This window comes from Chryseobacterium cucumeris (assembly GCF_016775705.1).
GTDB lineage: Bacteria > Bacteroidota > Bacteroidia > Flavobacteriales > Weeksellaceae > Chryseobacterium > Chryseobacterium cupriresistens.
Genome location: NZ_CP068760.1, coordinates 3,402,615 through 3,517,957 on the forward strand (window position 1 = coordinate 3,402,615; position 115,343 = coordinate 3,517,957).

General features: G+C 36.7%; 100 protein-coding genes and 1 tRNA gene (1 of these 101 only partly in view). 68 read left to right on the forward strand and 33 right to left on the reverse strand.

The features are described from left to right. From JNG87_RS15220 to JNG87_RS15245, 6 genes are all read right to left on the reverse strand, one after another. Nucleotides 1-2,392: the 5' portion of a SusC/RagA family TonB-linked outer membrane protein gene (locus tag JNG87_RS15220; RefSeq protein WP_202839312.1), read on the reverse strand. It extends 563 nt beyond the left edge of the window; 2,392 of the gene's 2,955 nt are visible here — the first part of the coding sequence; it begins with the start codon at nucleotides 2,390-2,392; the stop codon falls past the left edge of the window. Nucleotides 2,393-2,583: 191 nt separating this feature from the next. Next, nucleotides 2,584-2,736: a hypothetical protein gene (locus JNG87_RS15225; protein ID WP_157885756.1), complete on the reverse strand. Its 153-nt coding sequence runs from the start codon at nucleotides 2,734-2,736 to the stop codon at nucleotides 2,584-2,586. 552 nt (nucleotides 2,737-3,288) lie between these two features. After that, nucleotides 3,289-4,758 (reverse strand): TolC family protein, encoded by a 1,470-nt coding sequence (locus JNG87_RS15230; RefSeq protein WP_202839314.1) that lies wholly within the window; start codon nucleotides 4,756-4,758, stop codon nucleotides 3,289-3,291. Next, nucleotides 4,751-7,912, reverse strand: a complete 3,162-nt coding sequence (locus JNG87_RS15235) for an efflux RND transporter permease subunit (RefSeq protein ID WP_202839316.1) — start codon at nucleotides 7,910-7,912, stop codon at nucleotides 4,751-4,753. Before JNG87_RS15235 ends, JNG87_RS15230 begins: the two co-directional genes overlap by 8 nt. 15 nt (nucleotides 7,913-7,927) lie before the next feature. Then, nucleotides 7,928-9,013: an efflux RND transporter periplasmic adaptor subunit gene (locus JNG87_RS15240; RefSeq protein WP_110010473.1), complete on the reverse strand. Its 1,086-nt coding sequence runs from the start codon at nucleotides 9,011-9,013 to the stop codon at nucleotides 7,928-7,930. A gap of 105 nt (nucleotides 9,014-9,118) precedes the next feature. Next, complete coding sequence (locus JNG87_RS15245; protein WP_202839318.1) at nucleotides 9,119-9,553, reverse strand: hypothetical protein; 435 nt, start codon at nucleotides 9,551-9,553, stop codon at nucleotides 9,119-9,121. A gap of 424 nt (nucleotides 9,554-9,977) precedes the next feature. Between JNG87_RS15245 and JNG87_RS15250 the strand changes: the two genes are divergently transcribed. Then, nucleotides 9,978-11,486, forward strand: coding sequence for an adenosine kinase (locus JNG87_RS15250; protein ID WP_202839319.1), 1,509 nt, complete (start codon nucleotides 9,978-9,980; stop codon nucleotides 11,484-11,486). Between the two features lie 76 nt (nucleotides 11,487-11,562). Here the strand turns inward: JNG87_RS15250 and JNG87_RS15255 are convergent, their stop codons facing one another. Together JNG87_RS15255 and JNG87_RS15260 are read right to left on the reverse strand one after the other, a co-directional pair. Then, nucleotides 11,563-12,774: a winged helix-turn-helix domain-containing protein gene (locus JNG87_RS15255; protein ID WP_202839321.1), complete on the reverse strand. Its 1,212-nt coding sequence runs from the start codon at nucleotides 12,772-12,774 to the stop codon at nucleotides 11,563-11,565. A 106-nt stretch (nucleotides 12,775-12,880) separates the two neighbouring features. Beyond that, on the reverse strand, nucleotides 12,881-13,828 hold the full coding sequence (locus JNG87_RS15260; RefSeq protein WP_202839323.1) for a beta-1,6-N-acetylglucosaminyltransferase: 948 nt from the start codon (nucleotides 13,826-13,828) through the stop codon (nucleotides 12,881-12,883). 342 nt (nucleotides 13,829-14,170) lie between these two features. On the opposite strand from JNG87_RS15260, the gene JNG87_RS15265 reads away from it, so the two are divergent. The 4 genes from JNG87_RS15265 to JNG87_RS15280 all read left to right on the forward strand — a co-directional run bounded on the left by JNG87_RS15265 (nucleotide 14,171) and on the right by JNG87_RS15280 (nucleotide 18,136). Then, nucleotides 14,171-14,986, forward strand: a complete 816-nt coding sequence (locus JNG87_RS15265) for a DEAD/DEAH box helicase (protein WP_202839325.1) — start codon at nucleotides 14,171-14,173, stop codon at nucleotides 14,984-14,986. Between the two features lie 54 nt (nucleotides 14,987-15,040). Then, nucleotides 15,041-15,235: a cold-shock protein gene (locus JNG87_RS15270; RefSeq protein WP_110010479.1), complete on the forward strand. Its 195-nt coding sequence runs from the start codon at nucleotides 15,041-15,043 to the stop codon at nucleotides 15,233-15,235. A 343-nt stretch (nucleotides 15,236-15,578) separates the two neighbouring features. After that, nucleotides 15,579-16,040, forward strand: a complete 462-nt coding sequence (locus JNG87_RS15275) for a MaoC family dehydratase (protein ID WP_110010480.1) — start codon at nucleotides 15,579-15,581, stop codon at nucleotides 16,038-16,040. Between the two features lie 338 nt (nucleotides 16,041-16,378). After that, a complete protein-coding gene (locus JNG87_RS15280; protein WP_228406524.1) occupies nucleotides 16,379-18,136 on the forward strand; it encodes a lamin tail domain-containing protein in 1,758 nt (585 codons plus the stop codon). A 148-nt stretch (nucleotides 18,137-18,284) separates the two neighbouring features. Here JNG87_RS15280 and JNG87_RS15285 read toward each other — a convergent pair whose 3' ends face one another. Continuing rightward, a complete protein-coding gene (locus JNG87_RS15285; RefSeq protein WP_202839327.1) occupies nucleotides 18,285-18,749 on the reverse strand; it encodes a hypothetical protein in 465 nt (154 codons plus the stop codon). A 644-nt stretch (nucleotides 18,750-19,393) separates the two neighbouring features. Here JNG87_RS15285 and JNG87_RS15290 point away from each other — a divergent pair. The 3 genes from JNG87_RS15290 (at nucleotide 19,394) to JNG87_RS15300 (ending at nucleotide 23,464) form a co-directional block, all read left to right on the forward strand. Next, complete coding sequence (locus tag JNG87_RS15290; protein ID WP_202839329.1) at nucleotides 19,394-20,758, forward strand: hypothetical protein; 1,365 nt, start codon at nucleotides 19,394-19,396, stop codon at nucleotides 20,756-20,758. 354 nt (nucleotides 20,759-21,112) lie between these two features. After that, nucleotides 21,113-22,252 (forward strand): helix-turn-helix domain-containing protein, encoded by a 1,140-nt coding sequence (locus JNG87_RS15295; RefSeq protein WP_202839330.1) that lies wholly within the window; start codon nucleotides 21,113-21,115, stop codon nucleotides 22,250-22,252. Between the two features lie 153 nt (nucleotides 22,253-22,405). Further along, entirely contained in the window at nucleotides 22,406-23,464 is a 1,059-nt protein-coding gene (locus JNG87_RS15300; protein WP_202839331.1) for a serine hydrolase domain-containing protein, read from the forward strand. Nucleotides 23,465-23,656: 192 nt separating this feature from the next. Here JNG87_RS15300 and JNG87_RS15305 read toward each other — a convergent pair whose 3' ends face one another. Continuing rightward, the gene (locus tag JNG87_RS15305; RefSeq protein ID WP_202839332.1) at nucleotides 23,657-26,053 is read right to left on the reverse strand and encodes a hypothetical protein; all 2,397 of its coding nucleotides are present in this window, start codon (nucleotides 26,051-26,053) and stop codon (nucleotides 23,657-23,659) included. A gap of 359 nt (nucleotides 26,054-26,412) precedes the next feature. Here JNG87_RS15305 and egtD point away from each other — a divergent pair, with 359 nt between their 5' ends. The 4 genes from egtD to JNG87_RS15325 are packed head-to-tail and all read left to right on the forward strand — an operon-like array spanning nucleotide 26,413 to nucleotide 31,092. Then, on the forward strand, nucleotides 26,413-27,393 hold the full coding sequence (egtD, locus tag JNG87_RS15310) for an L-histidine N(alpha)-methyltransferase (protein WP_202839333.1): 981 nt from the start codon (nucleotides 26,413-26,415) through the stop codon (nucleotides 27,391-27,393). A gap of 17 nt (nucleotides 27,394-27,410) precedes the next feature. Beyond that, nucleotides 27,411-28,601, forward strand: a complete 1,191-nt coding sequence (gene egtB, locus JNG87_RS15315; protein ID WP_202839334.1) for an ergothioneine biosynthesis protein EgtB — start codon at nucleotides 27,411-27,413, stop codon at nucleotides 28,599-28,601. Between the two features lie 8 nt (nucleotides 28,602-28,609). Continuing rightward, a complete protein-coding gene (locus tag JNG87_RS15320) occupies nucleotides 28,610-29,530 on the forward strand; it encodes an ABC transporter ATP-binding protein (RefSeq protein WP_202839336.1) in 921 nt (306 codons plus the stop codon). Next, a complete protein-coding gene (locus tag JNG87_RS15325) occupies nucleotides 29,527-31,092 on the forward strand; it encodes an ABC transporter permease/substrate-binding protein (RefSeq protein ID WP_202839338.1) in 1,566 nt (521 codons plus the stop codon). Before JNG87_RS15320 ends, JNG87_RS15325 begins: the two co-directional genes overlap by 4 nt. A gap of 140 nt (nucleotides 31,093-31,232) precedes the next feature. Here the strand turns inward: JNG87_RS15325 and JNG87_RS15330 are convergent, their stop codons facing one another. The 4 genes from JNG87_RS15330 to JNG87_RS15345 all read right to left on the reverse strand — a co-directional run bounded on the left by JNG87_RS15330 (nucleotide 31,233) and on the right by JNG87_RS15345 (nucleotide 33,019). After that, on the reverse strand, nucleotides 31,233-31,403 hold the full coding sequence (locus tag JNG87_RS15330; RefSeq protein ID WP_047433678.1) for a lmo0937 family membrane protein: 171 nt from the start codon (nucleotides 31,401-31,403) through the stop codon (nucleotides 31,233-31,235). A 55-nt stretch (nucleotides 31,404-31,458) separates the two neighbouring features. Further along, nucleotides 31,459-31,776 (reverse strand): hypothetical protein, encoded by a 318-nt coding sequence (locus JNG87_RS15335; RefSeq protein WP_202839340.1) that lies wholly within the window; start codon nucleotides 31,774-31,776, stop codon nucleotides 31,459-31,461. Between the two features lie 135 nt (nucleotides 31,777-31,911). Beyond that, on the reverse strand, nucleotides 31,912-32,460 hold the full coding sequence (locus JNG87_RS15340) for a type 1 glutamine amidotransferase domain-containing protein (protein ID WP_202839342.1): 549 nt from the start codon (nucleotides 32,458-32,460) through the stop codon (nucleotides 31,912-31,914). Nucleotides 32,461-32,566: 106 nt separating this feature from the next. Beyond that, entirely contained in the window at nucleotides 32,567-33,019 is a 453-nt protein-coding gene (locus JNG87_RS15345) for a PA2169 family four-helix-bundle protein (protein ID WP_202839344.1), read from the reverse strand. Between the two features lie 444 nt (nucleotides 33,020-33,463). Here JNG87_RS15345 and JNG87_RS15350 point away from each other — a divergent pair, with 444 nt between their 5' ends. Then, nucleotides 33,464-34,135 (forward strand): hypothetical protein, encoded by a 672-nt coding sequence (locus JNG87_RS15350; protein WP_202839345.1) that lies wholly within the window; start codon nucleotides 33,464-33,466, stop codon nucleotides 34,133-34,135. Between the two features lie 403 nt (nucleotides 34,136-34,538). Here JNG87_RS15350 and JNG87_RS15355 read toward each other — a convergent pair whose 3' ends face one another. The 5 genes from JNG87_RS15355 to JNG87_RS15375 all read right to left on the reverse strand — a co-directional run bounded on the left by JNG87_RS15355 (nucleotide 34,539) and on the right by JNG87_RS15375 (nucleotide 38,450). After that, a complete protein-coding gene (locus JNG87_RS15355) occupies nucleotides 34,539-34,796 on the reverse strand; it encodes a hypothetical protein (protein WP_202839346.1) in 258 nt (85 codons plus the stop codon). A 3-nt stretch (nucleotides 34,797-34,799) separates the two neighbouring features. Beyond that, nucleotides 34,800-36,350, reverse strand: a complete 1,551-nt coding sequence (locus JNG87_RS15360; RefSeq protein WP_202839347.1) for an anti-phage dCTP deaminase — start codon at nucleotides 36,348-36,350, stop codon at nucleotides 34,800-34,802. Between the two features lie 116 nt (nucleotides 36,351-36,466). Next, nucleotides 36,467-37,192, reverse strand: coding sequence for a DUF5131 family protein (locus JNG87_RS15365; RefSeq protein WP_202839348.1), 726 nt, complete (start codon nucleotides 37,190-37,192; stop codon nucleotides 36,467-36,469). Next, entirely contained in the window at nucleotides 37,179-38,036 is an 858-nt protein-coding gene (gene tcmP / locus JNG87_RS15370) for a three-Cys-motif partner protein TcmP (protein WP_202839349.1), read from the reverse strand. Before tcmP ends, JNG87_RS15365 begins: the two co-directional genes overlap by 14 nt. A gap of 180 nt (nucleotides 38,037-38,216) precedes the next feature. Next, a complete protein-coding gene (locus tag JNG87_RS15375) occupies nucleotides 38,217-38,450 on the reverse strand; it encodes a helix-turn-helix domain-containing protein (protein ID WP_202839350.1) in 234 nt (77 codons plus the stop codon). A 215-nt stretch (nucleotides 38,451-38,665) separates the two neighbouring features. Here JNG87_RS15375 and JNG87_RS15380 point away from each other — a divergent pair, with 215 nt between their 5' ends. Continuing rightward, nucleotides 38,666-39,205: a hypothetical protein gene (locus JNG87_RS15380; RefSeq protein ID WP_202839352.1), complete on the forward strand. Its 540-nt coding sequence runs from the start codon at nucleotides 38,666-38,668 to the stop codon at nucleotides 39,203-39,205. A gap of 34 nt (nucleotides 39,206-39,239) precedes the next feature. Here JNG87_RS15380 and JNG87_RS15385 read toward each other — a convergent pair whose 3' ends face one another. Continuing rightward, nucleotides 39,240-40,457 (reverse strand): hypothetical protein, encoded by a 1,218-nt coding sequence (locus JNG87_RS15385; RefSeq protein ID WP_202839353.1) that lies wholly within the window; start codon nucleotides 40,455-40,457, stop codon nucleotides 39,240-39,242. 370 nt (nucleotides 40,458-40,827) lie between these two features. On the opposite strand from JNG87_RS15385, the gene JNG87_RS15390 reads away from it, so the two are divergent. From JNG87_RS15390 to JNG87_RS15400, 3 genes are all read left to right on the forward strand, one after another. After that, entirely contained in the window at nucleotides 40,828-43,332 is a 2,505-nt protein-coding gene (locus JNG87_RS15390; RefSeq protein WP_202839354.1) for a PIG-L family deacetylase, read from the forward strand. 100 nt (nucleotides 43,333-43,432) lie between these two features. Continuing rightward, complete coding sequence (locus JNG87_RS15395) at nucleotides 43,433-45,124, forward strand: sodium:solute symporter (protein WP_202839355.1); 1,692 nt, start codon at nucleotides 43,433-43,435, stop codon at nucleotides 45,122-45,124. A gap of 35 nt (nucleotides 45,125-45,159) precedes the next feature. Then, nucleotides 45,160-45,678, forward strand: a complete 519-nt coding sequence (locus JNG87_RS15400; RefSeq protein WP_110010501.1) for a DUF2911 domain-containing protein — start codon at nucleotides 45,160-45,162, stop codon at nucleotides 45,676-45,678. A 131-nt stretch (nucleotides 45,679-45,809) separates the two neighbouring features. Here JNG87_RS15400 and JNG87_RS15405 read toward each other — a convergent pair whose 3' ends face one another. From JNG87_RS15405 to JNG87_RS15415, 3 genes are all read right to left on the reverse strand, one after another. Then, nucleotides 45,810-46,493: a hypothetical protein gene (locus JNG87_RS15405; protein WP_202839356.1), complete on the reverse strand. Its 684-nt coding sequence runs from the start codon at nucleotides 46,491-46,493 to the stop codon at nucleotides 45,810-45,812. A gap of 216 nt (nucleotides 46,494-46,709) precedes the next feature. Then, nucleotides 46,710-47,027 (reverse strand): hypothetical protein, encoded by a 318-nt coding sequence (locus JNG87_RS15410; protein ID WP_110010503.1) that lies wholly within the window; start codon nucleotides 47,025-47,027, stop codon nucleotides 46,710-46,712. Nucleotides 47,028-47,047: 20 nt separating this feature from the next. Continuing rightward, nucleotides 47,048-47,911: an SDR family oxidoreductase gene (locus JNG87_RS15415; protein WP_238349599.1), complete on the reverse strand. Its 864-nt coding sequence runs from the start codon at nucleotides 47,909-47,911 to the stop codon at nucleotides 47,048-47,050. A gap of 54 nt (nucleotides 47,912-47,965) precedes the next feature. On the opposite strand from JNG87_RS15415, the gene JNG87_RS15420 reads away from it, so the two are divergent. The 6 genes from JNG87_RS15420 (at nucleotide 47,966) to JNG87_RS15445 (ending at nucleotide 55,368) form a co-directional block, all read left to right on the forward strand. Further along, a complete protein-coding gene (locus JNG87_RS15420; protein WP_110010505.1) occupies nucleotides 47,966-48,331 on the forward strand; it encodes a winged helix-turn-helix transcriptional regulator in 366 nt (121 codons plus the stop codon). Nucleotides 48,332-49,538: 1,207 nt separating this feature from the next. Further along, entirely contained in the window at nucleotides 49,539-51,158 is a 1,620-nt protein-coding gene (locus JNG87_RS15425) for a tetratricopeptide repeat protein (RefSeq protein ID WP_202839358.1), read from the forward strand. 853 nt (nucleotides 51,159-52,011) lie between these two features. Continuing rightward, nucleotides 52,012-52,737, forward strand: a complete 726-nt coding sequence (locus JNG87_RS15430) for a hypothetical protein (RefSeq protein ID WP_202839360.1) — start codon at nucleotides 52,012-52,014, stop codon at nucleotides 52,735-52,737. Nucleotides 52,738-52,748: 11 nt separating this feature from the next. Beyond that, entirely contained in the window at nucleotides 52,749-53,513 is a 765-nt protein-coding gene (locus JNG87_RS15435) for a hypothetical protein (protein ID WP_202839361.1), read from the forward strand. A 5-nt stretch (nucleotides 53,514-53,518) separates the two neighbouring features. Then, nucleotides 53,519-54,331, forward strand: coding sequence for a hypothetical protein (locus tag JNG87_RS15440; RefSeq protein WP_202839362.1), 813 nt, complete (start codon nucleotides 53,519-53,521; stop codon nucleotides 54,329-54,331). Nucleotides 54,332-54,681: 350 nt separating this feature from the next. Continuing rightward, a complete protein-coding gene (locus tag JNG87_RS15445; RefSeq protein ID WP_202839363.1) occupies nucleotides 54,682-55,368 on the forward strand; it encodes a hypothetical protein in 687 nt (228 codons plus the stop codon). 819 nt (nucleotides 55,369-56,187) lie between these two features. On the opposite strand, the gene JNG87_RS15450 is transcribed toward JNG87_RS15445, so the two are convergent. Further along, nucleotides 56,188-56,261: transfer RNA gene (locus tag JNG87_RS15450), tRNA-Arg, on the reverse strand. 59 nt (nucleotides 56,262-56,320) lie between these two features. On the opposite strand from JNG87_RS15450, the gene JNG87_RS15455 reads away from it, so the two are divergent. From JNG87_RS15455 to JNG87_RS15465, 3 genes are read left to right on the forward strand one after another with little or no spacing between them, the layout of a single operon-like run. Further along, entirely contained in the window at nucleotides 56,321-57,367 is a 1,047-nt protein-coding gene (locus JNG87_RS15455) for an ABC transporter substrate-binding protein (protein ID WP_238349600.1), read from the forward strand. A gap of 43 nt (nucleotides 57,368-57,410) precedes the next feature. Continuing rightward, the gene (gene mtgA, locus JNG87_RS15460; RefSeq protein ID WP_110010517.1) at nucleotides 57,411-58,055 is read left to right on the forward strand and encodes a monofunctional biosynthetic peptidoglycan transglycosylase; all 645 of its coding nucleotides are present in this window, start codon (nucleotides 57,411-57,413) and stop codon (nucleotides 58,053-58,055) included. 13 nt (nucleotides 58,056-58,068) lie between these two features. After that, nucleotides 58,069-60,099: a recombinase gene (locus JNG87_RS15465; RefSeq protein WP_202839364.1), complete on the forward strand. Its 2,031-nt coding sequence runs from the start codon at nucleotides 58,069-58,071 to the stop codon at nucleotides 60,097-60,099. A 50-nt stretch (nucleotides 60,100-60,149) separates the two neighbouring features. On the opposite strand, the gene JNG87_RS15470 is transcribed toward JNG87_RS15465, so the two are convergent. From JNG87_RS15470 to JNG87_RS15490, 5 genes are all read right to left on the reverse strand, one after another. Next, nucleotides 60,150-60,317, reverse strand: coding sequence for a hypothetical protein (locus tag JNG87_RS15470; RefSeq protein WP_157885754.1), 168 nt, complete (start codon nucleotides 60,315-60,317; stop codon nucleotides 60,150-60,152). A gap of 71 nt (nucleotides 60,318-60,388) precedes the next feature. Then, nucleotides 60,389-60,682 (reverse strand): hypothetical protein, encoded by a 294-nt coding sequence (locus JNG87_RS15475; RefSeq protein ID WP_202839365.1) that lies wholly within the window; start codon nucleotides 60,680-60,682, stop codon nucleotides 60,389-60,391. A 73-nt stretch (nucleotides 60,683-60,755) separates the two neighbouring features. After that, on the reverse strand, nucleotides 60,756-61,133 hold the full coding sequence (locus tag JNG87_RS15480) for a four helix bundle protein (protein ID WP_202839366.1): 378 nt from the start codon (nucleotides 61,131-61,133) through the stop codon (nucleotides 60,756-60,758). 151 nt (nucleotides 61,134-61,284) lie between these two features. Beyond that, the gene (gene recF, locus JNG87_RS15485) at nucleotides 61,285-62,364 is read right to left on the reverse strand and encodes a DNA replication/repair protein RecF (protein ID WP_110010520.1); all 1,080 of its coding nucleotides are present in this window, start codon (nucleotides 62,362-62,364) and stop codon (nucleotides 61,285-61,287) included. 3 nt (nucleotides 62,365-62,367) lie between these two features. Beyond that, the gene (locus tag JNG87_RS15490; protein WP_202839367.1) at nucleotides 62,368-63,123 is read right to left on the reverse strand and encodes a hypothetical protein; all 756 of its coding nucleotides are present in this window, start codon (nucleotides 63,121-63,123) and stop codon (nucleotides 62,368-62,370) included. An 18-nt stretch (nucleotides 63,124-63,141) separates the two neighbouring features. Here JNG87_RS15490 and JNG87_RS15495 point away from each other — a divergent pair, with 18 nt between their 5' ends. From JNG87_RS15495 to JNG87_RS15540, 10 genes are all read left to right on the forward strand, one after another. Further along, nucleotides 63,142-69,066 (forward strand): alpha-2-macroglobulin family protein, encoded by a 5,925-nt coding sequence (locus JNG87_RS15495; protein ID WP_202839368.1) that lies wholly within the window; start codon nucleotides 63,142-63,144, stop codon nucleotides 69,064-69,066. Between the two features lie 145 nt (nucleotides 69,067-69,211). Continuing rightward, nucleotides 69,212-69,700 carry a serine protease inhibitor ecotin gene (gene eco, locus JNG87_RS15500; protein WP_110010523.1) on the forward strand — a complete coding sequence of 163 codons (489 nt, stop codon included), beginning with the start codon at nucleotides 69,212-69,214 and terminating at the stop codon, nucleotides 69,698-69,700. Nucleotides 69,701-70,283: 583 nt separating this feature from the next. Further along, the gene (locus JNG87_RS15505) at nucleotides 70,284-71,702 is read left to right on the forward strand and encodes a TolC family protein (protein WP_202839369.1); all 1,419 of its coding nucleotides are present in this window, start codon (nucleotides 70,284-70,286) and stop codon (nucleotides 71,700-71,702) included. A gap of 11 nt (nucleotides 71,703-71,713) precedes the next feature. Then, complete coding sequence (locus JNG87_RS15510) at nucleotides 71,714-72,670, forward strand: HlyD family secretion protein (RefSeq protein WP_202844339.1); 957 nt, start codon at nucleotides 71,714-71,716, stop codon at nucleotides 72,668-72,670. A 66-nt stretch (nucleotides 72,671-72,736) separates the two neighbouring features. Further along, entirely contained in the window at nucleotides 72,737-73,945 is a 1,209-nt protein-coding gene (locus tag JNG87_RS15515) for an ABC transporter permease (protein ID WP_202839370.1), read from the forward strand. Nucleotides 73,946-74,236: 291 nt separating this feature from the next. Beyond that, nucleotides 74,237-74,692: a DUF1569 domain-containing protein gene (locus tag JNG87_RS15520; protein WP_110011016.1), complete on the forward strand. Its 456-nt coding sequence runs from the start codon at nucleotides 74,237-74,239 to the stop codon at nucleotides 74,690-74,692. Nucleotides 74,693-74,703: 11 nt separating this feature from the next. Next, entirely contained in the window at nucleotides 74,704-75,174 is a 471-nt protein-coding gene (locus tag JNG87_RS15525) for a hypothetical protein (RefSeq protein ID WP_202839372.1), read from the forward strand. A 71-nt stretch (nucleotides 75,175-75,245) separates the two neighbouring features. Continuing rightward, nucleotides 75,246-75,617, forward strand: coding sequence for a VOC family protein (locus tag JNG87_RS15530; RefSeq protein WP_202839374.1), 372 nt, complete (start codon nucleotides 75,246-75,248; stop codon nucleotides 75,615-75,617). A 17-nt stretch (nucleotides 75,618-75,634) separates the two neighbouring features. Further along, complete coding sequence (locus tag JNG87_RS15535; RefSeq protein WP_238349601.1) at nucleotides 75,635-76,183, forward strand: SRPBCC family protein; 549 nt, start codon at nucleotides 75,635-75,637, stop codon at nucleotides 76,181-76,183. Nucleotides 76,184-76,215: 32 nt separating this feature from the next. Continuing rightward, entirely contained in the window at nucleotides 76,216-76,662 is a 447-nt protein-coding gene (locus tag JNG87_RS15540; RefSeq protein WP_110011019.1) for a VOC family protein, read from the forward strand. Nucleotides 76,663-76,739: 77 nt separating this feature from the next. On the opposite strand, the gene JNG87_RS15545 is transcribed toward JNG87_RS15540, so the two are convergent. Continuing rightward, nucleotides 76,740-77,585, reverse strand: a complete 846-nt coding sequence (locus JNG87_RS15545; RefSeq protein WP_202839376.1) for a T9SS type A sorting domain-containing protein — start codon at nucleotides 77,583-77,585, stop codon at nucleotides 76,740-76,742. 315 nt (nucleotides 77,586-77,900) lie between these two features. On the opposite strand from JNG87_RS15545, the gene JNG87_RS15550 reads away from it, so the two are divergent. From JNG87_RS15550 to JNG87_RS15620, 16 genes are all read left to right on the forward strand, one after another. Further along, nucleotides 77,901-78,227 carry a hypothetical protein gene (locus JNG87_RS15550; protein WP_202839378.1) on the forward strand — a complete coding sequence of 109 codons (327 nt, stop codon included), beginning with the start codon at nucleotides 77,901-77,903 and terminating at the stop codon, nucleotides 78,225-78,227. A gap of 11 nt (nucleotides 78,228-78,238) precedes the next feature. After that, the gene (locus tag JNG87_RS15555; RefSeq protein WP_202839380.1) at nucleotides 78,239-78,871 is read left to right on the forward strand and encodes a hypothetical protein; all 633 of its coding nucleotides are present in this window, start codon (nucleotides 78,239-78,241) and stop codon (nucleotides 78,869-78,871) included. A 21-nt stretch (nucleotides 78,872-78,892) separates the two neighbouring features. Beyond that, nucleotides 78,893-79,669, forward strand: a complete 777-nt coding sequence (locus tag JNG87_RS15560) for a sensor histidine kinase (protein WP_202839382.1) — start codon at nucleotides 78,893-78,895, stop codon at nucleotides 79,667-79,669. An 11-nt stretch (nucleotides 79,670-79,680) separates the two neighbouring features. Then, nucleotides 79,681-80,370, forward strand: a complete 690-nt coding sequence (locus JNG87_RS15565) for a response regulator transcription factor (protein ID WP_202839383.1) — start codon at nucleotides 79,681-79,683, stop codon at nucleotides 80,368-80,370. Nucleotides 80,371-80,508: 138 nt separating this feature from the next. Continuing rightward, nucleotides 80,509-80,901 carry a DUF1398 domain-containing protein gene (locus JNG87_RS15570; protein ID WP_202839385.1) on the forward strand — a complete coding sequence of 131 codons (393 nt, stop codon included), beginning with the start codon at nucleotides 80,509-80,511 and terminating at the stop codon, nucleotides 80,899-80,901. Nucleotides 80,902-81,032: 131 nt separating this feature from the next. Further along, nucleotides 81,033-81,710 carry a DUF2490 domain-containing protein gene (locus JNG87_RS15575; RefSeq protein ID WP_202839387.1) on the forward strand — a complete coding sequence of 226 codons (678 nt, stop codon included), beginning with the start codon at nucleotides 81,033-81,035 and terminating at the stop codon, nucleotides 81,708-81,710. A gap of 76 nt (nucleotides 81,711-81,786) precedes the next feature. Next, entirely contained in the window at nucleotides 81,787-82,791 is a 1,005-nt protein-coding gene (locus tag JNG87_RS15580; protein WP_202839389.1) for a bestrophin family protein, read from the forward strand. Nucleotides 82,792-82,944: 153 nt separating this feature from the next. Then, nucleotides 82,945-84,558 (forward strand): Na+/H+ antiporter, encoded by a 1,614-nt coding sequence (locus JNG87_RS15585; protein WP_202839391.1) that lies wholly within the window; start codon nucleotides 82,945-82,947, stop codon nucleotides 84,556-84,558. 221 nt (nucleotides 84,559-84,779) lie between these two features. Then, on the forward strand, nucleotides 84,780-84,971 hold the full coding sequence (locus JNG87_RS21735) for an SRPBCC domain-containing protein (RefSeq protein WP_262896812.1): 192 nt from the start codon (nucleotides 84,780-84,782) through the stop codon (nucleotides 84,969-84,971). Then, entirely contained in the window at nucleotides 84,896-85,204 is a 309-nt protein-coding gene (locus JNG87_RS15590; protein WP_262896813.1) for an SRPBCC family protein, read from the forward strand. The genes JNG87_RS21735 and JNG87_RS15590 overlap by 76 nt, the downstream gene beginning before the upstream one ends. A 3-nt stretch (nucleotides 85,205-85,207) precedes the next feature. Next, nucleotides 85,208-85,714: a GNAT family N-acetyltransferase gene (locus tag JNG87_RS15595; protein WP_202839393.1), complete on the forward strand. Its 507-nt coding sequence runs from the start codon at nucleotides 85,208-85,210 to the stop codon at nucleotides 85,712-85,714. Further along, nucleotides 85,711-86,094, forward strand: a complete 384-nt coding sequence (locus JNG87_RS15600; RefSeq protein ID WP_202839395.1) for a VOC family protein — start codon at nucleotides 85,711-85,713, stop codon at nucleotides 86,092-86,094. The genes JNG87_RS15595 and JNG87_RS15600 overlap by 4 nt, the downstream gene beginning before the upstream one ends. A 35-nt stretch (nucleotides 86,095-86,129) precedes the next feature. After that, nucleotides 86,130-87,152: a glutaminyl-peptide cyclotransferase gene (locus JNG87_RS15605; RefSeq protein ID WP_202839397.1), complete on the forward strand. Its 1,023-nt coding sequence runs from the start codon at nucleotides 86,130-86,132 to the stop codon at nucleotides 87,150-87,152. 89 nt (nucleotides 87,153-87,241) lie between these two features. Then, nucleotides 87,242-88,204 (forward strand): hypothetical protein, encoded by a 963-nt coding sequence (locus JNG87_RS15610; RefSeq protein WP_202839399.1) that lies wholly within the window; start codon nucleotides 87,242-87,244, stop codon nucleotides 88,202-88,204. Nucleotides 88,205-88,231: 27 nt separating this feature from the next. Further along, nucleotides 88,232-88,846 (forward strand): deoxynucleoside kinase, encoded by a 615-nt coding sequence (locus tag JNG87_RS15615; protein ID WP_002977952.1) that lies wholly within the window; start codon nucleotides 88,232-88,234, stop codon nucleotides 88,844-88,846. An 86-nt stretch (nucleotides 88,847-88,932) separates the two neighbouring features. Then, nucleotides 88,933-89,283, forward strand: coding sequence for an arsenate reductase family protein (locus tag JNG87_RS15620; protein WP_110011032.1), 351 nt, complete (start codon nucleotides 88,933-88,935; stop codon nucleotides 89,281-89,283). A gap of 54 nt (nucleotides 89,284-89,337) precedes the next feature. Here the strand turns inward: JNG87_RS15620 and JNG87_RS15625 are convergent, their stop codons facing one another. The 3 genes from JNG87_RS15625 to JNG87_RS15635 all read right to left on the reverse strand — a co-directional run bounded on the left by JNG87_RS15625 (nucleotide 89,338) and on the right by JNG87_RS15635 (nucleotide 90,890). Then, complete coding sequence (locus JNG87_RS15625; protein ID WP_202839401.1) at nucleotides 89,338-89,811, reverse strand: hypothetical protein; 474 nt, start codon at nucleotides 89,809-89,811, stop codon at nucleotides 89,338-89,340. Nucleotides 89,812-89,872: 61 nt separating this feature from the next. Beyond that, complete coding sequence (locus JNG87_RS15630; protein ID WP_047433612.1) at nucleotides 89,873-90,178, reverse strand: DUF493 family protein; 306 nt, start codon at nucleotides 90,176-90,178, stop codon at nucleotides 89,873-89,875. A gap of 40 nt (nucleotides 90,179-90,218) precedes the next feature. Then, complete coding sequence (locus JNG87_RS15635; protein WP_110011034.1) at nucleotides 90,219-90,890, reverse strand: DUF4197 family protein; 672 nt, start codon at nucleotides 90,888-90,890, stop codon at nucleotides 90,219-90,221. A gap of 366 nt (nucleotides 90,891-91,256) precedes the next feature. Between JNG87_RS15635 and JNG87_RS15640 the strand changes: the two genes are divergently transcribed. The 16 genes from JNG87_RS15640 (at nucleotide 91,257) to JNG87_RS15715 (ending at nucleotide 114,598) form a co-directional block, all read left to right on the forward strand. Continuing rightward, on the forward strand, nucleotides 91,257-94,106 hold the full coding sequence (locus JNG87_RS15640; protein ID WP_202839408.1) for a SusC/RagA family TonB-linked outer membrane protein: 2,850 nt from the start codon (nucleotides 91,257-91,259) through the stop codon (nucleotides 94,104-94,106). Between the two features lie 4 nt (nucleotides 94,107-94,110). Next, on the forward strand, nucleotides 94,111-95,577 hold the full coding sequence (locus JNG87_RS15645) for a RagB/SusD family nutrient uptake outer membrane protein (RefSeq protein WP_120231639.1): 1,467 nt from the start codon (nucleotides 94,111-94,113) through the stop codon (nucleotides 95,575-95,577). Nucleotides 95,578-95,655: 78 nt separating this feature from the next. Continuing rightward, the gene (locus tag JNG87_RS15650; protein WP_202839409.1) at nucleotides 95,656-97,047 is read left to right on the forward strand and encodes a glucoamylase family protein; all 1,392 of its coding nucleotides are present in this window, start codon (nucleotides 95,656-95,658) and stop codon (nucleotides 97,045-97,047) included. Between the two features lie 100 nt (nucleotides 97,048-97,147). Beyond that, complete coding sequence (locus JNG87_RS15655) at nucleotides 97,148-97,855, forward strand: prolyl oligopeptidase family serine peptidase (RefSeq protein ID WP_202839411.1); 708 nt, start codon at nucleotides 97,148-97,150, stop codon at nucleotides 97,853-97,855. A gap of 80 nt (nucleotides 97,856-97,935) precedes the next feature. Next, nucleotides 97,936-100,263: a beta-glucosidase BglX gene (bglX, locus tag JNG87_RS15660; RefSeq protein WP_202839413.1), complete on the forward strand. Its 2,328-nt coding sequence runs from the start codon at nucleotides 97,936-97,938 to the stop codon at nucleotides 100,261-100,263. 92 nt (nucleotides 100,264-100,355) lie between these two features. After that, nucleotides 100,356-100,754 carry a hypothetical protein gene (locus JNG87_RS15665; RefSeq protein ID WP_110011040.1) on the forward strand — a complete coding sequence of 133 codons (399 nt, stop codon included), beginning with the start codon at nucleotides 100,356-100,358 and terminating at the stop codon, nucleotides 100,752-100,754. A 112-nt stretch (nucleotides 100,755-100,866) separates the two neighbouring features. Next, entirely contained in the window at nucleotides 100,867-101,277 is a 411-nt protein-coding gene (locus JNG87_RS15670; RefSeq protein WP_120231635.1) for a hypothetical protein, read from the forward strand. A gap of 263 nt (nucleotides 101,278-101,540) precedes the next feature. Next, nucleotides 101,541-103,199 (forward strand): T9SS type A sorting domain-containing protein, encoded by a 1,659-nt coding sequence (locus JNG87_RS15675; protein WP_202839415.1) that lies wholly within the window; start codon nucleotides 101,541-101,543, stop codon nucleotides 103,197-103,199. A gap of 12 nt (nucleotides 103,200-103,211) precedes the next feature. Further along, nucleotides 103,212-106,496, forward strand: coding sequence for a hypothetical protein (locus tag JNG87_RS15680; RefSeq protein ID WP_202839417.1), 3,285 nt, complete (start codon nucleotides 103,212-103,214; stop codon nucleotides 106,494-106,496). Nucleotides 106,497-106,501: 5 nt separating this feature from the next. After that, on the forward strand, nucleotides 106,502-109,900 hold the full coding sequence (locus JNG87_RS15685) for a DUF6443 domain-containing protein (protein WP_202839419.1): 3,399 nt from the start codon (nucleotides 106,502-106,504) through the stop codon (nucleotides 109,898-109,900). Continuing rightward, nucleotides 109,900-110,352 carry a hypothetical protein gene (locus JNG87_RS15690; protein WP_202839420.1) on the forward strand — a complete coding sequence of 151 codons (453 nt, stop codon included), beginning with the start codon at nucleotides 109,900-109,902 and terminating at the stop codon, nucleotides 110,350-110,352. Before JNG87_RS15685 ends, JNG87_RS15690 begins: the two co-directional genes overlap by 1 nt. A gap of 346 nt (nucleotides 110,353-110,698) precedes the next feature. Continuing rightward, entirely contained in the window at nucleotides 110,699-111,847 is a 1,149-nt protein-coding gene (locus JNG87_RS21785; RefSeq protein WP_395974137.1) for an RHS repeat-associated core domain-containing protein, read from the forward strand. A 749-nt stretch (nucleotides 111,848-112,596) separates the two neighbouring features. Further along, the gene (locus JNG87_RS21755) at nucleotides 112,597-113,385 is read left to right on the forward strand and encodes an RHS repeat domain-containing protein (RefSeq protein ID WP_202839422.1); all 789 of its coding nucleotides are present in this window, start codon (nucleotides 112,597-112,599) and stop codon (nucleotides 113,383-113,385) included. Beyond that, a complete protein-coding gene (locus tag JNG87_RS15705; protein ID WP_202839424.1) occupies nucleotides 113,382-113,702 on the forward strand; it encodes a hypothetical protein in 321 nt (106 codons plus the stop codon). The genes JNG87_RS21755 and JNG87_RS15705 overlap by 4 nt, the downstream gene beginning before the upstream one ends. A gap of 7 nt (nucleotides 113,703-113,709) precedes the next feature. Beyond that, complete coding sequence (locus tag JNG87_RS15710; protein ID WP_202839426.1) at nucleotides 113,710-114,201, forward strand: hypothetical protein; 492 nt, start codon at nucleotides 113,710-113,712, stop codon at nucleotides 114,199-114,201. Nucleotides 114,202-114,454: 253 nt separating this feature from the next. Next, nucleotides 114,455-114,598: a bacteriocin-like protein gene (locus JNG87_RS15715; RefSeq protein ID WP_156121528.1), complete on the forward strand. Its 144-nt coding sequence runs from the start codon at nucleotides 114,455-114,457 to the stop codon at nucleotides 114,596-114,598. Nucleotides 114,599-115,343: the final 745 nt, after the last annotated feature.

Genomic DNA, 115,343 nt, shown 5'->3' on the forward strand with positions numbered 1-115,343 from the left:
GGTTGATCGTTGTGCGATACCATAAAGCATCACCGTTCTCAGGATTTACTCCGGCAAATTCTTTTAGGAAATAGGTGTAACGGTCTCCACCTTCTGTCAGGATAAATAAACCTGAAACAAGTCCTGTATTTCTCTGCTCAGCCGGTAATCTGGTAATCTTATTTTTATAGTGAGTGGCATTCGCATAAAAACTCCACTGGAACTCATCACCGCGAAGAATATCTACATTGACATTCGCCTGAACACCTCTGTTGGTCATATCTCCGATATTTCCGTATTTCACATATGAACCCGCATTGGATGGAGGAAGAGGAAGAGCGTAAATCATATCCGAAACTTTTCTTTCAAAATAATCGGCATTCAGACTGATTCTGTTTTTTAAAAGTGAAATTTCAAAACCGGCATTCAGGTTTTTGGAGGTTTCCCATTTTAAATCCTTATTTCCTTGTTTTTTAAGCGATAGAACAGGTTTGTCGTCCCCGAAGTTGTTGATTCCGTAGATATCCTGATACGCATAATAATCTCTGCTGGAACCACTTAAAAGAATGTTGTCATTTCCCTGCTGTCCATAAGAAGCTTTTAATTTTAAAGCATTGATAATACGATTGTCTTTAAGAAAATCTTCCTTTGCGATATTCCATGCAAGTCCTAATCCATAGAAATTTCCCCATCTGCTTTCCGGAGAAAATACGGAAGAACCGTCTCTACGGATATTGGCATTAAAGAAATATTTTCCGTCATAATTATACAATAACCTCGTGAAATAACCTTCTACGGCATATTCATAACCGCTTCCGGATAAGTCGGTAATTTTTACGGCATTGTCAAATGACTGAGAGTCGGGTAGTAAAAGCTGCTGTTTTGATCCTGAGAATCCATCATCTTTTATTTTATTCAGTTCATGCCCTGCAAGGAGGTTGAAGCTGTGATTTCCCAGCTTTTTCTGGTAAGTAAGCAATTGCTGATGGTTCAGGGTATATTTAAAATTAGAACCTTGAGAAATTGTTCCTCCCACAGAAGATGAAGTTCCTCCTTCCGTATTTCCGAACTGCAGGTTTCTGGTATTTTCGAGATAAGCTCCGAAATTATAAGTGAAATCAAGTCCTTTGATGATTTCATAATTTAAACCCAGGTTCAGGTTGGTAATGTTACTGACAGTCTGTGACTTATCTTTCTGAAGGTTTCCTACAGGATTTTCAAACACCGCATAAGATCTTGTGGCACCGTTAGGTCCCTGGCCGTCTCCGTAGTCATATAGAGCATTTCCATAACTATCATAAAGCCTCTGGTAATTGTTATCTCTCAGGAAAACAGGATAGAAAGGAGCAATATTTCTGGCAAACTGGAAAGGGTTGGAAAAACCTCCGGTCTCCCCGAAATCCTGCTTACTGTAGGTATAAGATAAAGCACTGGTCAGCTTCAGTTTAGAGGTGATAGAGTAGTCCACATTAGACCTGATCCCGAACCTTTCAAAACCTGACGAAATCAGATATCCTTTATCATCCAGATAATTAAGGGAAGTGTACGATTTTACCTGATCACCATTGGCATTGATTCCCACTGTTGCTTCCCTTCTCAAAGCCGGTCTGAAAAGCAGCTTTTTCCAGTTGTCCTGGTAGAGCAGCTTTGCGTCGGGATTGAAAGAACCGTCCTTTGAAATTAGTTGATTAAAAGGAACGTTATATACATTATATCCCAGTTTGGTAAGAGCAGCAAGTCCCACATCATGAGGAGAAGGGCCTGAAGGAACAGCTCCCGGCTGTTTCAGTCTTGCAGTTTCGCCAATTCTTGCTCTGTTATAATAAGCGGTGTAATAATCCTGAGGAGAAGTAAAGACAGAATAATCCTCAATAGACCTGAAGTTAACCCCTGTTTTTACATCGGCCTCAATACTTACACCTTTACTTTTTCCTCTTTTGGTGTTCACAATAATAACACCATTAGCCCCTCTGGAACCGTATAAAGCATTCGAAGAAGCATCTTCAAGAAAAGAGATACTTTCAATATCCGATGCGGCAATACTGTTCAGGTTTCCGCTGTATGGAATGCCATCCAGTACAATTAAGGGGTCACTGGACGCGTTGATAGAGCCTATTCCTCTCATTCTGATGGTCGGCTGAGAGCCCGGCTGTCCTGAGGAAATCACCTGTACTCCCGCTACTTTTCCTCCAATTCCCTGAAGAATATTTCCGTTTTGAAGATTAGAAAGATCTTTAGCCTTCAGCGACTGTACAGATCCCGTGATTTCTTCTTTTTTCTGCTTCCCAAAAGCTACCACCACCACTTCTTTGATGGAAGTTTCTTTGGAAAGACTGTCTTTGCTTTGTGCAAAACCATATTCCGCGAACAGGAGTAAGGCCAATACACCAAGCTTGCATTGTTTCTTTTTCATTATATTAATCTAGGTTTAAAACTGAATTGTGTATTACTGCTGATCTCCCGGTAAAAAATGTGACTTTCCGCCTCCTTTTTTCAGGGAGGTTATAAAACGAATAGTAAAATTACAGGAGAGGTACCCGGATGAAAGAAGCCTTGAACTCTTTGGCTTTAATTCCTACAGTAATGAATGGATCTCTTAAAAAGTTAGCACATCATCATCATGCACATCATATCAAAGCACATGTTTTGAGAAATGCAGTTGTGCTGTGAAAGGGCAGACATTCCACAACAATTTTGCTGTGCAGAAGCTGCCACCGTAATGGTGCATAGGTAAGAATTAAAGGTATTCTTATTCATGAGAATAAAGTTTATGATTTTTTTAACTGGGTCAAAATTATCTAATAAATGACGAACCCAGATAAAACAAGAGCATGAGATAAATCATATTAGTCTACTAAATTAGTAGGTTAATTGATTTGAATTAAATTTATGAATCGTAAATATTTGATTTTTAATTAATTAATTCCATGTTTGAAAATGTTAAAAAATGATAAAAAAGTTAATTTTTCAAGTGTGAATTAAATTTAAAATTATAAGTCTATTTATTTTGTAGACTTTTTATTTATTTTATAGCTGTATTTTCATGAGAATAAGGATCAGGAGCTTCATCCTGCTATCCGCTCATACTTCTCGCACCTGGCTGAATCCACTTTCTGCTGCGGGGTAACCGCTGCTATCAGGGCTAAGGATGATTTGAATTATAAGTGATAAATGATCAATGATCAATTATCAATCATAATATAAAATTATCCCAAACCTCTGTGTCAATCTGTGAGATCTGCGGTGATAACAAAAAAAGAAGTCCATCTTTCGATAGACTTCTTATGAAAACAAGATTAAAATATGGATTTATTCTTTCTTAATATCCGGAACTGCCAACGGAGCCTGATCCCACCCACCGCCAAGCGCTCTGTAAACAGCAACACTCGCTTTAAGTTGGTTCACTTTCTTCTCTACCAGCTCAAACCTGGATTCCAGAGCATCCCTTTGAGTCAGTAAAACTTCCATGTAATCAGCACGGGCATATTTGAACAGGTCGTTGGAAATATCTATAGACTTTGTTAAAGCATCCACTTCCTTCGTTTTGATATTCACACTGCTTTCCAGATTATGAATCTTAGACAACTGATTCGCTACCTCAATATAAGCTCCCAAAACAGTCTGCTCATAATGATATACTGCCTGAATCTGTTTCGCATTGGCATTATAATAAGCCGCTTTAATCGCTCTTCTGTTGATCAATGGTGCTGTAAGTTCTCCCGCAAGAGAAAACAGAAACGACTGAGGTTTGATGATATACAGTGGATTAAAAGCTTGTAATCCGACTCCTGCAGAAAGATCAAGAGAAGGGTAGAACCTTGCTTTGGCCACTTTAATGTCAAGCTTGGCAGCAGCCAGTTCATATTCAGCCTGTTTGATATCCGGACGGTTTTCCAAAAGTTCAGAAGGAATTCCTCCATATACCGCTTGCGGAACAATAGAATCAAAAGAATCCTGACTTCTTTCCACGGGTTGTGGAAATCTTCCCACCAGATAATTAATCCTGTTCTCCGTTTCAACTATCTTCTGCTGGATGTCATACTGCATGCCCTGAGTTTTCAGAACCTGGGCTTCAAATCTCTGTACTGCCAGTTCATTGGATCGCGCATTCTTTTTTAACTCTTTGATAATATCCAGCGCATCATTCTGAATTTTAATATTCTGATTCAAAATAACCAGCTCATTATCCAGTGCCAACAGTTCATAATAAGAATCTGCAATTTCAGAAATAAGATGAGTAGTCATGAAGTTCTTTCCTTCAATGCTGGCAAGATATCGCTGTACCTGTGCTTTTGTCGCATTATGCAGCTTTCCCCAGATATCCGTTTCCCACTGTGCCTGAACACCTGCTCCAAAATCAAATAAAGGTTCCGGCATTTCTTTGCCGGTCTCTATTTCAGTATTGGCCTCCATGGCTCCGATATTGGTGTATCGGCTTACCTTGTCTACACCAGCTCCGGCTTTTAAACCTACAGAAGGAAGATACTCCCCTTTCCTGGCTTTGATTTCATTTTTAGACATTTCAATTTCCTGAAGGACAATATTCAGTTCCTGATTATTCTGAAGGGCCTGACTGATCAGCTCCTGAAGATGAGGATCACTGAAATATTCATTCCACTTCATTTTTCCCGTATTGATGGTGTCATTTTCTGCTGAACCATATTTTTCAGGAACAGTTTTGTTCTCAGTACGTTGTGCTATTTCTATAGGTTTACAGGCAGTAAGACTTAATAAGAAGACTGCCAGACCTGCATATTGATATATTTTTCTTTTATTCATAATGGATCATGTCTTCGCTTAATGGAGATTCATCTTCGTCTTTAATCATTTTTTTACCATCAGACCACTTGGCAAATATGTAGTAGAGCCCAGGAATTACTATCACTCCGAATAAAGTTCCGATCAGCATTCCGCCCAGTGAGGAAGCACCGATAGTATGGTTTCCGATGGCCCCGGCGCCCCTTGCAAAAACAAGCGGAACCAATCCTGCAATAAAGGCAAAAGAAGTCATCAGGATCGGTCTGAAACGGGCTTTGGAACCTTCTACAGCAGCTTCAAGAATAGAATCTCCTGCCTGACGTCTTTTCACGGCAAATTCTACAATAAGCACTGCGTTTTTACCCAGTAATCCGATAATCATGATCAATCCAACCTGTGCGTAGATGTCATTTTCAAGTCCCATCGCTTTTAATAATAAGAAAGATCCGAAAACTCCGACTGGGAGTGAACAAAGTACCGCAAACGGAATAAGGAAACTTTCATATTGTGCCGCCAGAACCAGATACACAAATACCAAAACAACAAGGAATACATAGATCGCTTCATTACCACGTTGCGCCTCATCATAAGACAATCCTTCCCATGCCACTTTGTATCCGTGAGGAAGTGTTTTGGCCGCTGTTTCGTTGATAGCCTGAATAGCATCTGCCGTTGTATACCCTGCAGCCGGAAGTCCGCGGATTGCAGCAGAATTGTACATGTTGTAACGGGTGATTTCATTAGGTCCCTGTGTCTTTTTCATTGTCATGAATGCGGAATAAGGCACCATTTCATCACGGTCATTTTTCACATACAGATTCATGATATCTGTAGGAAGTCTTCTGAATTCCGGGGACGACTGTACATATACTTTAAAGAACTGTCCGAAACGGATAAAGCCCTGTTCATAGGTACTACCGATCAGAATGTTGAGGTTGTCCATCGCTTTTCCGATAGAAACTCCTTTCTGCATCGCTGCATTATTATCAAAAACCAGCTCGTACTGAGGATAATTAGCCGCAAAAAAGGTGAAGACTCCTGAAAGCTCCTTACGCTTTTTAAGCTGTGCGATGAAATCTTTATTGGCTTTATCAAATTCCTGATAATCGGTAGTTCTGTTCAGATCAAGCAATCTCATGGAGAAACCTCCCGAAGATCCGAATCCCGGTACAGCCGGTGGTTCAAAAAATTCAATGGTAGCTCCAAGGTCTTTTGATTTTTCTTCCAGTTCTTCCATGATCTCCTTCACAGAATGATCACGGTCGTTCCAGCTTTTAAGGTTGATCAGACATGTTCCTGCATTCGAACCACGGCCTTCAGTCATGATTTCATATCCTGCCAGGGACGATACAGATTCCACACCGTTTACTCCCATACAGATTTTCTGCAATGTTCTGGAAACCTTATTCGTCTGCTCCAAAGTAGAACCCGGAGGAGTCTGGATGATGGCATAGATAGTTCCCTGGTCTTCATTCGGGATAAACCCGCCCGGAAGAACCTTATTGATCATCACAATTCCGGCACAGAAAGCAATCAGAATTCCCCATGTTACCACCTTTCGGCTTACGATTTTTCTAAGGAATGAAGCATATTTTCCGGTTACTTTATCAAAACCGCTATTGAATGAGTCTAAAGCTTTGGTGAAAATATTGGCTTTTTTAGGCTTTCCATGGTGGTTTTTCAATAACATTGCGGCTAAAACAGGAGTCAGCGTAAGGGCTACTACCGCTGAAATAACAATAGAACTCGCCATAGTAATCGAAAACTGACGGTAGAAAGTTCCCACCGGACCCGTCATAAATGAAATAGGGATGAACACAGCTACCATCACGGCTGTAATGGCAATAATAGCACCCGCAATTTCACCCATCACTTCTTTTACTGCTTTATAAGGCGAAATATTACTGTCTTCCATTTTGGCGTGAACAGCCTCAATGACAACAATCGCGTTGTCAACCACAATACCGATCGCCAGTACCAAAGCAAAAAGGGTAACAAGGTTGATGGTTAACCCAAAGAATTGGATCACAAAGAAAGTTCCGATCAAAGAAACCGGCACGGCAATAATAGGAATCAGCGTAGAACGCCAGTCGCCAAGGAAAATGAAAACTACAATGGCCACCAGAATAAATGCATCTCTTAAGGTATGTATCACCTGTTCAATAGAAGCATCAAGGAACTGGGAAACGTCATAACTGATTTTATAATCAACACCCGGAGGAAAGTTCCCTTTCATTTCTGCCAGTTTCGCTTTCACATCTCTGATCACGTCATTGGCATTACTTCCGTAGTTTTGTTTCAATACAATGGAAGCAGAAGGATGCCCGTCAAGGTTGGAATAAATATCAAAGAATTCACTTCCAAGCTCTACCTTGGCAATATCTTTCAGTTTCACATTTTCACCTTCGGCATTGGAACGCACGATAATATTTTCATATTCTTCCGGTTTGTTGTATTGCCCTTTATAAGTCAGTACATATTCCAGTGACTGTGCTGCAATACCGGAACTTTGTCCGATTCTCCCCGGGCGTCCGATGATACTTTGTTCGCCGATAGCTTTCATCACCTCATCTACAGAGATGTCATAAGCACGCATACGGTCAGGGTTCAGCCAGATACGCATGGCATATCTTCGGCTACCCAGGATCTGCGATTTTGCAATCCCGTGGATACGGTTAATTTCCGGGATGATATTCACCATAGAGTAGTTGTACAGGAATTTTTCATCCATACTTTTATTCGTGCTGTAAAGGTTCACGTACATCAGCATACTGGGCTGAATCGGGTTGACAACAACTCCTTCTTTCTGTACCAGTTCCGGTAATAAAGGCATTACCTGGTCCACTCTGGTTTTTACCAGAACGACTGCCTCATTCGGATCGGTTCCGGGATCGAAGACAACGTTCACAGTAGCTTCTCCTGCACTGGTGGCATCGGTGGTGATGTAACGCATTCCCTGAACTCCATTGATGGCATTTTCAATCGTAATTAAAGATGATTTTACCAATACATCTGCACTCGCGCCGGGATAGGCAATAGAAACGGCTACTGTGGTAGGGGCAATTTTTGGAAACTGTTCCGTAGGAAGCTGCTTCATGGCGATACCTCCCATAAACAGGATCACAACCGATATCACAATGGCGAAAACCGGTCGGTGTATTACTTTTTTAAACATAATGCTGCTTTTGGGTTACTCGGCGTACAGATCCAGGTTCGACATTACTTTTTCAGGCTTTTGGTATTTTGAGCTGATCTTCTGGTTTTCCTGAACCATTCTAAGCCCTTCCAAAAGGATTCTGTCATCCTTTCCAAGCCCTGAAGCGACGACATAAATATGCGGTAATTCAGCAGCAACTTTTATTTCTCTTGCATGTACCTTACCATCTTTACCGATCACATAGACATATTTCTTTTCCAGCTCTTCGAAAGTGGCCTTCTGTGGAATCATCATTGCATTGGCATAAGGAGAGGTGATAACGATGTTTCCGGTTTCTCCGTATCTCAGCAGTCCCTTCGGGTTCGGAAAAGTAGCCCTGTAAGCGATATTTCCGGTTTCATTGTCAAAATCAGACTCTATGGTTTGTACAATACCATCTTGCGTAAACTCTTTGCCATTGGCCATTCTTAAACGTACATGCATTGGATTATTATCCTTTTTGGCATCCATCTGATTAAGATATTCAGCTTCCGGTACATTGAAATATACCCACATTTTGCTGTTGTCGGAAAGTTCAGTTACAAGCTCGCCTTCATCTACAAGGCTTCCTTTACGTACGTGTAGCTTTCCTACAATTCCATTGAAAGGAGCACGGATTTCGGTAAATTTTAAATGGGTATTCATTGAAGCAAGTTCGGCCAGTGCTTTTTCATACCTTGCTTTAGCCATAGCCATTTCCTGAGGGGCAACAATGTTTTTGTCAGAAAGGTTTTTGGTATTCTGATATTCGATTTGCGCGTATTTGGATTCCGCTTTGGCACGGTTTACATCAGATTCATAAAGATTAGGCATGATTTTGAACAGCAGCTGCCCTTTTTGTACAAACTGTCCTTCATCTACATAAATAGACTGGATGTATCCTTTTTCCTGGGCTCGAAGCTCAATATGATTAATAGAACGGATTTGCGCAACATAATCTTTGTTCACCAAAGTATCTTTGATAAGCGGGCTTGTTACGTTGAATGACGCTGCTTCTGTTTTTTCCTTTTTTTCAGATTGACAGCTTACAAACAAGAGAATAAGGCACAAGTTGATATACATGAGACTTTTCTTGACCATGATAATATATTGTTTTATAATAATTTATAATTGAAAAAATAGTGTCATCGGCTCTCATAACAGAGTATGAAAGCGGATAAGGTTTTCGAAAAAAATAGTATAAAATCACAGTCGGATGACCCTGTACTGGAGGTACAGATCATCATGTAAGGTCTTTAAAAGTTCTGATTGGGCAAGTGAAACAGCGATTTGTCTGTTGTGAAATGTAGTAACGAAACCTGAAATCAGATGCCAGAAACCATCTTTGAAAAGAGCAAGAAGCTCGGTAGAACCAGAGGTCTCTACGTTGTCATCATTTTCATTGTCGTTTTCAGAAAGATTAGCTCTGATTTTGTTGTACAGGGGATGGCTGACATTGTAAGTATCATGAGCTTCATTATTTCTAAGAAATGCAAAAGAGTCTTTGAAGCTCTTTTTTTCGTGAACAAGAAGATCAGTGGTAAAATGAAGATCGGAAGAGATATCCGTTGAAATATACTGCTGAATTTGCCCGTAATACCATCCTAAAACGGTAAGCATCGCAAATAACAAGCTGTACAAATATTGATAAAATCTTTTCCGCATCCCAGAGACAAAGGTAATTAAACTTAAAAATAGGTGCAACGGCTAAAGATTAAAAAAGTGTTAAAAATTAGGCTGTTTCATTGAAAAAATAAATGAAATTGCGATGAACTAGGTTGTGAGCATCCATAATCCTTCACCAAACTGTTTAAAAATAACACCAGTCTTTCTCCTCTGCATTTCAGAACCTCTTTCCCGTAAAGGATGATAAATAATCTTTGATCAATATAAGCCTGCAGTATTGATGTTGCATACTTTTTATTTCATTATAATTACCTGGAGATTTTAAAAATTTTAATATTATTTTTGAATTAGCTTTATTTTGCACAATTTTTGCTGTAAAAAGCTACTTTTAACGGTTAAAGCATAGCCGATAGTACAAAAAATTCCTCCAATATTTATTATGATGAAAAAATACCTTATATATATATCACTTTTTGGAGCACCCTTATTTTGGGGGCAAGGTAAAGTGACCGAAAAATCTGCATACCAACAGAAACTGGCATTATCAGAGACAGAAAATGCATTAATGGCATTTGATGCTGATATAAAATTGTCCGATGAAGAAATCGCTTTGGATAAAAAACTATTCCAGATTCGTAAACAGTTTCTCAGTGATTCGGAAGCAAAGAAAATATCTTTATATAACAGCTCTTTTAATGAATTAAAACCATTAATAGAAAGCAGCAAGCTGTTTGAAATTCTTCAGACAATGCCGAAAGGAGGTTTGCTGCATACCCACAGCGGTGGAATAACAGATGTGAAATGGATCATTTCAGCTGCAAGGAAATATGAGGAATGTTATGTTTACGATCAGAAAGACAACAATCAGTTCATTTTCGGACAGCTGGCCTTTTTTGAAAAAGGAAAAGTCCCGGCCGGATTTGTAAACCTTGATAAAAAGCTTACTTCGAACCCTGGTTTTGAAAAAGAACTGCAGGATCTTCTTACGCTGAAACGTGATAGCCTTTGCTCTTATACAGATTATTGGATTGAATTTGAAAAACGTTTTAAACGTATCAGTTTACTGCTTCCATACCGTCCTTTCTTTAAAGCATATTATCTGAAAGGATTTCAGGATTTGATCAAAGACAACGTACAGCACGTAGAAATCAGATATATCTTTGATGAGCTTTATGATTTTCAGCATGGAAAATATCCTTTGAAAACTTCTGTCACAGATCTGCAGGACATTCTTAAAGAAGTACACCAGTCAGATCCGCAGTTTACCCTGAAACTGATCTATTCAAGCTTTAAATTCCTCGATAATGAAAGTATCGGGAAACAGCTGGAAACGGCATTTAAAATGAAGAAAGAATTTCCGGATATGATCTCAGGCTTTGACCTTGTAGCGGATGAAGCAGCAGGTCATCATATCAGTTTTTTTGAAAAAAGCTGGGCAAAAATGAATGAACTTAGTACAAAGTATAAGGTAGAGCTGCCTCTTTTCCTTCATGCCGGAGAAAGCAATTCTATGTTGAATACAAATGTTCTGGATGTAGCACCGCTCAATAATAAAAGAATCGGTCATGGACTGAATCTCATCTATTTTCCAAAAACCATGGATCAGATCAGAAAACAGGATAAATTGGTGGAAGTGAGCCCGATCAGTAATCAGATCTTAGGATATGTAAGTGATCTGAGGAATCATCCGGCAAGAGTTTTATTAAGTAACGGAGTACAGTGTTCCATCAGCAGTGATGACCCTTCTGTCTATGGATATACCGGTCTCAGCTATGATTTCTGGGTAACACAGGTGTATTGGGAGCTGGATGTGAAAGCCCTGAAAAAACTGGTTTTCAATTCTATTAATTATTCTTCTATGAATGATAATGAGAAAACGAAAGCTGCAGCTTACCTGAACCAGCAGTGGAATGATTTTGTTCAGAAAACAAATCAGAAATTAAATTAATAGGATTCTTCCTGTAAAAATAAAATCGCATTATTGACCTCAATAATGCGATTTATCCTTTTAACAGATACATCTGTTACTTTTTAAACTTTGCTTTGGATAATTCTTTTTTTACAGATGTACTCAACTTTGGCGGACTTACTTTAGTCAGAGCCAAAGACTCACAGCCATTGAAAACAGCAAAACGTTTTACGGTTTCTACGAAAGGTTTTAGCCATAACCCTATGTCTACAGTATTGTTTTCAATATGCAGATGAATAAGCTCCAGTTTTTTTTCCTTTCTATGCGCTTTACAGTCAACCCTTCCGATAAACTGATCCCCAAACAGTATGGGTAAACAGAAATAGCCGTATTGTCTTTTTTCTTTTGGAGTATAGCATTCCAGGCGGAAATCAAAATCAAAGATCTGTTTGATTCTGTCCCGATGGATAATAGCGTTATCAAACGGAGACAAAAGCCAGATATTGGAATTTCCGGGATCAAATGTCTTTTCAAGAACATGGTTCAGCATAAAGACAGAAGATAATCCTTCTGTTTTCACCTGAGATATCAATCCTTCTTCAAGCATTGTCTGCAAGACCTTATTGACATCTTTCTTTACATCATTTCCCTTCCGAAGGTGTGTGATCTGCTTTAATGTAGTAAATCCATAAGCTCTCAGATTGGTTTTTACCAGATATTCTGCAAACTCAAGTGGAGTAGGTTCTGTAGTATCAATAGAAGAAGGTAAAACCCTCTCGGTGAGATCATATGTTTTCTGCATTCCCACACGTCCGCTTATCATCAGGTCTCCCTGCATGAAAAGTCTTTCAAGAGCCAGCTTGGCAGGTTTCCAGTTCCACCAGCTTCCTGTCTTATGGCTTTCATTTTCAAAATCTCTCGCTCTTTTAGGGCCTTCGTTACGAATGGTGTCTCTCACATATTCCATTACCCTGTGATCAGCATTGTAGTAACGGGATTCTCCTCTTTTAATCATCAGCATCTGAGGCAAAACATACCGGAAATCCTGCATAGGAAGATAAGACGCAGCATGAAACCAGTACTCAAATACCTTACGTTCTTCTACCAGTTCCTCCAGATAATCTGCATGAAAATCAGGGATTCTTGTCCAGAGAGTATGATGATGAGCACGCTCCACCATAGATAAAGTATCGATCTGTATATATCCAAGGTGCTCCAAAGCCTTAAGAACCGCATCTTTTCCGGTTCCGAAAGGCGCGTGTTGCGTTAATCCCTGGCTATCCAGTGTTGCAAGTTTCAATTGTCCTGATGCCAACTTCTTTTCCATATTTGAAATTCGGAGAAACAGCTTTTAAGATGTTTCTATCAAATATAGTGATTTAAGGGAAAAGCACTGAACAGGATCTGTTAATACTCGGGGCGGCTGGTTAAAATCAGTTGTTTTGACGATTATCTCTTTTCAGCTCCCTTTCAATTTCATTCACATAGGGAAGGGGAGTAAGGTAACTTTCTTCAATATATTGTCTGATACTTTCATCCGTTTTTTTGTTAACCTTCCTGATGAAAAGCTGATTACCGGATTTTAATGATTGAATATAATTGAATGTATTCTGTGTATTTTGAAAAAAGGAGGTCTCAAGTACTGCTCTTTTATCATCATTGACGATAATATCATTGAATGATGTGTTCATAAGAACAGTCTGAAAAAATGAATCTGCAGGTAAAAAAGTATGAAGATAATAGTCTTCAAAATCCATTACCATTTTGTTGTTGGTTAAAAATAAGCAGGTTTCTCTTGTAAACATAAACCATTTACCACCTATATAAGGAATCACATCTTTCATAAAAGATCGTTTGTAGATGAAAGACGAGATCATATAAGCCAATTCCGTAAAGTGATTTTGTATTCTTTTCAGCGTGTCGGGTCTGTAAAACTTCTGATCATAATAAAAAAGATAATTCCTGCCTTTATTGATGGTAAGAAATTTACGGATAATATTTTGTGATTTCAGTGGATAATCTTCACCGCTCAGATTGATAAAATAATCCCATTCTTTACTTGCATTCAGGAGAAATTCCATAGCGTTCAATTCTGCCTGAACGATGTTGAAACCTCCCGAAACTATATTCATACTGTCCAGAATATAGACATTGGGAAAATGAACGATATAAAGTTGTATTTCTTCAATGAACTCTTGTTTCGCTTTTTTATCAATATGGATAAGATAAAACTGATCCCTTGTATAGATTTTCTCAAACATGTTTTTAAATACTTCAGGTTTATGATGTATCATAATGAAATAAGCAATTCTTACATGTGGGCCAGAATGGGATTCTAATATTCTGGGAGAAGGTTGGGGGATGGGGGAAGAAGTTTGCATATTCCGGAGTTTAAAATCATCCGCGTCAGCAAACAATTTGGTTAATTGGTAGAAGGTACGAATAAATTTTTGATAATCAATTAATTAAATAAAGTTATGTTCGTTTTTTTTATTGTAGGTTTGCAGTACATTTATAAAAAACAGGTCACTGCCTTTGCTATTCTGTCATAGTTTAAATCACTTTTTTCTTTCAGTTTTGCTTTTTCAGCTACCAATTTATAGTGTTTGTTTTCATAACGGGAATAAGAGATTATAAAGTTCTATTGTAGATAAGAGCGACACGTTATTGCCGGTTAACCATAATATATTTAAGGATATTATGATAGCTGAAGCAAGAAAAAGATGAGCAGAAAAGAATTCTCTTTTGTGTATCATTATAATACTCCAATTCAAATTCTGTTCAGCAGGTTTGTTTGTAAAATACCGGAATCCGGAATTATAATGAATTTTAAAAATTTAAATCTGATCAATCCTATTATCCGTGCGGTGACAGAAGCAGGATATTCCAGGCCTACTGAGATACAGTATACTGTGATTCCTCATATTTTAGCAGGAAGAGACATTATAGGATCTGCACAAAAAGGTGCCGGGAAAACAGGTGCTTTTGCTATGCCTATTCTGCAGCTGCTGAAAAGACAAACTCCGGATCATAAAGAAATACGGACTTTAATCCTTACTCCAACAAGAGAATTGGCAATACAGATAGAAGAAAATTTAAAAATTTACAGTAAGTACCTGCCATTATCCCAGCTTTCTATTTATGAGGGCGTTTCCATTGGAAGCCAGCTTGCAGCACTCCGAAAAAGGGTAGATATTCTTGTAGCAACACCTGGAGGACTGCTTGATGTAGAAAATCAGAGACATATCGATCTTTCTAAAATTGAGTTATTTGTTTTGGATGATGCAGATAGGATGCTTGAAATGGGATTCATTAATGATATAAAAAAAATATTGAATCTGGTTTCCCATAAAAGACAAAACATGCTTTTTTCTGCAACAATGCCGGGAAGTTTAAAATATTTTGCCAAAACAATTCTGAATAATCCCGTAGAGATTATTACAGATCCGGCTTCTTCAATACCCCAGATGGTAAAGCGCCCGGACCTTAAAAATATTCAACCAATGATGGGAAATACAATACCTGTCAGAATATCTTAAATAAAATCTGTAGCGTTTACAGATCATAATACACAATTTTTAATAACAATTACAATGCAAGAAGGCACCGTAAAATTTTTCAATGAAGCAAAGGGCTTCGGTTTTATTACTCCGGCAGACGGAAGTAAAGATATATTTGTACATTCTTCAGGATTAAACACAAGAATGATTTGCGAAAACGATAAAGTAGTTTTTGATGTACAAAAAAGCGATAAAGGTTTAAATGCTGTTAACGTAAAGTTAGCATAATAAAAATCTTGCTTGCAGATAGGTTAGAATAACATTCTTTGCCATATCAGGGTTCGTATTTACATTTTTCTCATTCAAAATTCATGAAACTTCAGGATCTGGATATTGTTTGAAAGAACATTGATGTAATGTAGATTATTTTTTATTTTCATTATGTTCATTTGCCTCTTGCTTATATGTGAGAGGTTTTTCTGGGATATGAAAATAAGAGCGCAATTGGTCTGAATATTGACACACTAAAACCGGACGCCTGGAAAATAAATAGACAGACTTGATTTACACTTACCAAAGTAATAATAGACGAGCTGTACATATTTAATCCCTCAAAAGGTTCAGAAAAGATATGATTATTATTAATAATTTTAATGAGTATAAGTCCCTTGAAGGGCAGATGTTAGGTGATTCTGACTGGCATACAATAAGTCAGGATCAGATCAATAGATTTGCCGATGCAACACAGGATCACCAGTGGATTCATACGGATCAGGAAAAGGCAGAAAAAGAAGGCCCTTTTCAATCAACCATTGCTCACGGGTATTTAACATTATCCCTGATTCCCTATCTCTGGAAACAGATTGCAGATGTGAGAAATGTAAAAATGGAAATCAATTACGGAATAGAAAACCTTAAGTTTGGAGAAGCTGTCCCTGTAAATAGTGAAGTAAAACTGCAGGCAACCGTAAAATCTGTGGTTAACCTCAGGGGAACTGTGAAAGCAATTGTGGAGGCCAGACTCCTGATCAAAGATCACATAAAACCAGCTTATACAGGGGATGTTATTTTTCTTTATCACTTTAAGGATTGATTTGTTTTTGAGTGTGTAAAAGGTTGGTATTTAATGTTTTCTTAGTTAATGAGCCACCATCTGGTCGAGTCTGTAAATAAATTCTTCAATTTCTATTTGCCTGGCATTGGCAAAACCTTTATCGGTACCGATTTTTATAAACCCACATTTTTCCAGAACTTTTTGTGAACCTAGATTATCAAAAGCAACACGGCCAAAAACAGGTCTTGTGGTTTCCGTGCTTGATGGTCACTATTATGTCGTACGTACAAATGCCTATAGGCTACAGTAAAAATACCCGGCTTCAAAATCGGAAATTTATACCCTAAAATCCGTTCTTTTTTCACCGTTACTTTGGTATGTTCAAAAGAAGCTTCGAAACCCTGAACAACGGCAGTATCCGAAAAGCCAGCAAAAGAGTAGGAACCATACCCAATATTATTATCATGAAAAATCCAGAAAATGTTGCTCCCTTTGTAGAAGCATCACAAATTATTACAGAACTGAAAGACAGAGCCAATGATATTCTTGCCAGTGTTTTAAGTACAGAACTGTCTGCGATCACCATCAATGGAAAAGGAAATTTCCCTTACTACTGGCAGGATCCGTCTAACCTGAAGTTTAATAAAAAAACTTACGACTGGATATCTTCCAATCTCAGAGCCAATACTGAGCCGGTACAGCTGGATCAGGTATTTACCAATTACTTTATTGATGCTTTCTCAAAAGTCAACTATTCTCTATCTGTAGAAGATACAGCTGTGCTGAATGACGCCCATACAAGAGCTACAGATCAGCAAATGGCCTTGCTCAATGCCTGGGTGGCCGCTTATAATACGCTTCCTCCTGCTACTGACACCATGCAGCCTATTGATATTATTATGGATAAAATCGCTACAGAATGGGCGAATCCCGCTACTACTTTGTACCAGATTCAGAAAAGCGATAACCTTGATGCTTTACTGAATAAGACACCGGCGAGCGGAAAACCTATTATCCCGGTATTAGCCAGTTATCTGGATGCGCTGGGGGCTACCATATCCTTGCAGAACAATGTGACAATGAATAATGGATACTTATCCAAAGCCTTAAAGAATGTACAGAATCCTAAAAAGGAAAATGGCGGACTGCTGCTGAATGACGACAGTATCTTACCGGCTTTTGAGGTGACCACTCCGCTTGACCAGATTTTAAATGGTCTTAAAAATACGTCTCAGACCGCTCAGATCGATATGGAAGTAAGCCGTGAATCTGATAGCCGTTTCCGTGTTTCCGTAGAGGGAAAAACGGGTTTTTCTATTCCTATCTTTGATTTCTTTACTTTAGGAATTGGAGGCAATGCGAACTATTTCAGTGAAAATATTGCGACAAGCAAAAACTCCATCAAAATATCAATGATGTTTACAGGAGTTACCCTGGTAAACTTTGGACCAAAAGATTTTAATATTGCCGGCAATATGTACTGGGCATGGTTTGACCCTATCCGTAAAGCACAGATCAACAGCAGAGACAAAGAGGAAGAAAAACATATCTCGGGATACAAATTTTCTCCGGATCCGGGAATGAAATTCGGACCTGAAGGACCTTTCGGTTTACTGAACGGGGTGGCCATTTCCAATTATCCTACGGTAGAAATCACCGTAACAGGTGAAGATTATAAAAGTATTCAGAAAACCTTTGAACAGTCTTCTTCTGCTACGCTTTCTTTCTTGGGAATTCCTTTGGCAAGCGTTAAAGAATCTACCTATTCTTCTTCCTTCTCTGTGGATCAGTCAAAATCTACGATCAAGATCACACTCAGCCCTCCGCCAAGTCTGGTAGCCGGTAATAATAGAGATTCCATAGCGTGGGTTCTTGGTGCTATTGTGGATTATCCTGCGGAAGTGAGTGATGATGTTGAGCTTCTTAATAATGAAGAGTTAGTAGCTAAAGGTGCGTATCCTAACTACCAGCTGTATAAAGATAACTTCGGAACGACCTATTGTTCTGTGAAAAAAGTAAAATCACATGCGGTAGGTGCTACATGGGTAAGTGAATGTCTTGCCGCCCATCCGGGTACAAGTCCTGCAGGAAAACCATGGACAAGCCCTAAACAATCCGGGGTGATCTGGCCATAATCAACCAAAAATAAATAATAAAAACAGACTGTCTCAACAAGACAGTCTGTTTTGTTAGATTTTATAGTAAGGTCTTCTTACTCTGTCAATTTTCAAAATTTTTGCTGTTCGGAGCCAGGGAGAATTTAAAGAATAGGGAAATTAAAAACTATTTGACCAGAAGATAGATTCCAACACCAATAGCGGCATAAGCCGTAACGGTAAGAATATCAGCAATAGGCTGTGAAAAGCGTTTTTCTGCAATTCTTTCGCTGTTGATCTGATTCTTATGGAACTTCAGACTTTTTTTAGCGTTACGAACCGGATGTACTACCAGACTGTCTCCTTCCCATCGGTCAACAATTACCTTATAGCTTTTGTTGTCAACTTCAATTTTAACATTTTTACCGGCGGCCAGTTTCTCCTGAATATTCACAGGTGCAGGTTGGGCAATCAGACTTTGTGGTGCTGGGTTTGAACCTGTCATTTCTGCAGAAGTATTATTCGCTGCAGCGGTATTTTTTTTAGGAGCCTGATTATTGTCAGCAGCCGGAACCGCTGGTTTTTTTACCTGATAGGTATAGCAGCTGGTAAGAGTACATAATATAAGGATGAAATAAAAATTCTTTCGCATAAGCCAAATTTAAGAATTAAACGGAATATTTGGGAGTTTCTTTTGAAAGATGATGTTTTTTTTGAAGATTCCTATTGTTTACTATGCAAAAGGCTTCTTCATAGTAGCAAGCTCAGGTAAAAAAGACAAAGTACAGTTTTTCCTGTGCAGTATAATTCCGACACAAAAGGCACAAAAGTTTAAACACTTTAGCTTTTTCAAAACCAACCTTATTTGTGATAAGTACACCTGAGTTTTGTGAAAATCTTTGGTTTTCATCTTATGTAGGCTTTTCTGCGGTATTATTTTAAACTAACCTAAGTGAATGTAAGTGTTTTAAATAAAACCTTTTTATGACTTTTTTGGTTTTATAAAGTGTAAACAGCTTTGTTTTTAGAATGTTGGCTTTTTACTACTAAAAACCAGATCAAGGTCGTGAGAAAAAACTCAACAAGAAAACAAAAACAGATCTGTCACTTTTTAGATCAATAGTTAGAACAATTTTAAAACGGACGAAAAATATATCCCATTTATATCGCATATATACTGGATAAATGCATAATTGATGTATGTAAAATTTGTTGAAAGTGTATCATTGATGTATATAGATATTGTTGGTGTACCCTCTTATCTCATTACTTTTGCGCCAACAAAATGATCAAATAATGAAAAAAAAACTTCTATTACTTGGAGGCTTAATAATTAGCCTTCAGGTGTTCTCTCAAGTAGGTATCAACACGCCAGACCCTCAGGCCAGCCTGGATGTAGTAGGTAAGCCCACATCTACAAATGTATTCGACGGTATTATCGCGCCTAGAATTACTGGAGCACAACTCAGAGCAAAGACATATACTCAAAAACAACAGGGAGCATTGGTATATGTAACAGCTGCAGATACAGCTCCCGGCGGGCAGACAGCAGAAGTAACCAGCACCGGGTATTTTTATTTTGACAGCAAACTGAACCGCTGGCAAAAACTGAACTCGGGAACTATCGCCGCAGGGGATCCTACAACCGATGCTTTCATAGATGATCCCGCCAATACAATGGTGAAATTAGGAGCATCTTCTACCGGAACTGCCAGATCTTCAAACACCGATTTCGTTATTAAAGACAACGGAAAAGTGGGAATAGGGACGCAATTACCTGAGGCAGGCCTGCATATAAAAGAAAACGGCAATACTGACAGTAACCAGTTGAAAGTTCAGTCAACGAATAGCTCTCCATTAATTAATCTGGAAAGAACAGGAACTAATAACTTATCTGCCGGAGCAGAGCTTGGAAAATTATCCTTTAATGGAAAGATTTCAGGAGCTAACTTCCCATTAGCAGGGATAAAAGCCAATTACTGGGGTAATGGGGCAACCAATTCTTCATCTCTTACATTTTCTACCAGCGACCGACCAGCTGTCTTAATTAATGAGAACGGAAATATGGGAATAGGACGTATTGATGCCAATTATGCAATGTCTCCTACACAAAAACTGGATGTAGACGGAAATGTAAGATTCAGAGGTGTTCCATCATCCACAATGAACAGCACAGACATGTTGATGGCATTGGATGCTAATGGAGTTGCTAAAAAAGTAGACATCACAACACCGGCCAGTGTTTTGGTTGCGACAAGAACCGGACCTTCTGTAAAATCGGGAGATGGCTCCTCCGCCATCATGTGGTTTGAAAATACCCGTCTTTCTGATAATACCTATCTGACAAGAGTTGATAACGGTACCTTTCAGGCAGTCAAAACAGGATTATACACAATAAGTATCACAGCCCACTTTGACCAGGTTCCTGACGGAACGTTAGCACAAAACCACTACAGAGGAGTAACGGTTGGGGTAAGAACTACAGCAAATAAACTTACCCAGCATTATGGATCCAATTATATGGGAAATGGATACACCAATATTACTGCTGTTTTTGTATTAAATGCAGGTGAACAATTTCATGCATACAGCCAATGTGATAAAGGTGGGTCATACAGACAGATGGAAGCTACGATGTCTGTAGTTTACACTCCTTTATGATAATAAACCTCAATTTTTGTTTAAAAAAAGACAAAGAACTGTTTTTGCCTGCATGGTAGATGTTTCGGGCAAAGGAACTTATGTTTTGGCATCCTTGACAAGGTTTTAAACCTTGACAAGGATATTTTTATTGTTTTTTGGGATATTTAATTTACAATACCATGAGCAACAAGAAAGGATTCTTTAATCTCCCGACATTCAACCTCCAACCTCTCACATACAATAGATAAAAAACTCAGTCGGTGTCAATCTAATTTTTATATTTGCATGGATAGGATTGGTATTCTCAGAATACCTACGGAATACCTGTAAAAACTTAAAAATATAATAACCCCAAAAAAAGAAGAGTAAGGAATGGATAAGATTAATTTATTAATTATTGTGGCTTCAGTTTCCATATTCATTTCCGTACTTCTTGCTATTTTCCTCTTTACTGTAAAGACAAAAAACAGGGTAAGCAATGTTTTATTTGCTGTTTTTCTCATCATCAACGCTATAGATATTAGCGATCCTTTGTTTAATATGGTGTCTGATGGACCATCCAACCTTGAGATATTCAAAAATATGCTTGTCTTTTTGCAAATACCGGTTTTTTATCTCTATGTGTTGTCTGTTTGTTACTCGGATTTCAAACTGAAACCTCAATATCTGCTGCATGCATTTCCTTTTTTAATTGCCAATCTGGCTTTGCTGCCTCATTTTTATGGAGTAGATACGACATCGAAAATTCACTTTATTGAAAACCGTCAGAACATGATAGAATTGAAGTTTAATCATATTCTGTTACATGTCCAGATGGTTATTTATTTTGTTGCGGTTTTCAGAGTATTAAGAAAATCAAAGACACTTTATCTTGAAAATTATGCCGGGAAAAACATCAGTTCTTACCACTGGTTGTTCCAGCTTACGGTTGTATTGTGTATGGTTTATGCCATTGCTCTTTTAAAAAATATCCTTAAATTTTCAGATTATGTCTACATTTCGGAAGAGATAAAGGCTGGACTTCTATTATTATCCCTTTTTATTATTTGCTGGTATCTTTTCAAAGCACTGAATCATCCTGAGCTTTTCAGAAATGTTGATTCAAAATTGAAACTGGTTTCCGAGATGGTTTCGGAAGAGAAAAACAGTGAAGACCCGGTAACCAGTGACAGGGCATATAATGAGGATCTTTTGAAATTAAAAAATTATATGGTGGAGAAAAAGCCGTTTCTTAATTCCTCACTTACCATTCAGGAGGTTTCGGATGAAATTGGAATTCCTGTCAGAGAACTGTCTCTTTTAATCAATCATCAATTGGGGCAGCATTTCTATGATTTTGTAAATACCTATCGTATAGAAAATGCAATGAATATGTTAAAAGATGAAACCAAAAGTAAGGTGACCATATTAGAAATTCTCTATGAAGTGGGATTCAATTCAAAATCTTCTTTTAATACGGCCTTCAAAAAACATACGGGAACTACACCTACGCTTTATCGTAAAAGTCTGTAATACAGTTTTTTGTAATTACCTGTACGCTTTTTCAGAATGATTCGTACTTTTTTTTCTAAGCAAATGTGGACGATTATTTTTATTCGGTCGTTTATTTTCAGGTGCTATCACATCTTTGTATCGAAATAAATTTTTAATATTAAAAACGATACAATGAAAACATCATTTCAATTTTTAGCAGTACTGTTATTCTTAAGCAGCTTTTCTTTCGGACAAAAATTTTCCGCAAAAATCGATTCTATCATTCAGGATAATTATAAAAAAAATCCGGAGGTAGGAATCAGCGTTGGCTTTATCAGTAATAATGAAGAATATTATACTGCATATGGTAATGTAAATAAGGAAAGTAAAAGCAGAATTGATGAAAATTCTCTGTTCGAAATTGCCTCCATTACTAAAATTTTAACTGCAAATTTAATTGCCCAGGCAGTGATAGAACACAAAATAAAACTGAATGATTATATAGATGATTATCTTCCCAAAGAGTATATTTTGCATGAAAGTCTTAAAAATAAAATCAGAATTGCTGATCTCGCCTCGCATCAATCCGGTTTACCGGATATCGACTTTGCAAAATTAATAGAATTGAATCCACAGCAGCCTATAAGCAATGTCACCCAAAATAACTTGACAGCTTTAATCAATACCTGCAATGAGCTGAAAGATTATGGCAAGTACAGGTATTCTACTATTGGATACACTTTACTGGGGCAGATTCTGGAAAAAGTGTATGGAAAGAGTTATGATACCATTATCAGAGAAAAGCTGACAAATCCATTGAAAATGACTACCACATTAATGAAGAATTTTAACGTGAAAAACAAAACGACAGGCCACAATCAGGATGGCGGAATTCAGGAATTTTTTAATTGGAATGTTATTGCTCCCTCCGGATTGGTAAAATCTAATTCAGCCGATATGATCAGATTTTTAAAGGTAGTATTAAATGATAAAACAAAAGTAGGACAGGCTGCTGTAATAGGGGAAAAAATCTTTTACAAAGATGACAAAAGAGAAATAGGATTAGGTTTACATATCTCAACGGATGATCAAAATACGCTCTATTTAAAATCCGGAGATTCTATGGGGCAGTCTTCTGTCATATGTTACAACAGGGCTAAAAAGTGGGGAATTATTATCCTTCTTGATCATAGAAACTCAAAGATGAGACAGGATCTTCTGAATACAATTTATGATACCGTCCTGAAATAAATGTAAAATGAATCTTTCGCAATCAAAGAGAGTTTAACGATTCTCCGTGGAAAATTACTAACCGGAATTTTCTTTTTCAAAGCTCTTGTCCCACGCAAAGAAAGCGGATAAAGCAATGGTCATTAATTAAAAAGGGACAAGCCTAAAATACAGACTTGTCCCCTATAATGATCTTCAGAATCATCTTGAAGATTATTTTAAGATTTGCTGATCATACAGGATATTATCATCTTCATCAAAGCTTATGATCAGAACTTTATATTGCTTGGCGCTGTCGTTATTAAAGAATTTAATTCTTGGAGGAACGTAGTCGCTGTCAAACAAATCAGGATTCCAGTAGAGGGTTTCGCGGGTATCATTTTCAATTTTTTCCGGAGCATCGTCATCGATCATTTCAATAGGGAACTCTGAAGGTTTATCATATCCTTTGATGATTGATACATTGTTCTTCTTCAATTCTTTTTCATTACTTTTAGATTTCATATTCCCCTTCATGGTATAGATGGCTACGGCATCGCCTATTAATCCGGATCCTTTAATGATCTTTACCATCGCAATATTATTAACCGGAAGACTGGTAATCATGGTAGGATCGGTCTGTATTTCATCCAAATAGAGCTTAGCCTGCTGCCCGCGGATATAAGGAACGCTTGCTCCTGAGTTATTTTTCTGAAATGTCAGGCCGGCAGCTCTTCCCTGCAGCCAGTCTAAAATATTGCTTGATCCTGAAATATGCTGGTCTTCATTAACGAAATCAAATACTGTAGAATTGACAGAACTGAACATGCCGCTGGACAGTTGTTTATCCAGCTCTGCTTTCGGATCTTTCTTTTTTCCTACCAAAGCTACTGCCTGGATTTGTATATCATTACTCTCTTTCTTTTTAGTATTTTTCTGAGTGTTGATCGCTCTGGAAATGGTTGGAGGCAGGCTTTTATTTTTGTCGGTTTTTACCAATGTGTATGGGGTTGCCGGGAAATTACCTGTAAATGGGGAAGGAGTCACTAACGGTTCTATGGTAACAAACAAATCATCATTTCCCGATTCTTTATTTTCTGAATTCACAAAGGCCGAGATCTCCAGCGGTTCATCATTATTGAGGTTGTTTAAATAGATATACCCATTCTGATCTGTTTTGAACTGACTGAACACAGGTTGATTTTCACCCGATTTTGATAATAAATTGACCGCCGAATTGATCATCAGGGCATTGTTTTTAATAGGTTTCACCCTGTAAGACAGATATTGCTGAGACTGTGTTTTAATGGTGGGTGCCGCGCCGCTGAGTACAGAATTCCAGTCGAATCTTTTCCAGTTTTCTGAAATAAGCAGGGCGTCCAGCGCTTCAGTGTTGGCATTTTTAGAAAAATATTGCGCCGGGCTGTCTATTCTTGTTGTAAAATCTCCCGTCAGCCAAAGTCTGCTCAGAATATTTTCCTCTTCAGGAGTCTGGCTGCCGTCGTCTTCACTCACCAAAACCGTGTAATGTTTAAAATAAGACTCGGGGGAAAGATCAATACTATTGAATGCTCTTGGCGTTGGTTTTAAGCTTTGTCCTATTATTTCTGCTTTCTCAATTTTTAGATCAGCAGGTTTTATAAAGCAAAGCCTTTTTGCCACGATATTGTCCTGTTCATCAAAAATAACCAACTGTAAAATACCATTCGCACCATTACTTACTTTTGTAGGAATGAGACTTGATACATCACTGGTCAGATGGTTGATATTGGCTCTGTAAGCAAGATGGTTATTGATGAGTCCTACAACTTTATAACCCTGAAGCTGTTGTTTCAGATGAATACCCTTTATGTTGTATTTTATCCCTTCTTTGGCACTTACAACCTCTATACTAAGACCGCTGTCTGCAGCTTGAGGCAGATCAATGGTCTGGCTTTTTCCTTTATTGTCCTGAATAATGGCCTGGTATTTTTTTCCTGATGCCGGAGTTATTGTAAAGGAAGCCACATTTTTATCAAAAGATTTAAAGGTAGTAACAGGAGTATTGGGAGCTTGAATATCAATTATTTTTCCGGACCAGCTCTCCGGAAGGGATGAATTGCCGGATAACCTTACAGCAAATTTGGTAGAGGTACCATTAATGAAAGTTCCGCCTTCCGGAAATACTTTGGCAGACCAGTCGGAATTTTTTGCAATAACCAATGATTCCGCAGAGTTCGGATTGTAAACCGGAATGGTTTTGACGATCTGGAAGTCTTCATTGAAATTAGTCATATAAGGAGTGTAGGCTCTCACAAAGTAAACCTGTTCCGGGAGATCTTCTTTCAGTTGAAAATCCCCGCTGCCTTCCCCGTTCGTAAGAAGTACAGTTTTCCAGTCGATTAATTTTTTATCAGCATTGTAAAGCTCTACAAATAGGGTAGTAGAGAGTGGCGACCGGTTGTAACCGTTAAATACAAAACTTTTAAACCAGATTTTATCACCAGCTGCATATTGTGATTTGTCGGTAAGTATATATACTTTCTCCTGCTCGTAATGATCCTCAAGATTGGTAATTGCTTTTTCCAGTCTGGTTTGTGCCAGTATAGGCTGTACCATTGAAAGAAGCATTACACAGAATATATTTTTCATAGAAATCTCAGCACATTTTAATTCTTTGCTAATGTAATCATTTAAAGACTTCCGGAAAGGTTAAAAACTTATAATTATCCGATTTATACCGTGTTTTTTCAGACTTTGATGCAAAGGCTTTAATGGGAAAACTGTTGGCCGTTTTAAAAAAAATAATGCTGATAAAACGGGCTGATCCAAGAAAAGTTATCCGGCATCTGCTCCGTATTTTATCAATAAAGTGAGATGTGGTACCTTAAAACCACAAATAAAGCCTATCTTTAATTAGATGAATTGGAGAAGCTTACAGATATGCGGAAAGTAATTCCGGTGTCGGCAAGATAGTTGTACTCAATGAACGACCAAACAGAATATAAACTATGAATGTACAGTTAAAACAGAATTGTCATTTTAAAAATGACGGTGCCGATAATTTCGGTTCGGACATTTTAAAAGGATTGTCCGCTCATCCGAAAAAATTATCTTCAAAATATTTTTACGACAAAACAGGCGATCATCTCTTCCAGCAGATTATGGCGATGCCGGAATATTATCTTACCAATTGTGAACTGGATATATTTCAAAATAAAACAGAGGAACTTGTAAAAGCAATTTCCAATATCAATGAATCTTTTGATCTTATAGAACTGGGAGCTGGCGATGCGATGAAATCATCATACCTTCTCAGAAATTTAGTAGAGAAAGGAACAAATTTTACCTATATGCCTATTGATATTTCAGGAAATATTCTTTCTGTTTTGCAGGAAAACCTGAAAAAAAGCCTGCCAAAACTGGAAGTTTTACCGTTGGAAGGAGAGTATTTTGATATGCTTGATAAAGCCACCGGAATTTCGAAAAGAAAAAAGGTAGTTCTTTTCTTAGGTGGAAATATAGGGAATATGGAAAGCGAAGAAGCCGCCCATTTCTGCAGTGAAGTGAAAAGAAAACTGAATTCCGGGGATTTGTTTCTTGTAGGGTTTGACCTCAAGAAAAATCCGCACACCATTCTTTCTGCTTACAATGATCCTGCGGGAATTACCGCTTCATTCAATCTAAATCTTCTTACAAGAATCAACCGCGAACTGCAAGGAGATTTCAAGGTGGAAAATTTCCAGCATTATCAAAATTATGACCCGGTTTCAGGAGATTGCAGAAGTTTCCTGGTAAGTCTTTGTGATCAGGAAGTTCATATAGGAAACTGTTTGTTTACCTTCAAAAAAGATGAATTGATTGATATGGAGATCTCCCGGAAATTTTCTGAACAGGATATCAGAAAACTTGCCGGAGACTCGGGTTTTCATATTCTTGCTGAGATTAAAGATTCTAAAAACTGGTTTGTAGATTCTATCTGGATGGTATAATTTAAAAATGATTTTTTATGAAAAAAGATGTATTGTCTGTAAAAGCGAATACTCATAAAAACTGGACAAAAAAGTACTTTGAAGTTAGAAATCGTTCCGTTGAGATTTGCGGCCCTCTGGAAATTGAAGACTATGTAGTTCAGCCCGTCGTAGATGTGAGCCCTCCGAAATGGCATCTGGGCCATACCACCTGGTTTTTTGAAACCTTTATTTTACAGTCCAATTTTCCAGGATATGAAGTTTTTGATCCTCAGTATAATTTTGTGTTCAACAGTTATTACGAAACCATCGGAGCCCGCGTTATCCGCACCGACAGGGGAAACCTGAGCCGTCCATCTGTTTCTGATGTCTTTAAATACCGGGAATACGTGGATCAAAAGATGGATGAATTTCTTCAAAGCGGATATCTTACACAGCCATTGGAATCTCTGCTGGAATTAGGGTTAAACCACGAACAGCAGCATCAGGAATTGTTACTTACAGATATCAAATACATTTTAGGGCACAATCCTTTATTTCCTGCTTATAAAAAAGAAAATATTTCAAAAAAAGAATCTGCCGGAAACTCAGAAATGATCAGTTTTTCAGAAGGAATTTATGAAATCGGTTTTAAAGGTGAAGGATTCTGTTTTGATAATGAGCTGGGAAGGCATAGGGTATATCTGAATGATTTTAAAATTAGCAGTCAATTGGTGACCAATAAAGAATATGTAGAATTTATGGAAGCCGGAGGCTATGAAGATTTCAGACACTGGCACGCCGAGGGTTGGGACTGGGTAAAGCAAAATAATGTAAAATCCCCTTTATACTGGCATTTCATTGATGGGAAGTGGATGAACTATACTTTAAACGGCTTACAGGAAATCGACTTAGAGGAAGCGGTCTGCCATATCAGTTTTTTCGAAGCCTCTGCCTTTGCTTCATGGAAAGGAAAACGCCTGCCAACCGAAGCTGAATGGGAAGCTGCATCAGCCTGTTTCAACTGGGGAAACCGCTGGGAGTGGACTAATTCCGCTTATCTTCCGTATCCTGGATATAAAAAAGAAGCTGGAGCAGTGGGAGAATATAATGGAAAATTCATGGTGAACCAGATGGTGCTTCGTGGTGCTTCGGTAGCCACTCCGCCGGGACACAGCAGAAATACCTACCGGAACTTTTTCCCGACTCATTTACAGTGGCAGTTCACCGGAATCAGACTTGCACAATAATTTTGCCTATGATTACAGTTCAATCGGTTTCAAAAAGTTTTAATGGAAAAAAAGCAGTTGATGATATTTCCTTTCAGGCCAATGATAAGGAAATTCTGGTGCTTCTGGGAACAAGCGGCTGCGGAAAAACTACCATGCTGAAAATGATAAACCGCCTCATCGAAGTAGATTCCGGAACTATTTTGATTGATGGCAAGAATATTCAGTTACAAAAAGCGGAAGAGCTGCGCATGGGAATTGGATTTGTCATGCAGCATTCCGGGTTGTTCCCCCATTACACCATACAACAGAATATAGCAGTTATTCCCGATTTGCTGAAATGGGATAAAAAAAAGACAGCCGGAAAAATCCTTGAATTATTACACAAACTCCATCTCTCTGAAGACGTGCTTACAAGGTTTCCCAACGAATTAAGCGGCGGACAGCAGCAAAGAGTGGGAATTGCCAGGGCTTTGATTGCCGATGCTCCTGTCTTGCTGATGGACGAGCCGTTCGGAGCGCTGGACAATATCACCAAAAGTGATATTCATTCAGAATTCAAATCACTCGAAGAACTTAAAAATAAAACCATTATTCTGGTGACCCACGATGTTCAGGAAGCCTTCGATTTAGGTCATAAAATCTGCCTGATGGATCAGGGGAAAATTATTCAGTCAGGAACTCCGGGAGAAATGTTGTATCAGCCCAAAAATGATTTTGTTAAGAATTTCTTTGCTAAAAACCGGCTTTTACTGGAATACAAAGTAGGCAGACTGAAAGATCTGAACTCTATGATTGAAGGCAGCCGCTTTTATGAAGAGCTTCAGTTTTCAGACCATACGAGTGTTTGGGACGCTTTGCAACATCTGAGTACAGATACTTTGCTTTCCGAAGATTACGAAAATCTGGTTAAAGCATTTAGTGAATACCGAAAATTCCAGACTGTATGAGCGAGCAAAGTTTTTGGCAGTTTATCACGGAGCAGCATGAAAAACTGCTTACTCAGGTTGTACAGCATCTGGGACTCACTTTTTTATCTCTTTTTCTGGCCATCATGATTGGTGTGCCTTTAGGAATTCTCATTGCCCGAAAAAGAAAATTATCAGGTTCTGTTTTAGGAATGGCAGGAATTTTACAGACCATTCCCAGTATTGCGCTGCTTGGTTTTATGATTCCTGTTTTCGGGATTGGAGCAGCTCCGGCCATTGTTGCATTGCTGATCTATGCTCTTTTACCGATCATCAGGAATACTTACACCGGAATAACGGAAGTAGATCCGGCGGTAACAGAAGCTGCAAAAGCAATGGGAATGAATGGAAAACAGCTGCTTTTCAAAGTTCAGCTTCCTTTGGCGATGCCTGTTATTATTGCAGGAATCAGGACGGCAGCAGTGATCAATGTGGGGGTGGCAACTTTAGCTTCATTTGTGGCGGCAGGCGGTTTGGGTGAATTTATTTTTGGTGGAATTTCCCTTAATAATACCCATATGATTCTGGCCGGCGCAATTCCCGCCGCTTTACTGGCTGTTCTCTTAGATCAGACCATTGCCGTTTTACAGAAATTAAGCTATCAGTCTGTAAAGAAATTAAAATATATTATTCCGGCTGTTCTGGCTGTTATCGGGATTATTTATCTTTTAGTTTCTGTTTCAAACCATAAGCTTAAGGCAGGTTTTACCCCTGAATTTATGGGCCGGCAGGACGGAAATCTGGGACTACGTTCGGTATATGGGCTTGATGCACATCCACTGGTTGTAAGCGATGCCATTATGTACAAAGCAGCCTACGAAAAAGAACTGGACCTCATCAGCGGATATTCAACAGACGGAAGGATCAAAGCTTTTGATTTGTATGTTCTGGAAGATGACAAAAAGATTTTTCCTCCTTATTTTGCGGCTCCGGTGATCAAAACAAAAACATTGGAAAAGTTTCCCGGACTGGAAAAAACACTGAACCTTTTGGCAGGTAAATTCAATGATTCTATCATGACTGAACTGAATTACAAAGCCGATTATCTTAAACAGACTCCCGAAAAAATTGCTAAAGATTTTTTAATGAAAACAAATTTATATAAAGATCCACGCAAAGGAAATTCCCAAACCATAAAAATCGGATCCAAAATTTTTGGTGAGCAATATATTCTGGCCGAAATGTACAAAATGCTCATTGAAGGCTACACAGATTATAAAGTAGAAACAAAAACAGGTCTTGGCGGAACGAAAATCTGCTTTGACGCTCTGATGAATGACGCCATTGATGTGTATCCTGAATACACAGGAACCGGACTACTGGTTTTGCTGAAACCTTCGGCAAAAACGATAGAAGAAGTGTCTAAGAGCCCGGAAAAAACGCTGGAGTATGTTAACCGGGAATTCCGTAAACAGTACGGAATTGAATGGCTGCAGCCACTTGGTTTTAATAATGCATATGCTTTGATGATGCGGAGGAAACAGGCTGATGAACTTAAAATTAAAACTATTTCAGACCTGAAAAAATATATGGATTCCCAATGATGACGGACAGTTTTCAACAAAAAGAATCAAGTAAGACTCAACTTTACTTTCTGTCCGTAGATCACTCGTAGATGGTCTTATGTAATTGCTATTAAAATATCAATCAGAGTAGATGGTGTTCTACTCTGATTTTTTTGTTTTTAATTAAGAGGCTTTCTGCCGGTAAAAATATTGATCAGAACGACAATAATGGCAACCACCAGAAGGGTGTGGATTAAACTTCCTGTGTCCATACCGGGAATGATTCCAAGCATTCCGAGTAGCCAGACGGCGATGCAGATGACTGCAACAAGCCATAATAAATTTCTCATATTATTATCTTTTTGTGGTTAGTGTTGTGGTGTAGTGTATAGCTGCGGCCTCGTTTTATTGATGCCTTATACCTTTGTGGTGATATTGGGTGCTTTTATGATCGGTTTTATAGTTGGAATAAACAGTATCAGTAACCGTACTGTAATTTTTATTGAAAGACTGATCATCCTCTAACTGTGGCATGGAATAATGAAACTCCTTGCCGTTCTTATAAAGCTTATTATCGTAAGTACGGTAAATCTGGTTTTCTTTATAAGTATTTCCGTCAGGGGCAAGATATACTTTGCTTTTCTTGCTTTTTTTTCGCAGGCCCAGATAAAGCAAAGAACTTCCTGCTGCAAGAGCCAATGTAATTTTTACTATATTGTTCATACGATTGTGATTTGGATTTAAATAGGTACAAATTTTTTGCCATAGGAGAGAAATGTGGTACTTTTTAAGTATTTACATAGCTCTTATCAAATTTGGAGAGAAGAAAAAAGTCTGGCAGAACCAGACTTTTTAGTTTCAGAGCGTTTGTTCCTCATGTTTTCCTTCCCTGATCTCTTCTACCATTTTGGCATTAAAGGCAGGAAGATCTTTTGGTGTTCTGCTCGTAACAAGTCCCTCATCTACTACCACCTCGCTGTCTTCCCAGCGTGCGCCTGCATTTTTTAAATCCTGGCTGATGGAGTTGACGGAAGTCAGATTCCGGCCTTCTACCACACCCGCGTTGATCAGTACCTGCGGTCCGTGGCAAATGGCTGCTACAGGTTTATGCTGGGCAAAAAAATCTTTTACAAAGGTGAGTGCTTTTTCATTGGTTCTCAGCTGATCGGGATTAATAACTCCTCCCGGTAATACCAGCGCATCATAGTCTGAAGCGGCTGCATTGTCCAGCGTTTGATCTACAGGATATTCCTTTCCCCAGTCTTTTTCTGCCCAGGCTTTAATGCTTCCCGGTTCAGGACTTACGATATGGGCGGTCCATCCCTGTTGTTCCAGATATTCTTTAGGTGAGCTTAGTTCACTCTCTTCAAAGCCATGTGTGGCCAGTATTGCGATTTTCTTTGACATAGTACTGTTTTTTGTGTTAAGTTCGGAAGATTTATGACCTCCGATTACAACGTCCGATTGTTGTGTGATGATTAAATAAAAACTTACCTCATGAGAAAGAGGATATCTACTTCTTTAAATCTTCAAGAACTTCAAATTTATCATGAGAAGCCTTAAGCTGATGAAGCTGATCCAATACCACTCTGGAACTTTCCGGGCAAAGATCACCGCTGTCTAATGCATCCTGATACGCATCTATAGCAGCACTTTCACCATATACAACATTTCCTAACGTAGAGCCGGCTGTATCTGTGGCAAAAGAATTTTTAACATCAATCCATGCTCTGTGGATGGCGCCTGCAGTAGATCCCGATTGGTCCGGTGTGCCTCCTCTTTCGGTGATCAGGTTGCTCAATTCGTTTTTCATCTTGTGAGACTGGGCTACCATGGTATCATAGTCTGCTCTCAGCTGTGGATACTCATCCCAAACTTTGTCTTCCACTTTTGAAAATCCCTGAATTCTGTCGTTGGTAATGTTCAGTAAATCATTCAATACTGAAACTGTTTTCTCGTTGTTCATATTTTTATATTTTAAATTGGTACTATGAACTTTGCAAGTGCTATGCCTCAAACGGGATATCTGCAAAGATGTGGTATTTAAAAAAAACTTAAAATTTTGAAAACAAATCTTAATTAAAATACCTGAAGAACTGCAAAGAACTCCATAATCAAAAGCACCACAGAGGTTTATTCGTTTTTGTACTACGAATAAATGCTTCCCTGAAAAAGCGTTTACCGGCAGCTATTTTATCAGCAAAAAGAATTGATAACGGTTTCAGCATTGCTTCATCTGATGGAGTAGAAGGGCAGCTGTAATAAATATATCGGGCACGCACAGAGATGATGCCATAATTTTTTCTATATTTAGAAGAAGTAAGTGTATGATTTACTCACGTTTAGAAAAATGGCTTGTGTTTGTATTTTACATCCTAAAACAGGCCTGTCCATATAATAAAAAAAGACAATGCCGATAAACCCGATACCTCCGGATGGAGGCCTGTTATATAAAGAAACAGATATGACTCAGTTGTTCCCTGAGCCTTTCAATGCATTAACAGCCTTATTGTTTTTAGCCATAGCCATTTTCTGGACCATTAAGCTGAAAGATAACTTCAAAGAATATCCTTTTTTAACCTACTGCCTGGTTTTATTATATATCGGTGCCATTGGGGGAACGGTTTACCATTCTTTCAGACAATGGCCTGTCTTTATTATGATGGACTGGCTTCCGATTATGCTATTATGCTTGTCTGCCGGGTTTTATTTTGTAGCGCAGAGCACCAGATGGTATTATGCTGCTGTAATGGTTCTGGGATATGTCATTCTGATGTTTGCTTTAAGAAACTGGATTCTGATCGATAATCCTTCTCTTTTTATCAACGTCAATTATGCTATCATGGCCTCATTGGTAGTTTTCTCGGTACTCAGGTATCTGATGTATACCCAATGGAAAGCCGGCAAATGGGTAGGTTTTGCGGTGCTGTCCTTTGTTTTTGCACTGACTTTCCGTATCGCTGATAAATGGGAATGGTTCAGCTTCGGGACACACTTTTTATGGCATACTTTCGGGGCGGTGGCGACGTTTTGTATGTTTAGTTATATCTATCTTACGAGGGATAGAATTAGAAAAACATAATAGTTATTTCTCTTCGCAAAGTTTTCCGACTTTGAGTTGTTGATTAAGGTAGGTTATCCAAAAAAATAAAGAACATGAAATTATGACCAATCAGAAATTAAGAGAGGAAGAAAGTAAGCATGTTAAAAATAGACTTGGATTTGCTTATTAACTTGATGAAATAGCTTAGAAACTTCAGATCAGTCACGACTTGCTTAAAAATCCCAACGAAAAGCTGGGATTTTCTTTGATTTTTGGTATGGAAATGATCCTGATTTTAAGCTGGTGAAATAAGTTTTTTTTCTTTGAACTTGCTCCGAAGTTGGGAGGCTTCGGAGAGCAGGGTGTTTTTTGATTTTGAGTTTAGTAGATAATCATTTCCTAAAACTTGCTCCAAATTTTAGAGACTTCATAGTACAAGGAATTAAAATGATTTCGAATTATTAACAATAAAGTTTATTATTTCTGATTCTCTCTCTCTTTTAATTTTATTAATAGAATCTTCAATATTTATTATTTGAGCAATCTTATGATTTTTATTATAATGTTTTTTAATTCTATCATAACGATGGTTTAAAGAAATAACAGCCCTATTAGCAGAAAATATGCTTTCTGCTGAATAAGAATGACTAAAATCAAATTCTAATTGAATTACTTTTTTATCCGCTACTTTTTTATCCATACCTTAAGAATTTAAAGTTAAAACTGCTTGCTCTTCTAAAGTTGATAATGCTTGAAGAGATTTACTGCTTTTAGGTTTTACAGTCTTATAGTCTTTTTTTACAAGATTCCCTTTTCTTTTTCTTTCGGCTAAATTAGTAAAAAAAGATAAATATTTGTTAGGAGATATTCCATCAAAAATTAAAAGTTTAACTTTATCTATTGAATCCTCATTTTCTGTCATAGCATCCTCATGTAATGTAAGGCATAAACTTTTCACATATGGTTCAATATAATAAACTTCCTTAATACCGGCTGCAATTATATGTCTTGCGCAATTATGACAAGGATATGTTGTACAGAATAGCTTTCCTTCTAAAATTTTATTTCCTGTCGTTATTGCGCCTTGTATAATTGCATGCATTTCCGCATGTACAGACCTTGAAAATTCTATTAAATCTTTAACTTTAGTATTATTTATAATGTTGTCCCGTAGTAATGATTCAACATTTGATATTCTTTGTAATGCTTCAAACTGAGAGTCTGATAATATAGAAGACACAATATTATCTACAACATTATTTTTTTGCTTATCGTTACTACAAAATTCATGATTAAAACATCTATGATCAACATTAGAATCAGTTGTATACAAATTTCCTCCAAATTTTGGAACATCATTCCAGCCAATTGAAAGAATATTATTTTTATCATCAATTATACAAGCTCCTACTTGTCTTGATAAACATGCGGAATTTCCTGCTGCAGCTTTAGCATTATACATAGCAATTTCTTCTATAGTTGGAGTAACTATTGATGTTTCAAAAATTAAATGTAAGAATCTTGATATTTTGTTTTCTATCTTGGGAACATTATCTTTTGAGATTCGAATAAAAAAATCTCCTTCTACAAAAGCATCTCGTACATTTTGTCCATAATTGTATTTTTGTTTATCATCAATTTCAATTATTTGCACAATTTCAGTTTCATCAAATTTTTTTGCTTTTAAGTTTGATTTTCTATCATTTAAAGGAGAAAATAAACTTATAGAATAAAAATTCTCAGAATAGATATTCCTTAATAATAATAACTCTTCTTTTGTTTTAATTGAATCAATAATGTAACATACTCTTTGTGATTCAAAATCTGTTGATTTTGGGTGAAAGCCATCTTCTTTTTTTGCATTTTCAACTCGAGCAATATGAATTTTTTTAACTGCATATTCTGCTAATCTTTCGTTAGTGTTATGCTTTCTAATGATATTACCTTTGTTAATTTTTTCGAAGTATTCTTTAAAAATAGGAGTGCCTTCAGGAATTGTTGGTAAATCGCCTAATTCTTCAGTGGAAAAATCATACTCATCAATGAAATTACTCATTTTTATAATGTGAACATCGTAATTGTACTCTGTTTCCAATTTATACTTTAATTTTTCGATAACTTTTTCTTTTAGAGAACCAATAGGAGAGCAAATTGCAAAAAGTAATTCCTCCGTTAAAGTATTTTCGAATTTTTCTAAAGTCGATGAGTTTTTTTTTGTTTTAAATAATTCTAGATTATAAGCAGGTTCGCCCATGTTTGTTTTTGGTTATTAATTATATAAGAAAAATATTTAAGCCAATAATTATATAAGGATATTATAGTAAGTATTTCTCTTGTAATAGTCTTAAATTTTTTTTAAAAAAATCATTTCTAAACACTATGTTGTAGGTCAATTTCAGGCATCTCGTCATATGTTCTCCCATTTAAAATACGACCGCTTGCTTTTTTATTTTTCCCGCCCCATTGTTTAAAAAAGAAAGCTACCTCATTTTTCTCACATTGCTCTTGAATATCAATGACCCACTCCGAATGAATTGGCCTTGGTCTATGACCACTTTCGCCTCCAACAATTACCCAATCGATCCTTTCAAGATTTAGATTGGATAAAGGTCCAATTAAAGGTTCTAGTGATAAGAATTTAACTTTGGCATTTGTTTGTCGTAAATAATCGATTCTCTCTTTTACTTTTTCGTTTTCTACAGAAACTCCCATCCAGATATTATGAGTCCATTTTAATTCGGTATGAAGTTCAAGTAATCTTTCTGAACGTTTAGTTAAAACTTGAAAAACATGTTGAGGATTATTGTTCATTACTTTAAAAACCTTTTTAATAAAGTCAAGAGGTATATCTTTGTGAAATAAGTCACTCATAGAGTTAACAAAAACAACTTTGGAATTTTTCCAAGTGTAAGGAATTTTCAATGCATCTTCATGTGTTCTAATTTCAAAATTATCTTTATATTTTTCGACACCCATTGATTTTAATCTTTTTGACATAATTTCAGCGTAACAAAATTTACAACCTGCTGATATTTTATCACAGCCAGTTGTAGGATTCCAAGTCATTTCTGTCCATTCAATACTAGATTGTGCCATTATTATATTTTTTAGTTATGTCATTTGCAATTTTTACTGCTTGTCTATTATTTGAAGCCATAAAAAAATGAAACATTACAGAATTCATTTTATTTTTTAATATATATGGCTTAGATACAAATTTAAAAAGCTTTTTTAATCTGTCTTCGTATAACTGTGCCGATTTTTCTATTGCATTATTTTCCTTTGATATTTTAGTTTCTTCCCCAAATAAAGTATAGACAATTTTTTCTCGATAAAAATAAGGTAGAATGTCTTCTTTTGTCATACCCAAAAATATTTCTAATCTTGATAGCCAGGCGTCAGAAATATTTCCATCATTTTTTAAAAGTCTATTGACCCCCATTCCTGTTGGAACTAAAATCCAAACATCAACAGAATGTTTCTCTAAAGTTTCTAATGATTTCCAATTAAGCTGCATTCCATAAGGATCAATGTAGGCGAGGGATTTAAATCTTTTTCCTTTTTTTGTTGTTAGAAATTTGCTTAATGATTCTATCTTTTCGTTACAATCAGTGTTTGCAATAAATATTTTTTTATCTGGAAAACTCTCAACTGTTGCTTTACGCAATAAATCTGCAAATTCTTTTTCCTTTTCTACAAAATAATATATATCGAAACTTCTAGGTTCGTTTATTTTTAGAATCCTTGTAGCAGAACCTACAATTGGACTTTCTTTTTCGTCGTCTCCTTTAATATGACCCGAACCAGCAAAACCATCAAAATATAATAATTGCCAATTGTATTTGTCTGCATATTTTTTCATGATAGTAAGATATGCACTTGCGTATTCAACTAAAATTTCGATTTTATTTTCGCTCCAATTCCCGCCAAATTGATTCATTTAATAATGGTTTAATTATCAATAAAATTCAAATATAAAAAACCATTTTATTAGAAGTTTATGGTTTCCCGTAAACACCAAAAATAAAAATCCTCTTAAAATTTTCAATCAGTATTTTTACGGAATTTCTTGAAGATTTCGAAAATTTTGTCACAAAAAAAATCCCAACTCTCGTCAGGATTATTCATTTATAAGTTTAAAGAAATCAGATAAACTAATTTTTCTTGCTTCACATATTTTAAAAAGTGTTTCAACGGGTATTCTGTAAGTTTTTTCACTTTTAATTTTTCTAATGGTACTTTCTTCTACACCATGATTTTTGGCAAAAGAATTTTGTGACTTGCCTTCCTGAAGCCAAGGTATCAACCATTTTTTTGTAATGTATGAACAAATTTTTTCGTTTATATCTGTCATAGAACAAATGAAATAATTAAATAATAAAAAATTACGGTCGATCGACCGTAATTGGATTTCTTTTCTTACATTTATAAAAAAATAACCCATTAAGAAAATTGAAGAAGAATAAAACGGTTCGCTTAAAAAATAGCTTCAGCTATAGCTTAACGATTCTTCACCCCTTAAAAGCTCTTAATGGTTAAGAAAAATTTCAACACTAAAAAACACAAACAATGAAAAAAAGCAGAACAAACTTAGATTCCCGGTTTCGGGCAGAAAAGAAGAACGCCGGCTTGCAGCTGATAGAAACATTCTTTCAGTTCAATGAGCTGGATGTTTCCAAAGAAAGGCTCAGCAACATTATGAATTATGCAGTAAAGAGAAACAGCTGGATCCATGAAGATCCGGCGGTGATCTTCCAGTTTCATCAGTCGATGAGGTCATTGATCCGGGCGGGCTATCTCATGATGCTGAAGGACAGAAAATGGACGGTCGATACACAATCGGAAAAAATTTCCCCTTGGGTTCTTGGTCTGCTTTCGGAGAAAGAATACCGGAATCCTCTGCTGGTTTTCAAAAAAGCATTCAGAGCCTACACCCTCAAAGAATTTGATTATTTTATGTCCGGAATCGTCTATTTTTCAATGGGTGTTTATGAAAATCTACCGGAAAGGAATATCGTTATGCCCTATATTCATACGGTGAAAATGCTGGATGCTGCACACCTTATTCTTCAGAGAAGAAGAGAAAAGAAGATAGCTGAAACCCATTAAAAATAAAAAATGCCCCTTTTTCAGGGGCATTATATTATTGAGCTTTTACTTGCTCTATCTTTATGTAAATTTTAGAAAGGTTGGGTTGGGCACTCCCTGAGGTGGGGGCTCCTGCCATAATGGTTGCGGTATAAGCAGTTTTTGAAGAAGCGTTGCTGTCTATCCAGGTATATCTTCTATGCTCAGGTCCGCCACTGGAACCATCTATAATCCCTGCGTTCCCCCAGTAAGCGCTTCCTACTGCTCCGGTGCCTTGAGGAAACCAGGTAGCTGTTGCATCTCCCATACCGCCCCATACTCCTGAAGTAATATTGTTGGTAGTTTGAGCTGCTCCAATATAACCGCCATATTCGGTATTGTAATTCCAATATAGATTCACGGTAGCCCCTGTATTATTAAATAACTGTACATTTGGAACTGCAGCGGTTGTACCACTGGTGGTGTCAAATATTACTCTGATAGAATACTTACCATCCGGGGTAGCAAGAGGAAAAGTATAGGCTTGTTTCCCGTTGGAATCGGTTGTTAGGGTGGGATATCCCATCACAGCAACAGGAGTAATGTCTGCACGGCTGCTATTTCCCACTGTAGCGGTACAGTTTTGCGCTGCTGTTAGGAAAGAAACCGTACTGTTGGTCATCGGAATAGTCATGTCATTAGCGGTGGTGGGAGTTCCGCTTACTGAGAATACCAGTTCGCCATCACCAAACTCTAAAGTTCCCGGTCTTAGCTGGAAAGTTAATCCGTTGATCGTAAAAGGAGTTCCTGAATTATATGCTCCGCCGTTTCCTCCGCTATAAGTAACTCTCAGGTTTCCGGTGTAAGGAGTACCGGGAGTATAATTAGAAGGACTTAAGTAAGCTGTGGTACACTGTAATGTAGAAATTGCCGGAGCTACGGCATTGGTTGCCTGTGTCAGTCTTTGCCATACTGTTCCGTCAAAATAATAATAGCCCATAGCAGTAACATTGATACGTTGCCCTGTGGCATCTCCGCCGGTGACGTCCGTAATATAAATCAATGCGCCGGTCTGATTGGTGCCATAGGTAGCGGTATTGGCTGTAAGCTCAGCTCTGGTAAGCCTTGGGGCCTGTAATCCGAATGTTTGTGTGTTATTCGTAATCACTCCTGAAGTGTCCCTTGTGGCAGATACATCCAATGTTGTTTTAGGTGAAGCTGTGTTGATCCCTACTTGGGCGAAGTAAACTCCTGAAATAAGAATAGCAATGAGGTGTGTAAATTTTGTTTTCATATGAGGGTGTTATTTTGTGTGTACCAAATATAATTCTTTTTTTTGTGAAAAATGAAAAAAAAACCTTTGTGATTGATAAAAATTAACTAATTGGTAATATTCAGTTTCATTATGATATGTTTTTTAAGATAAAAATTTCATTTTTTTAACCGTTTAATTTTTGTTTTTTACGAGCAATAAAAGCCACAAAAGCTTTTTAAGCTAAGCTATCTACTTTGTGTATAGAAGTATATCAAAGGTGTTTAAGCAATAAAAACTTTTGGGACTTTGCGGTTAATTTTGAAAAACCTTTCTGTAAAATTCACAGTCTGATTCTTTTAATGTTGAAAGAAGGATGATTTACTTATATTTGCCTGCAAAGCAAATTCAAATGTTCAAAAAAGTAAGCACTGTATTTATCCTTGGATTTTATACTGTTTTTTGTTCGGCCCAGCAGGTCCGGCCTTCAAAATCATCTGAAATTTACCGTGAAATCAAAACGCTGAAACATCTTCCTAAAGTTTTATACCTTGCAGCTCATCCCGATGATGAGAATACGGGATTGCTCTCCTGGTTAATCAACGACCAAAATGTAGAAACGGGCTATCTGTCTTTAACCAGAGGTGATGGCGGACAGAATTTATTAGGCACAGAACAAGGTGCTGCATTGGGTTTAATCAGAACACATGAACTTTTGGAAGCAAGAAAGTTAGACGGTGCCCAACAGTTTTTTACCCGTGCGATTGATTTCGGGTTTTCTAAAAATACGACCGACACTTTTAAACAATGGAATGCAGACAGTATTACAGCAGATGTAGTCTGGGTAATCCGTAAATTCCGTCCGGATATTATCATTTGTCGTTTTCCTCCTACTGCTGCGGCAGGGCACGGACAACATGCAGCTTCGGCTGTGGTAGCGGAAAAAGCCTTTAAGCTGGCAGGTGATAAAACGGCTTTCCCGGATCAGCTGAAATATGTGAATATATGGCAGCCAAAACGTGTATTGTGGAATACTTTCCGGTTTGGCGGAGTTAATACTACAGCTGAAAATCAACTGAAAGTTACCGTTGGGCAATATGATGCGCAACTGGGAATGGGCTATGGGGAGCTGGCAGGATTAAGCAGAAGTTTACATAAAAGCCAGGGTGCAGGAACCCAGTCTGTAGCCGGCATCAGAACAGAATATTTTGCCCATGTTGCCGGTGAGCCTGCAAAAGCGACTCTTTTTGACGGAGTTACTAAAACCTGGACTTCACAGGGAAATGCTGATATTGACCAGTCATTAGATCAGATTATTTCCGCTTTCAATTTCAATAACCCCGATCAGAGCCTGCCTGCTTTGCTTGCATTAAGAAAAAAGGTCATGGCGCTGCGGGATTCGGACCAGAAAAAGGATAAAATTAAATCTCTTGACAACATTATTTTAAGCTGTGCCGGGTTTATGGGTGAGGTGGTTACCAATCAGGCTGAAGCGGTTGCCGGAGATCATTATAATTTCAGGTTAAATCTGATTTCAAGAACTGTAAGTCCTGTCATTTTAGAAAATGTTAAATGGTTAAGTCAATCAGAAAGTTTCAACAGGGAACTGTCAAAAGATTCTTTAATTACCATTCAGCATGATATTCAGATTCCTGCGGATGCAGCAGTTACAGAACCTTACTGGTTGGCAAAACCACCTGTGAACGCAGCAACTTTCGCTGTTCCGGATGAAACTTTAGTTGGTCTGCCTGAAGCAGAATCACCATTGAATGTTTGGGTCGGTTTAAAAATCGGTTCGGAAAAGTTTCAGGTTAAGCTTCCTTTATCTTTCAAGAAATTGGATCCGGTGCGTGGTGATGTGGTGGAAGCCTTGCGCATTGTTCCTGCTGTGGAGCTGAAATTTATCCAGCCGCTTTATCTGGTCAAAGAAAATGAAGATCTACGATTGAGTATAAATTTTAAGGTTAATTCCAACAAACCGTTCAATAAAGGAATTCTGAATCTGATGTATAAGGGAGAAAAATTAGGAAGTGCTGAAGTAAGTTCTGTAAAAGGGAAAGATTTTACCTTCGATTATGTTATTCCAAAAGCTAAGCTTGCTTCCATAAGCTCAAACCGTTTGCAGCTGGAAGCCAATTATGTTGCAGATGGAGTCACTTATCATAAAAAACAGGTGTTAATTCAGTATCCGCATTTACCTTCCTTACAATATTTTGAGCCTGCCACTGTGACGGTGATGAAAGGTGATATTCAGGCCAAAGTTAAAAAAGTGGGGTATGTACAAGGTGCGGGTGATTTCATTCCCGAGTTTCTGCGCATTGCAGGTGTTCAGGTAGATATCCTTAAAGACGGAGATTTTTATGGCAGCATAGATGAATCCGGTGGAAACGGCAGTCCGAACAAACTATCACAATATGATGCCATCGTGCTTGGTGTTCGTGCCAACAACACGGAGAAAAAGCTGGGTCGCTGGATGCCTTTTTTATGGTCGTATGCAAAAGCCGGAGGTAATCTGGTGATGCAGTATAACACCAACCAGGATACAACGGTTGATCAATTAGGCATGTACAACTTCAGTATTGCCAATAAAAGGGTTACCGAAGAAAATGCTGCGGTAAAGTTTTTAAATCCCAATCATAAACTACTGAACTTTCCGAATAGAATCACTGCGGATGACTTTAAGGGCTGGGTACAGGAGCGCGGTGCCTATTTCCCTGCTCAATGGGATGCAGCGTATGAACCGCTTTTTGAAATGCACGATACGGATGAAGAGCCTCTTCAGGGTTCAACTTTATACGCGAAGTACGGGAAAGGTAATTTTATTTATACGCCACTGGCATTTTTCAGACAGCTGCCTGCAGGAAATGCCGGGGCAGCACGTTTATTTCTAAACTTTTTATCTGCACAGAAAAACTAATGAACAAAAAACTTAAAAATTGGAATACCTGGTATCTGTTATTAACAGCTGCATTAATCTTGCAGATTGCATTTTATTATTGGTTTACTAAATTCTGGGCATGAGTACTATAGATTGGACCGTTCTCGTTATTACACTTGTTGCAGTGGTGGTTTACGGCGTATTCATCGGCCGTGGCCAGAAAAGCAACGAATCCTACCTGAAAGCAGATAATAAAATGCCCTGGTATATTGTGCTGATCGGTATTATGGCTACCCAGGCGAGTGCTATTACATTTCTTTCAGCTCCGGGACAGGCGTATACAGACGGAATGCGCTTTGTGCAGTATTATTTTGGTTTGCCTTTGGCGATGATTGTGATCTGTATTACTTTCATCCCGATATTTCAGCGCTTAAATGTTTACACCGCCTACGAATATTTAGAAAACCGTTTTGATAAAAAAACAAGGGTACTCACTTCATTGCTTTTTCTTTTTTCGAGGGGTTTGTCAACGGGGATCAGCATTTATGCTCCGAGTATCATCTTATCAAGTGTTTTAAACTGGAATATTTATGTAACCAATGTGTTAACAGGTGGTATTCTGTTGATTTATACCTATGTTGGCGGGGCAAAAGCTATTGCTCATACCCAGAAATTACAGTTTCTTATTATTCTGGGAACCATGGCTTTTGCAGGGTATCTCCTTATTCAGAATATGCCGGATGGAATTGGTTTTAGTGATGCGCTGTATCTGGCGGGAAAATCCGGGAAACTCAATGTCATCACCACCGAATTCGACTGGAAAGATAAATACAATATCTGGAGTGGCTTGATTGGCGGTTTTTTTCTGGCGCTTTCTTACTTCGGTACGGACCAGAGCCAGGTCGGTAGATATATCACTGCGAAAGATAATACCAATGCAAAAATGGGCTTGCTGTTGAACGGACTGGTTAAAATTCCCATGCAGTTTGCTATTCTCCTGATTGGTGCTTTGCTTTTCGCATTCTTTTCTCTGAAACCGGCTCCGATTTATTTTAACGAACGCTCCTATGAGTATTTAAAGGAAAAACAACCTGAGCAGGCTGCAGTTTTTGAAAAAGAGCATCAGGATTTACAAATAAAATTTAATGCAGAATCGAAAGAAATTTTAAAGCTTAAAGAACAAAATTCTCCTCAGCTTGCCAAAACGATTCAGGATTTTAAAGATACGCAATCGCAAGTAAAAGCATTGCATGGAAGGGTAGAGGAAGCTATTAATAATTCAAACTATAATGCAGAGAAAACGGACACGAATTATATTTTCCTGTATTTCGTGAAAAATACACTGCCTGCAGGAATGATCGGGCTGCTTTTTGCCGTCATTTTTCTGGCCAGCTGGGGTTCCATTTCGGCAGCACTGAATTCCCTTGCCGCCTGCTCATTAAAAGATATTCATTTACTATACAGCAAAGAAATTCCTGATGATAAAACCGAATTGAAATACAGCCGCCTGCATACTTTAGCCTGGGGTATTTTTTCAATCGGTGTAGCTATGTTTGCCACTCAGATGGGTTCACTTATTGAAGCGGTTAACGTATTAGGCTCTCTTTTCTACGGACCTATATTGGGGATTTTCCTTGTTGCATTTTACTATAAAAAGATCAACGGTCCGAATGTATTTATTGCTGCCATTTTATCGGAAATTACGGTTATTGCCGTGTATCAGTTCGATATCGTTTCTTTCCTCTGGCTTAATGTAATCGGGGCAGTAGCAGTCATTATATTTTCTGCAATCGGTTTGCTGTTTTATAAGCAGAAAACAGTAAATTCGTAAACGAACAATATTAAAAACAAACAAATAAAAATATTATGAAAACGATTCTTAAATCTGCAACTGTACTTGTTGCTACGATGACGATCTCAATGAATGCCTTTGCACAGGAGGCTAAAAAACCTGCCAGCCCTCCTGCTACGGCTACAGGAAAAATTAAAGATGCCAACATTACAATAAACTATAGCAGCCCTTCTGTGAAAGGACGTACAATCTGGGGCGGTCTGGAAGCTTATGATAAAGTTTGGCGGGCGGGAGCCAATGAAGCCACTACTTTTGAAACGGATAAAGATATTACCGTTCAGGGTAAAAAACTGCCTGCAGGTAAATACAGCTTTTTCTTAATCCCTAAACAAAGCGGAACCTGGACAGCCATTTTTAACAAAGAACCAAAACAATGGGGTGCTTATAAATACGAACAAGCTAAAGATGCTTTACGTGTTGATGTAAAAACAAAAGCTTTGCCAGCAACACAGGAAACTTTAGTTTATAAAATAAACAGTAATGGATTTACAATGGATTGGGACAAAATCTCAGTTCCTGTAGAGATAAAATAATTTGAATTACAAATTAAAATCCCGGTTTATCCGGGATTTTTTGTTTACAATTTTGATATTGTATAAGGCTGCTGTTGCAGTTCTAATCATTTCCTGTTTAAGTTTTAAAATGCAGAACAGTCTCAATTACATTATAATACAGCCTCTGACCATTCCTCAGCCATCTTTTCAACATAATCTACAAAATTGTCAACATCTTGTATTGTGTAAAAAGTGTATTCAGGCTGATCTTCAAGGGGATCAACATTCTCAAACCAATGATCATGTGCAAATAAAAGTACCTTCCCTGAATTCTTTTCATACATTGTCATATTGCCATTAGCTTCCAGGGCAAAGCAAATGAAGTCATTATATTGTATCGGTTGTTTGTGTTCTTCTTCACAAAGATTTTCATAATATTCTTCCCATTCGCCGATTCCCGTTATGCAGGCAGATTTTAAGAATAAATAGTCCTGATTATTAGTCAGGGCCGGTTCGGGCTGATGATAAGATTCTGAAATCCCGCCTATCTCTTTAAGTAATAATTCATGTTCTTTTGTTAACACAATGTTATCCGTATCTTCTAACTCAATTTTGGTTAACCAGCCACAGCTTTTATTGTACTTATTGGTCCATGAGAACAATCGGTAGGGATTATTGTTTACACTAAATTCCAGCTTTCTGGCCCTTTGAATAAGTTGAGATAATTTAGGGAATGTTGATGTAAAATTATCGGAAAGATTCAGAACTGATTCTGTATCATACAATGTAACAAGATCATTTGGCCTGATAAACCAATTGATGTCTTTTTTAAATGTTTCAAAGTCTAAATTCATTTGATTTTGATTGAATAAACAATAAATATAGGGAAGAAAATAATAATTGAGTTACCTACATCGAAATTAGAGTATATCAACTGTAAACGAAACGGTCAAAAGTAGATTTTAATGAAAGCTGTGCTTACGTTTCAAAGGGACTCTAGTAATCATCTGTAAATCATTGAAATATAGAACTTTATAGCATAATCCAGTACATTTAGGCTTATTGAAATATTAACCCGTTATTTTCAGAGATTGAATGAGTCCGTGAGACAATTGAAAATGATATTTTAAAACAATTGGGCTGCCCGGAAATGTTCCCGAAGCTTCCGCCGATAAGATGTTTTCACTTTCGTTATAATCTAATGGTTTCATACTGGCTTTGTAATCTTTGTTGGCTTTGTCAATCCAGCTTTCAATTTCTGCTTTTCCGTTATGGGTTTTGCCTTCATCAAATACCTCCGCATTTTCAGCAAAACAATTTGCATAGGCTGCACTGTTAAATTCGTTTTGGGCTTTCACCAATTCTGAAATAATGTTTGGTAAATTCATTGTATGGTATTTTAAGATGATTAAATGGTTGGCACTGTACCGCCATCGATTATAAATTCAGTTCCGGTTAAATAACTGGCTCTTGGTGAAACAAGAAAACCAACTAATTCAGCTACTTCTTTCGGTTCGGCAGGTCTTCCGAAAGGTATTCCGCCCAATGCATCCATAACGCTGTTTTGCGCTTCTTCTATAGTACTGTTTGCGTTTCTCGCAATTTCACCCAGCCAGGCTTCCGAAGCTGTTGTATTGATCCACCCTGGTGAAACAGCCAGTACCCGAACACCTTTTGGGGTAACTTCGTTCGATAAACTTTTACTATAGTTTCTCAGTCCTGCTTTTGAAGCTGCATAAGGTAAGGTTGAATCATAAAGGGGTAATTTACCCTGGATGGAAGCGATGTGAATAATTACACCATTTTTTCGCTCTATCATTTGTGGTAAAAACCCTCTGTCCAGTCGAACCGGAGCAAGCAAATTAGCTTGTAAGGTTGATTCCCAATCTTCATCGGTTAATGCTGCAAATCCACCAGCGGGTGTTGATGAAGAACCCAAGTTGTTCACAAGAATGTCCAGTCTCCCATAAGCCGACAGCACTTCGCTGATGACTTTTTGTGTTCCTTCTGCTTTACTCAAATCGGCAGGAATGAAATGCAGGTTGCTGTTTTCTTTTTCAGGCGCGTTTCTCGCAGTTATTATAACCATTGCACCAGCTTGCAGCAGTCTTTCTGCTATTGCTTTACCGGTTCCTTTTGTTCCGCCTGTTACTAGGGCAATTTTACCTTGAAGTTCGTTGTTGTAATTAAATACATTTTCCATTGTTAAATTCTTTGATACAAATTTCCGAAGTATCAATTTTTCAGGCAATAACGGAAAATTGAATTGCATAGGGATAATTTTTTCCCCTATTGTGCAATTTGGCACATTGGATTAAATTTGTGTATGCATGAAAGAAAAATACCCTTGAATTTAAACTGCGGTCTTGACCTTATCGGTGAAGTCCTTTACGGTAAATGGAAAATCCGTCTGCTGTGGTTTATCAATGAGGGTCATCTGCGCCCAAGTGAATTACAGCGTAAAATTCCGGATGCTTCGAGACGCGTTTTAAATATCCAGTTAAAAGAACTTGAAGAGCACGAACTTGTTACAAAGAAAATTTATGCTCAGGTTCCACCAAAAGTTGAATATTCTCTCACAGATTTTGGAAAGACATTGATTCCGATAATTTCTGCACTGGGATATTGGGGTGATGAAAATGAAGAGAGGCTGAGAAGAGTGATTTTGAACAGGATGGGTGAGAAGGGTTGAAATGAAGATTTAAAAATTTTTGTTACTACTTCTATCAATTTATAAATAAAATGCGGTTAATTGTTCTTTTAATTACACGAATTAATTTCATCAATTATTATTTAGCCCCTTCAAAATATTTATACAATCATGATTAAATATACTAAAAGTTTTAAACGAATAGTCTGAAATAAAAATGGCTCAATTTGGATTAAGTTGAAGCTGTTTTAATCTTTATGACCCCAACAGGATTATCTTTGAACACTTATAAGGTGATTGAGTTCGTTTAAACCAAATTAAGTAAGAACTGAAAAGTTCATTTTTATAACGTCGTTTTCCTTAAAATAAAACTTCTGCAATTTAATTATAAGAACCTAAAACTGGCAAACTAAGTACGGCTAGTCTTCAGGTGGTTTTTGTAAATCTTATATAGAACTTGAATAAATATCCAAAGAGTATTATTTAACGAATTCAAGGTATGTATCGAACAGATAAGAGTCGGATTATTTAATTATCAGTCCATTGCTTTAGTACAATTGCATTAGTTATTTCAAATAAATTGTCTCAATTTTAGATGTATTTAGTTGTTTTTTTTATAATAAAGAGCTGATAATTTGATGATTGTGTTAATTTTTGCGCTTGCTTTGTTTTGTGTAATTATCTATTATGTTGTTGTTTTTTTTAAATATTATTTATTATTTTTTATCATTTAACATTTATTTAATTGTATTTTTGGATTATTTTATTATTTTTGAATGTGTGAGTTTTTTGTTGACTTTTTTAAAATTTTGATTATTTTCTAATATATGTAGCAGGGTTGTTAGATTCTGTTAATGATGAAGCTGGTTAAAGTTTTATATTCATTATTTTTAATTACAAAAGACACAAAGGTTTTAAATACTTACGTTTTAAGAGTCAGATTTTATGTATAATAAGTACACTTAAATTTTGTGAAAATCTTTGGTTTTCATTTTATGTGCACTTTTATGCATTTTTATTTTAAGCTTACTTAAGTGAACTCAAGTGTTTTAAAATGAAACCTTTTGTGGTTTTGTAAAGGTTATTTTAGAAAACAAGTGTTTTATCTTCAATGAATTTGGATTGAAACTCTTCTAATTGCCCAGTTAAATGTAATGATACTTCCTAAGCTACTATAAAAGGAACTATAGCAGTAAGGACTTTATACAAATCAGAAGCTGACCAACTGTAGTAAATTATAATTATGTCTATGCAAAAGATAACTTTATTTTTTTTATCCCTTATCAAAATTATTTTCGCACAGGAAGGGATAGGTGTAATTAATAATAATTTATATGTTTCAATGGATGTAGGGGCAAAAAGTATTTCTTTTCAGGAAAATAAGAAGGGTATATTATTCCTGGCAGTGAAGAGGATATTATTAATCTTTTTTTTGTTTTTGTCCGGTATATTCTATACTCAGAAATGGTCTCCTGAACAAATAGACCGTTTACAAAACAAAATAGGAAGCCAATACATTCAGAAAGGCAGAATTCATGATGGGATTGAACAAACTAAAAAGTCAATAGAATTGTCAGAGGAAATAAATTATACAAAAGGCAAGGCAAGAGGATATATTCATATGGTAAATTTTCTTCATTCCTTGGGAAAGTACAATGAAGAACAGCTATACCTGCAAAAGGCGGAAGCTTTGTATAATACATTTGAAGACGATCCTGCATTACTCTCAGCATTTTTTGCTGCTTACGGAAAAAACTACCAGGAATTAGGATTAATAGCAAAATCCAACGAAAGCTTTGATAAAGCACTTCAAGAAGCTGTGAAAATAAAAGATAAACAGCGAAAGAGAAAACGTCTTCATTATATTTATGGGTGTAAAGCTATAAACTTCGGACTGATTGAATATAATGATTCCATGTACTATTATATACACAAAGCTTATAAAATTTTACCAAGAGTAGTGGAAGCAACTAATCTTACAAGCTATTTTCTCGAAAATAAGAAAAATCCTGATTCTGCAAAATTTTATCTTGACGAGGCTGAAGGTTTACTTAAAAACTCTACGGAGACATTTGACTTTTTGGTATTTAATTATATGTCCGGACAGTATTATGAAAGTATAAAAAACTACAATAAGGCTTTGGAGTTCTACGAAAAATCTCTCGCTTTATCAATTAAGATGAACAGACCCAAAAACATGATGAAGAATTACAAAGAAATAGCTGAAATATATAATCTTCAGAATAATCTTTATAAAGCCAATGAATATCTGAAAAAATATACAAAAATTAGGGATAGCTTTGAGAAAGGTAATTTGATTGCTTTACAGACCTCTGGAAAAAAAATCATAGATGATGAAAAGAAACAGATCCAAGATTCGAATAAGAAATGGTATTACATAATTACAGGATTATTTTCAGGGATAACTATTCTAATAGTTTTACGATGCTTTGGATATTACAACAAAATACAGAAAAAGGATCTGTTGTTGAAAGAGAGTACAACAACTATTTGGCAAAAAGATTTACAGGTGAAAGTATTAGAGCAAAAAGTAAATGAAACTTTTGATGAAATAATACAATTGGCAAAAGAAAACCATCCCGAATTCTGGGGACGTTTTCAAGAAGTATATCCTGATTTTCGTAGTAAAATTCTCAGTATTAATCCTACTTTAAAAGTTTCCGAACTCGTCTTATCGGCTTATATTTATTTAGGGTTTAATACAAAAGATATTGCTAATTATACCTTTAAGGCTGTCCAGACGATAAAAAATAATAAATATAATCTAAGAAAAAGATTAAATATCCCTGCACAGGAAGATATAGTAGTTTGGATAAGAAATAAGACGGATAAAGAAATTAATATTTAGAAAGGATTTCAAATACTTCTGAAAAGAGAATATGACTCTTGGGTTAAATAGTGTTTTCTGATAATATATTTTCTACGCTAATTTTATTAAGGTACTTTGTGGGTGCCTTATTTCTTTTGATTTAATCGATGAATTGTTTTGCTTCGTCCCTTTAAAACTTGGAGCTTTAGATTCTTTCATATAAAAAAGCGCAAATGAAAAATAACGGATATTCTGGTCTTAGTAAAACTTATGATTACAGCAAGATAAAAGTATAGAGATACAATATATAAAGATTATATCAGCGACTTTATATTGTATCGTAATGAATATTGTCTTGAAGTAGTACTATTAAGCTGTCTATTGGCACGAGTTGGAACCAGATATTCAACTTGCAAAGAATAACAGTCCAGAATTTTGGGTGCTTTGTTAGGAACAGTTCCCTGACTTTCGGAAAAAGACCCTGGAACTACATGCCAATCTTAAAGTTTCTTAACTTATCTTCTGTGCATATATTTTTCAAGCCTTACAACGAAATATATAGCAAGCATATATTTAGAGCAATACAGATCATCAGGAACAAAAAAATAATTTAAGAAAGAGGATTAAAGTTCCTGATGGGGATGATTCAACTCTATGGTTCGGGAAAATTAGAATAAAAGGTTTTGTGTTTGATTATCAGTGTTTTGTAATGTTAAGTACTTCGTTGGTACCTGGCTTTTTTTGCATATATAAAGTAATTTCATGTGATTTGCATTAAGTAACACTGTAATTATTTGTACGGTTACGAATACAGCTTAAGATGAAAAATTATAATTATATCCTTCTTAGTAGGGTATAATTAAAGGTAAAACACAATTCTAAAAACATACACATGCAAAAAAAATTTATTATGTATGGAGCTATATTAGTTCCAATGTTCCACCTAGCTCAAGTGGGGATTAGAACAACTTCTCCCATTGCAAGCCTTCATATGGAGCCGACAAGTATTTCGGCTCCTACGGGGATGGATGGGATCTTGATTCCCAGAGTAAAATCATTTCCTATTGCTCAGTCGAAGGGGCATACTATTTTTTTATTTCAGAACGCTACACTTCCGGATGGTTTTTATTATTGGGATGGCATAAGCTGGGTTTCCTTTCTTAGTAGTTATAACCGGCTGTATGATGATAGTATTTATGCAGTAACAGGAGTTGGTTATTCTGCTTCCGGAAATACAGAGAATAATGTATTATTTAATACATTAAAGGCATATAATACCACAGGTTTTTCTGTTTCGGGTAATCAGATTACTGTAGGAAAAAGCGGAACCTATCTGGTCAGTTTTAATTCAGCATTAAAAAAAAACGTCGGTACAGTTAATGAGAATAGAGCAATTTATACTTATAGAATAAAAAAGAACGGATTAACAGTTTTGACAACTTCCAATTCGATAACTAATGAAGGTACAACAGCAACCAGCGTGGCGCTTAGTGGAATTTTAAATCTGGCTCAGAATGATGTTATAATAGTGACAGTACAAAAAACTACTGAGACGGGAAGTACATCATACACAGGTTATGGAACCAACTGTATTACAATGACATATCTGAATGATTAATCTTTAATGTAATGAAAAAGATAACTTTATTTTTCTTAATGCTTGCTGTAGAATGTTTGTCTGCTCAGAATGGGATAGGTATAAACACCAGTGCTCCGCAGGCTCTGCTGGATATACAGGCAAAAAATACTGATACTCCGGAAAACTCTGCAGGTATGTTATTCCCAACTGTAAGTCGATTTTCATCTGTGGATCCTGCTCAGATTCAGAATGGAATGCTGGTTTTTTTGGATAACGCAATTACGGCAGGTTTTGAGGGGTACTATTTCTGGGATGATCCCAAAAAACTATGGCAGTATTTATTCCAGACTAAGATTTTAGGAAAGAATCTATTTAAGACGATTGCTTCAGGAAATGGATTTCCTGTAATTTCCAATAGTGACACAAATACTAATGCTTGGTTTAAAACCTCCTTTACAGGTTTGAAAGCTCCGGATGCAAATTACACATTACAAAATGGCGATGTAGTTGTAGGGAAAACTGGAAATTATTCAGTATTCTTTACGGGTGGTGTATATAAAAATACAGGTGATACTGGGGCAACGGTAACAGAAGTGGGAATTTTTATAGATAACGGGGCTTCTCCTGTTCTTATAGCTAAATCACCATTACCGTCAGCAGATAATGCTAAAAGAAGTACCAATCATACGATTTCAAATATTATAACATTAACTAAAGGGCAGAGAATATCAGTACAGACACGGAGAACCAGTTCATGTACTACGGAAGTTGGGCCGGAGTCTGTTTATACACTAACCTTGTCTTATTTGGATTAATAATTATGAAAAATATATCAACTTTACTTATACTTGCTAACTTTTTTTGTTTTAGCTTTCTAAGCTCCCAGGTTGGGATCAATACCAATGCTGCTAAAACCACATTAGAAGTTAAAACAAGAGATAAAGATAATCCTTTAAGTAACGAAGGAGTAATCGTACCAAGGGTAACATCACTGAATGTAACAAGTGCCAAACCACATGGATTATTGGTTTTCCTTGACTTTGAAGATTCGCTCACTGAGGCTATTGAAAGAGGGTTTTATTGGTGGAATAATACAAGTAATACATGGATTCCCATTCTTTCTATGAATAAAATGACCAAGGACAAAACCATTACCTATGTAAGCTGTAAAAATGTATTTGATGAAGGACCCTTAACTTCTGTTTCAACCAATGTAAGAACTCTTGGTTTTGACGGTACTACACTTATTGCTAATGATACAGGTAACTTTGCAGTCAATACAGCCGGAGAACTGGTTGTGCAAAAAGCAGGTACTTATCATGTTCAGGGCGTAATTTCTCTTCATAGCATTACAAATGGTAATAATCCTGCCAGAGATGCCTATGAGGGAATCATTTTGGTAAATGGTGCAGAGCCTGTACCTAATCTGCGCACTGCATACGGGTTTCCCAGCGGGCCAAATGTTCTTGACAGCAACACAGCCATTTCCGGGTTTGTGACTTTAAATGTAAATGACAGGATCCGATTTTCCATAAACAGATATTATAAAGACCCTACTTTTACAGATGCTGCTACAATCACCCCCAATGGTACGCTTTCTAATCTTACGTTGCGCTATATGGGCAATTTTTAAAAAAAATATTAATAAAGTGTAAAAGCTGGATAATAAAAAATACACAATAAAAAAATACAATTATTGGTAAACTGTTTTGATTCCTGCTTTTTATTTTGGTCAAGTCTTACTGGTAAACGGAACCATTATATAACACGGGATTCAATATAGATAAAAATAGTGTTCTTAACTTTCATATTACCGCCAAAAATTTCTTTAGAGGTTATTTCATAATGCCTATGCATCGATAAAACACGTAAAATTTATTTAAACACATGAAAAATTTATTCTTATTCTGTACAATCCTGATTCTTGGATTTTACAAATCTCAAGTAGGTATTAATACTCCAATACCTAAAGCTACATTAGATGTGGAAGGACAAGCCGCAAGTCCAACCGTAACAGATGGTTTTATACCTCCCAGATTAACAGGAGATCAGTTAAAAGCAAAAGATAACGTTTATTCAACTAATCAAACAGGTTCTATTGTTTATGTTACAGCAGCAACAAATTCACCTTCGGCGAAAACAATCAATGTAACAGCTGTAGGATATTACTTTTTTGATGGCACTATATGGAAATCCCTTGTTACCCCGGCTTCTGGTGGTACACTACTAGGATATAGTGCATTAGTATATGGTAATAGTGTTCCATGGACTGTTGACAATGTTATTACTACCTTTGATATAAGTCAGGGAAGTGGTAATCTTTCATCATGGAGAACAAATAATACCACACTTACTGTTCCTGCTAATCAAGGGGGAACATATATAATCTCATATACTGCAGGGCTGTTAATAAATGGGAATGTTCCCACCACTTATTCTTTCATGGCTTTTCCAACTAAGAACGGCGTTCAGATAGGCAATCGTTCCACGACCGCAGTACCTGGAGGGGCAGGAACAAATTATGCAAATGAAACCGTTTCCAATACCTGGAGTGTAATAGTAGATTTAGTACCTGGGGATCAGATTCAAATGAGAGGATTTACTTATACTGCTTCTGGTACTCCTGTTTCTTTCAGAGTAGTACGTTTATCATTAGAAAGAGTAAATTAGTTTTAGTAAAAAAATAAAAAAATACGAAATATAAAGCCTAATAAATATTATTGATTTTAATTTCATATCATTTACATTACAGATAAAACACTAGAATGAAAAAAAATTACCTATTGTTGTTTTGTTTTTAAACTGCATAGTACATGCATAAGTGGAAATAAATACTTCCTGTACATGTGAAATTACAATATTCAGCTATTGTAACCGGAATGGTTTCTTTAAACGCTGGCAATCCATTTAATTTGGTAGTGTTTCTAAGTTACATAATACTCTAGTTACGGCCATCGGAGGATACTCATTTACCTATACAATAGTCTGGGCTAAAGTTATTATTCAGTGTCACTGGATTGTAGAAATTAGGATTCTTTCATAAAGCTTGTAAATGCTTTTTTTAATTAGTTGCAACCTGATCTACAAACACAGTAATGCTATATATTGAATAGATTGTTCTTTTGGACAATCTATTTTTTATAATAAAATATTCAAACATATGATCTGCAAATATTGCTTTAATATTCCGTTAAGTAATTAAAAATCGTTTGTTGCTTTGATAAATAGGCTGCCGGCTTATTAGTAAAGTCAATATCATAATCTTTTTTGACTTCGTTTTTATCTTTTGAATTATTGATCTTTAATAATCAGAATTTACAATGGGAACTATAGTGTGTTTGATATTTCCCCAAAAAGTAGAATTTGACGGAAAAAGTTTTCAAACACCTAAAATGAATATTGTTGCTCAGTGTATCTATCAGTATAACAACGGATTAGGAAATAAAAAAAACCGACATCGAAGAGTAAAATCTTCAAATGTCGGTCTTGTGACCTCGACAGGATTCAAACCTGTAACCTTCTGAGCCGTAATCAGATGCGCTATTCAGTTGCGCCACGAGGCCTTTTGTTATCTTGTTGTTTAACGGTTGCAAATATACCACTTTTTTCCGTTCTTTGAAACATGAAACAGAAAATTTTACTTTTATTTACGGTCTTCTCGCTAATTGCCTGTAAAAGAGAATCAAAAATTTCGTCCTCAGATTGGACAAATATCTCAAACCGCACCCAATTTAAGGAACATGATGGTGTCCTGGAGCTAAAATCGGGGAATTTTACTTATAATTTTAAGCAAAATCAGACTCCTTTCAAGAAAATAATCCTGCTGAATGCAAGTATGGCCGGATATATTTCGGAGCTTGGAGCGGAAAATGTAATCATAGGAGTTTCCAGTCCGGAGTATATTTATTCAGAAAAAATTCAGAATCTGATTAAAGAAGGAAAAATTCAGAATGTAGGAAGCGAACAAAAGTATGATGTGGAAAAGATCATCTCTATGAAACCGGATGCTATTTTTACCAATCATATTGCAAGTTTTGATAATACTTATGAGCTTTTAAAGAATAACGGTATCCAGGTCATATTTCTGGATGAATATATGGAACAGAAACCTTTGGAAAAAACGGCTTACATCAAGATTTTCGGAGAGTTTTTAGGAAAAGAGAAAGAAGCGGCAACCAAATATCAGGAAGTGGAGAAAAACTACAGCGATCTGAAGCAGCTTGCGTCAAAAGCAAAAGAAAAACCTGTTGTACTTGCCAATGAGATGTATGGAGACGTTTGGTATCTTCCGGGAGGAAATACTTCCGTGGCTCATTATATTTCAGATGCCCATGCGAATTATATCATGAAGGATAATAAAGACGAAAAAGCATTGACAATGAGTTTTGAGGAAGTATATGCCAAAGCCGGTGGTGTTCAGTACTGGGTAAATGCAGGAAGCCATGCTTCGAAAAAAGAAATGCTTGGCATGAATCCTTTCTATGGGAAACTGGATGTATTCAATAAAGGGAAAATATATACCATTGCCGGAAAAGAAAAACTGAAAGCCAATGATTTTTTTGAAAGCGGTGTGATAAGGGCAGATCTGATCCTTAAAGATTATATTAAGATCTTCCATCCGGAACTTTTACCAGATTATCAGCTTACTTATATGAAAGAATTGCAGTAACTCGTACTATTTGCTTATTTTTGCCTTTCCTTTTTATCAAGTTATGTGGAAAAAAATTAAACAGCTTATCTTCATCATTCTTGTTCTGAATGTAGTTTTTATCATCTGGGGTAGATTTTTTAATCCTCCCATCACTCTTACCCAGATTGGAGGACTTTTTGAATATGGAAAACTGCACAGGGATTACATTTCCTATGACGAAATGGGAAACAATGTGAAAAAAGCCGTAATTGCCTCAGAAGATCAGAAATTTTTTGTTCATGACGGTTTCGATTATACAGCCATTGAAAAGGCGATGAAATATAATGAGAAAGGCAAAAAAATAAGAGGTGGAAGCACCATTTCCCAGCAGACGGCAAAGAATGTATTTCTCTGGCAGGGCAGAAGCTGGGTAAGAAAAGGACTGGAAGCGGTGTATACTTTCATCATCGAAAAAGTATGGACAAAAGATATTATCCTTGAAAGATACCTGAATTCCATAGAAATGGGGCAGGGAGTATTTGGAGTGGAAGCTGCGGCACAATATTATTTTGGCAAATCATCCAAAGATTTAAGTGTCTCAGATGCAGCGTGGATTGCTGCTGTATTGCCTAATCCAAAGAAGTATGATCCTAAAAATCCATCCCCATATCTGAGAAAGAAACATAATTGGATTATGAGACAGATGAGGAATGTGAGTTTGAAATAGTATCTTTGTACTAATGAAATTCTTTAATTCCAGCACAAATTTTGAGTCAGTTCTTAAAAAATATTTTTCTTTTAAGAACGAAACTCTTTCTTTAGAACCCTTTGCAGAGTTTCTGGAGACCATAAAAGAGGCGGACTTTACAGATGTGCTTAATTTCTTCAGAAGCAATCCTGATTTTGCTCAGAACTTTAAATATTACATTCATAATATTTTTAGAGGAAGACCTTTCAACCTTTCCCTTACAGAAGCGAATATTCTTTCAGAAAATGCCTTTTTACCTGAGCTTAAAAAAAGAATACTGAACAAGGTTCTGCCACCCGTTGAAAACGAAAATACGGTTTGGTACATGATCGATAATGTCAGTATGTGGCCGAAAAAAGATTTGAAATATCTCCATAATCTTCCTGAAAACGAGATCAATGAATTTTTACATTTATTGGGAGCATCGGATTTTATTATCCGTCCTAATGTGAAAAAAGAACTTATATTCTCTATGAACATCCTTTCCTGGAGGGTAACCGGAATGGCGATGGAAGTGGAAGTAGTGAGAATGGCACCTCAATACAGAAATTTAGACAATCCCTTTCTGGCTCTACAGAATGAGCTGGAGACATTGGCAGATGATCTTGTAAAAGATCCGGAAGTACAGCTGCATTCAAAAGACAGCAGATATAAGCAGATAAAAATCTACGCAGAACAATGCCAGGAGTTTGTGAATATTGCTTTTAAAAATTCCGCTAAATATGGTATTTCAGGAAAGATTAATCAATCCCTGTTAAAAATCCGTCAGCAGACAGAAAGAATTTATGAGATCGTACAATTACTGGTAATTGATTCCGAAGAAGATGTTCAGATCAAATCAAAACAGCTGATCTTTAATATCCTGAGCTATAAATCCCATAAAAATAACATTTCAGATCTTATCAACGACAGTACAAGGCTGATCTCCCATCTTATTACCAACCATACTGCAGAAGCCGGAACTCACTATATAACTTCTAACCGGAAAGAGTATATGACCATGTTCTACAAGGCAAGCGGCGGTGGAATAATTGTAGGAGCGCTCTGTGTTCTGAAAATGCTGTATGGATATATTCCCGGAAGTGATTTTTCACACGCTTTCCTATACTCCATGAACTATGCAATGGGATTCGTGATGATCTATCTGATGGGTTTTACCCTTGCTACAAAACAGCCGGCCATGACTGCCGCTACGATGACAAAAGTATTATCCGAAGAGGGGAATGCCCAAAGAAATAATACAGAATTTGCCCATTTGGTATCTAAATTATTCAGAAGTCAGTTCATTGCCTTTGTAGGGAATGTGTTGCTTGCTTTTCCGGTAGCGCTTGCCATTATTTATGGACTGGATGTCTTTTTCTCACAAAATCTTGCCGTTGAACGTTCTGATAAATTGTTAAAAGACCTCGATCCTTTTAAATCAAAAGCTATCCTGCACGCAAGTATTGCCGGATTCTATCTCTTTATTTCCGGAATTATTTCGGGAAATATCGGGAACAACTCGGTATTTTATCAGATCCCGGAAAGAATTGCCAAAAACCTTTCAATCAGAAGCTTTTTCGGAAAGAAATTCGCAAAAGGACTTTCAAAATATTATGCTAAAAACTGGCCGGGAATTATTTCCAATTTCTGGTTTGGAGTTTTCCTTGGAGCAACTGCACCTGTCGGAATGTTTTTCGGGCTGGATCTGGATATCAGACACATTACCTTTGCCGCCGGAAACTTTGCATTAGGACTGTACGGAAAAGATTTTTCAGTAGATTCCTATACATTCTGGATATCCTTTTTTACCGTCTTTTTAATCGGATTCTTCAACTTCCTGGTAAGTTTTAGTTTATCCATGTTTTTGGCCTTCAGGTCAAGAAAAATGAACTTTGGGCAGGTAAGTGAAATCTATAAAGAGATTTTCAGATACTTTACGAAACATCCGCTGAAATTCTTCCTGCCGCTTAGCTCAGGTCTGGACAAGAAAGCAGACGATTTGATGAGCAGTACCATTTCTAATAAATCAGAAGAACATTAATATCATAAAAAATGCTACCCCAGGGTAGCATTTTTCTATTGTTATAGCTATTAAAGACAAATAGGAAGTAATGGGCATTTTGTCGGCAATGTTGTCCAATAAGCACATTCGTTTTCATTAGCGCAGCTTACAGCACAGCAGATCTGTCCAACGCCTCCTCCCTGTATTGTTTTTAAAGTTTTTCTTGTCAGTTTTTTTGATGCAATTGATTTTTTCATGAGATTAATTTTTTTTGTATGATAAATATATCAATAATATTGAATGATAATGTAAAACGATATCAAAAAAACTATAAAATCTGTAAATCTTTAAATTTATCTGCCCCAAATTTGTCCTGGAACTTTTTAAGATAAAAGCTTTTACGCATCGTAAAATCATGTTTCAGTAAAGGAGAATCAATTTTAATGATAATACATTCTTTTTCTATATTGACACTTCTGATTTCATTGAAAAGACTTTCATCAAGATACTCTTCAAGGAAGTCCTTGATGTCAAAAGCAACAAGTTTATGTTCAAAACCATAAATCCTGGCAAAAGATTTTACCAGTTCGGAGGATTGATATTCACGTTTTTTCTTCTTCATAGTTGGGGCTCGGGTTTCGGGATGGGTGATTCGGGGTTTTGGGTTGCGTGGTTTTGGCTTGGGGATTTATTTTTTACTGTAGATTATTTTTATTCCAATTTTCTATGACCCATTTTTTATAAATGTTGATTTTTCCGCCTAATGTGTTGTATTCATTTCTTAATGTCTCAAATTCTAAGGAAAAATTAGGATATAATATCATGATTTTTTCCAGATGGTTAATTGTTTCATCATTACTCGCATGGCTGTAAATCAGGAAGCGAATGTAGTCATTCCTATAAGTTGATCTACCATAGCCTTCAACAATATTTGTAATGACTGAATCTGAAGATCTTCTTAATTGGCTGCCTAATTCAAACAGTTCATATTTAGGCAGAAGCAGGGAGGCTTTATGGGTTTTTAAAAATAAGTCGAAAGCTATTTTATAAATATCCAGATTTCTATAACTCATATCATTTGTGTTTTAGGATCTTAAGTTAAGACAAAAAACGGTTCGATGATAAAGAATAGATGATAAAGAATATTAGTCTTTTACTTCATATCTACGTCCACACATATTTACCTGCATTTAATACCTCGTAACTCGCATCCCGAACCTCTTATTAAACTTCAAAAATGATACTTTCCTCATTAATTTTCTTCACAACACTTTCCGTACGCTCTCTGTGAGTATCTGTAATGAAAATCTGTCCGAAACTTTCCTTGTTGACAAGTTCAATCAATTGCGAAACTCTGGTATCATCAAGCTTATCGAAAATATCATCAAGCAACAGGATAGGAGTCTTTTTGGTGAGCTCTTTTACAAGACTCATCTGAGCCAGTTTTAAAGAGATCAGGAACGATTTCTGCTGTCCCTGAGATCCGATTTTTTTGATTAACACATCATCCATTTCAAAAAGAAGATCATCCTTATGGATTCCTTTTGAAGTATACGTGAGCATACGGTCTCTCTCAAGGCTTTCCCTTAAAAGATTGTCAAAAGAATCCTCCAATAGGTGAGATTCGTAAATAACAGATACCGTTTCTTTGCCACCGGAAATAATACGATAGAAATTCTGAACAATTGGATTGAGCTGTTCTACAAATTCTTTTCTTTTCTTAAATATTTTTGTTCCGGATCTGGTGATCGGATCATCATAGATTTCCAGAGAATCTTTGTCCCAGGTTCTGTTTTTTGCAAAATATTTCAGTAACGCATTTCGCTGCTGAATGGTCTTCTGATACTGAATAAGATCAAAAAGATATTCAGAATCCGTCTGAGAGATCATTGCATCCAGAAACTTTCGTCTGCTTTCCCCGGAATCCGAAATAAGATTAGAATCATAAGGCGAGATCATAACACTTGGAAGATAACCGATATGATCAGCAAGCCTGTCGTAGTTTTTATCATTCTTTTTGATGACCTTTTTAGCTTCCTTAGGCTGGGTAATTCTGATGATATCTTCGCTGTCGTCATTCTGAATTTCCGCGTCAATGGTAAAAAAGTCTTCCTCCTGTTTAATATTGTTAAGGTCCGTATTTCCTAAAAAGCTTTTTCCTACGGATAAATAATGCAAAGCATCCAGAATATTAGTTTTCCCAACGCCGTTATTACCTACAAAACAGTTGATTTGCGGAGAGAATTCAAATTTTTTCTCAGAGTGGTTTTTGAAATTATAGAGGGAAAGCTTTTTGATAATCATTCGTCAAAAATACTTCATTATTAGTAAAAATAAAAAGGGAAGTGCCGAACAAGTTTCCACCCCGAAAGAATAATAAGCGTCATCTCTTTTATTTTCAGAGAAATAGATGAGAATATAAGTTGTGATACTGGCCATAAAAAAAGCAAGCGCATATTCCAAATCAAGATAAAAAGCAGAAATGATACTGCTGATGAAAACAAGTGCATAAGCAATGTACTTGGTATTTTGTACCCCAATCAGCATAGGAAAGGTTTTTACGGTATCGCTGTTCATATCACGGATATCAAAAGGAAGAACAAGTGCGGTGATAAAGAAAAAGCTGATCAGAAAAATAGGAATACTAAATTCAGGAAGGGTAAGCCAGCAATTAACCAATGCCCATACTAATCCTACGTAAAAAACTTTCAGTAAGGGAATTTTCCGGATATAAACATCAAGAAAAAAACTATTGTAAAGCAATCCCAATATGACAATGATAAACCATTTAAGCAGTCTTATTTCATTGTGATTATGAATGATTAAAAAAGCACAGACAATTCCTGCTGCTGCATTGAGAACAAGTATTTTTAAAAAGTGCCTGGTATATTGGTATTTAGTATACAGATAACCACTGAAATAAGTGATGAAAATAAGTGCAAAGGTAGGGAAACGGAATGTGTTTTGCTCTTTCATGAAAAATACTGCAAAAAGAGTTCCCATAAGAGAGACATAAAGCTGGCTGTCTATAACGGTTTTTTTCAGTATTTTTAAGATGTTCATTTATCAAAATTAATATATATGAAAAGATTTTCCAAGATTTTTCTGCTTTTGCTTGTAATGCTGAGCTTTTCAACGGTATCCGCACAGAAATATTACGATACCCAATGGAAAAAAGTGGCTGAAAATAGTTCAAAAGGAGCTTATAAATCTAATCTTCCCATTATTTTAGACATACAAAAACAAGCCATGAAAGAAAATAATGCCTTCGAGCTGATCCGTTCTCTGAAAGCGGAATTCAGTATTGTAAACCAAACTGTTGACGATGACCAGAATGATGCTGCTTCTCAGTTTTTTAAAAAACTTAAAGAGGCAGAAGGAAAAATAAACGGAGAAGGTAAACTGGTGTACAAAGTTCTGCTGAATGGCTTTTTTATGGATTATTATCAACAGAATTCATGGAAAATAAACGGAAGAACCAATATCAACTCTCAGGATGTTTCGCAGATTGAAACCTGGAGTAAACTTGATTTTAAAAATTACCTGACTAAAAATTTTCAGGAGCTTGATCAGGAAAAACCTGAAATGAGAAAGATCTCGTTGGAAAAGTATAAGAATATCTTTTCAGAGACAGGAGACTTTGCCTATTTTCCGACATTGGCGGATTGGTATGCCGTTAAAAAAATAACGTTTCTATCTGAAAACAACATTTTTACCAAAAATGAGTTGACAGCCAACCGTACAGCAATCAATGCAATGTATGATGAACTGATCGAACAGAATACGGGAAATCCAAAGTTGTATTTCATGAAAGAAAAGATAACGGAAAACTGTAATTTCAATCATTGCAAGGATAAACTTCAGCAGCTTCAGAATCTTTTGAAATCCAATGTAGAGGGAGATTATAAAGTGGTTATTATGGGAGACATCATGGATGAGCTTGTGGGTAAGAAGCCTAAAGAAGCTCTTGCATTAGCGGCACAGGCAAAAAGTGATTATCCGAAATCTGCTTTCCTGGAGAATATTAAAAGTAAAGAAGCCCAGATTGTCAATCCTTATCTGACTTTAAAATATGAATCCCAGACCCAGAATGATCTGCCGGTTCATTTTGTTGCGCAGTATAAGAATGTATCAGAATTTACCCTGAATATTTACGAAGTAAAGGATGATTTTACATCACTCCTTCAATACGTTCAGAATTCTTATTCCAATACTTTCGGAAATCTGAAAAAGAATCTGGTAAGAAAAGAAACATTCCAGCTTCCGGATCCAAAGGATTATCAGAATCATACCACTTCACTCGAAGTAAAACCTTTTCCATCAGGAATATATGTAGCAGAATTTACGGTGGCGGGAGCAGATATGAAAGATACAGACTCCAGACATAATTTATATTTTCTGGTTTCCGGAAACAGAATTATTTATCAGTCCAAAACAGACAGAAACCCTCTTTCGGATGAATTGAAACTGGTTAATAGCGAGAATGGTAAGCCTTTGGCTAATGAAAGTCTTCGGTTTTATGAATTTGTTTCTAATACAACATTAAATAAGATTGAAGGAACAACCAATGCCAACGGAGTATTTAAGTTTCCTTCCACAGACAGTAAAGAATATTACAGAACTTTCCTGATCCAGCAGCCTAAAACCAATGATTTCCAGATCATGCAGGTGTATGGAAACAGAGGATTTGTTGAAGATTACAATCCTAACAAACAAACCCGTTCAACTGCCCAGATCTTTATTGACCGAGGAATCTACCGTCCCGGACAGACTGTTTATTTTAAGGTGGTGAATACCAGAATGAATAAGGAAGTTGAAGCTGTTCTTTCAGGATTGAAACAAAAAATAACGTTATTGAACACCAATAGTGAAGAGGTTTCTTCCCAGGAATTTACCACCAATGAATTCGGTTCTTATCACGGAAGTTTCATTCTTCCGAAAGGAAAACTGAACGGTAACTTTTATCTGAGAATAGAAGGGGAAAGCACGGGATATAAAAATTTCAGGGTAGAAGAATACAAAAGACCAAAATTTGAAGTAACCTTTGCTCCTGTTAAAGAGGAATACAAATATGGCCAGACAATAGAACTGAAAGGAAAAGCTGTTATGTTTTCCGGTGTTCCGCTGAGTAATACGGCCGTAAACTATGAAATCAAAAAACAGAATATCCGATGGAGATATTTCAGCTGGTATCCGCAGAATGATGATAATGAAAACTCGATTCTGGGCGAAGCAAAAACCAATGAAAAAGGAGAGTTTACGATTCGTTTGGAACTTAAAAAAGATGAAAAGCTGGAAGGAATACAGATTGATAACTATGCAGTGAATGCATCTGTTACAGATATCAATGGAGAAACACAGACGGCTGATACCCAATTGAAAGTGGCTTCTGTTTCTCATTACATTCAGGCAGAAAATATCAGCAATACTTTTACAGACGAAAATGTAAAAGTAAAGGTGGAAACCAAAAATTATAACGATCAGAATCTAAAGAAACCTTATCAGGTTAAGTTATCGAAGCTGACTGCTCCGGACAGGATCTTCAGAGATAATTTCAAATCTGATGTTCAGAATCTTCCGAAATATTCAAAAGAAGAATTTATCAGCAAATTTCCACATGATCTTTTTGATAAAAACGATGAGATGAAAAACTGGAAAACCGAAAAAGTACTGATTGAAAGACAGCAGCAGCCTTCCGCTGATAATTCTCAGGCAGCAGCCAGTCTTGATTTAGGAAAACTGGAAGCAGGAGATTATCAGCTGGAACTTTTCAATATTGAAGGAAAAGATACGATCAAAACTTCACAGTATTTCAGTGTCTGGGATAAAACAGTTTTAAAACCCACTCAGAAAACATTCCTTACGGTTATCGCTCCGAAAGAAGAATTGCCAAGAGGTGAAAAAGCCAAAGTATATGTGTTCTCGGCAATTCCTGATGCACTGGTGAATGTTTTTGTACAGGATGGATCCGGGAAAACGGTTTCAGAAGTACATCAGTTTAAAAACGGAATATTAGAATATACCGCTGAAATTCCTAAAGATAAAAGTGTTTCGGATCTTAACCTTCAGTTTCAGCTGGTAGCATTTAATGATGTGAACACACAATCTGTTTCTTTAAAAATAAAAGACACAGAAAAACCTTTGAAAATAGAAACCATTACTTTCAGAGATAAGCTGGAACCTAACGTTAAAGAAAAATGGACGGTAAAAGTAACCGGAAATGACAAGGAAAAGATCAATGCTGAAGTATTGGCCAATATGTATGACATGTCTCTGGATCAGTTTGCAGCGAACAGTTACAGCTGGAGGAAATTGTATACACCATTTGTAATGGTAACTTCTTATGGAATAAGAAATTTTCTGGAACAGCAAAGCTATTATAAAAGATTAAGATATTTTGAAGACAGATATGTGCAGATGCCACAGTTTAATTGGTTTGATGGAAATTATTATTCAATTTCAAGAGAAACCATTGTAGGAGTTAGCAATCAGGAAGGAATTGCACTACCCCCATCACCAATTGCTGGTGCCAAATTTAAAACAGCAAGATCTGCCGTGGCAAAAGAAGCTGTGGTATTGAATGATAGTGCGATTGATCTCCTTGATTCAGGAAGACAATTGACGGAAGAGGAGAGAAAAAGATATACAGACGTTCCTGGCTCTGTTTATGTAGAGAAAGACTTGGATAAAGTAGCTGTCCGCCAGAATCTGAATGAAACTGCATTCTTCTATCCGGATTTGAAAACCGATTCAGAAGGAAATGTCAACTTCGTGTTCACCTCTCCGGAAGCATTGACCAAGTGGAAACTGATGTTCCTTGCCCACACCAAAGATGCAAGAGCAGCTACGTTGGAAAAAGAAGTGGTAACGCAGAAAGAATTCTCAGTAACGCCAAACTATCCTAGATTCCTGAGAGAAGGAGACGAGTTGAATCTACAGTCGAAGTTATCCAATCTTACCGATAAAAAATTGAATGGTTCTGCCGAATTACAGATTCTGGATGCCTTTACCAATGAAAATATTTCTTCGAAGTTTGGGGTCACTTCCGGAGTACAAAACTTCAATCTTAATGAAAACGGAAGCAGTGCGTTAACATGGAAATTAAAGGTTCCGGATGATGTTTCTTCTGTTATTTTCAAAGTGGTGGCCAAAGCGGGAGCTTATTCTGACGGAGAACAGCAAGCCATTGCTGTATTGCCTAACAGAATGCTTGTGACGGATGCTGTTCCGGTTTTTGTGAAAGAAGGCGAAACCAAAACATTTGTATTAGATAATCTTAAAAATAATACATCCACAACGGCTTCCAATGTTTCCAATACGTTGGAACTGACAACCAATCCGATCTGGGAGATCATGTTTGCCCTTCCAAGTCTGAAAAATGACAAGAATAACTCTGCAGACGTAATCTTTAACAAATGGTTTGCAGATGTTTTGGCTTCGGAAATTTTCAAAGCCAATCCGAAAATGAAAACAGTTTTTGAAGAATATCAGAACAAAGGGCTATTACAATCAAATCTGGAAAAAAATCAGGAGTTGAAACAGTTGCTGCTTGAAGAAACTCCGTGGGTGCTGGAAAGTAAAAATGAGGGTGAGCAGATGCAGAAATTAGCGTTGTTATTTGATGTCAATACGATGAAAAATTCTATCAATCAGGATTGGGATGATTTCAAAAAACTACAGAATCCTGATGGTGGCTTCTCATGGTATCCCGGCTATCCAAGTTCTTACGGAACGTCATTGTATATCCTTAAAAACTTAGGAAAAATTAATTCATGGTTAAAAGATAATGTGAAGGATTATCAAAATGTAGATCAAAAAGTACTTGTTGCTAAATTGATCCAGTATGTAGATAATGAGGTGAATAAATATTTTGATGCAAAAAAAGGAAATGTCTGGAACAACTGGACGATGGATTATCTTGATACCAGAAACTACTGGGAGCAGCAATATCCTTTAAAAGGAAAAGGAGCTACCCTGAAAACGCTGGTAAAGCAAAAAGCCAAGACAGCTAAGATCACAGATTTTACATTCTTCGGACTTCACCGTGCGGCATTATTGATGAACGATTATGGTCTGAAAGAGGTGTCAGATAAGTTAATGACTTACCTTAAAGAAACTTCCACAGATACCAAAACACAAGGAGTCTACTGGAAACAAAACCTGAATGATTGGGGATGGTTTGGTTCCAAAGTGGTCAACCATGCCGGAGCACTGGAAGCTTTCAACAAATTGAAAGCTAATGATCAATCTTTTATTGAAGATATGAAGATCTGGCTGGTAACCCAAAAAGAAGTCAACTCATGGGGAAGCTCAAGAGGAACTGCTGAGGTGATCTTTACCATTTTGAATTCAGGGAAATCATGGACTGGGGCTGAAAGTGATAAAGCAACGATTGTTTGGGGAGGAAAAGAACTGCTTCCTCAGACACAGGCAACTGGTTATGTAAAATCAACCGTGAAACCGGAAGCTATAGATAAAAATTTAGCGACCGTAACGGTTACAAAACCTGGTCCCGGAATTGTTCAGGGAGGATTGTTCTGGCAGTATTACGAAGATCTCGATAAAATCAAATCTTCTGAAAATTATATTTCTGTAACGAAAGAACTGTATAAAAAAGTGAAAACGGTAAACGGAGAAGAGCTTCAGAAAATTTCAACAGAAACCCCACTGAAAGTAGGAGATAAAGTAACCGTAAGGATGATTCTGAATACAGACAGAGCCATGGAATTTATTCATATTAAAGATATGCGTGCAGCAGGGTTCGAACCTGCAGATGTATTATCCGGATATCAATGGAAAAATAATGTGGGCTACTATCAGTCAACCAAAGATGCTTCTACCAATTTCTATATTCAGTATATGCCGAAAGGAAAATATGTATTTGAATATGACGTCGTTGCCAATGCATCTGGTAGGTTCTCCAACGGAATTACCACCATGCAGAATTATTACGCACCACAGATGAATGCCCATACAAAAGGAACTAATGTGGCGATTTCAGACTAAATTATAAAAAACTGCAGTAATTGTTACTGCAGTTTTTTGTTTATAATTTCAAGCAAAATAGAATAAAATCGAAAAATCAAACAATTGTTTAATTTGGAATGGTTTTTGGAATTAAGGTAATATCAATTAAAAAAATTATTAAAAGATGAAATTCTCTAAAACTTTAATTACAGGATTGGTATTGATGGCCGGAGTAAATGCTTTTGCACAAAAGAAAGCAGAAAAGTTTGAAAAACTACAGATTGAAATGTTCCCGAAAGCAAAAGAAGGTTATAAACAAGTATATATTCAGCTTCCTGTAGCAAAAAACGAAAACGATTTAAAAGTTGAGCTTTTTGTAGGTGCTGAAAAAATGTTAGACTGTAACAATTATTTCTTAATGGGAGAAATGAAAACCCAGGATCTTCAGGGATGGGGATACAACTATTATGAAGTAGAATCCAAAGGAGAAACAGCGGGAACGCTGATGGCTTGTCTGGATAAAAAACTGACTAAAAAGTTTGTTACCCTAAAGCCTGAAATTGTAAGATACAACAGTAAACTTCCATTGGTATTCTATGTACCGAAAGACATTGAAGTCCGTTACAGAATTTTACGTCCTGATGCTGCCATGAAAAAAGCAGTTCAAAAATAAATCAGCTTATTATAATTATATAGAAAACTCCTCACAGCGATGTGGGGAGTTTTCGTTTTTTTCAGGGTAAAATAATTCGTCATGTCTTTGCTAAGTGAAACGCCCTTGCGAACGAATTCAAAGCTATCAACAATGCTTTTGCGAAGACTGCGTTGTACTTTTGGTTTCGGCTGAAGCCAATTGAAGTTTTGTTTTTTATTAAACGGGCTAAAGCCCGTTCCTATTAAATATTGTTTTTCACAGATTTTATAGATTAAGAAATTTATTATACAAGCCTATCCATCCAGTTTGTCATTCCGAAGGAATCCAAATTCCAAATTCAGAATGATTTTTTTCAGAAAATGTTCTTTTCTTCCTTTGTTTCCTGAAAAAAGTGTCGTAAAAATAATACAGAAAAAGTAGAGTTAAAATTTTTTTCAGGTTTTCTAGTATTTAATTAATATTTAAACGACTCCGACAAAACTTTATTTTATAAGGTTTTAAACTTAAACATATTTTAAACTTACTTTAAATTCACCATCTTGTAGAATTATCTTTAAAGATTTTAATAATTTTTGCATTATATTTGTTGTAAACATAAACCATGAAAAACAATTTATTGATTTTTACGTTTAGTTTTTTTGCTTTCCCCGCTTTTGGCTGGGCACAGTCTGCGCCGGATTTTAAAGAACTTCTGGATAGTGCTATGGTTCGGGACTCGAACCTTAAAATGCAGATTACCCAAAATAAGCTTACCGATCTTGACGAGCACAAACTGAAGGATATCTTTCTTCCAACCCTGGAATTGAGCGGTCAGGCCGGTTATCTTAACGGAACAGCAAGACTGACGTCCCCGGAATTCAATCTCGCTCCCTTTATCAATATTCCCGAAGGGACTTTCAACAATAATTTCAATGTATCCGGATTTTCAGGTATTGCCAAGGCAGATGCCAAAATGCTGCTGTATTCAGGAGGAAAGGTGAAGTACATGAAAAAAGCGGTGGAAGAAAAGAAAAAGTCTGAAGATATCCTTCTGGAAAAAACAAAAGATGAGGTGATTGCCACCATTTCCAAAGCCTATGATCAGTTAGCATTGATTCATCAGTCTAAAAAGGTTCTGGATGAAAGTAAAAAAAGATTGGATATCAACCGAAAAACAGCTGATAAAGCGCTTGGCTATGGTTTGATAACGCCTTATGACCATAAGAAAATTGAACTCGCCCAGGCTACTCTGGATGCTAAAATGGTAGAATATGAAGGGAAAAAAGAACTTCTTCTTACCCAGCTTTATATTTTGACAGGGATTCAAAGAGAAAGGCTCAGAATGATTGATCCTGTATTATCTCCTGTAGAATTGCTGGCTGCAGAAAAAGGGATTGAACAGAGAGCAGAAATCCGTGCACTGGAACATGGAATCAGTGCGGCGGACTATAAAATAAAAGCGGAAAGAACGTGGATGATTCCAAAAGTACAACTGATGGCTTCCGCCTATTATATCGGATTATACGGAAACAGAATAAAGTCATCCGAAAATATCATTCCTGCTGTGCCAATTCTTGGATATGAAGGGAAAAAACTAGACTGGAGACCGAATAACATCAATGTATTTCCATTGATTACTGCAGGGGTTGGTTTTAAATGGGAAATTTTTGACGGGAAAGAAGGAAAACATGCTGAAGAAACCGCCAAAGTCGGAAAAGAAGTATTGCAAAATCAGAAAGATGACGCTTTGAAAAAGCTGACATTGAATCTTGCCAATAATCAAACCAATTATGATATTGCTTCTGCACAAATTGCCCTGAAAGCCAAAGAAAAAGAACTGGCAAAAAATGCACTCGTACAGGCAGAAAAAGAATTCAGGTACGGAATGAGCAAATCTTCACAGCTTATTGATGCCGAAAATGATCTTGAAGTTGCAGAACTGGAATATCAGAATGCCATTTTCAACCAGAGAAGAGCGGGGATAGAACTGATGAGATCTACCCAGGAACTGGATATCACCAAATTTTATTTAATCCCTTAAAAATTTAAATGATGCATAAAAATATATTTATACTCTTCGCTGCTCTGTTTTTATTGGGGAGCTGTGACAAAAAGAATGAAAAAATCAAAGAACCGGAAGGGAAAACCAAAAAGGATGTCATCTCTTTTGCCCCTAAAGTTACCGGAAGGATTCTTAAAATATATGTTTCTGAAGGTCAGACTGTGAAAAAAGGAGATACTCTGGCTCAGCTTGATGTACCGGAAGTTTCTGCAAAAATTGCACAGGCGCAAGGGGCAGTGAGTGCCGCAACTGCTCAGGAGCAAATGGCAAAAAACGGAGCGACAGCCGATCAGATGAGACAGCTTCAGGCCAAATATAAAGGATTGAAAGAACAATATGAATTTGCTCAGAAATCATACAGAAGAGCCAATAATATGTTCCGCGACAGTTTAATGTCTCCACAGGCCCATGACGAAATCTACGCAAAATTACAGGGCGCAAAGGCACAATATGATGCTGTAGTGGCAGAACTGGATGATGTGAAAAGAGGAACCCGTTTCGAAAAAGTAGAAATGGCAGCCGGACAGGCATCACAGGCTAAAGGCGCTTTACAGGAAGCAAATGTAGCCTATTCCGAAAGGTATATCATTGCCACCAATGATATGGAAATTGAGACCATCAGCCTGAATACAGGCGAGTTGGCAACCGCTGGTTTTGCTCTGTTCAACGGATATATTCCTGAGAGTACTTTTTTCAGATTTACCATCCCGGAAAGTGCTATTTCAAAATATAAAAAAGGACAGGAGGTCACCATGCAGGTAGTCTATAACAAAGAAAACCTTACGGGAACTATCGTGTATATTAAACAGCTGACAAAGTATGCGGATATCACCACGGCTTACCCGGACTATCAGTTACAAGACGCTATCTACGAGATCAAAGTAAAACCCAAAGACATGAATAAGGCTAAAAATATTTTAGTCAATGCCAACGTAATCCTGAAATAAATTGAAAAGGACAGATGATGCTTCTATAAAATTTCATTTCGTTCTTCCACTTATAAAAATATACAGATGAAAGAATTTTTCCGTCTTTTGAAACGTGAGTTCAAACTTTTTATCGGCAATTCCACCTTAAGGACGGTGTTCTTTTTGGCACCGGTTTTCTATGCCACCTTGCTGGGGTTTGTCTACAAAAGCGGAAAAGTTGAAAATACTCCTGTTTTGGTTGTTGATAGAGACAATACACCGTTATCCAACCAACTGACGGAAATGTTGGATGATAATAAAAGCATCAAAATTATCAGATATCTGCAGGAACCTTTAAGCATAAAAGATGAGGTAATCAGGCATGAGGCAGCTGCTGTGGTTATTATTCCCTCAAGATTTGAAGGAGATATGCTGCAGAAAAAATATCCTGAACTGAATGTGTATATCAATACAGGAAATGTTTTAACGGCAAATTTTGCATCAAAAGCACTTCAGCTGACCATAGGAACGTTTTCTGCCGGAGCTTCCATTAAAGCACTTCAGAAAGCAGGAATGCCTGCTGCAAAGGCTGCAACACAATATGAACCTTTCAAAGCCAATTATATCACCCTCTTTAACACTACCGGAAATTATCTGATTTTCATGTGGCCCGCAATGCTGGCAGTGGTATTACAGCAGGTCATTCTGCTGGCAATGGCAGTGAGTTTTGCCTCTGAATTTGAAAGAGGATCTTTTGTGAAAGAATATCTTAAAATGAAAAAATGGGCTTTCCCGACCATGTTGATAAAAGTCATTCCGATCTGGGTGTTTTCTGTTCTTATTGTAGGTATTTATTACTTTATGCACATGATTTTCCATGTTCCGATGCCGGAAGGAATTTTTAATTTTATTCTTTTGACCGCTGTTTTTGTAGGATCGGTTTCATTTCTGGGAGTATTCATCAGTATTCTGATTCCGGATGCTTTGAAGGCGACACAAATCCTGATGGTCATTGCTTCGCCGGCTTTCATTATCAGTGGTTTTACATGGCCTTTGAATGCAATGCCTGCTTTTGTACAGTTTATCGCGAATATTATTCCGTTGACTCCCTTTTTACAGGCTTTCAAGATCTTATTGATTCAAAAAGGTTCGGTAGAGCTTACTTTCCCGTATCTGAAACATCTAAGTATCCTTTTAGTAATATATGCTGTTATCGGCTGGATTGCTTTAAAGATCAAACTATGGTTTATTTTCAAAAAATCTGCACCCCAGGAAATTACAATTGAGGATACTTCTCGGGAAGAGATAGAGTAGTTTTTGGTTAATTTGTTGCTGGTTTTTAAGTTAGAGGTTGATATGATGCTGGTTTGCTGGTTACTTTTGTAGTATATAGGCTGGCAGATGATCAGTATCTATACCCGACGACAAATTAAAGAGCAGGGAAAAATACGTAAAAAATAATCGAAAAATAGCCGAAAAACTTTCGAACTCGAATCCCGTACCCCGTAACTCGTATCTCATAACAAGCACCCCTCAATTTTTTCAGCCAACGATAAAATCAAACAAAAAAACTGATATATTTGTCCATAGTAAAATAGAAATTATATGGAAAATGTATTTGATGCAAAAGATGCTCAAAACTATATTGATAGAATAAATAAGTTGGTGGAAGATACACACGGTCTGTGGGGAAAAATGACGGTAGACCAGATGCTGGCACACTGCTGTATTACCTATGAAATGGTATATGAACCGGAAAAACACAAAAAACCGGGAGCGATTGCAAAATTTATATTAAAAACTTTTGTAAAACCTAAAGTAGTGGGAGAAAAAGCATATCCAAGAGATTCACCTACCGCTCCACAGTTTTTGATTACCACCAGAAAGAATTTTCATGAAGAAAAAACAAGACTGATTGGTTTTATCCAGAAGACTCAGCAGCTGGGAGCAGATGCGTTCGATGGTAAAGAATCTTTTTCTTTTGGTAAACTGAATTCCCAGGAATGGAACAATATGTTTGCCAAGCACCTGAACCATCACCTGGCACAATTTGGCGTTTAAACACACTTTGTATGAAAAAACTTTTATTACTTTTCATTCTGGCTGCCAATTTTGTATGGGGTCAGATGCCTGATATTTCCAATACATGGCTGAATAACAGTAAACCTTATATAGGAACCATTGGAAATAAAGGTCAGGAACTGAAACTGAAGATCAATATCTCTGAGCAGAATAAAAAAAATGATCAGGAATATTTCGTTTCAGGATATTCTCTTGTGGATACCAGTTATGCAAAATTTGAAGGGAAAATTACCATTTCAAAATATAAAGATTCCAAAAAACAGGGAACAGTATACGGAGAATATGAGCTGGCAGAAGAGAATAAAGGAAAACATTCCGGACTTTTCAAAGGGAAGTTTGTCTACAATTTCAAATGGAATAGAAAAACAGAGAAAATTGAAGAGCAGCACATCGAACTTACAGGCGATTGGAAAAGTTATGACGGAACCATTGAATTTAAGACCCATCTTAAAAATCAGTAAAACAACCTCATTATCTTCGACTTAACAATACCCCAGACCTCGGGGGCTTACTTTAAAAACTTACAAACATTATGAAACTAGGCGCATTTTCAATTAGCTTAAGCGTAAAAGATCTTCAGAAATCAAAAGACTTTTATGAGAAGCTTGGGTTTACAACTATGGCAGGAACAGAAGCACAAAACTACCTGATCATGAAAAACGGTTCTACGCTGATAGGCCTTTTTCAGGCAATGTTTGATGGGAATATGCTTACCTTCAATCCGGGATGGGACGAAAATGCACAGAATCTGGAATCTTTTGATGATGTGCGTGAAATTCAGAAAAGATTAAAAGAAAACGGAGTTGAAATCAGTAGAGAAGCCGATGAAACCACCTCCGGGCCAGAACATATCTATCTGAAAGATCCGGATGGAAATATGATTCTTATAGATCAACACAGATAATAATTAAAAACACATTGATGATGAGAACATTTAAACGTATTTTTTTACTATTAGCCACATTACTAATCATTTTGCTGATTTGGGCTGCTTTTATTCCGGGTGACTGTCAATATGAAAAATCGATTTCCATTAATGCACCGGTGGAAAAAGTATGGCAGAATACCAATACCCTCAAAGCAATGGATCAATGGAGTCCATGGAATGATCTTGATCCGGGTATGAAAAAAGAGTGGACGGGAACAACTGGCCAGCACGGAGAAAAAGTTTGCTGGGATAGTAAAAATAAACAGGCAGGAAAAGGCTGCCAGGAATTGGAAAAAGTAGATGAAGCTGGTAAAAGAATAGATACGGCAATCAAATTTCTTACCCCTTATGAAAGTGAAGCAAATGCTTACGTAACAGTAGTTCCGGAAGGAAACGGAAGTAGGGCAACATGGGGATTTACTTCTGAGATTCCTTATCCGTTTACCTTGATGAAGTTATTTATGAATATGGAGAATGCTATCGGAAAAGATTATCAGAAAGGGCTTTCACGATTAAAAGCACTGTCTGAAAAACCTCAATAAAAACAAATTGAACTTAAAAAAACAAAACAATTATGGCAACAGTAAACGTTTACCTGACATTCAACGGAAACTGCAGAGAAGCATTCGATTTTTATAAATCTGTTTTCGGAGGAGAATATCCTTATATCGGAACATTTGGAGAAATGCCTCCAATGGAAGGAAAAGAAATGCCTGAAGAAGACAAAAACAAAATCATGCACGTTTCTCTTCCGATCTCTAAAGAAACGATTTTGATGGGAAGCGATACAGGAGGAGAGTGGTCTTCCAACTTCAAGGCAGGAAACAACTTCTCTATTTCTGTGAACGCTGAATCTAAAGAAGAAGCAGACAAATTATTCGGTGGTCTTTCTGCAGGCGGACAGGTAACAATGCCAATGGCTGATACCTTCTGGGGAGCTTATTTCGGAATGTTCAGCGATAAATTCGGAATCAACTGGATGGTAAATTATGACGATCCAGCTAAAATGCAGCACTCATAAAATTTATCTTTGCACTCAAAATAATAAAAAAACCGACAGGAGCCTGTCGGTTTTTTTACTGATAAGTTGCTGAGCTATTATTTCTTTTTAATGATTTTGTAGCTTCCTGATGCTGTTGTGATAAGGTAGATACCATCAGGGAACTCACTTATATCAAACTTATTTTTATCTTTTTCAGCTGTTGTGGATTTCATAAGTTTTCCGGACTGATCATATAAAGAAACATTTTCATTTTTCTTCAGGTCATCCATATAGAAGATACCGGAAGTTGGGTTAGGATAAATATTCTTTTTGTCTTTGATAGATTTTTCTGAAGTGCCCAGCGTAGAAATTTTTGTCCATGTAAATGCGTCCAGGCACATATAGACATATCCTCCGGTGGATTGCAGCTGGATTTCATCAATGGTAGTATTGCTGTTATTCTGATTATTTAGGGAGGAAAGATCAATCAGGGTAAATCCGTTGTTGATACCTGTCGTTCCCGTAGTTGCATTAAATGTAGTATTAAATCCGGATGTTTTTGTGGTGGTGAACTTTGTAACTCCCCCTAATTTTCCCGTAATAATAAGTGTTCCTGATGAGGTAGACTGGTTTAAAGCAGTATTGCTTAAAAATACCCAAAACTTTGATACAGTGAATGCAGAATTGCTTTTAACACTGAAAGAGGGAGAGCTGATATTGGTTGTACCTGTATTGTCGATATAGAAATTATCATTAGCTGTTCCGTTCCAGCCGGTGTTTGGATAATTGCCCTGAATTCTGAAAGTTCCGGCCTGTGATATGATATTGAAAGTATATCCGTTGCTGGTAAAGCTTGTGCTGCCGCCAGATGAAGTTTCAAAAGTCACAGTAGTTGTCTGTGCACTGGTCATTGTAATATTGCTTAAGAAAGCAAAGATTCCAAAAAAGATAATTTTTTTCATGATACAGATTTTTTAATGTTTAAAGAAGATCATAAGCTTCCCGTACTGTTGATGTGCTCATGAGTTTTTTCTGTAAAGGATACCACAAAGTAACCGAGAAATACAAAGTGACAACAGCGTATTAAAAACCGAATTGAAAAACAGGTAGAAATACGCAATTTCGTTGGTTTTTATTATTATAATTTTGAAAAAAGAATATTATGTTAATTAAAATGAATGTATTTCACAGTATGGTTAGTTTTTTTTCATAACTTGTAATGTGTAGCTGAAGTCACTTATTCTAAACCTATTATATAATTTAAAACGAGAAAAACTATGGAATTACCTAAACATGCAGTCTCATTAGATGATGCTAAAAAATGGATCAGCAATTGGCAGAATACAAAAATTATCGATGGAACATCTATCCGGGCCCACCTTATCCCGGCAAAGGACGTTCATGATATTTTTATTAATGACAAAGGATTTGAGAGATACCGGGGTTATAATGCCATTACCGATGAAGGAGAATTTAAATTTCTTCTGGTAGGAGTAGATGCAGATAACAATGATATTGTGGATTATGATAAAGGGTATTATGTATATGACATGACAACACCCTGCCCGAGCGTATGCTCTGCTGCAAAATGGTGGAACCTGTAAACTAGAGATCATTGGATCACTGGATTGAAATATTGTCATTAATTGGAAAAGGCATTCTGCTGATTAACCTGGCAGTATACTGTATAGGTTTTTCCGGAGCCGGAAAAGCCTATACATTCTTCATTGGTTATTTGGCCTGGATATTACTGTGTGAAATTGTTTTTTATGTATTGAACTCACAGAAGATCAATAATCTGTTTTTCTCACATTATTATCTGATAGGCCAATTCATGTTACTGGGATTATTCTTCCATGAAATTGTAACGGAAAAATACCAGAAAAAAACAGCACGTACACTTTTAATTATCATTCCCGTAGTTCTTGTTATACAGTATATCATATACCCCGAAAAGTATTATGTTTTTAATCTTTTTGAAATTTTTGTCACGTCTTATTCAATCATAATTCTGGCATTATTTCATTTATATAATATACTGGATACCCAAAAGAAATACAATTATATAAGCCTGGGACTTTTACTTTATCTGATAAGCAGTACCGTAATATTTTTGTCGGGAAACCTGTATACGGTGATGAACAGAAAACTGCATAAAGAGATATGGGTTTTCAATGTTGTTATGTTTATTGTGTATCAGATTTTTATTCTGACAGACTATCTGTCTTCCCGCAAAAAAAATGTGTAATCACTGTTATGACTTTACAAAATGAATGAGAATACAATTATTTCCACTATCGTTTATACCTTTCTGGCATTTACCTTACTGGCCGTTACCCTGATTATATTTTATTATTTTTCTAATAAGAAGATAACAAGAAACCTTATTCAGAAAAAGGAGCTGGAGGTCAGATACGAGAAAGAGCTTACCCACGCCATTATCAGTGCCCAGGAAAAAGAAAGACTGAGAATTGCCCAGGATCTGCATGATGACATCAGTTCAAAACTCAGTGTGGTTTCTTTAAATATCCACCTTCTGGATTTTGATAATCTGGCCAGGGAAGAATATAACGATCTGAAAAATAAAATCATACATCTGGTTAATAAAACTGCAGAAAGTGCCAGACAAATCTCGCACGATCTCCTTCCTCCGATTTTAGAAAAATTTGGACTCCATGCTGCAATAGATGCATTGTGCTCAGAAATTAACTTATCCAAAACCCTACAGGTTACTTATTCCAACAGCTTATACTTTGCAAAAGCAGAAGAAGAAAAAAATTTGCATATCTTTAGAATACTACAAGAGCTCATTAACAATTCCATAAAACACGGGGAAAGTACGCATATTGATATAGAATTTTTGGGAAAAGCCGGAAAAAATACCTGTATCTATAAAGATGATGGGAAAGGATTTGATCTTAATGAAAATACATTGAAAGGTGGATTAGGCTTAAGAAATATCAGAAGCCGGGTAGAACTGATCAATGGAACACTGAAAATTGAAAGTGAAAACAATAAAGGAATTACCGTAGAATTTACATTTTAAATCGTTATAAAATGGAAAAGGATATAATTCGTGTCATAATTGTAGACGATGAAGCGCTCTTTCGTCAGGGAATTTCATTGTTGATACAGAGAGAAAAAGATATTGAACTGGTAAGTGATTTCAGCAATGGGAAAGAGCTGCTGGATGAGCTTGTAACCCTGGAAGAACTGCCCGATATAATCCTGATGGATCTCAATATGCCTGAAATTAACGGAGTAGAGGCAACCAAACAAATCCATATCAAATATCCCCAGATTAAAATTATTGCCTTAACGAGCTATAACACGAAAGCATTTATTGTCAATATGATACAGTCCGGGGCTTGTTCCTTTCTTAAAAAAAACTCAAGCCCTGCAGAATTGCTCACGGCAATCCGGGAAGTGCACAGCAAAGGTTTCTTTTATAACAATGAGGTAATGGAAGCTTTACATCAAAACCTTACAGAACCTAAGAAAAAGGTTTCCAGTATTTTTGATGCCAATCATATTTCCAAAAGAGAAAAAGAGGTATTGGAACTCATCTGCAAACAATACAACACTTCTGAGATTGCGGATCAGCTTTTTATAAGCTCCAGAACGGTTGAAGGTCATCGCAACAGCCTTCTGTTGAAAACCGGAGCCAAAAATACCGCAGGTTTAGTGGTATATGCCATAGAAAGTAAAATTGCAGATATGAATTATTTAAAAGACAGATTTGAATAATGCTATAGATCTGTTTCATAAAAAAATTAAATAAAATTTATATTTTCTGATTAAATTAGCCTTTGTTTTGATAAGCAGAGCCCAATGGTTTGCTTGTGAGAAACAATAATTTATAGTTAAAAACAGAAAATACAAAAGATGAAATTTACTATTGAAAACATTAAAGCAGAGCACCAAAAAGTAAAAAGCGGAGCTGATTTTCCGCAATATATTCAGGCTATAAAAGCATTAGGTGTCTCTCACTACAAAGCATATGTTTCAGACGGAAATACTGAGTACTTTAATACTGACAACCAATCTGTGCAGACCGGAAGCAAATATGATTTTCTTCCTGTTTCCGATGTTTTGAACCTCGAAAATTTTAAAATAAAACTGAAGCTTCACCAGCAGGGAGGAACAGATTATATAACTTTCTGTAAAGACTGCGCAGAAAACGGAATCACAGGCTGGACAATGGATCTTCATGCCATGACCTGTACTTATTTTGATCACAATGAAACAGATGTTCTTACCGAACAGGTTCCAGGATAATCTTTTACAAAAAAACGGATGCAGACCATTGCATCCGTACTTCTTTAAACTAACTTATAAAATATTGTTTGCTATTATTGATTTAAAATATTAATTTTGTTTAAAACGATAGATAATAGTAATTGGTAAATATGAGAAAGGTTTTTACGAAGTTGGCGTTCACAGTTTTAGGTTTGGGATCCATTTTGACATTTGCTCAAAAAAACGATCTGGGAGCATGGTATATGTATTTTGGAAATAACAAAATCAGTAAGAAGCTGAACTGGCACAATGAAATTCAGTACCGTAATTTCGATGCAGTTGGAGATCTCGAGCAGTTACTGATCCGTACAGGGATCGGATATGATCTTACAGAGAACAATAACAATGTTTTATTGGGTTACGGTTTCATTCTCAGTCAGCCTTACATCAACGGTGAAAAAAAAGAAAATATTGAACACAGGATTTTCCAGCAGTATATTACCAAACAGAAATTCGGACGTTTCTATCTCCAGCACCGCTATCGTTTGGAAGAACGTTTTCTTCAGGATGATTTCAGAATGAGATTCCGTTATATGCTGGGAGTCAATATTCCGATTACTCAAAAAGAATTACTTCCGAAAACCTTTTACGCATCAGTATATAACGAAATTTTTCTGCATTTTGACAATCCGGTTTTTGACAGAAACAGAGTGTATGGAGCCTTAGGATATGTCATCAATAAAAATATGAGGATTGAAGCTGGTTATATGAATCAGATTCAGGAGAACAGAAACCGCGGACAGATTCAGATTGGATTTTATAATAATATCCCGTTCACTAAGAACTAATAAAATTATTCTGAATGCTGTGAGGAAAACCATTATTTGAAAATAGATTATAATAAACACTATAAAATAAACACTTATGCATTCAGGAAAAAGATTCGGAGCCCGGGAGTTCATTATCTGGACCAGACGGAGCATTTACGCTTTGGTTATATTATCAGCTATTCCTACAGTCCTGTATTTTTTGGGCTGGAAGTTTCTTTCCGTTCCATGGCAGCCGATTGCGATCATGGGAACAGCAGTTGCCTTTATTGTTGGTTTTAAAAACAATGCCAGCTACAGCAGACTCTGGGAAGCAAGACAGATTTACGGAGCTATTATTAATGACAGCCGCAGTTTTGGGTATATCCTGAGAGATGCACTTCTTTCCAAAGACTCCGGTAAAGTAAAAGAAATGTTCCTTCGTCATTATGCATGGCTTACTGCATTGAGATTTCAGCTTCGTGAACCGCGAGCATGGGAAAACATGGGAACAGATCAGTTTGATGAATATGCTAAAAAATATGACATTCCGGAAAGACAGTCCAAACTGGATGAAGAATTGAAAAAATATCTTTCAGAATCTGAACTCCAGTATATTCTAAGCAAAAAAAACAGAGCGACTCAACTGATAGCCAGCCAGAGTAAAGCTTTATCCGAAGTTTACGAAAAAGGAGGAATCAATGATTTTCAATGGACACAGATCAACCAGCAATTGGTGAAGTTTACCGATAATCAGGGAAAAGCTGAAAGAATTAAAAACTTTCCCTATCCGAGAAATTTCTCTTCAATTACAACGTATCTTTTGCTTTTATTCATTGTTTTTGTGCCTTTTGGATTATTGAAGGAGTTTGATAAATTAGGTGAAGGAACATCGGTAGAAGGTTGGACATTGTGGTTCAATATTCCGTTTTCTTTACTGGTAACATGGTGCTTCCATACCTTGGACAGCGTGGGGGAGGCTTCGGTAAATCCTTTTGAAGGAAGTCCCAATGACGTTCCCATCACCCAGATCAGCCGTACAATTGAAATCGATATGAGAGATATGCTGGATGAATCTGATCTTCCGCCAGCCATTACTCCGAAGAATAATATCGTGCTTTAGATTGATCTTTTTATGATCTCAGATATTGATTAATGACAGACTTCGAATATATCTAAACCTGATAGGTTTCTGAAACCTATCAGGTTTGGGTAATAATAAATATTTGATATCCCATAAAAAATAACACTTAAACTTAAAAAAACTTATTTAAAAATGATTCACAGCTATGTTATAATATCCATTGCAGTCCTGCTGTCTGTGATGATATTGGTAATGATCGGTCAGAAATTAAAAGTAGCTTACCCGATTTTTCTTGTCATTGCAGGATTACTGATAAGCTTTGTGCCGGGAATGCCGCGTATTGAAATAGAACCTGACCTTGTTTTTCTTATTTTCCTGCCGCCAATTTTGTTTGAGGCAGCCTGGTTTACCTCATGGCAGGATTTTCATAAATGGAGAAAACAGATTTTTTCAATGGCCTTTGGGTTGGTATTCTTAACCTCCATAGTCGTTGCTTATCTTTCATCTTCCATTATTCCAGGACTTACTGTGGCAATGGGCTTCCTGTTGGGAGGTGTCAATTCTCCGCCGGATGCAGTAGCTGCTACTTCGGTTCTGAAACATATGAAAATTCCTAAAAAGATCACTAATATTCTGGAAGGAGAAAGTTTGATCAATGATGCTTCCAGTTTAATTGTATTTAAATTTGCACTGGCCGCCGTTATTTCAGGACAGTTTATCTGGAGAGATGCCGTTCAGGATTTCTTCACGATGGCGATCGGTGGAATTGCTGTGGGAGTAGCAGTAGGCTTCCTGTTTGGAGCTTTATTAAAAGTTATTCCGACCAATTCCAATATCGATACCATTATTACCCTTATCGTACCTTATATTATGTATGTGGGAGCAGAACATTTCCATTTTTCGGGAGTATTGGCTGTAGTTGCCGGAGGTTTATTGATGTCTTATAATTCACATTGCTATTTAAGCCATACCTCAAGGATTCAGTCGGGGAATGTTTGGAGTGTTCTGATATTCCTGATGAATACCATCATCTTTATCCTGATTGGTCTTGAGCTTCCCATTGTAGTGGAAGGGATGAAAGAATATACCATTTCAGAAGGTATTTTCTACAGTGTAGTGATTGGCGGAGCGATTATCGGAACAAGAATTCTCTATAGTTACGCATTGATGTATTTCCCAAGAATCTGCTCTAAAGAATTAAGGTTAAAAGTTCCCAAACCGGATTGGAGGGAGCCTTTTATCATCAGTTTTGCAGCAATGAGAGGAGTGGTTTCACTGGCTGCAGCCTTGTCCATTCCTGCTTTTTTACCCAACGGAGAAGCATTTCCGCATAGGAATATTATTTTATTTGTAACCTTCGTGATCATATTGATCACTCTGGTAGGGCAGGGTTTATTGTTGGCGCCCATCTTGAAATTATTAAATATTCAGGATGCCGGAAGCGAATTGCCGGAAGAAAAACAGGAGGTCATTCTTATGCGTAAACTGAAGGAAACAGCATTGCACAAACTGGATAACGATTTTTCTGAATTAGCCGTAACGAACAGCCTTGTACGTCATCAAAAACACAAGCTGGAAAATGAAATGATGCTGATGGCAGACAAAGCCCAATGCATGGCTTCCACAGGAGATTATGTGTCCGCAATCAACGAAAACAAAGATGTTTTGAGACAGATCATTCAGGCACAGAGAAATGAGTTGCACAGAATGAAAAGAGAAAAGATCTTTGATGATCATGTGATGAGAACCATTGAAATGCAGCTGGATTTTGACGAAGCCAAGATCACAGGTTTTTCACATGGGTAATTACAAAATAAATCACAAAAGTCACAAAAGATAAAAGTTAAAATGAACTTGCAGGAATAAAAAGTTCACAAAAGGAAAATTCTGAAATTTTGAAGGCTTACGTGTACTTCTCATGAGTAGAAATTTAAACTTAAATAATTTAGTAGATAAAAACTTTTGTGACTTTTGTGGTTAAAGATTATAGGTAAAATGTGTACATTTAAACATATTAAACCTATAATATGAGTACACCCATCACTGTTCAGTACACCATAAATGCTCCGGCTGAAAAAGTCTGGAAAGCATTAACCGATAAAAATGAGATGAAATCCTGGTATTTTGATATCCAGGATTTTGTTTGGAAACAGGTAAGGAATTCAACTTCTATGAACCGGGAGGTGAGAATAAATACCATCACCACGCACAGATTTTAGAAATAATACCCAATGAAAAATTAAAGCATACATGGTCTTATCCTGATTTTTCAGCCATGAAGACCATTGTAACCTGGGAACTGCTGCCAGAAGACGGTCAAACTTTAGTAAAGCTGACCCATGAAGATATTGAAAACTTTAAAGACTTAGGAGAAGGCTTTTCAAGAGAAAATTTTGTAAAGGGCTGGAATACGATTTTGGGACAAAGCTTAAAAGAATATTTAGAAAAATAAATCATGATCACATTACACCCTTTTACGATAGAAGATGCTCCACAACTGATTTCAAAGATAAAAGACGAAAGAATGCTTCTTCAGTTTGCCGGTCCGGCATATCGTTTTCCTCTCACAGAAGAACAGCTGGAAACTGATCTGTTCAATGAAAACAGAACTCTTTTTAAAATTACAGATGAGACAGGACGTACAATCGGGCATGCCCAGATATTTCTGAAAGAAAAAACATTCCTGTTGGGAAGAATTCTGATCTGGGATGAGAACAACAGGGGAAAAGGTTATGGAAAGAAGGTGATGCAGGAGCTTTTGAAATATGGCTTCAGTCATTTTGATAAAGAAACAGCAGAGCTGAATGTCTACGACTGGAATACCGGAGCTATTGAATGTTACAGAAAAGTAGGTTTTGCTTTTGACCCATACGTTAAAAGCGAAGCAAAGATTGATCAGGAAACATGGGTTTCCCTGAATATGAAAATTCACAGAAATAGTTTTGAATTACAGGAATCATGACACAATTTACCGCACTTCGCCCTGTTTTATGGACTGAAAATCTTGATGAAACCATAGGATTCTATATGCGCGTTCTTGGGTTTAGCCTTATCGACAGGAATAACGAATGGCAATGGGCTTCCCTTCGTAAAGATGAAATATACATCATGCTGTCTCAGCCTGACAAACATGAAAAAAATACTTCCATTGGTTTTTCCGGTTCGTTTTATTTCAATGTAAATAAAGTGGATGATCTTTGGGAAGACCTTAAAACCAAAGCCAAAGTCTGCTATGAAATCGAAACTTTTGAGTGGGGAATGAGAGAATTTGCAATATATGACAACAATGGTTACCTATTACAATTTGGTGAACCCGCAGATAATATTGGCAATACGGAATAAAATTTGCTATTTTTGGAGAAATATTTAGAAATTCAATGAAAAAAAGTATAATAGCGGGTTTCGCAGCGATTTTATTATTGGCGTCTTGTAATAAGGATAAGGAGATTCTTAATACATTAAACACTTATAATACTTCAATGGAGGCGAAGGGATACCATTTCGGAGATAAGCTTGAGCTTCCGAAAGAGGTAACGGAAAATGCAGAAAGCGTAACAATCAGCTTTGGAGATAAAGAAACAACAGATTTAACAATTGATCCTAAATTTTTCACATTAGGAGACAATGCTGTTACATTCAATATTAAAACAAAAGGAGGTGAAGTGCTAAATCAGGATGCTACCATCAATGTATTTGCAAAAAATCCTGAAAAAAATATTCCTTATCAGATTGTAGCGGAATATCCTCACGATCCTAAAAACTTTGTACAGGGTTTCCAGATTGAAGGAAATACCATTTATGAAAGTGACGGGCAGAACGGATCTTCACAGATTTTAAAATATACGCTGGGAACAACAACTCCGCTGGCTTCTACAAAACAGGCTCAGGAAGACTTTTCTGAAGGAAGTACCATCGTAGGAGACAAAGTATATCAATTGACATGGCAAAGCAAAAAAGGATATGTTTATGATAAAAGTTCATTAAAGCTGCTTTCAGAATTTGCTTATCCTAATGTATTGGGTGAAGGTTGGGGATTAACGTATGACGGGAAGAACCTGATCGCTTCTGACGGAAGTAAGCTGTTATATTTCCTTGATGCAAACGATCCTTCAAAACTGATTAAGTATATTGCGGTTGCAGGAAGTTCACAGGCATACGACCAGTTGAACGAACTGGAATACCACAACGGATTTATTTATGCCAACGTATGGCAGAAGCCGATTATTTTAAAGATCAATCCGGCCAATGGAGAAGTCGTGGGAACTTTTGACTTTACTGAAATCGCAAAACAGAATACCAAAGGAAGTGATGATGTACTGAACGGAATTGCCTTCAAAGGGGATAATATGCTGGTGACAGGAAAAAACTGGTCGAAGATTTATGAAGTTGTCATTAAATAAGAAAAGTTTAATAACAATTTCTGTCTGAATAAAATAAAGTATGTAAATTGGTAGCGTTCCCTCAGGAGCGCTATCTTAGTAAAAAGAATTTGAGATTATTATATCTGATACTACTTTTAGTTTTCTGCTCAGTTTCTGCGCAGGATGTACTTCCTTTAGATACTTTAAAACTGAAGGAGGCAAAAGATATGCTTGCCGATGACTACGGAAATCTGTATATCTATAAAAACAAAGATTTTAGTTTTACCAAATATGATTCCCTTGGAAAGCAGATCGGAAAAATGATGCTTACTGTACCCTATAAAGTACAGACCGTACAAAATCCTCTGAATGTGCCATTGTTTTCTGAAAATGCCCAGGAAATGAAATTTGTAGACCAGAATATGAATGAGATTCAACGATTGGATTTTAAACAGAAATTTGGTTTTATCAGAATGGCTTATGCCGAAGATCTGCAGCAGCTCTGGCTTTTGGACGACAGTACAAAACGTCTGATACAATATAATTTCAGAAATGATACCACCATCAACTCATATCCTTTTGATATCAGTTTTGAAGATTTAATGGACATGCTGGTCTATGAAAATAAGGTCTATATTTTAACGAGAAAGCACATCAGGATTTACAGCCTTAAATTCGAAAAGCTTTTCGAAGCTCCTTTGGAAAACGGAAAACGTTTTCGAAGAGAGAATGATATGATCCTGGTGGTTGCCGGTAATTTCATTTCACAATACGTCCCTGAAAAAGGGATGATCACTATTTTCGAAGACCAGGACGCACAAATTGTGGATAAAAACATCCTCTCTTATTTTGCAATCAAAGGGAACAAACTCTATCTTTACAGCCTTGAAAAAGTAAAGAAAGCCCAACAGCAAAAACAGCTCGAAACTCAGCCGGAATCTCCTCCGCCATCTACAGAAAAGCCAGTAGAAAAGACGGAAGAAAAGCCAGATGAGAATACAGTAGAGAAACCTTCAGACAATACTTTACAGAAATTGATTGAAGATATTTCTCAGGTTCAGACTGAGGCTGTCGAAAAACTTATCAACTAATTCGTAAATACAAGGAAAAAGAATATTATGCATATTGCAGTTACAGGAAACATCGGAGCCGGAAAAACAACTTTGACAACGATGCTTTCCAAGCATTACGGATGGGATGCACAATTTGAAGATGTAGATCATAATCCTTATCTGGAAGATTTTTATTCAGACATGAGCAAGTGGAGTTTCGCGCTGCAGGTGTATTTCCTGGGAAGCAGATTCCGTCAGGTAAAGGAGATCAGGGAAAGCGGGAAAAACATTATTCAGGATCGTACGATCTATGAAGATGCTCATATTTTTGCGGAAAACCTGAATGATATGAACCTTCTTTCAGACAGGGATTTCAATAACTACTCATCAGTATTTGATCTGATGAAGTCTTTCGTATCTGCTCCGGATCTTTTAATCTATTTGAAATCTGATGTTCCTAACCTGGTTAAAAAAATCTATAAAAGAGGTCGTGAATATGAAGCATCCATCAGTATTGAATACCTTTCCAAACTGAATCAGAAATATGAAAAATGGATCTCCAACTATACAGAAGGAAAACTTCTGATTGTAGAAGTGGATGATCTTGATTTCGTTGAAAAACCTGAAGATTTCGGGTTTATTCTGGAGAAGATTGAAGCAGAGCTACACGGATTGTTTTAACATATTTTTATCACAACATTAAGACAGACTCAGGGTAAATCTTTTTAAATTTGTTAAGATCAAGTTTAATTTTTGAATAATGTATCATGGTAGTTAAAGTTTTACATAACGGAAACTGTTCAAAGTCAAATGCTGTACTGGAGTATCTTGACGAAAACGGGGTGCCTTTTGAGATCATTAATATTGTTGAAGATCCTTTAAGTCCTCTTGAAATAAGAACGGTGCTGAAGAAACTGAATCAGAGTGTTTTTCATATTATCCGTAAAACCGATAAGCTTTACGTTGAGAACTATGCAGATAAAAACTATTCGGAAGAGGAATGGATAAAGATTCTTTCCGAAAACCCATCTTTAATACAAAGACCCATTCTGGTAAAAGGTTCAGTAGCAATGCTGGGAAGACCTATTGAAAATGTAAAGTTCTTTATTGAAAAATAGATGAAACTTAATAAATAAAAAAGATCCGTTCTGTTAAAGGGCGGATCTTTTATGTTATGGTTTTTTTGTAGTAACCGGGCCGTTTATCGCCTTATATAAAGCTTCCAGTTCTTTTGGAGGACGTCCGGAATCAAATTCTGAGGAGGTATACTCTTTTCCGCCAGCGGTAATGATCATAGATGATATCATTGCCTGGTCAGAATATCTGCCTGTAGTTGGAGATTTGAGTTCAGATATCTTCGGTAGGTCAATGTTCTGAGCCAGCCTGGAAACTGCCAGCCATTCGGCGGTGGAGATTTTGGTATTCGTAATCTCTTCGTTGATATTGGACTCTTTTGAAGAGGGTGTGAAAACAATGTCCCTGCTGAACCCTCTTGTCCTTTCTGTTAAGCGGATCTGTTCAATCTTTTGCTGCTGAACTGCAGAAGAGATATTTTGGGTATTATTTTCGCTGTTATTTTTGTGCATACAGTTTGTAGCAGAGGTTGCTAAAATGACATTAAATAGGATCAGTTGGATGTTCATCATATTCTGTTTTTATGTATTAGTAATAAAAAACCGCTTCATCATGATGAAACGGCCTTTGTTTTTACAATAGAATAACGCCTTCTATTTTTGCTACTTCTTTATAAATATTCACTACCTGATTGGCATCCAGAACAAATGCATTGATATTGCAGGCCGTGTATTTTCCATTTTTGCTTTCGCGGTTTCCCAGTGTAAATTTAATACCATCAAAAACTCTGTAAATTTCAGTAAGTTTTGCCTGGTCTGTAGGAATAATAAATTTAAATAAATAATCCTCCGGAAAATCATGATGATCCTCCAGCTTCTCCCTCAAAGACTGATAAAAGTCTTCAGGGCTTGCGTGTTGATTTCCTTGTAATATATCCATCTGCAATTGTTAATATAATATAAAAATAGCGAAAATTTTCCTATTTTCCAAACGGTCCCAGCAGGGACTTGGAGTTCTGGTGTTCATAATCTTCAATGATATTGAATAATCCATTCACCAACTGTTCAGAAGCAAGTTTACTCAATCCTCCTGAATTGACAGTGTTGTTATTCCCTCCTAAAAGACTGCCCAGAAAATTACTGCCAGATAGCGCTGTATTAATAGTTTTTACAATTCCATATTCATTCAGTTTTTCATCTACTTTAGGAGCAATGGCAGCAATAAGCTGCTGGGATGTTTTTTCCTTCAGAATCTGTGTTGCAGTGGTTCCCTGCATAATTCTCGTTACATCCTGAGCATTCAGGCTGTTTACAGCATCCTGTAAAATAGGTTTTGATGTATTCACTGTGTAAGCTGCTGCCTGTGCTATATAATCTCGTTCTTTGGCTACCAGTGAAGGAGCAATTTTCTCCAGTGTGGAATTGATGTCTCTCAACTCTTTGGGAAGGGCTTTATCAACCATATTATTCTGCAGGAACGCTTCTTTGTTGCCATAGATACTCATTCCCTTATCAATACCATTGAGCAGAATTCTTTTGATAATAGAAAGCCCCATGTCTGATGTTGCCAATGAAGTGCAGGATTGTACAGTGGTGGTAATAACAGCACCGGTTCCAATCAGAAGAGCGGCTGCAATGATATATTTTTTCATTGATTTTTTTATTATGTATTTCTAAGATGCATTTGTCAAAAACTGCACCAAAGGTAATTACTATTCCCAATTTAACAAAATATTAAATTGAGTACATGTTTTGGTGAATATTGTGTCAAAAATGTTAAAATTTCATTTGTAAATATGATGAACAAAGGATCTTGATTTTAAATTAAAAATTATAAAATCTATATTTTTGGCATTTTTCATTTAATAAAGTATAGTTATTTTTAAATATTTAAGATAGTTTAACAGTGTTGGATATTTTTTATATTTTTGGCTAATGTCTTTTTTTGAGATTTTAAATAACTCCACTATTTAGAGACAGGTGCAAATTTGAATTTATTTGAATAAAATTGAAACTATATGAAACAAAGTAATTTAAAGTATTCAGGTCTCATTGCCGTGTTATATTTCGGGATGAACGTGAATGCACAGGTTACGCAGGATTCTGCTAAAGTCCAGAAGATTGACGAAGTCGTTATGATTGGATATGGTAGCCGTAAAAAAGTAGACAACACTACTTCTATTAGTTCTATCAGTGCGGAGGAAGTAACCAGAACCAAAGTATTGAATGCGTCACAGGCTATTCAGGGAAAAGCTGCCGGAGTACAGGTTATTGCTTCTGATGCGCCGGGATCAACTCCGACAGTAATGATCAGAGGACTTGGTACTGTATTGGGTGGAAGAACACCTTTATATGTAGTTGATGGAATGTACGCCGATAACATCAACAATATCAACTCTAATGATATTCTTACCTATGATGTATTGAAAGATGCTGCAGCATTGGCAATCTATGGTAACAGAGCGGCTAACGGGGTAATCATTATTACTACGAAATCAGGTAGGGGGAAGTTAAGTGTTACCTATGATGGATTGGTTGGATTCAGAACCCCTTTAAAAACCATTAAAATGGCTAACGGGACTGAATTTGCAACTTATAATAATGCAGGTAAAGCAAGTACTTATCTGAACCCTAATCAGCCGTACAACACAGATTGGTTCAAAGAAATTACAAGAACAGGGATTTATAACCAACATAATGTTTCTATTTCAGGATCTTCAGAAGCTGCTAAATACTTCTTAAGTTTAAGTAATTATGATGAGCAGTCTATCCTTAAAGGAACAAATTATAACAGGACTACAGTAAGAACCAATAACGAATTCAGGATTACCAAAGGTATCAGATTAGCGCAGACTTTAAGTGCTACCTTTACCAATGATACTCCTAAATCGTATGGTGCTTTTACAAATGCATATAAACAATCGCCATTAGTCCCTGTATATTATCCGAATGGAAAATATGGTCAGCCTATATATAATAAGACCAACGGGAATATCGATTATGAAGGAGGGCGATTTAATAATGTCGGGAACCCTGTAATGCAGCTTGCCTATGACAATCAAAGAGGAAAAAATTTCTTATTGCAGGGTGGGTTAAAACTGGATATTGATATTTATAAAGATTTGAAGTTTACTTCTCAGTTTAGTGGTGAGTACAATAATTATAAATATTACAATTTTGTAAATTCCAAAGCATTCTGGTTAGATAGCGATCCAATGAGGGTTGATAGTGGATATGATACTTCTTTGCCTCTGACAAGATTAACCAATAAAAACCAAAACTATTTCAACTGGGTACTTAATAACTATTTAACCTATAGCAAGAAAGTAGGAAATCATGATATTGAAATTGTAGCTGGTACAGAAGCTTCAGTTGCCAATGGTCTTGAAACCTTAACGATCAACAGAAAGAATGTACCCGTTTCACAAGACTACTGGAATCTGGATGGCGTAGATTACTATGGTAATTTATTTAGTGATAATACGACCAAAGCCATTGAATCTATAAAAGGGAACAGAAACACCACAATTTCTTATTTCGGAAGGCTTCAGTATAAATTTATGAACCGTTATTTATTAAGCGGGACAATCAGAAGAGATGGATCATCTCAGTTCGCTGAGGGACACACATGGGGGACATTTCCATCATTTGGAGCCGGATGGATCATTTCTGAAGAAAGCTTTATGCAGGACGGATTCTTTGATCTTTTAAAATTAAGAGGAGGCTGGGGTAAATTAGGTAACCAGAAGGTTCCGCTAAATTATTTGCCACTTTCATCCGGAGCAACATATAATTATGGATTCGGTACATCGCCTGTAAGTAATGGAATAACTGTTAATCAGGGATATGACCCTAGTTTAGGATGGGAAGTAACCGAAGAAACTTCGTTAGGATTAGATTTTGCAATCCTGAATAAAAGGTTATCGGGTAGCTTTGATGTTTATAACAGAAAAACCAATAATCTTATCTTGGGGGTGGTACCTTATCTTGCAACAGGTATTTCTGAAGTGAATTTTTCACACATGGGAAGTGTTGTCAATAAAGGTGCTGAGATAAGTTTAAACTGGGCTGATAAAGTAGGTGAGGATTTTACTTATTCAATTGGTGCCAATTATTCTTACAATAAGAACAAACTTGCCAGTATTGATCTTTCCAAGCCGGTTTCTCAACTTGTGGGAGGAAATCTTGGAAACGGACAGGATACAAAAATTTTTAATGCTAAGGCAGTTGGTTACGCATTAGGAAGTTTCTATCTATGGGAAGCAGACGGTTATGATGCAAACGGTAACCTGAAGTTTAAAGACTTGAATGGTAATGGAGTTACCGGAAGTGCAGATCCGGGAGACAGACGTTTCTTTGGCTCTTACATACCAAAATCAACCTTAGGTGTTAATTTTTCAATGTCTTACAAGAATTGGGATTTTGCTTTGAGCGGTTATGGAGCTTTTGGATTCAAAGTGTATAATGGTAAAAAAGCACAAAGGAATGGTGGAGAAAATGTCGAAGCTTCTGTAGCGAATGATTTCTGGACTCCTACAAACACTAATGCAGCAAATCCTGTAAATCCTGCAAATATCCCAATTGCATCAACATTCTATTTGGAAAGTGGAGATTATTTCAGAATCAATAATATTTCAGTAGGGTATACATTTAAAAATGTAACGGATTATATGAAATCAATTAAGCTCTATGTAAGTGCGATTAATCCAATTGTATTCCAGAAATACTCAGGATATTCCTCAGAATTATCAGGATATAATCCTGCAGATCCTACAGCAGAAGGAGATCCAATTAAACGTGCAGGCGTAGAATTAGATGCTTATCCTACATTGAGATCTTTTGTATTTGGTGTTAACCTAAATTTTTAAAAAAATGAATAAGAAATATATCATAGCAGCTGCATTTTTAATTTTAGGAGCTGTTAACCAGAGTTGCAGCAATGACTTCGTTGATGTATCACCTACAGAAAAAATTCCTGAGGATGCTTTGGGTGAAATATACAATAATAATGAAGGAGCCAATAGTTTGGTAACTAGTATTTATGCAAAGTTTTTAGACTGGAATATGAGTACGTTTGCATGGATTGGAGTGACATCAATTGTTTCTGATGATGCAGATAAAGGTTCAAGTCCAAGTGATTCAGGTTCAGATAAAGACATTTTGGATGCTTTGACATTTACAGCATCAACACCATCATTCAAAGAATTGTTTGCTTCTAATTATCAGGGGATTAACAGGTGTAATCAGGCGCTAAAATATCTTCCTAAATTAGATAAAGCAGACCCGCAGTTACGTCAGAGATTAATAGGAGAGGCAAAGTTTTTAAGAGCATTTATGTACTTTACTCTGGTAAGATCTTTTGGAGGAGTTCCGCTAGTAGACCATGTTCCCGTAACAGGGGTTGAAGCTGATAAGCAAATGACACTTACCAGAAAAAGTAAGGAAGAAATTTATGCATTCATTGAACAGGATCTTAAGGATGCCATAGCCGTTCTTCCTAATAAATCAGCCTATGGGGCAGGTAATATAGGGAGAGCATCTGTTGGTGCTGCCCATGCGCTTTTAGCAAAGGTGTATTTATATCAGAAGAAATGGCAGCTTGCTGTGGATGAGACTAATTTGGTTACAGGGTATTCATTGACACCTAATTTCCAGGATATTTATAAAGTTTCAGGAGAAAATAATGCTGAATCTGTTTTCGAAATTAACGGAACAGGAGGGACAGCAGGAAGAGCAATCCAGCAGTACAGCCAGGTTCAGGGAGCCAGAGGTACTACAGGCTGGGGCTGGGGATTCTCTACTCCTACCCAAGGTCTGTATGATGCTTATTCTGCAACAGATTCAAGAAGAGATGCTACGATTATCCACAGAGATATGACTTTATATGATGGATATTATGTAGGTCCAAATACAGAAAATAAATTCTATAATTATAAAGCTTATTCTTCCAATTATAGAGATCAGGCTTCAACAGACGTAAACATTCGTTATCTGAGATATGCTGAAGTACTATTAATCAGAGCTGAAGCAATGAATGAGCTTGGACAAACATCTGCAGCTATTCCTTTCCTGAATCAGGTAAGAAACAGAGCAAACATCGGAAACACGACTGCTTCTTCTCAGGCAGACGTAAGATTGGATATCTGGAAACAAAGAAGATTAGAGCTTGCTTTCGAACATGACAGATGGTTTGATCTTGTAAGAACCGGACAAGCCCAGGCAGCCATGGCGGCTGATGGTGGTAAAAAATTCATCGTTGGAAAACATGAACTATTCCCACTTCCACAAGACTTTATAATGGAAGCAGGTGGATTGTCAGCACAAAACCCCGGCTATTAAAATTTAATCAATAAAAACTTTAGAGGAGAATGAAAGTTCTCCTCTTCTTTTAGTAAGAAACCCTAAAAAAGAGATCTCATGAAAAGGAACGTATTATCAATGGCTATTACTTCATTATTCTTTGTGTATTCCTGTAAAAATGCGCCCGTTGCCAAACAGGAAACCGGAAAAACTGAAGCGGTAAAAAGCAATATCACGGATGAACAACTGATGGACAGAGTGCAGAAGGATGCTTTAAAATACTTCTGGGACTATGCAGAACCTAACTCAATGCTGGGAAGAGAACGTTACCATGAAGATAATATCTATCCGGATAACGATAAGCACGTGATCACTACAGGAGGCTCAGGCTTCGGGTTGGCAACTATTCTGGTTGGGGTGGAAAGAGGATTTGTTCCAAGAAAAGAAGCAGTGAAAAGGCTTAGTCATATCATGGATTTCCTGGCTAAAGCAGACCGTCACAAAGGAGCATGGTCACATTGGATCAATGGAGAAACCGGAAAAACAGTCCCGTTCGGAAAAAAGGATAATGGCGGTGATCTTGTAGAAACGGCATTTCTTACCTCAGGAATACTGATGGTTCGTGAATACTTTAAAAACGGAAATGCAGAAGAAAAAGCCCTGGCAGAAAAATGTGATGAACTGTGGAAAGGAATCCAATGGAACTGGTATACCAAAGGAGGTGAGAAAGTTCTATACTGGCACTGGTCACCGGATTACCAATGGGAAATGAATTTTCCTCTTGAGGGATATAATGAATGCCTGATCACTTATATTTTAGCAGCGTCTTCACCTACTCATTCTATTGATGCAGAAACCTACTATAAAGGCTGGACCAGAAACGGAACTTACCTTACAGATAAAACAAAATACGGACTACCTCTGTATGTAAAACACAACTATGCCGAAGAATATGGCGGCCCGCTTTTCTGGGCACAATATTCATATATCGGGCTTGATCCTACGGGATTATCCGATAAGCTTGTCAAAAACTACTTTGACATCAATAAAAATCAAACCCTTATCGATTACAAATACTGTGTTGAAAATCCAAAACAATGGAAAGGGTATGGCCCCAACTATTGGGGGCTTACAGCCGGATATACCAGAAATGAGGACGGAAGCACAGGATACACCGCTCACATGCCTGGCAATGATAATGGAGTGATTACTCCTACAGCTGCATTGAGCAGTTTTCCCTATACACCAAAAGAATCAATGGCTTTCCTGAGATTCATGTATACCCAAAAACCTGAATTCATAGGATCTGCGGGACCTTATGATGCTACCTCCATTAATTATAACAATTGGTTTACCCCAAGATATCTGGCGATAGATCAGGGAACGATAGCACCCATGATTGAAAATTACAGATCAGGATTCCTTTGGAAGTTATTTATGAATGCCCCGGAAATTCAACAGGGATTAAAAAAACTAAGCTTCCGGTCAGCCAAATATGGACTCAAATAAATTAATAGGAACGGGCCTTTATCCTGAGCTTAGTCGAAGGGAGTCCGTTTACATAAAAAAGATCAAATCCGCTGGCTTTAGCCAAAACCTAAATAACAATATGAAACTAAAACTGAAACATATTCCTCTTTTACTGCTGCCGTTTTCAATACCAATGAATGCGCAGGAGATAAAAGGGGAACTCAATAAAGAAATTAAAAGACAGGAAAAAATGTCTTACATTCTGGATTATCCGCAGAATGTTAAAGGAAATGTACCATTAATAGTTTTCCTTCATGGTTCAGGAGAGCGTGGAACTAATCTTGATCTTGTAAAGGCACACAGCCCGTTTACCTATAAAAACCTGATCAAAGGACCTGTAGCTGTTCTCGCACCCCAATGTCCGGAAGGAACATGGTGGGATACGGTTACCGTATATAATCTGATCAAGGAAATTCAGAAGAAATATAAAATTGATGCTTCCCGTATTTATCTTACAGGACTTTCTATGGGAGGATGGGGAACCTTAAAGCTGGCTATGGAGCATCCGGAAATGTTTGCTGCAGTGGCTTCAGTTTGTGCTCCTACAGATCAGGTCATGACCGCTAATATTCATCGGTTTAAAGATCTGAACTTGAAAATTTTCCATGGCGGAATGGATGATATTGTATTACCGGCCAATGCTTTTAATTTTTATCAGAAGCTGCATCCTGTAAACCCTTCAGCAGAGTTGGTTATTTTCCCGAATGATAATCATAATTCATGGGATTCGGCATACTCAAATCCCGCTTTGTATGAATGGATGCTGTCCAAAAGGAAAGAAAAGTAATCCAGGACACCAATGATTGAAAAATAAACCCATCAAATTAAAGCAAAAAATATAAAACAATAATTTAAGAAGATAGATTTATGAAAAAGTTAATTGTAATCGCCACTTTAGCATTGGCACCTGTATTTTCCGCACAGGAAATGGTAACGAAGCCCGTTCAGTCTTACCAGACAGCTCAGTATCAGGCTAAGAAGAAAGCTTTTGTAGACAATCTTTTATCTAAAATGACATTGGATGAAAAAATTGGCCAGATGAACCTTCCGACTTCCGGAGATTTCACTACAGGACAGGCACAGAGCTCTGATATCGGAAAGAAAGTAGAGCAGGGATTAGTCGGCGGATTATTCAATATAAAAGGAGCAGATAAGATCAAGGCAGTTCAGAAAGTGGCAGTAGAAAAAAGCCGTCTGAAGATTCCTATGATTTTCGGGATGGATGTTATTCACGGCTATGAAACTACTTTCCCGATTCCTCTAGGGTTAGCCGCTTCATGGGATATGAACCTTATCCAGCAGTCAGCAAAAGTAGCTGCCAGAGAAGCTGCTTCCGACGGGATCAACTGGACATTCTCTCCCATGGTAGATATTTCCCGTGAACCAAGATGGGGTAGAGTATCAGAAGGTTCTGGTGAAGACCCATATTTAGGAAGTGAAATTTCTAAAAATATGGTGTATGGCTATCAGGGGAAAGACCTGGCTAATGGAACCAATATCTTAGCTTGCGTGAAACACTTTGCCTTATATGGAGCAGGGGAATCCGGAAGAGATTACAATACGGTTGATATGAGCCATGTAAGGATGTTCAACGAATATTTTCCTCCTTACAAAGCTGCAGTGGATGCTGGTGTGGCTTCTGTAATGGCCTCTTTCAATGAAGTGGACGGAGTACCGGCGACAGGAAACAGATGGCTTCAGACAGAAGTTTTAAGAAATCTATGGAAGTTCAAAGGCTTCGTAGTAACTGACTATACCGGTATCAATGAAATGGTAGACCACGGTATGGGAGATCTTCAGCAGGTATCTGCTTTGGCTTTAAAAGCTGGGGTTGATATGGATATGGTGGGAGAAGGTTTTTTAACAACATTAAAAAAATCCCTTCAGGAAGGAAAAGTTACGCAAGCTGAAATTGATATGGCAGCAAGGAGAATTCTTGAAGCAAAATATGATCTTGGTTTATTTGATAATCCATACAAACATGGAGATGCGAAGTTAGCGGCAAAAGAAGTCTATAATATGGAAAACCGTAATATAGCAAGAAATACAGCTGCTCAATCCATGGTGTTATTGAAAAATGACAATCAGGTATTGCCTTTAAAGAAATCAGGAACAGTGGCTGTAATCGGCCCATTGGTGAATAACTCAATGAATATGGCCGGAACATGGAGTGTTGCGACAAAACATGCTGCTTCAGTTTCTTTGATGCAGGGATTACAGTCAAACTATGGAAAAGAAGTTAAGTTTTTATCAGCAAAAGGAGCCAATATAGATTACGATGCCAAATTAGAAGAAATCTATGCAGCTCATGGTAAAAAAACAGACAGAGACAACCGCTCGAAAGAAGAATTGTTAAAAGAAGCTGTAGAGGTAGCCAACAAAGCAGATGTGATTGTTCTGGCTATCGGAGAATCTGCTGAAATGAGTGGAGAATCTTCTTCAAGAACAGAAATTACGATTCCACAGTCTCAGGTTGACTTACTCAACGAATTAAAGAAGACGGGAAAACCAATCGCAATGGTTCTTTTCACAGGTCGTCCTTTAGCTTTAACCAATGTAAAAGACACTCCGGATTCTATATTGAATGCCTGGTTTGCAGGATCTGAAGCAGGAAATGCCATTGCAGATGTTCTGTTCGGAAAAGTAAACCCGTCCGGAAAACTTCCGATGACTTTCCCAAGAAGCCTTGGGCAAGTGCCAATCTATTATAATGCTAAAAATACAGGTCGTCCGCTGAGTCAGGATAAAGTAGACAAATGTACTTATGAAAGATTCCGTTCGAACTATATGGACGAATGTAATACGCCATTGTATGCTTTCGGATATGGATTGAGCTACACGAAATTCAATTATTCTGATATGGCAGTTTCCACTACTACTGCAAAAGGAAATCAGACGGTTCAGGCATCCGTTACTGTAACAAATACAGGAAATTATGACGGAGCTGAGGTTGTTCAGTTGTATATCAGAGATATGGTGGGAAGTATTACAAGACCGGTAAAAGAATTAAAAGGTTTCCATAAAATATTTCTGAAAAAAGGAGAATCTAAAAAAGTAACTTTTGATATCACTCCTGAAAGCCTTAAGTTCTATAACGGAGATTTGAAATATGACTGGGAATCAGGTGAATTTGATATTATGATCGGAACCAGTTCTGACAATGTTCAGCATTCAAAGATTAACTGGACTAAGTAATATCCGGAAAAGTAATTCACCGGATTGTGTTATGAAGTTTTTTGGCACGATTTTTAATAATACCTCGGGTAATTATTAGTATACAAATCGACATGAAAAAAACAATTTTATTAAGCACAATGTTCCTGGGTTCTTTACTGTTTGCACAAAAAGGAACAATAAAAGGTGGAGACAAAGATGCACACGGATGTATTGGTTCTGCAGGATATACTTATTCTCAAATTAAGAAAGACTGTATAAGAACGTTTGAGCAGAAAATCAAGTTAACAGAAGTAGCTCCGAAAGACAGCTATACTTCAATAGCTGCAGTTATTTTCAGTAAAGACATGAAACAAGCTGAGGTTTTTGTAAAAGATGCCGGTGAAAGAAGCATTATCCTTACCAGAGCAGGAGGTAAAGCCAAAGCATGGAAAAAGGATGGTTATGTATTGGTTCCTTACAAAAAGCACGGATATCAGCTTAAAAAGGATAATATCGTGATCTATCAGTAAGATCCGGTTAAAAAAAACCGCTCGAAAGAGTGGTTTTTTGTACCTTAGAGAAATTAATTAATATCACATTTCTGGGATATTGTAACCAGTCAAAAAAACAAATATTTTACCTATGAAAAAAATAATTTTACTCAGTACCATGTTCCTTGGATCATTCATTTTTGCTCAAAAAAGTACTCCTGTTCTCGGAGGCGACAGAGATGTTCACGGTTGTATCGGCTCCGCAGGATATACGTATTCACAATTAAGAAATAATTGCATACAGACTTTCAATCAGAAAATAAAACTCAAAGAAGTAAACTCAGACAAAAGCTATACTTCAATGACGGCAGTTATTTTTAATAAAAGCATGACTAAAGCCGAAGTATTCATTCCGGATGGAGCTGCAAAAAGCATTATTTTGGATAAGCAGGGAAAAGCAAAAATATGGAAAAGCGGAGCTCACGTGAAAGACAGCTATGTTTTAACTCCCTATAAAAAAAGCTATCAGATCAAGAAGAATGATGAAGTCATTTATCAGTAAAATAAAACCACAAATAACAGACCACTCGCAAGAGTGGTTTTTTATGTCAATAATTAAAATTAATTCGGTTTAATACGACATGTTTTGACGTTGTGGATAAATATTTTTACATCATAATAAAATAAAAACTGGTATAAATAGAGAGAATCTAATTAAAAATAGTATGATTTACAGGATACCACACAAAAATGATTTCCATATCTTAAAAAGTGTTAAATTCGCGAAGTTTTAAGAAACTAATTACTAACTCAAAAAAACATAGGATGAAAAAATTCTACTTCGGTGCATTTACTTTATGCACAGCCCTGGGTGTATCTGCTCAGGAAGTGATATGGCAGAAAGATATACAATCTTCTACCCAGGATTTTCTAAGCCAGGTCACCACAACCATTGATCAGCAATACCTGATCTCGGGAAGCTCTATACAGTCTAAAAGCCAGTCGCCAGCAGCCAGCGGCCAAAAGCAGAATAACGGCTACGATTTTCACTTAATTAAACTTGACCAGCAAGGGAAAGAATCATGGGAGAAATATTTCTCAGGGCAAAACCACGATTATCTGTCTGCTACTGTTACCACGCAGGATGGCGGATTTCTTTTAGCCGGAACATCTCATTCAGGAAAAGGACTCGATAAAAAAGAGGATTCTAAAGGAGGCTCAGATATCTGGCTGATCAGAATCAATGAATTTGGAGATGAACTATGGCAGAAAACGTTAGGAAGTTCTTCTGATGAAGAAGCCAGAGCTGTTATCCAAACTACTGATCTGGGATTCTTTGCGGCCGGTAATGTACAAAACTCTTCAAAAGGTTATGGTTCCAAAGATGTTTTAATCACAAAATTGGATAAAGACGGAAACGAACTCTCCCAATTAATTTTAGGTGGAAAAGGATTGGATGAAGTGGAGAAAATGATTCCGACGAAAGATGGCGGGGTATTACTGGGAATTTATTCAAGGAGTTCCGAGGTTCGTGTTTCGGGATCTGACAAAGGTTCCGGGATGCGGGATGCGGGTTCTGCATTAAACATTCAAAACCCGACTCCCGTATCCCGAATTGCAAAATCAACAGACAATTTTGGTGAGGGTGACTATTGGATTGTCAAGCTGGACAAAAACGGAAAAGTAGAATGGGAAAAGAATTTCGGTGGAAAAGGCGATGATCATATCAGAACATTGGCATTAACTTCAAATGGTTTTATCATTGGCGGGGAATCCAGATCAGAAAGGTCAGGAAACAAAACCGTCGGATTAGAGGAAGGAACAGATCTTTGGCTGATTTCTTTAAATGAAAGAGGAGATGAACAGTGGCAGAAATCTTACAATTTTAAAAACCGCGATATCCTGATGGGAATGAGCGTTCTTCATTCAGCAGATGATAAATCATCCAAAGGAATCTTATTGGGAGGCTATACCCAGGCAGAAGGAAGAATAGAAACAGATGATGAAACTTTCTGGATGTTATACCTTGACCAGAATGGAAACGAGCAGTGGAGAAAACATGTCAAAGGAGAATCCGGAAAGAAGGAAGAAAGGCTTTCCGATGTAAAGCTGAACAGAGACGGTTCTATTATTCTGGCAGGAACCAGTGCAGAGGAACTAGGTAAAGAAAATTGGAAGATTGTGAAACTGGGAGACAAACAGGTTGATCAGCTGATTGAAAAATATGATATCAAGATCTATCCGAATCCTGTTTCGGATTATGCTTATGTGGAAATAGGTTTTGATCCTTCGACAGGCTCAGGACAGGGTTTTAAGGATGCAGAAATTCTCTTATATGATATGAGTGGAAGACAGCTTCAAAGTATTACAACTAAAAATAAAGTGACTAAGATCAATACCCAGCCTTTGGTGCAGGGAGCTTATCTGGTGACGATAAAAACTGATACGAATAAAACGGCGAATGCTAAGCTTATAAAAAAATAAAAAACAATAATCATGAAAAAAAGATACGCTCCGATAGTAATCCTCCTCGCATTTCAATTCTGTCATGGACAATCGTTACCTCAGCCTAATAATAACTATGGACTTCCTAAAATAGTGACGCCGTCCCAGGAAACGTTCGCTAATAGCAGGCTTAATTTTGAGCCTTCTTCAACAGGAGACTTTAGTTATCAATATCCTATTTATGGAGGAATTAAAACACCTGTTAATTTAAACTATACAAGCGGGGTAAGGGTAGATGATATTGGCACCAGTACCGGAATGTCATGGCAGCTCAATACGGGAGGTGTAATATCAAGGATAGTGAAGGATGAAACTGACGAGAACAGGACAAATTGGAAACCCAATACTGTAAATGAAACAACAGATTTACAAAACATAAAAGATGCTGCCAGAACTGGAAATGCAATAGATACAGAATATGACTGGTTTAATTTTTCCATTTCAAATGGTCTGTCAGGAAGTTTCTATATAGACAGCAGCCTCAATGCCTATATAGAATCAAAGGATAAAATAAAAATTCAAATCCTTGATAAGAATACACCTATAACAGGTTATGGAAAGCTATTGGAATTTAAACTCACAGATAAAATTGGGAATGAATATTATTTTGGGGGCTCAGAAATAAATATTGAGAAAACAACCTATCAAAATGCTGGCCCGGATCAGCATGCCATTACAGGATGGTATTTGTATAAAATCGTTAGTCCGGAGAAAAAAGAAACCCTATTTAATTATGTCACCGAAGATGTTACATATTATTCTTCCCTGAGCGCAAGTTTCAATGTTCAGCAGAATTGTAGCCCACCTGCCTCTTCTTCACCTTATACTTACAGTGATATAATCAAGACAAAATCTATCCTTCAATCCTATAAGCCGAGATTGAATACCATTTCAGAGGATGATACGGAAATAAAATTTGTTTATAATAAAGAACGAAAAGATATATTCAACAGCAATGCTCAGAATAACCTTCTTACTTCTATTGAGATTAAAAGCAATAACAGGCTGATAGATAGCTATACTTTTGAGTATTTTGACACGCTTAATACCCCTGCGGCTGCCTATTATGGTCTGCCGGGAGATGAAAGATCCACAACCAACAGGCACTTTCTAAAATCAGTGAACCAGGTTAGCAGGAACGCTAAGACTGAATTTGAATACTATAATTTAAGCTCACTCCCTGCCAGATTCAGTTTAAGCGCAGATTATTATGGTTATCCTAACGGAGTGGGTAATTCTTCTCCATTTCCGGCTATAGCCAATGATAATAATTTTGGAATTTTCCAGGGACTTTCCAGTTACATGCCACTATCCATGTTGTCTGCTGATAAAAAGGTAAATCCCCTGCTGGCGTCTATGGGTAATTTAAAAAAGATCACCCATCCAACGAAAGGAGTTTCTGAGATCTTTTATGAACCTAATGCAAGCATGGGACAGGTAAATCAACAGGTAAAAGAGTCCCAATTTTTAAGCGCCAATTTTAATAAATGTAATCTGGCCAATGATGCGCCTTTAGATTCTTTCACTTTTGTTTCGAATGGAAATTTTATGGAATTTTATGGAGAGGCCTTTTTTGACGATTATTATGGGTGTAATGGACCTGATAGCCAACACGATATTCATCAGCTCAAAATAACCGACCTGACAACTGGCAACTCTATTTTTTCGGATACCAATAAAGTTTCTGAACCCTTTCAGGCTAAGGAGGGGACAAATCATTTACCACTCACTACTATAAGCGGACATACCTATAAAGTTGAATATTCTGTATCATCTTTAGTCGGAGCTGTAAGTGGCTGGTTAAATGTAACCTATAATAAACATACTGTTTCTGTCAATCAACCCATCTATTTTGGAGGAAGCAGAATAGCGTCTTTTAAAGAAACAAATACTGAAGGTGATAATTACACAAAGAAGTTTTATTATAATTCTTTGGCTAATATTAGCAACCAGAATTCCTCAATCACAGATTACAATACTACCTATGTGATGGCGCAAAAGCAAGAAACTTCAAAATCCTGCCAGAATAGTGGTGGTACATTCCCACAGGTGGAGATACTGGATGTTTATAATGCCTATCAAAACAGCATACTCCCGTTTTTCAACCATAGAAAAAATAGTGTGTTTTACAGTACGGTAACAGAAGTTATAGAAGGTAAAAGTGCCGTAGAACGAAAATTTTCATATGAAGAAAATTTAGATCCTTATATTGGAAGACCACCTGCTATTTACTATATGCCTACTACCAATTTGGGAGAATTAAAATCGAATTTATTGTTAGAAGAGAATATGTACAAATTTGAGAACAATAATTACAGTAAGATCATTAATAAAACATATAAATATGATTATTCCCAGGAAAAAAATCTAAGGAGCTATGTATTTAGAGAAAATTTTGCTTACTCTCCAGATCCTACACAAGACCAGCTGTTAAATATCTCATATGGTTTTTATGAAAACTATTATGGTTTTTATAACCCTACTGAAATAAAAACAACGGAATACTTTCCCAATAACGTTGCGCTTGTAACCACCAATACCAATAGTTATTCAAATCCAAACCATTACCAGTTAACATCATCTAAAACCGAGTATCCTGATCATTCTATTTCTGAAACCACCTACAGCTACGCCCACGAGAAAAACAACCAGCTTATGATTTCAAAAAATATGATTGGTATTCCTTTGGAGACTGTAAGTAGTAAAACAGTAGGTATAATAAATAAAACTTTATCAAAAACTAATACACTTTATCCAGCCAGTCAGTCAGAAGCAGATCTGAAAACTTCTGGCTTAGTATTACCATATACTATACTTTCTACTGATTTACAAAATGTTGTTTCTACCGAAGTTACTTATGATAAATACGATTCCAAAGGAAACCTTCAGCAGTACACTACAAAAGCAGGTGTTTCCACAGTCATCATCTGGGGCTATAACTTTACCCAGCCCATTGCCAAAATAGAAGGTGCCAAATTAACAGACATCCAGCAGTCACTGATTGATTCCATTATTAATGCTTCTAATACAGATGCTTCTGCTGCAGCTAATAATGATGAAACTTCATTTTTATCTGTACTAAATACCTTCAGAAGTAGTTTGCCAAACTATCATATCACAACATACACATATGATCCATTAATTGGAGTAAGAAGCATCACACCACCATCAGGAATCAGAGAAAGCTATGTTTATGATTCCGCAAACAGACTTCAGAAAGTGATCGATGTGAATGGTAAAGTGTTGAAGGAAATGAAATACAATTATAAAAACTAAAACTGATGAAAAAGATAATAATACCAATAGGAGCGTTGCTCTTATCCAATATAACCTATGCGCAGCTTTCCACTATTTCAAGCAATGAAAACTATATTCAGTCCAAAACGTATCTGGATTATAATGGAACATCTGCTACCAAATCCTCAGAAACCGTACAGTATTTTGACGGGTTGGGAAGACCAAAACAGGTAGTGAATGTCAAAGCATCACCACTGGGACGTGATGTAGTTACTCATATAGAATATGATCCTTTCGGAAGACAGGTAAAAGATTATTTACCTGTTCCCCAGCTTTCTACCAGCAATGGAAACTATTATTCAGGACCCTTGGGTGTTTATCCTAACACGTATGGTAATGAAAAGATCTATTCTGAAAAAGTTTTGGAAAGCTCACCATTGGACAAGGTTCTGGAACAGAAACAGGTAGGTAATGACTGGAACGGAAAATCTGTAAAGTTCAGCTATGACACCAACGGACTGAATGAAGTCTATCAGTACATTAGTACCACGAGCTGGATAAATGGAGCTACTAAAAGTGCACCGAGCTTATCCTCTGCCACGGTTTATGCCCCAAACCAGCTTTATAAAAACTCTGTCAAAGATGAGGATGGTAATGAAACCATAGAATTTAAAAACGGTAAAGGTCAGGTTGTGTTGGTAAGGAAAGTCATGAGCCCCGCAGAAAATGTGGATACCTATTATGTTTACAATGAATATGACCAGCTGGCTTTTGTCATTCCTCCTCTGGCTGTTCATAAGCCTATTACGGATGATCTTCTCAATACCTTATGCTATCAGTACCATTATGATGGTAGGGGAAGACTGGTGGAAAAAAAGCTTCCCGGAAAAGGCTGGGAGTTTATGGTATATGATAAAGCCGACAGGCTGATGCTTACCCAGGATGCCAATATGAAAGGATCTGGAAAATGGCTGATGACCAAGTATGACCAGTTTGGAAGAGTTGCCTATACAGGAATATTCAGTTCAAATGACAGTAGGGCGACAATACAGGATCAGATCAAGGATTTGGTTATTTATGATGCGCGCCATTCTACAGGTTTTGTAAGGAATGGAATCAATATTTATTATACAGCCGTCTATTTTACCCCTGAAAGTATTTTGTCGGTTAATTATTACGACTCTTATCCTGCTTACAGTTTTAATCCGGCCTTCCCTTCAACAATTCAGGGAGAACCTGTATTGACTGAAACTCCTGCAGCTGACGGAAGAAGTACCAAAGGACTACCTGTAATGAGTTTTGTAAAGAATATTGAGGATGACAACTGGACCAGGAACTATACCTATTATGATACGAAGGGAAGAGCTATTGGAAGTCAGTCTGTGAATCATTTGGGAGGATATACCCACACAGAATCCAAACTGGATTTTGCAGGAATCACGAAACAGACTGTAACAAAACATAAAAGACTGAGTACGGATACCGAAAGGGTCATTACGGAAACCTTTGATTATGACAGTCAGAACCGCCTGGTTACCCATAAACATAAGATTGATAATAATGCTGAAGAAATCCTGGCTCAGAATACCTATAATGAAATTTCCCAGGTTACGAATAAAAAAGTGGGAGGAGTTACAGCTTCTTCTCCGCTTCAGCAGATAGATTACCAATATAATATCCGTGGGTGGCTGACCCAGATCAACGATCCTGCCAACCTTGGAAATGACCTGTTTGGATATAAAATCAGATATAATGAAGTACAAGGTCTGGAAGTCCCCAATACCAATTACCCGAACCAAAAAGTAAAACCGAAATACAACGGCAATATCGCTGAAGTTGATTGGAAAACCTCTACAGGAGCGAATGATAATGTGAGAAGATACGGATATGTTTATGACCCGTTGAACAGGCTTACAGCAGGTTTCTATCAAAAAGACACCAATCCTTCCGGGAAAGAATATAATGAACTCTTTGCTTATGACCTGAACGGGAATATTCTGAATCTGGTAAGAACCCAGGGACTTCTCCCGGGAAGTACTGAGGCCATGGTGATCGATAATCTGATCTACAGCTACACGGGAAACAGGCTTACCAAAGTATCCGATGCCTATCTTAACAGTTTAGGATATCCTGTAGGAGGAAATGAAATAGGCTATGACGATAACGGAAATATGACGACCCAATTGGATAAAGGAATTTCTTCCATTCAATATAATTATCTAAATTTACCACGAAAGATTACCCAGAACTCCAAGGTAACGGATTATATTTACAGAGCAGACGGAGTGAAGGTAAGAAAGGTTTTCGGAACAGAAACAACCGATTATCTGGATGGCTTTCAGTATACCAATTCAGTATTAAAGTTTTTCCCAACATCAGAAGGATATTTTAATGTTGAAACCGGAAAGTACGTGTACAATTATACGGACCACCTTGGAAATGTTAGATTAAGTTATGCTAAAAATGGAGCAGGAACAGAGATCATTGAAGAAAGTAACTATTACCCGTTTGGATTGAAGCATGAGGGGTATAATGGATTGGTAGGAAATCCTGCATATAAGTATAAGTACCAAGGACAAGAGTTGCAGGAGACTGGTTTTTACAATTTTAAGTGGAGAAATTATATGCCCGATGTAGGAAGGTTCTTTAATATTGATCCTTTGGCTGAAAAATTCACATATAATTCTACCTATGCATTCCAGGAAAATAAATTGGGAATGGGTGTTGAATTGGAAGGATTGGAATTACTGAAAAATCATACCGGATTTTTTGCAATTCATGGGAACGCAATGAGAGTTGTCCGAGCTCCGGGATCACAGATGAGTAACGGACAAGCAACCTTTACTGCTGCCGGTATTGGATTGACCACAAAAGGATATAATCCAGGTGGCGCAAGAATATCGGATGGTTCATCAGGTTTAAGATTAAAATCTCATGCTTATAGCGGTCCTACACCAAATGGCGCAACAATGGAAAATGTACAGGAAACGCCGGAAAGTATGGATAGCCAAAAGTTTACCACTACAAAAAGAGGTTTGGAAATGACCAACAAAATGATCAAGAATTATGATAAACTCAATACTGCTGCAGGAGGAGCGCAAGAGTTGGTTGGCTTAATGGATTTAGCTTCTAACATTCCTGATGCCATAAAAAGTACAAAAGCATATACACAAGCTGCTAAAGATGTAAAACTTATTAATTCTCAAGCTAAAACAATGGATAGAGTTATAGATTTGGTAAATGAAAGTGGAATTGAAATGAACCAACAAACGAAAAATGATGTTATCAATTTTGTATTTGATGGAACTTTACCAAATCCTGGAGCAGGATTGATGCCCAATTCTTTAATCATCCAAAACGGAACCCAGATTCTTAGGAATAACAATTTGCCTGTACAGCCTCTTAACCAGCAATTAAACACCAATAAAAAAGTTTTACCGTAATGAAAACAATTAAATATATCTCATTAATCTTAATATTATTAAGTATAAGTTGCTGTGTCAATCAGAAACAAAAAGATGAAAAGCAAATCAAAGCAACGGTTCAGAATTTTTGGAAATCAGTTAAAAATAATGATTTACAAGCATATAATGGTTTAATCTACGAATCTGAAAATTTTCCAGGTGTCACAGCAGGTGATTTATACTTTTTACACAAGCATTACAAAGCCTTAAATATACAAGAAAGACTAAAAGGCGAAATAAAAATTAAAGATACAATAGGTTTATCACCAGATATAAAGATGAAATATGTACAATATACATTTAAAAAAAAGGGAGATTCTAACAACATAAAAAAACCTTTGACTATAACATTAATTTTTTATAAGCCAATAGGTTTTGATAAAATTTCAGATCCAGTAATTTTAGATAATCACATTGGTTGGGATAAATAATAATGATTTCAATGAAAATAATTAAATATATTTCATTAATCTTAATGTTATTAATTATAAGTTGCTGTGTCAATCAGAAACAAAAAGATGAAGAGCAAATTAAAAATACAATAAGAGAATATTGGACTGCTATTAAGAATAATGATTTAGAGGGATATAAAAACCCTCGCTGCCGCACGATTGCATCGTGTGGGAAGTAATAAAAATCACTGCTTTTGCAGTGGTTTTTGTGTTTATAAACAGGTTCAAATAATTATATTCCTCCATTCAATATAATTATCTAAATTTACCACGAAAGATTACCCAGAACTCCAAGGTAACGGATTATATTTACAGAGCAGACGGAGTGAAAGTAAGAAAGGTTTTCGGAACAGAAACAACCGATTATCTGGATGGTTTTCAGTATACCAATTCGATATTAAAGTTTTTCCCAACCGCAGAAGGATATTTTAATGTTGAAACTGGAAAGTACGTGTACAATTATACGGACCACCTTGGAAATGTTAGATTAAGTTATGCTAAAAATGGAGCAGGAACAGAGATCATTGAAGAAAGTAACTATTACCCGTTTGGACTGAAACATGAGGGGTATAATGTATTAACAGGAAATCCAAGTTATAATTATAAGTACAATGGCAAGGAACTTCAGGAAAGTGGTATGTATGATTATGGAGCAAGGATGTATATGCCGGATATTGGACGATGGTTTTCCCCAGACCCATTGAGTGAAGAATTTAGAAGATGGTCGCCTTACAACTATGCAATGAATAATCCATTAAGATTTATTGACCCTGATGGAAGGAGTGCAACTGATTTTGTCCAAAGAAAAGACGGTTCTATTTACTGGGATAAAAATGCAAACTCTCAAGCTACGACTAAAGCCGGAGAAACCTACTTGGGAAAAGAGTTAACATTTAATTTTATAAGCTATATTGACGGGAAACTCTGGGATGGTCCTCGCCCTCCAGCTATAGATCCTGCTGGTGTTAAATTAACAAGTACATTAACACTTACAGGTAGAGAAAATGCTGCTGGGGAACTAACAAGCTTAGTGGGAAGTTTTGAATCTAAACCAGGAAAAACCCCAATAGGTAAGCCTAGAGACTATTATCCGGGAGAAGGAGGTAGCAACAATACTTTTGGTATGCAAACGACATCTACAGGGATTAATGTAAATTTTGAACAGCATGCAAGTGTATCTCCAATTGAAGAGATTGGATTGAATTTGGGAGGATATAAAATAGTAGATGTCGCTCAAAAACTGAATGTTAATTACAATAGCAGTAATGGTAGCCTTTCTGTAGACACCTATACTAATATATTTCCTTCAGCTAATGTAACCGTTTCTGGTAATGGCAATACTTCTAAATTGATGCAGTATAACCAGCCTTCATTTAATAAGCCTCATTTAGCTCCTTATAACAGTGTTCCTGTGGGCGGAGCCAGAGCTTATGATTTTTCATATTACCCATCAAGATTTTATAAAAGAAATTAATATGTTTAAAGTTAGTCTTATCAATAGTTTTTTGTGCTTATTAGCGAAGTATCTTATCTTCTTTTTTATACTTGCCTTTATTGAAGATAGATTTAAGGATGCAGTAATAAACAATGCAGAAACATCATCTGAAATGTTTAGGCTTTCTTTGAATTATGTTTTATATGTATTGATATATTTAATACCGTTAATATTAGTTTTTTTTCTTCCTCTGTATTTTATATTGAAAATAAAAAAAGGAATATATTTCATACTTTGTATAGTATTGTTTTTTATGGTTGAGTATAGTGCTTACACGTATTTTTATGCTCCTTCTGATAAAACCTTAGGCATTTACAATGTCATTATAGGGGTAATTGTCTTAGGAATATTTTTCCACAAAACGATACGGTTAAAATTTACAAAAGTATAAAACAACAAACCCGCTCATTGAGCGGGTTTGTTGTTTTATAATGCTACATTCTGTTTAACAAAATCCTTAAATTTTTTCTGGTTGATAAAGGTATCAATCATTTTAAATACCATAGATTTTTCTTCGGGTTCGAGCTCCTGAATGAGTTCCACTTGTTCCAAGATAGCCTTATCCTGTATAACCCTCGCTGCCGCACGATTGCATCGTGTGGGAAGTAATAAAAATCACTGCTTTTGCAGTGGTTTTTGTGTTTATAAACAGGTTCAAATAATTATATTCCTCCATTCAATATAATTATCTAAATTTACCACGAAAGATTACCCAGAACTCAAAAGTAATGGATTATATTTACAGAGCAGACGGAGTGAAACAAAAAAAGGTTTTCGGAACAGAAACAACCGATTATCTGGATGGTTTTCAGTATACCAATTCGATATTAAAGTTTTTCCCAACCGCAGAAGGATATTTTAATGTTGAAACCGGAAAGTATGTATATAATTATACGGACCACCTTGGAAATGTTAGAGTAAGCTATGCTAAAAATGGAGCAGGATTAGAGATCATTGAAGAAAGTAATTATTATCCTTTTGGACTGAAGCATGAGGGATATAATGTATTAACAGGAAATCCAAGTTATAAGTACAAATATAATAGTAAGGAACTCCAAGAGACTGGAATGTATGATTATGGAGCGAGATTTTATATGCCAGATATAGGGCGGTTTGGAACAGTAGATCCTAGAAGTCAATATACTCATGAAGCTTATAGCTATGTTTGGAATAATCCGGTACAATTTAATGATCCTACAGGAATGGAAGGAGAGGAAGGAAAATGTCCTCCGAATTGCCCAAGTGGTGTGTCTGCGATAAATATACTTCCAAGTGGTCAGACAGAAACATCAATACAGGAAATTACCCTTACCGGGAAAGCAGCAGATAAAAGTTTTGGTCCGGGAAGTTTGGCAATGTCAGCATTCATTGTTTCTCAGGCAGATTCTCCTGTGCCTGGTCCTGGAGATGTTATTGGTGGGTTGATGTTGATAGGAGCAGGAGTTTGGTGGACATATGATTACTTTGCCACACCAAGACAGGCTATACAACTATTGCAGATCCTGGTGCAGGAATGAGGAATCTGAAAGCGGAAGATGCAGCGGATAAGGATAAAGATGTGAATGGGGTTGATGTTCCAAAAGAAAAAAAAGTTCCTGTTAGTGGTAAAACTGGAAAAGAAGCAGCCAAGGATGTCCCTTCGTGGGTGAAAGAACAAGGAGAAGCTCCTTATGTGGATGAAGATGGTAAAACTTTTGCAGAGAGGGTATTGGATCAACAATATGGAAAAGGAGTTTGGAATAAAGGAAAAGCGAGTAAAGGTCCAGGTTCCGACTTTAACAAAATAAAAAAATGGGGAGATAGAGGCTTTGAAAAACCTAAACCTAAAAAATAAATTTTTGATGAAATATTTCTTATATAGTTTAGAACATGTCTATACAGATGAATCACATACAGATTGTAAACTTTTAGGTTTTTTTGATAATTTAAAAGAATTAGAAAAAACTATAGATGTTGTATCTAAGTTTTCTGGATTTAAAGATTATCCAGATGGTTTTATAATTAAAAAAAAAGAATTAGATAAAATACATTGGGAGACAGGATTTAATACAGAAGTAGGTGAGATAGGGAGAGATTATTTACCTGAGATAGATATAATAAGTGAAGAAGCTTGTTTAATACAAAATTTAAAACTTGTTTACAATATTAGCCATGTGTATACTATTAACCCTTTTTTGGATGATGAAAGAATAATAGGTGTTTTTTCAGATTTGAGAAAAGTTGAAAAAGTTATTGAGCAATTAAAAAAGCAACCTGGATTTAAAGAATATCCAGACGATTTTATTATTGACACGGTAGAATTAAATGATCTTTTATGGACTTCAGGATTTTAAAAATCTATAACAAACCTCCACAAATAAAACGAAACCTCCGCAACAGCGGAGGTTTTGATTTATTTTGTCTTAAGAAGCTCTATTGATATATATAATGATCATCAAAAGTTAATAAACAATTGTCTTTGTAAATTATATTAAATGAACAGGTTATGTTTTTTTTTATCTCAAAAATATGTATATTGGTATTACCAAATTAAAGCGTAGTCCGAAAAGCATATAGAGTAGGAGAAAAAATCAAAAAAATGTTACTATGAAAAATCTAAGAAAACTTTCAAAAAGAGAATTAAAAACTGTTCAGGGTGGTATCCCGATGTGTCTGGCAGGGTATTTCTGGTGCTCACTGGAAAGAAAATGTATTCCGGTAGGGTCACCATGCGGACTTATTATCGATTAACTAATTAAAAATAGTAAAAACAGGCTGTCTCAGAAATGGGACAGCTTTTTATGTGCTCTCACCAATTGACCTAGGAATCAGTAGCGTAAAGAAAATTTCAATGTAATCCGTTAAAAAATTTCCACTGTCTGAGCATGGGACTTACTCAGAACCGAAGCAGAACCGGATAATCCATGCGAGTTTGGAAATTTTAGGAGTACATTCCAATTTTTAGCGGACGATTCCCGTCTTGAACTTTTGTATACTTTTGTTTGACTACTTCGAATCTTCGATTTCAAGGCAAAAGTATAAGTATAAATTATGAATGAAAATCATAATAAATATTTCACAGGGTATTTGTTTTAGTTCTTTTTTAATCTGTGTATTTGATGGTATTAGCCAGCAGTCATTTAAAAAGTAGTATATTACTCATTAATGTCCGACTTAGGAATCAGGAGCGTTAAGAAAATTTCAATGTAATCCATTAAAAAATTTCCACTGTCTGAGCATGGGACTTACTCAGAACCGAAGCAGAACCGAATGATCCATGCGAGTTTGGAAATTTTAGGATTCCATTTAAATTTTTAGCGGATGATTCCCCATCTTGAACTTTTGCATACTTTTGCTTCAAGGCAAAAGTATAAATGAAAATCATATTAAATATTTTACAAATTATTTGTTTTACTTCTTTTTTAATCTGTGTCTTTTATTTATTAATGGTATTAGCCAGCAGTCACAACATTCCTCTTCGTGTATATCTGAAAAT

Coding starts and splice junctions, on each gene's coding strand:
- JNG87_RS15675 (WP_202839415.1), top strand. CDS start 101,541: ATGAAAAAATTCTACTTCGGTGCATTTACTTTATGCACAGCCCTGGGT.
- JNG87_RS15385 (WP_202839353.1), bottom strand. CDS start 40,457: ATGAAAACAAAATTTACACACCTCATTGCTATTCTTATTTCAGGAGTT.
- JNG87_RS15355 (WP_202839346.1), bottom strand. CDS start 34,796: ATGGATAAAAAAGTAGCGGATAAAAAAGTAATTCAATTAGAATTTGAT.
- JNG87_RS15410 (WP_110010503.1), bottom strand. CDS start 47,027: ATGAATTTACCAAACATTATTTCAGAATTGGTGAAAGCCCAAAACGAA.
- JNG87_RS15390 (WP_202839354.1), top strand. CDS start 40,828: ATGTTCAAAAAAGTAAGCACTGTATTTATCCTTGGATTTTATACTGTT.
- JNG87_RS21735 (WP_262896812.1), top strand. CDS start 84,780: ATGAGTACACCCATCACTGTTCAGTACACCATAAATGCTCCGGCTGAA.
- eco (WP_110010523.1), top strand. CDS start 69,212: ATGAAATTCTCTAAAACTTTAATTACAGGATTGGTATTGATGGCCGGA.
- JNG87_RS15275 (WP_110010480.1), top strand. CDS start 15,579: ATGATTATTATTAATAATTTTAATGAGTATAAGTCCCTTGAAGGGCAG.
- JNG87_RS15530 (WP_202839374.1), top strand. CDS start 75,246: ATGAAACTAGGCGCATTTTCAATTAGCTTAAGCGTAAAAGATCTTCAG.
- JNG87_RS15490 (WP_202839367.1), bottom strand. CDS start 63,123: ATGAACATCTTAAAAATACTGAAAAAAACCGTTATAGACAGCCAGCTT.
- JNG87_RS15520 (WP_110011016.1), top strand. CDS start 74,237: ATGGAAAATGTATTTGATGCAAAAGATGCTCAAAACTATATTGATAGA.
- JNG87_RS15680 (WP_202839417.1), top strand. CDS start 103,212: ATGAAAAAAAGATACGCTCCGATAGTAATCCTCCTCGCATTTCAATTC.
- JNG87_RS15260 (WP_202839323.1), bottom strand. CDS start 13,828: ATGCAAACTTCTTCCCCCATCCCCCAACCTTCTCCCAGAATATTAGAA.
- JNG87_RS15380 (WP_202839352.1), top strand. CDS start 38,666: ATGAAAAAAAGCAGAACAAACTTAGATTCCCGGTTTCGGGCAGAAAAG.
- JNG87_RS15715 (WP_156121528.1), top strand. CDS start 114,455: ATGAAAAATCTAAGAAAACTTTCAAAAAGAGAATTAAAAACTGTTCAG.
- JNG87_RS15540 (WP_110011019.1), top strand. CDS start 76,216: ATGGCAACAGTAAACGTTTACCTGACATTCAACGGAAACTGCAGAGAA.
- JNG87_RS15335 (WP_202839340.1), bottom strand. CDS start 31,776: ATGAACAATATAGTAAAAATTACATTGGCTCTTGCAGCAGGAAGTTCT.
- JNG87_RS15320 (WP_202839336.1), top strand. CDS start 28,610: ATGATTACAGTTCAATCGGTTTCAAAAAGTTTTAATGGAAAAAAAGCA.
- JNG87_RS15690 (WP_202839420.1), top strand. CDS start 109,900: ATGAAAACAATTAAATATATCTCATTAATCTTAATATTATTAAGTATA.
- JNG87_RS15615 (WP_002977952.1), top strand. CDS start 88,232: ATGCATATTGCAGTTACAGGAAACATCGGAGCCGGAAAAACAACTTTG.
- JNG87_RS15550 (WP_202839378.1), top strand. CDS start 77,901: ATGGAATTACCTAAACATGCAGTCTCATTAGATGATGCTAAAAAATGG.
- JNG87_RS15650 (WP_202839409.1), top strand. CDS start 95,656: ATGAAAAGGAACGTATTATCAATGGCTATTACTTCATTATTCTTTGTG.
- JNG87_RS15605 (WP_202839397.1), top strand. CDS start 86,130: ATGAAAAAAAGTATAATAGCGGGTTTCGCAGCGATTTTATTATTGGCG.
- JNG87_RS15575 (WP_202839387.1), top strand. CDS start 81,033: ATGAGAAAGGTTTTTACGAAGTTGGCGTTCACAGTTTTAGGTTTGGGA.
- JNG87_RS15595 (WP_202839393.1), top strand. CDS start 85,208: ATGATCACATTACACCCTTTTACGATAGAAGATGCTCCACAACTGATT.
- JNG87_RS15290 (WP_202839329.1), top strand. CDS start 19,394: ATGAAAAAAAAACTTCTATTACTTGGAGGCTTAATAATTAGCCTTCAG.
- JNG87_RS15330 (WP_047433678.1), bottom strand. CDS start 31,403: ATGAGAAATTTATTATGGCTTGTTGCAGTCATCTGCATCGCCGTCTGG.
- JNG87_RS15710 (WP_202839426.1), top strand. CDS start 113,710: ATGAAATATTTCTTATATAGTTTAGAACATGTCTATACAGATGAATCA.
- JNG87_RS15300 (WP_202839331.1), top strand. CDS start 22,406: ATGAAAACATCATTTCAATTTTTAGCAGTACTGTTATTCTTAAGCAGC.
- JNG87_RS15495 (WP_202839368.1), top strand. CDS start 63,142: ATGAAAAGATTTTCCAAGATTTTTCTGCTTTTGCTTGTAATGCTGAGC.
- JNG87_RS15270 (WP_110010479.1), top strand. CDS start 15,041: ATGCAAGAAGGCACCGTAAAATTTTTCAATGAAGCAAAGGGCTTCGGT.
- JNG87_RS15685 (WP_202839419.1), top strand. CDS start 106,502: ATGAAAAAGATAATAATACCAATAGGAGCGTTGCTCTTATCCAATATA.
- JNG87_RS15435 (WP_202839361.1), top strand. CDS start 52,749: ATGAAAAAGATAACTTTATTTTTCTTAATGCTTGCTGTAGAATGTTTG.
- egtB (WP_202839334.1), top strand. CDS start 27,411: ATGAAAAAAGATGTATTGTCTGTAAAAGCGAATACTCATAAAAACTGG.
- JNG87_RS21755 (WP_202839422.1), top strand. CDS start 112,597: ATGGATTATATTTACAGAGCAGACGGAGTGAAACAAAAAAAGGTTTTC.
- JNG87_RS15325 (WP_202839338.1), top strand. CDS start 29,527: ATGAGCGAGCAAAGTTTTTGGCAGTTTATCACGGAGCAGCATGAAAAA.
- bglX (WP_202839413.1), top strand. CDS start 97,936: ATGAAAAAGTTAATTGTAATCGCCACTTTAGCATTGGCACCTGTATTT.
- JNG87_RS15645 (WP_120231639.1), top strand. CDS start 94,111: ATGAATAAGAAATATATCATAGCAGCTGCATTTTTAATTTTAGGAGCT.
- JNG87_RS15230 (WP_202839314.1), bottom strand. CDS start 4,758: ATGAATAAAAGAAAAATATATCAATATGCAGGTCTGGCAGTCTTCTTA.
- JNG87_RS15250 (WP_202839319.1), top strand. CDS start 9,978: ATGATGAAAAAATACCTTATATATATATCACTTTTTGGAGCACCCTTA.
- JNG87_RS15705 (WP_202839424.1), top strand. CDS start 113,382: ATGAGGAATCTGAAAGCGGAAGATGCAGCGGATAAGGATAAAGATGTG.
- tcmP (WP_202839349.1), bottom strand. CDS start 38,036: ATGAATCAATTTGGCGGGAATTGGAGCGAAAATAAAATCGAAATTTTA.
- JNG87_RS15565 (WP_202839383.1), top strand. CDS start 79,681: ATGGAAAAGGATATAATTCGTGTCATAATTGTAGACGATGAAGCGCTC.
- JNG87_RS15640 (WP_202839408.1), top strand. CDS start 91,257: ATGAAACAAAGTAATTTAAAGTATTCAGGTCTCATTGCCGTGTTATAT.
- JNG87_RS15570 (WP_202839385.1), top strand. CDS start 80,509: ATGAAATTTACTATTGAAAACATTAAAGCAGAGCACCAAAAAGTAAAA.
- JNG87_RS15670 (WP_120231635.1), top strand. CDS start 100,867: ATGAAAAAAATAATTTTACTCAGTACCATGTTCCTTGGATCATTCATT.
- JNG87_RS15560 (WP_202839382.1), top strand. CDS start 78,893: ATGAATGAGAATACAATTATTTCCACTATCGTTTATACCTTTCTGGCA.
- JNG87_RS15665 (WP_110011040.1), top strand. CDS start 100,356: ATGAAAAAAACAATTTTATTAAGCACAATGTTCCTGGGTTCTTTACTG.
- JNG87_RS15630 (WP_047433612.1), bottom strand. CDS start 90,178: ATGGATATATTACAAGGAAATCAACACGCAAGCCCTGAAGACTTTTAT.
- JNG87_RS15345 (WP_202839344.1), bottom strand. CDS start 33,019: ATGAACAACGAGAAAACAGTTTCAGTATTGAATGATTTACTGAACATT.
- recF (WP_110010520.1), bottom strand. CDS start 62,364: ATGATTATCAAAAAGCTTTCCCTCTATAATTTCAAAAACCACTCTGAG.
- JNG87_RS15655 (WP_202839411.1), top strand. CDS start 97,148: ATGAAACTAAAACTGAAACATATTCCTCTTTTACTGCTGCCGTTTTCA.
- JNG87_RS15515 (WP_202839370.1), top strand. CDS start 72,737: ATGAAAGAATTTTTCCGTCTTTTGAAACGTGAGTTCAAACTTTTTATC.
- JNG87_RS15425 (WP_202839358.1), top strand. CDS start 49,539: ATGCAAAAGATAACTTTATTTTTTTTATCCCTTATCAAAATTATTTTC.
- JNG87_RS15235 (WP_202839316.1), bottom strand. CDS start 7,912: ATGTTTAAAAAAGTAATACACCGACCGGTTTTCGCCATTGTGATATCG.
- JNG87_RS15545 (WP_202839376.1), bottom strand. CDS start 77,585: ATGAAAAAAATTATCTTTTTTGGAATCTTTGCTTTCTTAAGCAATATT.
- mtgA (WP_110010517.1), top strand. CDS start 57,411: ATGTGGAAAAAAATTAAACAGCTTATCTTCATCATTCTTGTTCTGAAT.
- egtD (WP_202839333.1), top strand. CDS start 26,413: ATGAATGTACAGTTAAAACAGAATTGTCATTTTAAAAATGACGGTGCC.
- JNG87_RS15240 (WP_110010473.1), bottom strand. CDS start 9,013: ATGGTCAAGAAAAGTCTCATGTATATCAACTTGTGCCTTATTCTCTTG.
- JNG87_RS15475 (WP_202839365.1), bottom strand. CDS start 60,682: ATGAAGAAGAAAAAACGTGAATATCAATCCTCCGAACTGGTAAAATCT.
- JNG87_RS15285 (WP_202839327.1), bottom strand. CDS start 18,749: ATGCGAAAGAATTTTTATTTCATCCTTATATTATGTACTCTTACCAGC.
- JNG87_RS15280 (WP_228406524.1), top strand. CDS start 16,379: ATGTTCAAAAGAAGCTTCGAAACCCTGAACAACGGCAGTATCCGAAAA.
- JNG87_RS15395 (WP_202839355.1), top strand. CDS start 43,433: ATGAGTACTATAGATTGGACCGTTCTCGTTATTACACTTGTTGCAGTG.
- JNG87_RS15415 (WP_238349599.1), bottom strand. CDS start 47,911: ATGCAATTCAATTTTCCGTTATTGCCTGAAAAATTGATACTTCGGAAA.
- JNG87_RS15505 (WP_202839369.1), top strand. CDS start 70,284: ATGAAAAACAATTTATTGATTTTTACGTTTAGTTTTTTTGCTTTCCCC.
- JNG87_RS15525 (WP_202839372.1), top strand. CDS start 74,704: ATGAAAAAACTTTTATTACTTTTCATTCTGGCTGCCAATTTTGTATGG.
- JNG87_RS15470 (WP_157885754.1), bottom strand. CDS start 60,317: ATGAAAAAATCAATTGCATCAAAAAAACTGACAAGAAAAACTTTAAAA.
- JNG87_RS15620 (WP_110011032.1), top strand. CDS start 88,933: ATGGTAGTTAAAGTTTTACATAACGGAAACTGTTCAAAGTCAAATGCT.
- JNG87_RS15225 (WP_157885756.1), bottom strand. CDS start 2,736: ATGAATAAGAATACCTTTAATTCTTACCTATGCACCATTACGGTGGCA.
- JNG87_RS15265 (WP_202839325.1), top strand. CDS start 14,171: ATGAGCAGAAAAGAATTCTCTTTTGTGTATCATTATAATACTCCAATT.
- JNG87_RS15420 (WP_110010505.1), top strand. CDS start 47,966: ATGCATGAAAGAAAAATACCCTTGAATTTAAACTGCGGTCTTGACCTT.
- JNG87_RS15255 (WP_202839321.1), bottom strand. CDS start 12,774: ATGGAAAAGAAGTTGGCATCAGGACAATTGAAACTTGCAACACTGGAT.
- JNG87_RS15465 (WP_202839364.1), top strand. CDS start 58,069: ATGAAATTCTTTAATTCCAGCACAAATTTTGAGTCAGTTCTTAAAAAA.
- JNG87_RS15350 (WP_202839345.1), top strand. CDS start 33,464: ATGCCGATAAACCCGATACCTCCGGATGGAGGCCTGTTATATAAAGAA.
- JNG87_RS15580 (WP_202839389.1), top strand. CDS start 81,787: ATGCATTCAGGAAAAAGATTCGGAGCCCGGGAGTTCATTATCTGGACC.
- JNG87_RS15635 (WP_110011034.1), bottom strand. CDS start 90,890: ATGAAAAAATATATCATTGCAGCCGCTCTTCTGATTGGAACCGGTGCT.
- JNG87_RS15405 (WP_202839356.1), bottom strand. CDS start 46,493: ATGAATTTAGACTTTGAAACATTTAAAAAAGACATCAATTGGTTTATC.
- JNG87_RS15365 (WP_202839348.1), bottom strand. CDS start 37,192: ATGGCACAATCTAGTATTGAATGGACAGAAATGACTTGGAATCCTACA.
- JNG87_RS15510 (WP_202844339.1), top strand. CDS start 71,714: ATGCATAAAAATATATTTATACTCTTCGCTGCTCTGTTTTTATTGGGG.
- JNG87_RS15375 (WP_202839350.1), bottom strand. CDS start 38,450: ATGACAGATATAAACGAAAAAATTTGTTCATACATTACAAAAAAATGG.
- JNG87_RS15600 (WP_202839395.1), top strand. CDS start 85,711: ATGACACAATTTACCGCACTTCGCCCTGTTTTATGGACTGAAAATCTT.
- JNG87_RS15430 (WP_202839360.1), top strand. CDS start 52,012: ATGCAAAAAAAATTTATTATGTATGGAGCTATATTAGTTCCAATGTTC.
- JNG87_RS15295 (WP_202839330.1), top strand. CDS start 21,113: ATGGATAAGATTAATTTATTAATTATTGTGGCTTCAGTTTCCATATTC.
- JNG87_RS15440 (WP_202839362.1), top strand. CDS start 53,519: ATGAAAAATATATCAACTTTACTTATACTTGCTAACTTTTTTTGTTTT.
- JNG87_RS15340 (WP_202839342.1), bottom strand. CDS start 32,460: ATGTCAAAGAAAATCGCAATACTGGCCACACATGGCTTTGAAGAGAGT.
- JNG87_RS15585 (WP_202839391.1), top strand. CDS start 82,945: ATGATTCACAGCTATGTTATAATATCCATTGCAGTCCTGCTGTCTGTG.
- JNG87_RS15625 (WP_202839401.1), bottom strand. CDS start 89,811: ATGATGAACATCCAACTGATCCTATTTAATGTCATTTTAGCAACCTCT.
- JNG87_RS15480 (WP_202839366.1), bottom strand. CDS start 61,133: ATGAGTTATAGAAATCTGGATATTTATAAAATAGCTTTCGACTTATTT.
- JNG87_RS15305 (WP_202839332.1), bottom strand. CDS start 26,053: ATGAAAAATATATTCTGTGTAATGCTTCTTTCAATGGTACAGCCTATA.
- JNG87_RS15535 (WP_238349601.1), top strand. CDS start 75,635: ATGATGAGAACATTTAAACGTATTTTTTTACTATTAGCCACATTACTA.
- JNG87_RS15400 (WP_110010501.1), top strand. CDS start 45,160: ATGAAAACGATTCTTAAATCTGCAACTGTACTTGTTGCTACGATGACG.
- JNG87_RS15360 (WP_202839347.1), bottom strand. CDS start 36,350: ATGGGCGAACCTGCTTATAATCTAGAATTATTTAAAACAAAAAAAAAC.
- JNG87_RS15455 (WP_238349600.1), top strand. CDS start 56,321: ATGAAACAGAAAATTTTACTTTTATTTACGGTCTTCTCGCTAATTGCC.